This is a genomic window from Campylobacter sp. BCW_4323, assembly GCF_001763115.1.
GTDB lineage: Bacteria > Campylobacterota > Campylobacteria > Campylobacterales > Campylobacteraceae > Campylobacter_D > Campylobacter_D jejuni.
Genome location: NZ_MJYC01000066.1, coordinates 57,672 through 173,014 on the forward strand (window position 1 = coordinate 57,672; position 115,343 = coordinate 173,014).

The window sequence follows — 115,343 nt, forward strand, 5'->3', positions numbered from 1 at the left end:
TAAAATCTTTACTCATAATATTTTCAAGACGCGCTGTGCTTGTAGGATCAAAATAATGCAAGTCAATATACTCACTAGAAATATTTAAGTTATTTTTTTCACTATTTTGACACACTACTGTAAAAAAGTAACCTAAGCCTTTTTCAAAACAAAGCCTTTCTAAGAAATGCTTTGCTAAAATACCGTCTATTATAATTAAAATATTATTCATTTTAAACTCCAAAAAGGAAATTATAACAAATGGAATTTAAATTAAAGCATAAAGATGGAATGGCAAGGGTTTGTGAAATCACTACCGCACACAGCACTTTTTTAACCCCTGTTTTTATGCCTGTTGGCACAGTGGGAGCGGTTAAAAGTCTTGATGCTAATGATATGAAAAACGAGCTTGATGCAAAAATTATTTTAGCAAATACCTATCACATGTACTTGCGTCCAACTTCTAAAGTGGTAAAAGATTTTGGAGGTTTGCATGGTTTTACGAAATTTGATAGAAGTTTTTTAACCGATAGTGGTGGTTTTCAGGCTTTTTCTTTAAGTAAAAATTCCAAACATTTTAACGAAGGTATAGAATTTAAAAGTCACATTGATGGGAGTCGTCATCTTTTTACTCCAAAAAGTGTTTTAGATACTCAATATGATTTTAACTCTGATATTATGATGATTTTAGATGATTTAGTAGCCTTACCCGCAACCAAAGAAAGGATTAAAATTTCTGTTGATCGCACTATACTTTGGGCAAAAGAAGCCATTGCTTATCACAAAAATATGCAAAATAAAGGTATAGGCATAGGGCAAAATATTTTTGGTATTATCCAAGGTGGTACAGATTATGAAGAAAGAAAGCGTTGTGCTTTAAGTTTAAACGAAATGCCATTTGATGGTTTAGCTATAGGTGGGCTTAGCGTGGGCGAAGAAAACGCCTTGATGTATGAAACAGTACAAAACTTAAACCCTTATCTAGATGAAAATCGTCCAAGATATTTAATGGGTGTAGGAACGCCTGAAGATTTAGTAGAAAATGTTGAGCGAGGAGTAGATATGTTTGACTGCGTGATGCCAACTAGAAATGCAAGAAATGGAACATTTTTCACAAGTTTTGGAAAATTTAATATTAAAAAAGCAGAATTTATCAACGATCATGAAGCTATAGATCCTATTTGCTCATGTTATACTTGTCGTAATTTTTCAAGGGGTTATTTGAACCATCTTTTTAAAGCTAAAGAACTTACTTTTTTTCGCTTGGCAAGTTTGCACAATCTACATTATTATCTTGAACTTGCAAGAAAGATGCGTGAAGCAATTTTGAATAATTCTTTTACGCAATTTAAAAGAAATTTTTATCACTTAAGAGGCAAATAAAATGCTAGAACTACATGAAAATCTAAAAAAAATCCTGCAAGCAAAGAATTTAGAAACTTTCTATAGTGAAATTTATGGACAAAAAATTTTTGTTTACGTGGGATTAAATTTGGAAACTTGGCTTTTTAATGATGGAAAAATTTATAAACTTCAAGATGAAAAATTTAAGCTTTCTAGCATAGAAGAATTTTCAAATTTTATTAAATCCATTTTAGAAGATTTTAAAGTACAAAATACTCATTTTCAAAACCTTTTAGAACACAAAGAAGGTATTATCTTAAAAGGTGGTTTTGTTAAAAATTTTTACAAAAAATCCTTTGTTTTAAGACAAAAAATCAACAAAAATCTAAAGCAAATTAATCTTCTAAGCGAAGCTTTCAATCTTTTGCTTAGTGAACAAGCACAATACAAAAAACATTTAAAAATTTTAAATTTATCCATCAGCATCTTAAGCAAAAACACCAAAGAACATCTAACAAGAGTTGATACTCTTTATACATTAACAAGTGCAATTAAAAATGAAAAAATGAATAAAAGTATTTATCTTTTAAGTATACTTTCTTCTATTTTCTTACCTTTAAATTTGATCGTAGGATTTTTTGGAATGAATACTAATAATCTTTTTTTTAAAGATAGCCCTTATGGTACACTTTATATTTTTTCTTTGATTTGCTGTATTTTGATTGTGGGTTTTATATTTTATCATTCAAAAAAGACTAAAGAATTTGATTTAGATGAAGGTAAAAAAGCCAAAAAACAAACAAAATAAGCAAAATTTTGCTTATTTTAAGAATATTTATATATAATTTTAACTTATTTTTGCGCTCATAGCTCAGCTGGATAGAGCATTTGATTGCGGTTCAAAAGGCCAGAGGTTCGAATCCTCTTGAGCGCACCATATTATTTATCTTCTTTAATTTTTCTTTTAGCTAATCCCATATGCTCGTAAGCATCAATTTCTTTTTTGTAAGATCCAGAAATTTTCTTAAGTTCTTTATTTAAGTAACTGACTGTTTGTGCACTTGCATTAATATTTGCAGCCAAAGCAGAAACAAATTCTAGTTTCTTTTTTGTTGCTTCATCTAATTCTTTAGAAGTTTTTGAACCAAGTTTATGTGTCTGCACATAAAGTTTGGCAAGTTCTTTTAATTCAATATCCGTTAGCTTAACATCGGAAGCAGCAATTATCATTTTATCTAAGTCTGTATCAAATTTTTTAGTCTTTTCAGCTACATGCTGCTTTTGGCTAGTTTTTTGCTTTTTAACTGTTTTTTTGCCATCACTTGTAATAAGATAAGCAATTATGCCTAAAAACAATAAAAGCGCTAAAGCAGCACAAAAAATAACCAAAAAAATATGGCTCATTTAAAGTTTGCCCACAAAATTTCGATTCCTTCTTGCAAAAAGAGCTAAAACCACCATCAATGCAAATCCCCAATAAACATAATTAGGAATTTGAGCCGCTTCGCCTGCAGCGTAAGAATGAAGTCCTGTTAAAAAGTAATTTACTCCAAAATAAGTCATAATAATAACCCAATAAGCAAACATACTCCATAAAGCAAACACAAATTGATTACAATATTTTGGAATCATTCTAAGATGCAAAATTGCTGCATAAACCAAAATGCTAACCAAAGCCCAAGTTTCCTTAGAATCCCAACTCCAATATCTCCCCCAACTTTCATTTGCCCAAATTGCACCTAAAAAATTTCCTACAGTAAGCAAACAAAGTCCAAAAATCATTGCCATTTCATTAATTCTTGTAGCCTCTGTAATATTTCTCAAAATATTAAGATTATATTTTCCATCTTTCTTAAGAAAACACATTAAGAACAGTGTAAAGATACCAAGTAAGGCACAAAGTCCTAAAAATCCATAACTAGCAGTAATAACAGATACATGAATACTAAGCCAATAAGAATTGAGCACAGGAACAAGATTTGTAATTTGCGGATTCATTTCGCTTAAATGTGCAACCATTAATACAACACCGGATAAAATAGAAGTTAATGACAAGGCTATAGGACTTTTTCTAGAGAAAAATATACCCGACAAAGACAATGCCCAAGCTATATACACCATACTTTCATAGCCATTACTCCATGGAGCATGACCTGATAAATAAGCACGAAGTCCAAGACCTAATGTATGAATTACAAAAGCTAAAACATTTAAAACATATACCACTTTAAATATAAAAGAGATTTTTAAATTCGGTATGACCATTTTAGAAAAAACAAGAATCAAAAGTAAAAAACCCGCAATTAAATATACAGGAGCGAGTTTAACGAAAATTTCAGCCTTATTAGAAAAAATTTCCATTTCAACCTTGGTTTTACTAGGCATGACTTTATATCCTATTTTTTCTTGATATTCTTTGATAAATTTCAAGCCTTCATCAGCTCTAGTCCAATTGCCATCTTTAAAAGCATTTTCCACGGCACTAAAATAATTCTGTATTAAAGCCCAAACAATATGCCCTTCATCCCCCTTAAGAGTAGTTACAGCAGAAAAAGGTGCAAGCCAAACATTATTTGGATTATTTTGAACAGGAATAAATTTAAATAATTCACCACTAAAAACTAAATTTACAACATTAGCTCTTTCATCTAGTTTTATAATTTCCTTATCAAAAACTCCTCTTGCATTTGGGTTTTTACGATTTGCATTTTCAACATATTTTTGAAGTTTATATCGGTTATTCTCATCAAAGAAATCTTTATAAGAAATATATTTAGCGCTAGGAATTTCTAAAATATTTGCAATAGCATCACGAACTGCTTGATTTTGTGGCATTAAAATAAAAGGTTCCATTTGCCATTTATCTACATCAACGAGCATGGAAAGCATAACAGCGTTAGAATTTTGACCCTTATAGCTATCACTTTGATGAATTTTTTCTAAAATTTCTCTTGATAGCGTATCAAAAGGCACCATTCTTCCATCTGCTGATTTTTGAACTATTAAAGTAGCAAGAGCTTTAGCATGATTAGTATTTACCATAGGTAAGGTCGAATTTAAATCTTGAGCAAAAGTCTTTTCAGAACCAAAAGATAGCAATAAAATAAAAATAATCACACTTGTATGTTTTAAAGTGTCTTTATTAATCAATCTTGCCAAAGTTCTAAATCTAGAATGTGGATTTAAAAAATTCATAAACATTCCAAAACAAAGCAAAAAATAACCTATATAAGTTGGTATTTTACCTGGATCTTTATTTACAGATAAAACAGTCCCTTTTTCATCTTGATCATAAGAACTTTGATAAAATCTATAGCCATCATAATCTAAAACATTATTCATAAAAATTCTATAATCAAAATTTTCATTATTATTTTTTACGGTAATTTCACTTGCATAAGAAGCTGGAGACATAGAACCTGGATAACGATCTAATACAAAATCTCTTAAATAAATATCAAAAGGCAATTGTTCATAAGAAAGTGCCCAAGAAATAAAGAATTTTTGACCTGCAAGTTCTATCATAATAGGTTTATTATATTCAAAAATATAAAATTCTTTACTTTCATTTTTATAGCTTAATTCTAATTTTAAAGCATTAGAGCCAGTTAATTCTAAGTTTTTACTCTCATTACTTAAAGCAAAATCTTTAAAATGTAACAATAAAGAATTTTTCCAATTTTGAGGCTCGCCAAAAGTAGAAATCAACATAGTTCTACCCACTTCTAACCAAGTAGATTTAAACCATAACCAAAAACTTTCATCTTGAGGTCTATTGGAACCTTCTAAAGCTTCTTGTGCGTGTAAAGAAGCAGCTTTAACTACAAAACTAATATCTTTAATTTCATAAAGCCTTCTTTCCTTAGCATTTGCCTTTTCTCCAATTTTAAGGTCTAAATTTTGTCCATCTAACATACTTAAAAAATGTAAGTTTTCACTTGAACTTAAAGTTAAATTTTCATCAATTTTTACAAAAGGTGCTTTAACATTATCATTCATAAAAGCAAAGTTAACCCCTTCTATATTCTTAACTTCACCTTTTTCAAATTTAACATCAACACCTTGAGATCCTTTTTGAGAAAGCATCAAAACTAATAAAGGATCAGAATTATTATTTTCTTTATAAGTATAATGAGCATTTAAAATTAAATCTTTATATTTTAATACAGCTTGATCATCACCTAAATTAAGTTTTAGTTTAAAAGAATTAGCAAAAGGCAAATTTCCTATATAACGATCATTAACCGCACTATAGCGTTCTCCATCTTTTATAGTAGAAATACGCAAAGAAGTCTTAGAACTTTCTATAAGTGAATTTTGAGTATGCTCTCTAATAGGTAAAATACCTTCAAAACCAGCATATCTTGTCATTGCAGAACCCACTAAAATAAATAAAAAAGAAATATGAAAAATCATTAAAGGCAATTTTTTAAGCCCAAACATTTTATAACGAAACATCCCGCATAGTAAATTAATACCAAGTAAAAGTTGTATATATTCAAACCAAAAAGTATCATAAACCATTGCCCAAGCCGTAGGAGTTCCATAAGCACTTTCAATAAAAGTTGCCAAAGCACAAAAAAGCGCAAAAAGCAAAAACAATACAACCGAAACTCTTAAATCCCCTATGCTTTTTATTATATTTTCCATTCTTTTTCCTTTAAATTTTAAAGCCCTAAATATTTCTTTCTAATCTCATCATCACCTATTAAATTTTTAGCCTCGTTTTCCATTACAATGTGACCATTTTCCAAAACATAAGCATAATCACTTATTTTTAATGCAGAATAAGCATTTTGCTCTACCAAAAGAATAGTTATACCCTCTTCTTTTAAACGCACAATAATATCAAAAACTTCGCCCACAATCTTTGGAGCAAGTCCCAAGGAAGGCTCATCCAACATCAAAAGTTTTGGTTCACTCATTAAAGCCCTTGAAATCGCAAGCATTTGCGCTTCCCCTCCACTCAATGTTCCAGCTAAAGCATGCTTTTTGCTTGCAAGTCTTGGAAAAAGTTTATACATTTGCTCTCTTAAATGCTCATAATTTTCAGCATTATTAAAAGCACCTATTTTTAAATTTTCCTCTACGCTTAAATTGATAAAAACACGCCTTCCTTCAGGAACTAAAGCTATACCTTTTTGAACTAAAGTATGAGTTAAATGCCTTTTAGTATCATAACCTAAGAAATTAACCTCACCAGTTCTTTTAACTGAGTTTAAAAGCGCATTTAAAGTTGAAGTTTTACCTGCTCCATTTGAACCTATAAGAGAAACAATATGACCTGTTTCCACTTTAAAATCAATCCCTTTAACAGCTTCAATTAATCCATAATAAACATGCAAATCTTTAACTATTAGCATCAAAATCCCCTAAATACGCAGCAATTACTTCTTTATGATTTACAGCATCGCAAAGTTTACCTTCAAAAATTGTTTTTCCATAATCAAGCACCAATACGCGATCACACAATTTATTTACAAATTTCATATCATGCTCTATAAGCAAAACGCTAATTTTATAATCTTTTCGTAATTTAAAAATGAGCTCAGCAAGTTCATCGCTCTCAGAGCTATTCATCCCAGCGGCTGGCTCATCAAGCAATAATAATCTTGGCTGAGTAGCCATTGCTCTTGCAATCTCAACTTTTCTTTGTTGTCCATAACTTAAGCTAGTAGCCTTTTCATGAGCAAATTCTGCAATACCAAGTTCTTCTAATATTGCATAAGCCTTTTCTTTAAATACTTGTTCTATTTTTCCAAAACGCCCTAAATGTAAAAAGGCTTCAAAAATATTATATTTCATTTGTTTATTAAAACCAATAAGAACATTTTCAAGTACATTCATACTTGAAAAAAGTCTAATATTTTGAAATGTTCTAGCTATTCCTAAATGCACAATCTTATGAGGTTTTAAGTGATCAATTCTTTCTCCTAGAAATTCAACCGAACCTGAACTAGGTTTATAGTTGCCTGTTATAATATTAAAAAGAGTTGTTTTACCAGCCCCGTTAGGTCCAATTAAAGCAAAAATTTCACCCTCATTGATTTTAAAAGAAGTTTCATTAATAGCCTTAACACTACCAAAACTTTTTGAAATTTGTTTTAATTCCAAAATCATTTTTTACTCCTTTTAAAACGCTTTTTAATCTCTCTAATCACATCACTCAACTCGTAATAACCCATTATGCCTTTTCTTGCAAAAAGCATTACTAAAATAAGAACAATAGAAAAAACAACCATTCTAAGTCCTGGTGTTGATTGGATATCGAGATTTAAAGAATCTATTTTTATATTTAACTCATCTAAAAATCTAAGCCACTCGCTTCCACCAATAACCAATATCGCACCTATGATAGCACCTGTAGTAGAACCAAGTCCACCTAAAACAATAATAATCAAAAGTTGAAAAGTAAGTAAAAAATCAAATTGAGTTGGAGATACGGTAGTCAACAGACAAGCTAAAAGTCCACCACCTACACCTTCTAAAAATGCTGAAGTGCCAAAAGCTAAAGTTTTTATCCAAAAAGTATTTATTCCCATAGCACTTGCAGCATCTTCATCATCTCTTATAGCCTTCATTGCACGACCATATTTAGAATAAACTATATTTAAAATTAAAATAACCGCTATAATAGCAATACCACCTGTCCAATAGATCGTGGAAAATTGTGGAATATCTACCAGTCCTCTTGAGCCATTAGTAATAGAAGGAAAATTAATAGCAGCTATTTTAATAATTATTCCAAAGCCTAAAGTTACAATAGCTAAATAATCCCCTCTCACGCGAAATACAGCAAAAGCTAAAATCAGGGCAAGCAAAGATGAACAAATTCCAGCCACAATTAAAGCTAGAATAAAGGAATTTGAATGGATAGCTAAAATAAAAGAACTAGGACCATCTAAAAAAAACTGATCATTTTTTGCATCAGCACTTAAAAGAACTAAAGCAGCTGCATAAGCTCCAATTGCAACAAATCCATTGGGTTCTAGTGAAAATTGTCCAGTTACACCATTAATAAGATTGTAACTCACAGCCAAAATAATAAAAATAGCAATTTGATTAACAATATTTAATCCATAGTCCCCAAAAATATAAGGAGAAATGAAAATAAAAATAATTGAAGCAATCAAAAAGATTAAATGTGAAACCTTAATTTTAACCATCATTAAAACCTACTCTTTTCAAAATTTATACCTAAAATTCCCGTAGGCCTAAATAACAATATAAACACCAAAAAAATAAAAGCAAATGCATCTTTAAAGCCTGATAAATCTGGAAAAAAAGCCACAACAACAACTTCAGTAAATCCTATAATAAGTCCACCCAAAACTGCACCTACTACAGAACCTATACCTCCTAAAACTGCAGCAGCAAAAGCTTTCAAACCTATTAAAGTTCCCATAGTAGGTTCAACAGAATAATAATTTGCAGCCCAAAAAACACCCCCAACTGCTGCCAAAGCTGAACCTAGGGCAAAAACTATAGCAATAATACGATTTGCATCTATACCCATTAAATTTACTGTTTGTATATCAAATGCCAAAGCACGAATAGCTATACCATATTTGCTTTTATACAAAATCCATAACACTGCTATTAAAATAACAAATGTAAGAGCAGGAACCATTAAAGAACCATAAGTTGTTATCACTCCACCAAAATTAACACTTTCCTCAAAATAACTTGGCGGTGTAAAAGTTCTAGGTGTTGAAGTAAAAAGCATATTAAAAAGATTTTGCAAGAAAAAACTAATACCAATTGCTGTGATCAACAATGAAATTCTAGGAGCCTGTCTTAAAGGTTTATAAGCAATTCTATCTGTAGCTATTCCAACACAGGCAGCAAAAATCATTGCTAAAGACAAAGCTCCTAGAAAAGGAACATTTAGATTAGTCATGCAAAAAAGAGCTGCATAAGCACCAACCATCATAATATCGCCGTGAGCAAAATTAATAAGTCTTAACACGCCATAAACCATAGTATAGCCAACAGCAATAAGAGCATACATACTACCCAAACTAAGCCCATTAACAAGTTGTTGTAAAAATAAAGTAGAATCCATAATCTTTCTATTTTTCCTTTAAGGGTTGATAATATCTTTATAATTTTGCTTTTGATTTTTAATTTCTTTAACCACTACAGAACGAGTTGCATTTCCTGTTTGATCAATGCTAATAACACCAGAAACACCTTGATAATTTTTAGTTTGGTGAATTTTTTCATTGACGCACTTACTAGTAAGATTATCAACGCAAGCATTCATAGCATTTAGCATTACAAAATACGCATCAGCACCCATAGCCGAAAAATTTGGAACTTCTTTTGTTCCTTTAGCTTTTTCATAAACACTGATAAATTCTTTGCTTAATTTTGTAGTTGGATTATTAGCATCAAAACTATCTGTGAAAATATAACCCTCGCTTGCATCTCCAGCTAAACTAATAAAAGTTTGATCAGCAACTCCATCTGCAGAGCCCATAGGAATATTTAAACCTGCGAGTTTTGATTGTCTTGCAAATAAAGAAGCTTCACTATAATAAAGCGGTAAAAAAATAAATTCTGGATTTAAACTTTTAACTTGAGCTACAATAGCTCTAAAATCTTTATCACCTGAATTAACTCTTAAAATTCTAAGAATTTGACCACCATTAGACTTGTACTGTTTTTCAAAAGCTTTTGCTAAACCTAAAGAATAGTCAGTGCTTTGATCTACCACAATAACAGCACTTTTGTAATTAAGTTTTGAAAAAACATATTTTGCTAAAGATGAACCTTGAAAACTATCCATAAAACATACTCGAGAAGAATATATTTTTTTATCAAGCAATCTATCGCCAGTTGCAGCAGGAGCGATCAATGGAATTTTATTATCTTCTGCTACACGCATAACTTGCAATGTATTAGCAGTAACCATTTCCCCTATAAGACCTATAACTTTATCTTGAGAAATTAAACGATTTGCTCCACTCGAAGATTCTAATTTATCACCCTTAGTATCAATAATAGCAAGAGAAACCTTATCTCCATTACTTAAAGTTGATTGCATTGAATTTGCAAGTTTAATCCCTTCTAGTGCACTTTGTCCATATGCTGCAGTAGCTCCGCTAAGTGGTAAAACAACTCCTATTTTGACTTCCGCAGCACTTAAACTTAAACCTAGAATACTTGCTAAAATTAAACTTTTTTTCATTCTCTACCTTTATTTTAGTAATTATGGATTTATAATTGTTTTATAATTTTGTTTTTGATTTTGAATTTCTTTAATCACAACAGAACGAATAGCATTACCGCTTTCATCTATGCTAATCACACCACCAACAGCTTGAAAATCTTTAGTTTGATGAATTTTGCTATTAATACATTCACTGCTAAGATTATCAACGCAAGCATTCATAGCATTCAACATTACAAAATACGCATCAGCCCCCATAGCCGAAAATGCTGGAAGTTCTTTTGTTCCTTTAACTTTCTCATAAGCTGCAACAAAATCTTTTCCTAATTGTGTAAATGGATTGTTATAATCAAAACTATCAGTGAAAATTACTCCATTAACAGCACTCCCGCCAAGATCTATAAAAGTTTGATTATTAACACCATCTCCTGCTGCTAAAAGTTTATCAAAACCAATTTGTCTTGCTTGTCTCGCAATTAAAGCAGCTTCAGGATGATAAATAGGCATATAAACAAAATCAGGATTTAAACTCTTAAGTTGAGAAACCACAGCTCTAAAATCTTTATCTCCTGAATTAATAACAAGTTTTTTTATAATTTTCCCACCATTATTCTTAAAAGAATTTTCAAAAGCTCTTGCCAAACCTAAAGAATAAACATTGCTTTGATCTATGATGATAACAGCATTTTTAAGCCCTAAATCCTTAGATACATAAGTAGCAAATTTATCTCCTTGAAAACTGTCTTTAAAACAAACTCTACTTGCATATTTCTTTTTATCTAGCAATTTATCTCCAGATGCCACTGGAGCTATTAGGGGAATTTTTTTCTCTTCTGCTATAGAAATAGCTTGAATAGTATTTGGAGTTGTAGCTTCACCAATAATCCCAAGGACTTTATCTGTTGCTATTAAACGATTAACCCCGTTTGAAGTTTCAAGCTTATCTCCTTTTGTATCTATTGTGATAAGTTTAATAACATCTCCATTTGAAAGTTTTGGTTGTAGCTTATTAGCCAGTTCAATTCCGTTAAAAACATCTTGCCCATAAGCTGCCACAGTTCCAGTTAAAGGTAAAACTACTCCTATATTAATATCCTTAGCATATAAGCAATTTACCATAGTTAAAACACTTAAAGTTAAAGTTAGTTTTTTCATAGCATTCCTTTTAATTATAGTTTTTACATTTTATTTTAGAAATATATTATGTTTTGTTTTTTGCGCAGGTTCTTCTTCAAGAAGGTCTTTTACTTGCAAATCAAGCGCAAAATTTCCACCTTTAATATAAGCAATAATATTATCTATATCCTCGTGGCTTAAATTTCTAGCATAAAAAGCCATTTGAGAAGCTGTTGTAGAACTGCTACTATCAAGAGTATAACCTATCAAAGCTCCTTTAATATCCTCAGGAGACATATCTTTTAAAATTCTAGATCCTATAACACTCTTTTCAGCATTATCTCCATGGCAAGTATTGCATTTATTTTGAAAATACAAAGCCTTCGCTTTTTCCATATCATATTGCTTATTTGCATCAAAGGTATAAGTAAAAAATGATTTCAAGTTAATACCAAAAAGCGCAACAACAAATATTGAACTAATAAACAACCATCGTATAATCATGATTTTCCTTATTTTATTGTAATTTCCGTTTGTGTTTTATTTTGATATCTATGTGTTTTTTTATTGTATTTTTTTTCTTTTTTAATATCATAGCGATAACGAACAGTCCCTGAAACTTCTATATCTTTAAAGACTTCATCTAACGGAGCTGCAAAAACAAAATGATTTAAAATCATACCAATTAAAAACATTTTTTTCATTTTTATTCTTTAAACACAAAAAACGATTATATCAAAAAAAGATAATCCTTGTTAATGACCACCTTTATGTAAAAAATAAAGTCCTACACAAAGAGCTAAAATCGATCCAGCAAGAAAAGCCATATCCACAGGAGTAGCAAATTTCATCTGTAAAACCCTTTGAAAGAAATTTACCACTAAGACCATAATGATAACTTTTGCAAGCTTGTCTTTTAATTGATCTAAGCTATGCACCTCTAAAACCTTGCTTTGTTTTGTTTGTTTAAATTCTTCTATTTCACTGATAAAAAGCTCATAAACTCCAAAAGAAAAAATAAACAAAACTAAAGCCATAAGATAAAGATCAACAGCTCCTATAATCAAAGCCACCACATCCTCATGCAAATCCACATTAGAACCTGCATCAAAAAAATAATTATAAGTATAAAATATAACTTTTAAAACATCATAACTTGCAATAAAAAACAATACAAAAGCTCCAATTAAACCAAAAATTACGGGTAAAATTGTAACAATACGACTTCTAACAAGTAAAGATTCAAATATTTTCTCTAACATTTTTTTTCCTTATTTATTTTTTAATTCTAACCATTTTTGCGCAATACGCACAGCGTTTGTTGCAGCACCTACACGAATTTGATCTGCCACACACCAAAGATGGAGTATTTTTTTATCATACACATCAGCGCGAATTCTTCCTACATAAGTTTCATTAGTATCGCTAGTCATTAAAGGCATAGGGTATTTTTTATTTTTAGGATCGTCTATGACAACAACACTTGGTGCTTTTTCTAAAATTTCTTTAGCTTTTTTTACATCTATTTCTTTTTCAAAATGCATAGTAATGGCTTCGCTATGACTTCTTAAAACAGGCACTCTTACACAAGTTGCTGAAACTTCTAAATTTTTATGTAAAATTTTTTGAGTTTCATTGACCATTTTAAGTTCTTCTTTAGTGTAATCATTATCCATAAAAACATCAATTTGTGGAATAAGATTAAGTGCTAAAGTATAAGGAAAAGTTTGAGGTTCAAATTCATCAAGTTTAAAAGCAAAAAAACTTTGCATGGCTTCAACCAATTCTTGCATTCCTTCTTTTCCTGCTCCACTTGCAGCCTGATAGGTACTTACATCAACACGCTTTAAATTAAATGCATCATTTAAAGGTTTTAAAACTTGTACCATTTGTATAGTAGAACAATTTGGATTAGCAATAATCCCTGTTTTTTTCCAATCTTTAATATCCTCAGGATTGCATTCAGGAACCACCAAAGGAACATCTTTTTCCATTCTAAAATGACTTGTATTATCAATAACAACAGCACCCGATTCTACTGCAAATTTAGCATATTTTTCACTCACACTTCCACCTGCGCTAAAAAAAGCAATATCAATAGGATTTTCTTTAAATACATTTTCAGTAAGTTCTTTGACTTTATAAGTTTTGCCTTTAAATTCTACTTCACTATCTACACTTTTTGCACTTGCTAAAGGTAAAATACTTTCTACTGGGAAATCAAGTTCATCTAAAACATTTAAAAGCTCTTCCCCAACCGCACCAGTAGCACCCACAATGGCTATTTTTTGTTTTTTTGACATTACTTATCCTTTATTTGATATTTTTTAATTTTTTCATTTAAAATTTTTATATCCATACCTAAAATTTGAGAAGCTTGATCCTTATCATAATCTACACTTAAAAGAACTTCACAAATCAATTCTTTCTCTAAATTCTTTACATCTTTTTTTATACTTCTAGCTTCTAAGAACAAATCTTCACTTGAAATTTCATCATTTTCACTTAAAATACAAGCTCTTTGTACAACGGATATTAATTCTCTAATATTACCAGGAAAATCATATTCAAGTAAAGCATTTTTAGCTTCTTGGCTGAGCTGTTTTTCCTTAAAATCATATTCTTTACAAGTATCTTCTAAAACCTTTTGAGCTATACCTAAAATTTCTTCTTTGCGCTCTCTTAAAGGCGGGATATTAATAGGAACAGTGTTTAAACGATAATATAAATCTGAACGAAATTCGCCATTTTTTATTTTTTCATCTAAATTTGCATTAGTTGCACTGATAATTCTTACATCTATTTTGATGCTTTTCGTACTTCCAAGTCGTGTGATTTCTTTTTCTTGCAAAGCTCTTAAAAGTTTGGCTTGAATTTCATAAGGCATTTCGCCAATTTCATCTAAAAACAAAGTGCCCTCATTAGCCATTTCAAAAAGCCCTATTTTAGTTGCATTGGCATCAGTAAAAGCACCTTTTTCAAAACCAAAAAGCTCACTTTCAATCAAATTTGCAGGAATGGCTGCCATATTAATAGCAACAAAAGGCTTATTAGAGCGTTTAGAATGAGTGTGAATATAACGAGAAAATACCTCTTTTCCTACTCCACTCTCTCCAAAAAACATTACAGAAGCATCAGTTTTAGCCGCTTTTTGACTTAAATTTAATGTTTTTTCTAAATTAGGAGAAGTTGAAAAAAAATCTTTATTTTCTTCTTTTTTTTCATTTTTTTTGCTTTTTTTATCGGCTGTTTTTTCTCTTATGATTTTAGCACGCTTAATAGCCTCGACTAAAGTATCAACATCAAAAGGCTTAGTTAGAAAATCTTTTACTCCCAAACGAACCGCTTCTATAGCACGGCTTAAAGTAGCATTTCCTGTCATAATAATAAAATCATATTTATTTTCACAGGCTTTAACAAATTCTATGCCATCAATTCCTGGCATATTAATATCTGTAATAATCAAATCTGTATTCTCATCTATTTTTTTTAAAGCCTCAGTGGCAGATTTGTAAGATTTAATATTAAATTCTTCATACTCTGCTAATGCAATTTCTAAGGATTTACGCATATTAATATCATCTTCTACTATGACTAAATTCATCCTAAGCCTTTTAAAAAATTTCTGCTATAGTATCTAATTTGCGCTTAATTTTGAATTTACTTTTTTTTAAGATAATAAATTATCGCATTTTGTTCGCCAAATTCCACGGTAAAACGTAAGGGTAAAATTTTAACATAGGTTTCACTTTGGGCATGTAATAAGTCGGTATTAACAATATCCTTAACACTGATTCTAGCTCCTATAAAGCAATCACTTAACTCATCTTTATGAGAATTTAAAAAATTAAATTTAGTTATTTTTGGCATATTATCATCAATCAATCCTAAAGAAGTTCGAGGTAAAACTTTTAAATCTTGAACACTATAAGAAATTTCACATACCCATTGTTCTTCAGTATTTTCACTTTGCGTCATTGCTAAGGATAAATTTTGATTTTGATGAAAGAGAATGAAATTTTTACTAGAAAGCTCTGCCCAAAAAATAAATTCATCTTGGGCAAAAAGCTTAAAGCTAAAAAAGATTAATAAGCAAACAATTCTTTCCACTTGTCTGCATCGATTTTAAGTTCTAAGTTTACTCTATAAAGCCCTTGATTAAAATTCTCATCAATAATACTTGCATTTTTAATCAAACCATTTACTTGCGCAGTAATAGTTGAACTTCTAAGCATTGCATCTTTTACAGTGTCTTTACCATTTACTTTCACACCATAAAGCTTACTTGCAAGCTGTCTGTAAGCATCTGTAATCGCTGCTCTTTTTGCTAAAGCTAGGGCTTGAGCAGTAGAAACTGTATTCATTGGAGCAATTCCTTCACCAACTGCTGTAAAACTAAGTTCTGTTTCGCTAGCATCTGGAGCCAACATTTTTTCTTCTCTGATAATATCACGCACATCATCTTTATCGACTTTTTGCACGATAACATCTTGAGATGGAGCAGTGCTATTTGCACTTGAATTTTTAGTTGCACTGTTTGCACTTGGTACACAACCAGCGAAAATTCCTGCTATTACTAGCATAAAATAAATTTTTTTCATTTTTACACCTTCAAAATATTGTAATTAGTAAAATAAAAAGCAATAAGCGTTCCAACTTTAAACTTATTACAAATCTAAACCAAAGTTTTCATCGCTTAACTCATCCTCATCATTTTCCTCTTTAGGACACTTAGCGATGCTAACCACCTCGTCATTTTCCACATTAACTACAATGACACCACTCGTATTACGCCCTGCTTTTCTAATGCTTTGCATATCAACACGTATCATCTTACCTGAACTTGTAAGAGCCATTAAATCCATAGTTTCATCCACTATAACTACGCTAATAAGATCTTTGGTTTTTTCTGTAAGTTTCATACAAATTACACCTTTGCCACCTCTGCTTTGCAATCTATATTCTCCAGCATTTGTGCGTTTTCCTATACCTTTTGCACTTATGCTTAAAATTTCTTGCTCATCATTTTCTATCACAACTGCACCTACTAATTCGTCATTTTTCTCTTTAAATTTAATAGCCGTCACCCCACGACTTACACGACCGATTTCACGCACTTTAGCAAGTGGGAATTTGATACACATACCTTTTTTGGTTACTGCAAAGAGCATTTTACCTTGCGTGCTTACACTTTCTTCATTTTCAAGATTTTCATCATCTAAATTTTCAATTTCTTGATTTTCTAAATTTTCTTCACCACCACTGGCAAAAATTTCATCTTCATCTCTTTGAACAATAATAGCAGTTACCAACTCATCATTTTCATCCAAGTTGATCGCTCTAACTCCTACACTTCTGATATTTTGATATTCACTCAAATTTGTACGCTTTACAATACCATTTTTAGTAAAGAAACATAAAGATTTACTCTCATCAAAATCCGTGGTTGGAATAATAGCCATGATTTTTTCTTCAGCTTGTAAATTAATAAGATTTACCACTGCTTTTCCTTTAGCCGTTCTTGAGCCTTCAGGAATTTTATAAACTTTAAGCCAATAAAGCTGTCCACGATCTGTTACAAACATAAGCGTATCATGTGTATTTGCCGTAAAGAAACTTTCTATAAAATCATCATCATAAGTCGTAACGGCTAATTTTCCTTTTCCGCCTCGTTTTTGCTTTTCATATTGTTTACTAGGCACACGCTTAATATAACCACGATGGGTAATAGTTACAACCATATTTTCATTAGGAATCAAATCTTCAATATCAATATCATCATAATCATCTTCAATTTGAGTAATACGTGGCACATCAAATTTACTTCTAATTTCTTTTAATTCATCGCGAATTAAATTTTCAAGCAAGGTTTCACTTTTTAAAATTTCTTCAAGTTTTGCAATTTCTTTCATTAATTCTGCAAGTTCATTTTCGATTTTTTCTCTTTCAAGTCCTGTTAAACGACCCAGTTTCATATCCAAAATAGCATTGGCTTGAAGCTCACTAAGACCAAATTTAGCTACCAAAGAATCTCTTGCGGTATTATTATCAGAACTATTTTTAATTAAAGCAATCACTTCATCTATATTATCAAGTGCAATTTTAAGACCTTCTAAAATATGAGCTCTTGCTCTTGCCTTTTGAAGTTCAAAAATCGTTCTTCTAATAATAACTGTTTTTCTATGAGTTAAGAAAAGATTTAAAAGTTCTAACAAAGAGAAAATTTTAGGTTCTTTATTGTGAATTGCCAACATAATCACACCAAAAGTACTTTCCATAGTGGTAGATTTAAATAGATTATTTAAAACAATTTCACTCATAGCTTCACGTTTAAGCTCTATAACAACGCGGATTCCTTCTTTATTACTCTCATCTCTTACTTCAGATATTCCTTCAATTTGCTTTTCTTTAACAAGCTCTGCAATCTGCTCTATAAGCCTAGCTTTATTGGTTTGATAAGGAAGCTCATCTATAACAATAACATCTTTATTTGTCTTTTTTTCAATATGAGTTTTAGCTCGCACTTTCACGCGACCACGCCCTGTGCGATAAGCTTCTATAATACCTTTTTTACCATAAATTATTCCACCTGTTGGAAAATCTGGACCTTTAATAAACTGCATAATCTCTTCTAAGCTTGCATCTTTATTATCAAGCAAATATAAAAGTCCATCTATCAACTCATTTAAACTATGAGGCGGGATGTTTGTCGCCATACCTACAGCTATACCACTTGAACCATTTAATAATAAATTTGGAACCCTAGAAGGTAAAACATCAGGTTCACTTTCTGAACCATCATAATTTGGAACAAAATCGACCGTATCTTTATCTATATCTTTTAAAAGTTCATGAGAAAGTTTACTCATTTTTGCTTCAGTATAACGCATCGCAGCGGCGCTATCACCATCTATAGATCCAAAGTTGCCTTGTCCTGTAATACTTGGATATCTCATAGAAAAATCTTGAGCCATTCTAACCAAAGCATCATAAACTGCTGTATCTCCATGTGGGTGATAACGACCTATAACAGCACCCACTATACGGGCTGATTTGACAAAATCTGTTCTACTTTTTGCCTCATCATTTTGCATAGCATATAAAATTCTTCTATGAACAGGCTTTAAACCATCTCTTGCGTCAGGCAAAGCACGACCTATAATAACACTCATAGAATAGTCTAAATAACTACTTTTTATAGAATTTTCTATATCTACAAGTTCAATATCAGAATCTTTGCTAAAAATATTCTCCATAAAAATCCTTCTATTAGTTCAAAGTTTTGATTATAGCATATTAAACTTTTGCATCAGCTAAAACAAGAGCAAAAAGTACAGAAATTTTATTTTCTTCTAAAACTTTTTTAGCTTCCAAAAGGCTAGAACCAGTCGTTACAATATCATCTACTAAAATTACAGGTTCGTGAATGGTTTTTAAGAGTTTGTAATTTCTTTTATGTTTTTGACGAAATTCTAAACTTTTTCCAGAATATTTAATATGATTTTGTGCTTTTAAAACATTAAAAACAGGTTTTACAAATTTTGTTTTAAGATATCTAGCTAAAATAGCAGAATGCGAATAAAGCATATCTTCAACCTTATCATCTAAGGCTATAACATTGATTGTCATTCTAGGATCAAAAAAATCTTTAAATTTTGCAAAACTTAATTTAGCAAGCATTTTATAAACAAAATAACCATAAAAATAATGTTTAGAGTGAAGCAAGTGTTGTATTTCATGGTATTTATAAAAAGAATAGACTTTGAAATTATTATCAAGCTTTCTTACATTTAAGGAAAATTCAGAAAGCTCTAGCTCACATAAATCACAAAAGCAAAGCAGAGCAAAAGCTCCGCAATTTATACACCTCAAAGTTCAGAAATTAAACTAGCTGCTTTATTTGCCATTTGTTTTATTAACAAATGAGTATAAAAAGTTGTTTCTTTTAGATCATCGAAACCTTGTACATCTTGCTTGGTGCGGATTGTAAATTTCTTATTTTTGTTTATATCGCTAACTTGTAAAACTCCTACTAGTTTTGAATGTAATCCTGTAGTATCTTGAGTTGCTCCATAAGATATAAATTCTAAATCAATCTTACTCACATAAGGTGAATTTTGATCATTATTGTCAAGCACAACTATTCCTCTAGCTTCAAGTTCTTGTTTTAAATAAGTATAAAATACCGCATTAAAATTCACATCAACAAATAACTTTTTCCCTTTAGCATTTAAAACTTTTTGTCCTTCTTTTAAATCATAAAATCTATGCAAATAAACCTTTTTTAAAGCAATACCGGTATCTAAAGTGCGTTTATTGGCACAACATTGAATTCCAACATCGCTAATGTATAAAAGCCCTTTAATTTTTGCTTCAAAGCCATCAGGACTTTCACAAGAACTGCATTGAGAATTTTTAGAAATTTGATTAACTTGAGCAAAAGTATCTTGTTTAGTTGCACAAGCGCTCAAAAATAAAATAGGCACTATAAAAATCAAAAATTTTTTAAACATTTTTTCTCCTTAGAAAATTATTTTAAAATTGTATTAAAAATACAAGCAAATTTCAAGCCAAGTTTTAAATTTATCATCAATCTATCTTTAAAACACTTAAAAAAGCTTCTTGAGGTAAATTTACCTTACCTATAGCTTTCATTCTTTTTTTACCTTCTTTTTGCTTTTCTAAAAGCTTTCTTTTTCTAGTAATATCCCCACCATAGCATTTTGCTGTCACATTTTTACCCATGGATTTAACGGTTTCCCTTGCGATGATTTTATTTCCAATACTTGCTTGAATGGCTACTTCAAAAAGCTGTCTAGGAACTATTTCTTTCATAGCGCTAACAAGTTCTCTTCCTTTACTTTGTGCTTTTTCATTAGGCACGATAATGCTTAGTGCATCAACATTTTCACCTGCTACCTTAATATCAAGTTTTACCAAATCCCCTACTCTAAATTCTATAGGTTCATAATCAAAACTCGCATAGCCTTTTGTTAAGGACTTTAATTTATCATAAAAATCCATCACAATTTCATTTAAAGGCACATCATATTCTAATAAAACACGCTCAGGTGTAATATAGTCCATTTTAACCTGCACTCCTCTTTTGCGATTTAAAAGAGTGATTAAATTCCCTAAAAATTCACTTGGAGTAATGATAGTGGCTTTAACATAAGGCTCTTTTATATGATCGATTTTATTAACAGGAGGAAGTTCGCTAGGATTTTGAATTTTAACAAGCTCTCCATCGGTTTGATAAATTTCATAAGTCACAGTTGGAGCTGTAGCAATCAAATCAAGATTAAATTCTCTCTCAAGCCTTTCTTTAATCACTTCCATGTGTAAAAGTCCTAAAAACCCTACCCTAAAACCAAAGCCTAAAGCCAAAGAAGTTTCAGGCTCATAGGTAATAGAACTATCGTTAAGCTTTAGCTTATCCAAAGCATCTCTTAAATCTTCAAATTTATCCGTTTCTATAGGATAAAGTCCTGCGAACACAAAAGCTTTAGCCTTTTCAAAACCGCCTATGGCTTCTTTAGCTTTGTTTTTTACTAAAGTAATAGTATCGCCTACTTGTACATCGCCTACAGTTTTAAGCCCTAAAACCACCACGCCTACTTCACCTGATTGTAAAGATTGAGTTTTAATTGGACTTAAAGGGTGGGGATAAAAAAGATCTTGAACTATATGTTTTTTATCTGTACTCATGACTAAAACTTCATCGTTTTTAGCTATACTTCCCTCATAAATCCTAACCAAAGCCAAAGCACCCAAATAATTATCAAACCAAGAATCATAAATTAAAGCCTTAGTAGGAGCTTCATCATCTGTTTTTGGCGCAGGGATTTTAGTGATAATTGTTTCTATAAGCTCTTTTATACCCACTCCTGTTTTTGCACTCACGCAAATGGCGTCTTTACAATCTATGCCTATAATATGCTCGATTTCATGCTTGACTTTTTCAACATCAGCATTAGGTAAATCGATTTTATTAATTACAGGAATGATTTCAAGATTACTTTCAAGTGCTATATAAACATTAGCTATAGTCTGTGCTTCAACACCTTGAGAAGCATCTACTACAAGTAAAGCCCCTTCACAACTTGCCAAAGAACGACTCACTTCATAAGAAAAATCCACATGGCCAGGAGTATCAATAAGATTTAAAACAAAATTTTCATTATTAAATTTATAATTTAAACGCACTGATTGTGCTTTTATGGTGATACCACGCTCTTTTTCTATATCCATAGTATCCATAACTTGTGAACTCATCTGCCTATCGCTAATAGCACCACACTCGCTAATAATCCTATCTGCAAGAGTAGATTTTCCATGATCTATATGAGCTATAATAGAAAAATTTCTAATATTTTTTACCGACAAAATTTCATCCTAAATATAAAATTTTAAAGCTAGGATTTTAACAAAATTTATGTTTAAAACAAATAAATTTTATTTTATATAAAAAACTTCAATTGAAATTTATATAAAGCATACTAAAATATCAAATGTTTGAAAAATATTTAAAATCAGCTATATTTTTAGCTCTTTATCCCTTAGCAATGTTAGCTTCTAATTTGCACGAATTTATAGCACTAAGTCAAAATAATGAATCCTATCTCATTAAACAAATGCAAAGCGAACAAGCAAATTTGGACAAAGAACAAGCTTTTAGAAATTACCTACCCTCTCTTAGTCTAAACTCAGCTTATGTAGCCAATAATAAAGATCGCTTCATCATCGATCCACAAGAAAGTTTATTTGCTAAAGTCTCTCTTAATTTTTTGCTTTTTGATGGGGGTGCTAGAGAAGCCAATTTAAGGGCTTTAGAAAGCAAAGAAAAATTAAGCCTTTTAGATAAAGAACAAAATAAAAATTACCTTGCCCTAAATGCAATCACACTTTATTTTAACACCTTAAGTCTTGAAAAAATTTTACTAGCCAATCAACAAAAAGTAGCTTTTTTAAAATCAACTTTTGAAAGATTGCAAAAATTTTACGATGCAGGACTTAGCCCTAAAGATGAACTTGAAAGCATTAAAGCCAAATATCATTTAAGCTTATTAGAGCTCAGTCAAAATGAATTAAAACTTGCCAATATACAAAAAGAGATTAAAATTTTAAGCAATACAGATTTTAAAGTGCAAGGGAATGCTTTTTTAGAAAATCCGCAACAAGAAAAAAGTCAAAACTATGAAGTAATGATAGCTAAAGAACAAATCAATCTTGCTAAAGAAAGTGTAAATTTAGCAAAAGCTGAATATTTTCCAAAATTTTATATTCAAGATAATTTTAACTTTTATAAAAACAATTATAATCCAAAAGTTCCAGCTCCTTTTGTAAACTTAGCAGATCAATTCTTAGAAAAATATTCTCAAGGTAATCAGTTTATTTTAGGTATGGAATGGAAAATTTTTGATTTCAATGCAAGGGCTAAAGAAGTTGAAAAAGAGCGTTTAAACGTTCAAATAGCCAATGCAAATGCAAGATTTAGTGAGAGAAAAAATAAAGAAGAATTAAATTATTTAGACAAAAGTTTAAAAGTTTTACAAGAACAAATTTTAGCTCTTAATCTTAGCTTAAATGCTGCAAATTTAGCTTTTGAAAGTGTAGATAAAAAATACCAAGCAGGACTTGTTTCTTATGTGGAATATCTTCAAGCTTTAGAGGCTAAATTTAAAGCACAAAGCGATTTAGAGCTTGCTAAAAATGAATTTGAAATTACTAAAGCAAATTATTATTTTAATGCAGGTATAGATCTTAATTCAAAGGTTAAAGAATGAAAAAAATTCTATTTTTACTTCTTGCTTTTAATTGCGCCTTTGGCGAAGAAATTTATGCAAGTTTCAATGTAGAAGCATCAAAACAAAGCAAACTTGCCCTTGAAAGCATAGGTTTAGTTCAAAAAATTCCTGTAGAAATTGGACAAAAAGTCAGCAAAGGAGAACTTTTACTTGCTCTTGATCAAGAAAGTGAAAAAATAGCTCTTCAAAATGCCCAAAATTCTTATCAACTTGCTCTTGTAGAATACGAAAATACCAAAAGCAAAATGCAAAAAATCAAAGCTGTAGAAAATGTTATAGACAAACAAAGCTATGAAGATATGAAAGCTAAGTTTGATGCAGCTAATTTAAATTTAAACAAAGCAAAAATCAATATAGCTTATTACAAAAATATCATGGAAAAAAAAGAATTGCGCGCACCTTATGATGCTATTATCGCAAATAAATTTATACAAGTGGGTGAAGGAGTAGGAGGAGTAGCTCAACCTTTAATAGAAATTTTTTCCTATCCACAAAGCAAACTGATTTTAAGTTTTGATGAAAAATATAAAGATAAAGTTAAATTAGGCGATGATTTCTTTTACAAAATCGATCAAAATGGTACAGAATTAAAAGGAAAAATCAGTCTTATTTATCCAAGTATAGAAGTAAAAACAAGAAAAATTTATGCTGAAGTGCAAACTACAAATCTAACACCTGGGCTTTTTGGCGAAGGTAGAATCATCACTAAAGATTAAAAATGTTTAAACTAGCTATAAACCGACCAATTACTGTGCTAATGTTTTTCTTAGCTCTTATGATTTTTGGGCTAATCTCTGCTTTTAGCATGAGTGTAAATTTATTTCCTAATGTTTCCATACCTCTTGTAAAGATTACAAGCAAGGTAAATGAGGATTTAAATTTCGTAGAATCAAAAATCACTAAAGAAATAGACAATGCTCTAAGTGAGATTGATGGAGTAAAGACCATAACCTCAGCTGCGTATGATAATTTTAGTGTGAGTGTAGTCGAGTTTAAACTAGGTAAAAATCTTGAAGTAGCTGCTAATGATGTGCGTGATAAAATAGGAACTTTAAGCCTACCTTCTAAGCCTGAAATTGAAAAAATCAGTTCAGATTCTGGTTCTGCTATTTCGCTTTTTTTATATTCTAAAGATAAATTACAACTCATGCGCGAAATCAATGATAAAATAAAACCTTTTTTGCAAAGAGTTGAAGGAGTAGGTAAAATCGAAGCTAAGGGTTTTTTAGAACCCCAAATTCGCATAGAATTAAAACCAAACGAACTTAGAAAATACAATCTTAACGCCCTTGATGTAGCAAATATCATCAAAAGTCAAAATTTTAAACAAGCCCTAGGCGAACTTAATAACAATCAAGATAACTATATCATCAAAGGCTATTTTGAAGCCACAAATTTAGAAGAACTTAGCAATCTTCGCATAAAAACAGGGGTATTTTTAAGCGATATTGCTAATATTTCAAGCCTTTATGAAGATGAAAAACAAAGTGCTTTATACGAAGGTAAAGAAGGGGTGCTTTTAGAACTCGGAAAAATCACAAATTATAATACCCTTGAAATGATTAAAAATGTCAAAAATGCCTTGCCTATTTTAGAAAAACAAATTCCTAGTGATATAAGTATTGACATACTTTATGATAAGAGTTTAAATATCCACAAGCATCTTTCTCAAGTGATTTTTGATATGGTTTTGGGAATTTTTCTAACCCTTGTTATCGTGTTTTTATTTTTAAGAAATTTAAGTGCAACTCTCATTGCTTGCATAGCTATACCTACTTCTATCATTTCAACTTTTTTTATTATCGATCTTTTAGGCTATGATTTAAACCGCTTAACTTTCATAGCTTTAACCTTAAGCATAGGAATTTTTATCGATGATGCTATAGTAGTGATTGAAAATATTGCTAAAAAACTAAAAACTTATCCGCCTTTACAAGCTGCTTTTTTAGGTATCAATGAAATAGGTTTTAGCGTTTTAAGCATCAGTATAGTTTTACTTTGTGTTTTTATCCCTATTTCTTATATGAACTCTATACCAGGGCTTTTTTTCAATGCCTTAGGCATAAGCGTTGCAAGTGGGATAGTTATAAGCTTTTTGGTTTCTGTATTTTTAATACCTAGTATTGGAGCAAGATTTTTAAATCCAAAAGAAAGCAAGTTTTATGAAAAAACAGAAGCTTTTTTTGAAAAAATAGAGCAAAAGTATGAAAATTTACTCTATAAAATTTTACAAAATAAAGCAAAATTTATCCTAGCCACTCTTGTTTTTGTAGGGCTTTCTTTTGCTTTAGCTACTCGTATAGGGCTTGATTTTTTACCTATGGAAGATGATAGCGAAATTCAAGTTTTGCTTGAAAGTAAAAAGGATTTAAGTTTAGAAGCCATGAAAGAAAAAAGTTTAAATTTGCTTGAAAAAATCAAAAATGATAGCAATGTCAAATACGCTTTTTTACTTGTAGGCTATGATGATGCCAAAGATGCTACAAAGGCTAAAATTTATGTTAAACTTAAAAATTTAGACGAAAGAAATTTAAGACAAAGTGCTATAGTAAGTTTATATCGTCAAAAATTTCAAGATGAAAGTTTAAAAATCAAAATTTTAGAACTTCCAAAGATAGAGGGTGCAGGCATTGATGATCCCGTGCAGTTTTTAATCTTAGGAGATGATTTAAACACACTAAAAGAAGCTGCTTCTCGAGCAAAAGAAATTTTAGGCACTAATGCACGCATTGTAGATATAAGCGACAATGCTAATGCTACAAAAGATGAAGTAGCCTTACACATCAACAAAGAAAAAGCTAAACTTTTAGATGTCAATCCTGAATATATCGCTGGGGTTTTAGGGTATTCTTTTTCGCAACTTAGCGTAGGAAGTATGGATAGAGGCAATTCAAAAGATGATATTATCCTAAGTTTTGCTCCAGAATTTAAAAAAGACATAGAAGCTTTAAAACGCATTAGTATTAAAAACAACCAAGGTGTAAATTTAGAACTTTCAAGCGTGGTGGATTTTATATACAGCAAAGATTTAAAAACCATCAATCGTTACAATAAAAACCGCTCTGTAAAAATCACAGCTGGAGTAAATGATCTTTCCTTAGGAGCGGTGCAAAAACTTTTACTAGATAATATGGATAAAATTTTAAATAATAATGCAAGTCTTAGCTATGCTTTTTCAGGCTTTATCAATCTTTTAGGTGAAACCGTGCAAGGTTTTGCTATGGCAGTAGTACTTGCTTTTGTTTTAATTTATCTTGTTTTAGCCGCACTTTATGAAAGCTTTATTTTACCTTTAATCATTATGATAACTATGCCTTTAGCCTTTGGAGGAGCATCTATAGGGCTTTTTATCACAGGGCATAATTTTTCACTTTTTGTACTTATTGCCATCATCTTACTTTTTGGTATGGTGGGGAAAAATGCTATTTTACTCGTAGATGTAGCTAATAAAAAATGCCATGAAGGTTTAGATCCCGATAAAGCTCTTTTAATCGCTGGAAAATCACGCTTAAGGGCTATATTGATGACAACTTTTGCTATGATTTTTGCCATGCTCCCACTCGCTCTTTCAAGGGGTGCGGGCTATGAAGCTAATTCTCCTATGGCAATAGCCATTATCTTTGGACTTATAAGTTCGACCTTGCTTACCTTACTCGTAGTACCTGCACTTTTTAAATTTTGTTTTAAACTAGATAGCAAATTAAGAAAAATTTATGAGAGAGAAAAATTAAATTAACCAAAATGATTAATTTAATTTTTTTAAGTATTATTCTTATAAAGTACTTTTAAGTTATCATAGGCGATTTGTATTTTTTCAAACTGTTCTCTTGCGTAAGCTTTTTCTATTGCACTTTTTCCTTGATGAAAATCAGGATGATAAAGTTTTACCAAAATCAAATATTTTTGTCTGATTTCACTAAGATCATTTTGCGGAGTACATTCTAAAGTATTAAAATAATTACTAAAAAGCTTAGCTAAAGCATTAAATTTCCATTTCATATTTTCTTTATTGTGAATATTTTGGCGAAATTTTTTATACTCTTCTCGGTCAACTTCAAAATTCACGCAATATTTTAAATGCTCGCTCTCATCTGCAAAAGCTTCAAAAAGTTCAAGAGTATTCTCGTTTTTATATTCTAAAATTAGAATATTTGTCATTTCATTATATTCTATATTATGATCTTGAAAATAATTTCTTATATAGGTAACAAATAATTTTTCATTAGAGCTTAACTTCATCAAAATTCTACCCGCAGCAAAATCAATCTTGATAAACAACATAGGCTTAAGCATATTATTTTGCTCAAAATTTAATCTAAAAGTTTTAAAATGAGCATCTTGTAAATTCTCTATACCTTCATTTGTACTTTTGCGATATTTTTGATCTAAAACTTTTAAGAAATAACGACGCTGTGGAATTTCATTTTCTTCAAAAAAAGAAAAAATTTTATTTTTTCGTCCTATGACCTTTGTGAAATTTTTGGTAATCAAGTCTTTAAAATACTGAAATACGCTAATATCATCTGTATTAACATTGATAGTTTCTAAAGTTTGCACGATTTGCATCTATTTCTCCCATAAAACCTCATTTTCAAAAAGCTCTTTAGTGCCTTTTAAAATTTCATTGGGTGTATAATCGGCTTTATAAGATAAAGATTGACACTTTTTTACAAAATACCCAAGATAAATATAATCTAAGTTCATTTTTTTAGCTATTTGTATTTCATTGAGCAAAGAAAATTTACCCAAAGAAAAATACGAAAAATCAGGATCATAAAAACAATAAATGCTTGAAATTCCATCCTCTAAAATATCAATCAAATCAACACAAACGAGCTTATCTTCTATATAAAATGCAAGCTCATATCCAAAATTCATAAAACCATCGACATAAAGATTATAATACTGCTTAAAGCTTAAATCATAACGCTTCCAGTTCTTTTTTTCTTCCATAAAACGATGGTATTTATCATATAAAAACAAATGTTCATTGCTTAAATTGGGTGTTCTAAGCATAACTTTGGTGTTAATATTTTTATTTATAACCCTTCTTTCACTTCTTGAAAAATTATATTCATTAACTAAAATTCTAAGACTTAAACATTCATCACAATCTTTACAAATAGGGCGTGAAAAATACCTACCAAAACGACGCCAACCTCGTTTTATTAGCTCATTATTGATTTCTTTAGGGCAATTTTCAATGTATTTATACTCTATTCTTGAGCGTTTATCTTTTAAGTAAGGACACTGATCTTCAAGAGTACAAAAACCAATCTCGAGCATTAAATTTTCTTAATATCTGCATTTTTGATAAATTCGGAAAATTCATCCTGTAGTTTTTCTTGTTTTAAAAAAATTTCTTGCATTTCCTTATCTATGTTTGTTTCTTGATTTTTTTCGCGAATATCTTTAGCTAGTTTTTCTAAATTTTTTACACTTGCACCACTCTTGCTTGATTTCTTCGCTAATTTTGGAGTATTGGTGTTAGCTTGCATTTCTTTTTTAATACTTTTAAGACTGTCTAAAAAATCCATCTATTATTCTCTACTTTCTCGTATTTTTTTAAGCGTAGCAGCTATTGCAGCTATAACTTCTTCTTTATTTTCTTGATGACGATCTTCTGTTTTTTCTAATAATTCTTGCATATGTGTTTCTATGAAAGAGGTGTCTAAATACCCTCTTCTAAATTCTCTTGTTTTTGTAATAGCGATTAAAAATGGTATCGTTGTTCTAATATCATCAATCACAAATTCCTTCAAAGCACGCTCAAGTTTATTAACCGCTAAATCATAACTTGTTGCTTTAATAATAAGCTTTGCAAGCATGGAATCATAATAAGGCGGCACAGTATAGTCTTTATAAATATGACTATCAACCCTGACAGATGGTCCAAGAGCTGGGTAGTATTCTCCTATTTTCCCAGGACTTGGAATAAAATTTTTCCATACATTTTCAGCAGTAATTCTAGCTTCAATAGCAAAACCCCTAGGTTTAATATCGCTTTGTTCTAAGTCCAAAATTTCTCCTGCTGCAATACGAATTTGTCTTACAATAAGATCAATACCTGTAATTTCTTCAGTAATTGGATGCTCAACTTGAATTCTTGTATTCATTTCCATAAAATAAAAGCGATTATAATCATCAAGTAAAAACTCTATAGTTCCAGCATTTGTATAACCTACAGCCTTAGCAGCTGCCACAGCTGTAACACCCATGGTTTTTCTAAGATTATCTGAAATTCCAGGGCAAGGTGCTATCTCAATTACCTTTTGATGTCTTCTTTGGATAGAACAATCCCTTTCACAAAGATGGATAATATTTCCGTAGTTATCTCCTAAAATTTGAAATTCTATATGCCTAGGATTAACTACATATTTTTCCATAAATACTTCATCATTATTAAAGTATGTTAAAGCTTCTCTTTTGCAAGATTCAAAAGCATTTTCAAGATCTTGTTCTTTATGAACAACGCGAATTCCGCGCCCACCTCCACCACCTGAAGCTTTTAAAATAACAGGATAACCAATCTTCTCAGCAAAAATTTTAATTTCTTCCATGCTATAGGAATTTAATTTTTCAGTCCCTGGAACAATAGGTATGCCATTTTTAGCCATTAACTTACGAGCGATATTTTTATTTCCCATCTTATGGATTACTTCAGATTTTGGACCTATGAAAATAATTCCAGCATCTTCACAAGCCTTAGCAAATTCGTAATTCTCACTTAAAAATCCATAACCAGGATGGATCGCATCAGCACCACAAGCCTTAGCAATCTCAACAATGCGAGCAACATCTAAATATCCTCTTATAGCATCCGTTCCTATGCGATAAGCCTCATCTGCGATTTTTACATGCAAACATTCACGATCAGGCTCTGTAAAAACTGCAACACTTTTAATATGTAAATCTCTACAAGCACGGATTACTCTAACAGCTATTTCAGCTCTATTTGCTATGAGAATTTTATGGATTTGATTCATAATTTGCCTTTTTTGTTATATTTTTATTGTTAATTTTAGCAAATTTTCCTTACAAAAACTTAGCAAAAAATTTAATTTATTTTAGTTATAATAAAACTTTTTAAAATTTTAATTCCAATAAAGAAAAGTTATAATTATAATGGTTGCTGATAAAAGATTATTTTATTTAAGTTGTATTTTAATCACCATAGGAATAGTATTTTCATACTCTCTTACAGCTTTTACTGTTCTTTTTCTTGACTATAGCGAGTTTCATTTTTTTATTCGTCAGCTTTTTTTTGGAATTAGTGGCATACTTATAATGTTTTTTATTTCTCGATTGGATCCTGATAAAGCACTTTCTAAAAAAATTATTTTAGCTATTTTGATTATTTCTTTTATCTTTATTATCATTTTACCATTTTTACCTTCTGCATTAGCAACAGCTAGCGGAGGAGCTAAACGCTGGATACGCTTAGGCCCACTCTCTATCTCTCCTGTGGAATTTTTTAAAATAGGATTGATTTATTTTTTAGCATGGAGCTATACAAGGCGTATTGATGATAGCAAAAAAGCTATCAGACACGAGGCTTTAATTCTTCTACCTTATTGTATCTTAGCTTCTATAGTTATAGGATATATTTATATCACTCAAAACGATTTAGGACAAAGTATAATTTCTTTCTTTTTAATTCTAGCTTTAGCTTTTTTTGCAGGAGCTAGTAAAAGACTTTTTGCTTTTGGAACTTTAATCATTATGATGATAGGTATAATGGTAATTTCTAGTAATCAAAGAAGAATTCAAAGAATTGCTTCTTGGTGGGGGAATATACAAGATGCTTTTTTACCTATGCTTCCTGATTGGTTGGCAAATGCTTTAAGAGTAAGTAGCAACAGCGAACCTTATCAGATTTCGCACTCTTTAAATGCTATAGCCCATGGAGGAATGTTTGGCGAAGGCTTAGGACTTGGAACTTTTAAATTAGGCTTTTTAAGTGAAGTACATACTGACTTTATTCTTTCAGGAATTACTGAAGAAATAGGACTTTTGGGTCTTGGAGTTATTTGTTATATTTATCTTTGGATGATTTTAAGAATTTTTAGAATTGCAGGAAGATGCGAAGCTAAACAAGATTTTATTTTCTGTTCAGGCATAGCCTTACTTTTACTTTTTTCCTTTTTTATGAATGCTTTTGGTATTATTTCTCTTACTCCACTAAAAGGTGTGGCTGTTCCACTTTTAAGTTATGGAGGAAGTTCAATGTGGGCAATTTGTATAGGTATAGGATATGTATTAATGATTTCAAAAAAGGTTAAATTATGACAATAGCTTTAACAGGTGGCGGAACTGGTGGGCACTTAGCCATAGTGCGTTGCTTATTAGAAAGTGCGATTAAAAAAAATATAGAATGTGTATACATAGGTAGTCAAAATGGTCAAGATAAAGCTTGGTTTGAAAATGAAGTACGCTTTAAGGAAAAATTTTTTTTAAGCTCTAAAGGAGTGGTTAATCAAAGCAAATTTGGCAAAATCAGTTCTTTACTCCACACCTTAAAACTCTCCAAAGATTGTAGAGAAATTTTTAAAAAATACCACATCCAAGCCGTTTTTAGTGTAGGTGGATATAGTGCAGCTCCTGCATCTTTTGCGGCTTTATTCTCACATTTGCCTCTTTTTATACATGAGCAAAATTCAAAAAGTGGCTCTTTAAACATGCTTTTAAAACCTTTCGCTACGAAATTTTTTAGCGCCTTTGAAAAAGAATTCAGCCCTTATCCTGTAGCAAATAAATTTTTTGATAATGCTAGGATTCGCAAAGAATTAAAAAATATTATTTTCCTAGGAGGATCACAAGGAGCTAGTTTTATAAACGAACTAGCTTTAAATCTCGCCCCAAAGCTTCAAGAACAAAATATCAAAATCATCCATCAATGTGGAAAAAATGATTTTGAAAAATGCAAAAAACACTACCAAAGCTTAAATATCCAAGCTGATGTTTTTGACTTTAGTTCAAATTTGGAAGAAAAAATGAAAAATGCAGATCTAGCTATATCAAGAGCAGGTGCAAGCACCCTTTTTGAACTTTGTGCTAACACCTTACCTGCTATTTTCATACCTTATCCTCATGCAGCTAAAAATCATCAATACTTTAATGCTAAATTTTTACAAGATCAAGCTTTATGTCAAATTTTCACGCAAGATTCGATCAATCTTGATGATTTTTTCAAAGCAATGTTAAAACTTAACTTAGAAGATATTTCCACAAGATTGCAAAATATAGCACAAAAAAATGGTGGGGATATTTTACTAGAAAAAGCACTATCTGATAACTTGGCTTTTATACGATAAATATCCAAAGATATTTACCAAAATCCCTACAAAAATCAACATCAAAATAGCAAGTGAAAAATTTTCAAATTTGTCATGCAAAAAACCTATAATCCATTGTCCTTGTGCTGCGATTAAATACCCAAAACCCTGAGCTAAAGCAGAAAGTCTCGCTGCTATTTGAGCATTAGAGCTTTTTTGTGCAATAAAAAGCAACGCAATGCCAAAAACTCCACCCCATGGAAAACCCATGATAAAAGCACTGATGATAATAGAAATTTTGCTATCAAAAATAAAGAGCATACCAAAAGCGATCACATACATACTGCACAAACTAGCTATGTAAAAAGTATGTAAATTTTGCCTTAATTTTCCTAAAAGTAAAGGGCCAAAAAGAGACACTGGAGCTGCAACAAGCTGAGCAAAAAGAACCATATTTGTAGCGAATTCTTTATCAAAACCTTTTTCTACAACGATTTGAACATACCAAAAAAACAAAGAATAAGCTAAAAAACTTTGAAATCCCATAAAAAGAGTAATTTTCCAAGTTGTTAAATTTGTAAAAAGATTGATTTTTTTATAAGCTTTTTTCTTAATGCGAAAAAATCTACCATTTTTAGCTTGAGGATAGTAAACTACTAAAGCTACAAAAGAAAAAATAGCCCAGAAAAACATAGCTCCAGCTAAATCAAATACACTAAGCAAAGGTATAGCTAAAGCAATACCCATAATCGAAGAAATACTCAAAACAAGACTATAAATTCCCATTATACTTGCCATTTTTCTTGGAAATTTTTCTTTAATAAAACTAGGAAGTAAAACATTTGCAATTGCTATACCACAGCCCATTGCTAACATTCCTAAAAATAAGCCATATACACCAAAATAAGAACGAATAATTTCGCCTAAAAAAATTAAAAAAATTCCAAAAACAATAGCACGAATAGGAGAAAAATACCCCACAATAAAAGAAATACTTCCAAAAGCTATCAAAGGAAGACTTGTAAGTATGCCCGCTACGGTTGAGTTTAAATAATACTTATCTTTAATAATATCAATAATAGGCCCCACTGCAGTAATTGGGGCTCTAAGATTAAAAGCTACAATAATAACAATAATAACATTAATCCAAAATATCTTTTTAAAAGAAGCCATAAAAGCCTTATTTGTTAAGTTCTACTTTGAATATTTTACCTTCTGCCATCTTAGGAATCCATAAAATATTACCTTCAATAAATATATCTGCAGGACCTTTCATCAAAGGAAATTCAAGTTTTACAGATTTAACATTATCTAAATTATAAATATATCCATTTAGATTATTTCCCCAAGAACTTACCAATAAACCATCTTTATAAGGAACTATTCCATCATAAGATTCTTTTTCATTTTTAATTATACTGAGTTCTTTTGTATTTAAATCATAAGCCATTACAACACCGCCACTTACACCATCAGGATGATAACCAGCTATAAAAAGCTTATGTTTTTTTCTATCTAGATATAACCCATTTGGACCACCAAATTTTACTAAATCAAGTTTTAATAATTCATCATATTGCTTAGTTTTTAAATCAACCTTTAAAATAAGTCCTGTGCCAGTATCGCTAACCAAAAGCGTATTGTCGTCTAATTTTTCTATGTCATTTAAAAAGATTGCACCTTTAATAGGTAAATTAAAAATTTCTTTTTTAGTTTTAAGATCAAAACCGCGTAAAACATCGATATCTACCACATAAAGAGTTTTTCCAATCTCCATCATGCCTTTTGGTGCATTAAGATGGGTTAAAAATTTATATTCTAGCACTTTGCCATTTTTATCAAGCTTAGAAATAAATCCATCATTATCTTTCGCCAAAGGTTCAAGTTTTTCTCCTACATTAGATACATAAACATAGTTTTTATCTACAAAAATACTTTCAGGGCTTTTAAAACCATCAAATTCTTGATATTTTAATTCACTTGCACCAAGCAAACTTCCAAGAAGCGCTAAACTTAAAACATATTTTTTCATATTTTCTCCTTTATTTAAAAATATTTTCATTGAATTATATTTATTTAGATAAAAAAAATGTGCTAGTTTTTTGATAAAAAATACAAGTTTTTTGTTTTTTGATATTGCTTAGGAGTTTGCTCATATTTCTCTTTAAATCTTTCAATAAACCAAGCTACTGAAGAAAAAGCGCACTCATTAGCTATTTCATTGATATTTTTTTTAGAAAATTTAAGTAAAATCTTTGCTTTTTGCAACCTTTTTTCATCTAACCATTTTTTAGGACTTTGTCCAAAACATTTCTTAAATTCTTTAGAAAAAGTTGCTAAATCTAATTTCGCAAAATTAGACATTTCATTTACGCTTAAAAATTCTCTACCACAATACTCAAAAAGTTGGGAAAGATCAAGGCGAAATTCTTTTAAAATTCCTGATAAAAAACTAATAAAATAAATATTCTTATTTAAAAGCAAATGTAAAAAAATCTCTTCAAATTTCAAACTCACTATAGGATCTAAAATTTGCGTATTTTCTTCAAAATGCGGTGAAAAACTTTCCAAAATTCCTTGCAAAATCTTATCATTTTTTACCCAAAAAATTTCATAGTTTTGAAACTTTTGATCTAGTTTAAAAAAATCTTTATACTTATAAATAAGCTCAATTAAAAATGCATTGTCAAAAAAAAATAAATAAGCTTCATAAACTCCTTTACTAAGTCCTACATTGCTTAAAGTATAGCTCCCAGCTTTTAAAAACAAAGTTTCATAAGAGTTAATCTTATAATCTTTTGATGCAGTGTGTAAAATTTTATATCCTTTGCGAACAAAAGTTAAAAGATGACTTCCTATATTAACAAAAGTAGAATGCGAAGTATCCGTTTGTGTATATTTAGCAAAAGTGCAAGATTTAATTTTTTTATAATTGACACCTTTTAATTGCTTTAAATCTTCTGGTAAAGAAAGAATTTTATTCATCGTAAATTTTGCCTACATTCTAAAAGATACTTTTTAAGATCTTTTTCTTTCATTAAAATTTCACGCATACAAACACCTGCTATATTTATATCTTTAAAATTTTCTATATTTTGAGCATTGATACCGCCTATGGCATAAAGTGGAATTTGACTAAATTCAAGTAAGGATTTTAAAAAATCAAGCCCTTTAGGTTCTAAACCCGCCTTACAAGAACTTTCAAAAATATGCCCTACAAAAGCATAATTTACCTTATAACTCATCGCCTCTAAAAGCTCTTCTTTGCTATGGACTGAAGTGCCAAGTATATGAAAATATTTTACTAATTTAGACTCTTTTCTTAGCAAAGAAAGCGGTGCGTGAAAATAACGATGTCCCAATTTTAAACACTCCCTATCAAAAAAATGCAAAAAACAAGTCACTTTTTGCTTTGTACAAATGCTTAAAACTTCTTTTGCTAAGTCATAATACTCAAATTCGCTTAAATCTTTTTCTCTTAAAACTATAGCATCTACCTTAGCCTTAGCAAGTTTTTCAATCTGCTTTAAGAAGTCTATTTCCACACATTTTCTATCGCTTATGGCAATGATTTTTTTATCCCACATAAATGCTATCACTCATCACAGCTTGCAAATTTGATCTTTTAAGCATGCTTAAAATTTCATCTACATTTCTATCATCTGAAATTTCAAACTGCTCATCGCCCTTTTTTTCGCCCTTATGTTCACCTATGCCCACACTCACTCCTGCGCTCATTTTAGTAGCCCCAAGCTTAATAACCTCATCTCTAAAACCTATTCTTTCACGGCTTGAAATGGTAATACCCGCAAAAGGCAAAAAGAGCCTATAAGCACAAAGCACTTGCAAAAGGCGTTTTTCACTCACATCTTTAGGATGGATTTTGGCATTATTGATAATAGGTCTTAAACGTGGTACTGAAATAGAAATTTCAGCATGCGGATAAGCTTGTTGTAAAAAATGCGCATGAAGTGCCGTAGCAAGGGCGTCTTTTCTAAAATCATCTATACCCAAAAGTGCCGCAAAAGCCACTCCACGCATACCCGCTTTTAAAGCTCTTTCTTGGGCATTAAAGCGATAAGGAAAAATGCGTTTTTCACCAGCTAAATGAATTTTAGAATATTTTAAAGGATTGTAAGTTTCTTGAAAAACAGTCACATAATCACAACCCTTTTCATGTAAAATTTTATATTCATCTTCATTCATAGGATAAATTTCAACGCCTACAACCTTAAAATACTCTCTAGCTATTTTACAAGCATTTGCTATATATTCTACACTTGCAAACTCCCTACCCTCGCCTGTTAACATTAAAATTTCTTCTAAACCACTTTTAGTAATGGCTTGCATTTCTTCGTGAATTTCAGCTTCATTTAGCTTAGCTCTTGCGATTTTATTGCCTTTTTGAAAACCACAATAAACACATTTAGAATTACAATAATTTGACAAATAAAGTGGGGTAAAAAGAGAGACAGAATTTCCAAAATATTTTTGCTTGACTTTAGCGGATTTAAAGGCTAATTCTTCTATGAAATCTTCTGCTGCGCTTGAAAGCAAAGCTTTTAAATGTTCTATACTTAAATGTGTTTGATTTAAAGCATTTTTAACATCTTTAGCGCTAAATTGACTCTCATCATAGCTTTGAACTTGACTTAAAACCTTGTTTAAAATTTCGCTTTTTATTTCCTGCATATGAGGTAAATGCTGCATATAATCTTGCATGATTAATCCCTTAAAAAGCCTGTTAATGGAGAACTTGCTTTAGCCTCGCTCACACTTGCCAAACCTGCTAAAAAAGCCGCTCTTCCTGCATTTACCGCCAAAGAAAAAGCTCTAGCCATCAAGGTTATATCTTTAGCTTCAGCTATAGCTGTATTTACCATCACCGCACTTACTCCCATTTGCATAGCTTCACAAGCTTGTGCAGGACTTCCAATACCCGCATCTACAATGATAGGCAAATCAATTTCATTAAGCAAAATTTGTATAAATTCCTTAGCACATAAGCCTTTATTGCTCCCAATAGGTGCTGCTAAAGGCATGATAGCCGCAGCTCCTGCATCACGCATAGCTCTAGCTGCGTAAAGATCAGCATGCATGTAAGGTAAAGGCGTAAAGCCCTCTTTAGCTAAAAGCTCACAAGCTTTAATCGTTTCATAATTATCAGGCAGCAAATACCTACTATCGCTTATCACTTCTATCTTGATAAGTTCTCCACAACCAAGCTCTCTTGAAAGCCTTGCAATACGTAAGGCTTCATCGGCGTTTCTTGCGCCTGAAGTGTTGGGTAAAAGTGTGATATTTTTAGGGATATAATCAAGTATATTAGCAATTTCCCCTGTATTTGCACGGCGTAAGGCTAGAGTGATAATCTGCGCTTTAGCTTCTTCTATAGCTGATTTTATAAGTTCTAGTGAATATTTTCCAGAACCTAAAATAAATCTTGAATCAAACTCGTATTTGCCTATTTTTAATTTATCATTTTTTAAATTTTCTTGCATTTTTACTCCTTATTTGCTAAAAGCTCTAAAACAAGATTACTTTGATGTCCGGCACAAATATTTACCCTTGGTGCCATAAGTCCATTTCCCACCTTAGCACCATTTACCAAATCCCCACACACATAGAAATTTTTAGCAATTTTTCTTGTTTGTATGCTGTTGCTATCACCATAGCCCGCAAGCCCTGAAGCACAGATTAAAATACTATCTTTGTAAAATCTATGAAAATTTTGTGCCATCATCGCTTTTGCAATAGCACTATCAAAAGCTTCACAAACTATATCTATATCTTTAAACAAAGACTTTAAATTATCCTCATTGATTTTTAAAGTGCAAATTTCAACGCTGATATAAGGGTTAATCTCGCCAATTTGCTCTTTTAAAGCTTCGGTTTTAAATTTACCCAAATCACTTACACGATAAGCTTGACGATTCAAATTACTGGGCTCAATCACATCAAAATCAATCAGCTTTAAATACCCCACTCCACTTCTTGCCAAATTTATCGCTATATGCGATCCAAGCCCACCTAAACCACATACCGCCACGCGCCCATTTTTAAGCTTGTCGTGAAGCTTTGGAGTGTGTCTTGCTCTCATCATAGCATCTAACGCATCTTTTGGAGGTAAAGTATTTCTTTCTATACAAAAAAGCTCATCATCTTCATTTAAAGCAATATTCTCTTTTGTTGCAAAACCATTGATAATCCAAACATCATTTTCATTTTTGCTGATATTATCAAAAAATTCCAAACTTGTTTTAAAGTCTGTATCAAGTTCTTTACCATTGAATTTCACTCTCATCATCCACCTCCTACAAAGCTTACGATTTCGGCTTTATCATTTTCTTTTAAAATCAAATTTTCAAATTCGCTTTTTGGTATGATTTCTCCATTTAATTCTAAAGCAATAAGTTCTATTTTCAAGCCTTTTTCTTTGATAAAATCCATAAATTTAAGCTCTTTTAACTCAAGCTTTTGTCCATTGATAATCATTCTAAACCTTTAAAAATTTTCTATCAAGTCTTTAAAAACAAGGCAAAGTTTTTCAAATTCTTCTATACTTACTCTTTCATCAATAGCGTGAATTCTATCATTACAAACCCCAAATTCCACTACTTTTACACCATATTTTGCAAAATACCTTGCATCACTTGTACCGCCTTTAGTATTAAGCTCTGGCACTTCATGAGTGATTTTTTGAACGCTTTCATTCATTTTTTGAACGATTTTATTGTCGATATTTGTCAAAAAAGCTTCGCTTGATTGTTTTAGCTCTAACTCATAGTTTAAACCATGACAAATTTTTTCTACATAGCTTCTTACATCTTCTAAGCTTGTATCGGGGGAATTGCGTACATTAAACATAAGTTTTAAATCATTTGGCGTTATATTACATACCCCCATACCTCCACGAATATCGGTAATAACGATTTTTGAAGGACTAAATTCAGCACTTCCAGGATCAAGATCAAAACCCGCTAAAAGCTTTAAAACCGGTGCAAAATCATGCACAGGATTGATACATTTTTCAGGATAAGCAACATGCCCTTGTTTTCCGCGAATTAAAAGTTTTCCATTGATAGAACCACGACGCCCTATTTTAATGCTATCGCCGATTTTTTTAACACAGGTTGGCTCAGCAACCACGGCATAATCAGGTAGTATATCTCTTTCTTGCATCCATTCTAAAACAGCCTTAGTTCCATATATAGCTTCGCCTTCTTCATCACTTGTTAAAATAAGACTCAGCCTAGCTCCTTTAAAATCCGCATTCTTTACCGCATCTACAAAGGCTGCTACTCCGCTTTTCATATCTTGAGCACCTCTTGCATAGATAAAGCCTTCTTTTTCCATAGGCACGAAAGCATCGCTACTCCAACCCTCGCCTGCAGGCACTACATCTACATGCCCACCAAAAGCTAAATGCTCACCCTCATCTTTAAATTTTTTAGTGAGTAAAAGGTTTTTAATGCCTTCTTTTTCTATGAAAAAAGCTTCAAAATCACTCAGTTCCATAGCGATGAAATTTAAAGCTCCATCATCATTTGGCGTAACAGATTTAAATTTTAAAAGTTCGATTAAAAATTCTTTTGCATTCATTTTTTATCCTAAGAAAGTTTTATATAATAAATTAAGAGCAAAATACTCTATAATTATAGCTGAAATTATATTGATTATAAAAACAACTTTTGCACTAAAAACATGACTATATCTTGCCACCACAAAAGCTAAAGCACTTACCCAAAAAAGTATAGCCACAACAAGCCCTAAAGTCATCAAATAAGCATGATCACTACTTAAAACCACGCTTGCAGCACTAAGCCAAAATCCTATCACAAAAGGATTTGAACCATTTAAAAAAGCTCCTTTAATATAACTTTTCAAAAGACTTTCTTTAAATTCTTTATGCTCTAAATTTAAGCTTTCTTTCTTTTTTCTTAGCATCAAGTACGCCATATAAGTTAAAAAACAAAAACCAAAAATCGCCAAAGAACGCATAAAAATAACATTGTCTAAGAAATTTAAAAGCCCAAATTGAAGCAAAAAAAGATAAAGCATATCTATACTAAATGCTCCAAGTCCTACAGCTATGGAATTTTTAAAAGCTTTTAGTGCATAAGTTAAAATCAAAATATTTACAGGTCCAAAAGGCACACTCACTCCAAAGCCCAAAAAAACTCCACTTAAAAAAGAATCAAACATTACCATCTTTCATAAAATTTTCTATATCAAGTGCGATTTTATCAATAGCGCTTATAATATCTTCTATATAGATTTTATCAAAATACCGCTCTAAATTTGCATCTTTTTCGTAGATATTTAAAATACTTTTTTCGCACATTGAAGCATAACGCCCTACAGGCAAAACCGCCCCACTTGTGCCTATGCTGATAAAAAGCGAAGTTTGATTTAACAAAGAATAAAGCGTAGCATAAGCAGGAGCTTGCTCTTCAAACATAACTATATTGTGTCTTAAATCCTTACTTTTGCATTTTGGGCATTGTTTATCTGTGATTTTTTCATAGCCTATATTAAAAATTTCTTCGCATTTTAAGCAGCGAAGTTCGGGCAAAAAGCCATGCAAATGTACTACATCTTTACACCCTGCACGCTCTAGCAAATCATCTACATTTTGCGTGATGACAAAAAGATTTTTACCCCATTTTTCTTTTAATTGTGCAATTTTTTCATGAGCATGATTTGGCTTTACATTTTGAAGTTGTGCCCTTCTTGCATCGTAAAAATCAAGTACTTTTTTAGGATTTTTTCTAAAACCTGTTGCAGAGCAAACCTCCATAACATCGTATTCTTCCCAGAGTCCATCATTATCTCTAAAAGTTTTAAGCCCACTTGGAGCAGACAAACCCGCTCCGCTTAATATCATAATGTTTTTCATCGCTAAACCTTATAAAATTTACAAAGTTTAGCGAAAAATGCTTTAAGAAAATAAATATTTTTGCAAGATTTTTTCTTTTTCTTTTTCTAATCTATCAAGTTCTATTTTATATTCATTGATTTTTTTCTCAATCTTGTCAGTTATATCTGCTATTTAATCTTGAAATTCCAAAGAAGGAAGTTTAACCCTTAATGCTTTTATTCTATCTATTGAAGCTCTAAGTTTTCTTGAAAATCCTTGTTTTTTACCAGCTTCATTTAAAACAAAACTTATGTATTTAGCATTTATTTTTGTATCATCAACCCTTAATACCCCACAATGATCAGTTGGATAAAACTTTTTATTTTTTGGTATAAATCCCACCATCCAATCTCCATCTATACCCCACAAAACAGAATCATTATCATAATCTTGCAAAATTTCTTTATTAACAAATCCAAATACTTCCAACACATTTGCACTATAAACAGGAATTTGTCCATTTTCAAGCAGCTCATTATTTAAAACTCTTTTTCCAATACTTAGTTTAAAAATTGGATTTGATAAAGCATATTCTTTAATTGTTTTATTAAATGATGATAAAAATTCACTATCCAAATTTATTTTACACAAATTATTAATTTTATCTAAAATAGAATTTAGCTCATACCCCCCCCCATCATCTATAATACCACATTTTTGAAGTATTGCTTTGATTAGCTTTTGGTACTCTTCTATACTCATTCTTATTGTGTTATACTGCTCTTCTACCTTTTCACACTCTGCTACGATTTGTTTTTGAATTTCAAGCGGTGGTTTTGGAATAACCATATTTTGCAAGATTCCTAAATTTATATTTTGTTGCGAAGTTATAATAACTTCGTTATATAATTGAAATTTAAAATAATCAATAGCATACATAAGATATTTATTTATAAATTCTTTATTTGGAATAATAGCTACTATAGCTTGATTTGTTGTCATATCTTCGCCTAATATTCCAACTCTACCAATAGTTGCATAAATTGAAACAACAACAGCACCTTTTTGTATCATTTTTGCATTAGAATTCTTAAAACCCTCTCTTGTAATTTTTTCTTTAGTATCCATAATAACTTGACAATTAGAGTAATCGCTAATTGTTAGCTACTTAATATCCCCATTCCAATAATTTATATTTTTTCTTGATGGTGTTCCTCCCATGAAAAAATCTCCACAAATTTTCAATTTAACCAATGGGTATTGAGACTTTATTTCTTCTCTTTGAGTTTTTGGATTTAAACTTATAGCTTTATTAAATTCCACTTTTTCAAAGTCCATCATATCAATAAGCCTTGCTTTACTAGCATAGCTTTGCAAATCTTTTGGTATATCGCTAAGAGTTTTTAAAAATGCTTTACAAATTAAAGTATTAAGTTTGGTCTCATTTTGTGGATTGTCTCTTTCAAAAAGTGGGCTCAAATAAGGCTCGTGCAATTCTTTTAAACCTTCATCGCCTTTTCTATTGCTCCACTCATAACCTAAAAATTTCTTTTGTTCTTTTATATCACTTGGGGATTTTACGATTAAGACTTAGACAAAAATAAAGCAATTTATCCTTTTCGATTGCCTGTGCATAAGCTAAAAAGGCTTTATCTTCTAAATCTTGCTTATCTTTACTTTCTTTATAAATTTTAGATTTTAAATTTTTTATAATCACTTGTTTGATCAAATGCATTGCGATAATCTTTAAAGGATTCTAACTCTACAAGTTTAGAATCTAAGCTGCCATTTAAAAAATTGCTATAAAGCTCTTTATCAAATTTTCTAAAATCACAATACGCACTTAGATAATTTTGATAAAAGTTTTCATTGTCTTTTAAATTTTCAGATTCTATGCGTTCTTTAATCAAACTATAATCTTGAGAAATAAGATGATTTTCTTGTTTAAAAGTTTCTTTTTTGCGTAAAAATAAAATAATCGTATTTGTCCCTGTTACACCAAATGTTTGGATTCCAAGCTCAACAATGGCAATAAAATCAAAATTTTGAAATAATATTTCTCTTGTATTTTTATAAATAGAATCTTTATTTAAAATAGAACTTGGCAAGATAATGGCAGCTTTAGCATTATCATTTAAAATTTGATTTGCTCGCTCACAAAAAAAGCATTCGATAGAATTATTTGTTTCTATGTTTATATCATCGTTAAAAAGTTTATAGGTATTTTTAGATTTATCGCTTAAAGTTTCTAAAAATCCTTTTACAGAATAAGGTGGATTTGCTATAAGTAAATCAAAACTATTTGATTCTATTTGTGGTTTTGCTTTTTCTCCTTCTAAATTATTTGTATTTGCTAATTCAAAAGAAGCAAGTGAATCAGCGTATAAAATATTAATTTCATTTTGCCCATACATTGCACTTGATACCTTAGAAACCTTACTTAAGCGATACTCTTTTTCAATACCATAAATATTTTTATAATGCTCTTTAAGCTCATCTTCTGTTAGATAACGCTTAAGCTCATTGGCATAGGTGTTTAAAAAATGTCCAGCACCACAAGCATAATCAATCACCCTTAAAGCTTTAGAGCTTTTGCTTAACATTTCTTGAATCGGTAAAGAATACATAATAAATTCACAAATTTGAATAGGAGTAAAAAACTGCCCTTCATCTTGCTTCATACCTTTTTGCAAAAAAGTTCAAAAAGATTGCCTAAAAATTGATTTGTAGAGTTTTGAGTAAGTTTGTAATTTGCAAAAAGCTCTACTATTTCTTTTAATACAAGTGCATTTTTTAAAAATAATTCTTTATTATGCACTTCTAAAAATGCAAAATAATTATTTGAATAAAATTTTAATTCTTTGATGTAATTTTGCATTACTTCTTTTAAAGTTTTTATCTTTAATTGCTTAAAGTCTTTTTTTCTATATCTTCATTAGATACAAAGGTAATTTTCTCTCCTAAGAATTCTTTCATAGCTTCTTTATAAAGCCACATTAATCTATCTTGTACATTTGCATAAGTATCTGCCATTACACCAAAATATCCAAATTGAGATTGTTTTTATTAAAAGTTTCATCATAGATTTTACAAAGAAAAATATTTACAAGTTTATCAAAGGCATTTTCCTTGCCTGATATATTATGCTTGCGTAAAATTTTTGCAAATTCGTGATATTTGCCTTCTTCTTTAAGTTCTTTAAGATTATCAAAATTTGGAGTAATTTCTAAAATTTTACAAGCATTGACATTTGCTTTAAAAATGCCTTGTTCAAAATATTGCAGTTCATAACTTTCTTTCCAAGTTTTAAAAAGCTCTATATTATTAGATTTTTTATAAGAATTTTGTAATTCTTTTTCTTTTAGATATTCGTCGTTATCGTAAGCTTGTATGATGTAATTTTTATATTCTAACTTATCACTAAAATCACTTGTATAAAGACAAAGATATTTTACACCTTTTTCTTGCTGAAAATAAGAAAAAAGCTGTCCACCATCTCCTTGCATTTTATTCCATTCTTTTACAAACTCACTATTTTTAGAATCTGTAGTTTTGCATTCTATAATTAAATAAGGATTGTTTTCATTATCCTTTACTAAAATATCAGCTTTACCGCCTTTTTTATCCCTGCCAAGATCCATTTTGACTCCAACTCTAAATGTTGAGCCTTATAACCTTTTTCTAAAAGTCTATACACACATTCAAAAACTACAAAATTTTCAGGGTGCGAAAAATTAGAAGTAGTTTTATCGTGAATTTTTATTTCTTTTGGGTAATTAATACTCTCATTTTTATAATCTATTAAAGGTGTGTAATTATTGATTGTTTTTACATAATTTTCATTTTTATTTTCAAAGCCTAAGTTTTCTAAAACTTGTTTTAAATTATCTTTTGTAATCATTTATTTCCTTATAGTTTTACCACCTTAGCACCAAAACCACCTTGATTGATCGGTGCGTCATTAAAGCCTTTAACACTTTTGTGAGTTTTTAAAAACTCTCTTACCGCAAAGGCAAGTTTTCCTGTGCCTATACCATGATAGATCAAAACCTCATCAAATCCCGCTATCAAAGCATCTGAAATAAATTTATCAAGCCTTGAAATAGCCTCATCACTTCTGAGTCCATGCAAATCCAAAGTTACACTTAGATTGCTTGGTTTACTTACGCTTATACTTGTTTTTGCTACTTTTTTTGGCATTGCACCACTTTTTTTAAGCAGTTTTAAAGGCACACGAAGTTTAATCCCATCGCTTTCAACCATAGCATCGTTTTTAGAAATGCTTATGATTTTACCCTTAATTTTTTCATATTTTACAAAATCCCCCACACGCAATTCTTCGTTTTGCTCCATACTTGGCAAGATGATTTCTTTTTTAAGTTCATTGGCTTTATTAAGACTTCTTTGCTTGTCTTTTATGTCTTTAAGCTGTATGGTTTTTTTAGCTTCTTCTATGGCTTTGTGAAATTTAAATTCTAAATTTCTCAAACTCGTACGCAATTCTTGTTCATTTTTTTCTTTTTGATCTTTTAAAGAAAGTAAAATTTCATCAACTTTTCGCTCTTTTTTCTCGACATTTTCAAGTTTAGCTTTTAGTTCTAATTCAAGATTGATATTTTTACCTACAAGCTCTTCTAAATTTTCTTTATCCTCGCCATAAAGCTTTTTAGCCTCGCTAACTAAATTCGGCGGAATCTGATAACGCAAAGCGGTTTCAAAGGCATAAGATTTTCCTATAGTACCTTTCAAAAACTCATATTTTGGGCGTGAAAACTCTTCATCATATAAAGCAGCGATGAGTTCAACTTGCTCATTTTTTGCTAAAAGCATAGCAAGGCGTTTGTGGTGCGTGGTGATGATGATTTTAAGATTATTAGCTATGAGTTTTGAAATTAACACACTATACAAACAAGCCGCTTCTTCAAAATCTGTTCCAAGCTCTATTTCATCGATACCTAAAAGCAAATTTTTCTTAGAAAAAAGCCTAGAAAAATGCAACATTCTTCCTGCAAAAGTTGAAATGTCATTTTTAACATTTTGCGGATCTTCTATAATAGCGTCAAATTCTTTAAAAGTACCGATTTTACTTTCAGTTGCTTTGATATGCATAGGCAAAAGATGTTTAGCTAAAAATGCTGCGCTTAGCATAGATTTTAAAAGCATGGATTTTCCGCCTGCATTTACCCCTGTGATGATTAAAACTTGTTTTTTAAATTCCAAACTCACGCTTTTTGGATTTTTTAAGGCAGGATGAGCGAAATTTTTAAGAACCAAATCCGTACTTTGATCACACAAAATAAATTCAAAATCCCTTTTTTTAGCAAGCAAAACCCTAGCACTATAATGATCAAAAAGATCAAAGGCTGTATTGATAAATTTTAAAAAAGGTAGGTTTTTTGCTAAAAAAGCTGAGAAATTTTTAGCGTATTCATAATAAATTTCTTCTTTTTGATTTTTGATTTTTTCTATATCATTTTGCAAATTTTCAACACTTAAAGGCACGATATAAAAGCCGCCACTACTACTCCTGCCTATGATTTTTGCTTTAATAGCATGATTAAACCCACCTCTTACAAGCAAGGCTTCAAGATTGTTTATAAGATGGATTTGTGTATCGATAAGATAAGGCATCAAAGCTTTTGTGTAGCAAAATTTCTTAAACTCAGCTATTATGCTTTCATTTTTTAATCTTAAAGCAGTATTAAGATTTACAAGTCTTTCATCTAAACTTTCTTTTAACTCCCCTTTTTCATCGAAATTCAAACAAAGCTCCAAAGCCCCGCTAACAAATTCTATCTTTTGTAGCCAAGAGTCTAAATTTGTTCCTAGTTTTATTTTTTTTAACTTTTCAAAATAACGAAAAATTTTTACAAATTCAAAAATTTCATCTAAATGTAAAATTCCTTGCTTGCTTAAATGAACTAAGGCTTTATCAAGATTGCTAAGCTCTGGCATAGTAGGAAATTTCACCTCGCAAAGCTCATGTATGCGTTTAAAATGAAGATTAGAATCTCCTTGTAAAAAAATCTCCTTATCTCTTGCAAAAAGGGCTTTAAACTCTTCTAAATAGCTGTTTAAATCAAGCTTTGAGATCAATTCTTCTTTTGTATCATTCATCATTTAACCTACAATCTTTAATATCTATGATTAAAGAATTAAAACTTTGATTATTATCCTTTGAAATAAAACTTCCTGTACCAAATTCATAATTAAAATACGCCTTAGAAACATTGATATCTTTACATAAAATATTTTTATTTTGATTAAAAGCTACGATAATATCTGTTCTTAAATGACTTTTTTGCGTATTTTCAAATTCAAAAAATACCGCTAAAACAATAAAAATCACAAGCAAAATACCAAAAAAAGGTTTAGTTTTTTTGCCTAATTTTTCACGCAAAGCAAAAGTGATTAAGGTTAAAATTAAGATGATTAAAAGATATAAAAAAAATCTACTCATTCTTTTGCCTTAATTTATTGCTGATATCTCCTGCGCCAAAACCTATAATAAGCCCTTCTTCAAAAACCTGCCCCTTAGAAGCCACCAAAAATTTACCCTCTCTTTTAATATCTTCTACAAATAAAGCCTTAGGAAAAACTACCTTTAAATCAAGCTCTATAGGTTCTTCTCCTGCAGCATAAACAGGTAAAATTACAAGCTCATCAACACCTTCAAAAGCCTTTGCAAACTCCTTTAAATTTGCGGCCAAACGCGTGTAGCGGTGAGGTTCAAAAATGGCTGTGATTTTTTTATATCCACCTAATTTTGCGTATTCTTGTGCTGCACTTAAAGTCGCTTTTATTTCGGTTGGATGATGACCATAATCATCGATTAAAACCAAATTTTCATCAGCATGTAAAATATCAAAACGCTTTTTAATACCTTGATAATTTTTAAGCCTAGTTCTTATCGTTTCTATATCTAAGAAATTTAAAGCCGCCAAAATCGCCAAAGACGCATCAAGGGCTAAATGATATCCCATACCAAAAACCTTAAATTCACCTAAATCTTTCAACTCAAAACTTGTAAAAGGTTTGAAATTTTCTATACACATGGTGCAGTTTTTGATATCTTTGCTCGGATAAAGCTTGATTGACTCATTTTTATAATTTTTCAAAAACTCATCTTCAGCATTAATCACGCGAATTTTAGCCGTATCTAAAAACTCCACATAAGCATGATGGAGTTTTGAAACTTCATTGCCATAATGATCTAAATGCTCTGCTTCTGCATTGGTAACTATAGCCAAATAAGGATTTGAATTTAAAAAAGAACTATCGCTCTCATCAGCTTCAAAAACAAGGTTTCGGCTTTCTTTATAAATCATATTTGAACCAAATTCTTTTAAAATCGCTCCGATAATCACAGAAGCATCATCAAGCAAAGAAGCTAAAATGCTTGAAGTTGTGCTTTTTCCATGTGCTCCTGCAACTGCAAAAACGCGCTTATCTTCTAAAATAAGAGGCAAGGCCTCCTTGCGTGAAAGACATTTAATGCCTAATTCTTTAGCGTGTTTAAATTCAGGATTTTCTTCTTTAATTGCAGCAGAGTAAATAACTAAATCTTTGTTTAAAATATTGTCTTTATGATGAGGGATACTGACCTTAACCCCTTCTTTTTCAAGTTCTTTAGTAATTTTACTTTCCTTAAGATCACTCCCACTAATCTTAAAGCCTTTTTCTTTTAAAAATCTTGCTAAAGCGGAAATTCCTATACCACCTATGCCGATAAAATGGATATTTTGCATCATTTAAACCTTTATACTTTAAAGGCCAAATTTTAGCACTTTTTTACTAAAAAGAAAATATAAATCCTATTTTGAAATGCCTAGACGCTGACTTAATTGATAAAGATTTAATTCTTTATAAAATTGAGTGAAATTTTTATGATATTCATCGAGTTCAAAGGCATGATTTGTATCTTTTAAGGTATTATTATTTTCAAAATAATACCCCTTAGCACCGCTATATACGCCATTTTTATCAATCCATACAGCATCATTGATCCCAAATTCTAATTTTTCATCATTTGGTCTTGCTAACATATTTCTTCCACCTACGCTTAAATACTTAACATTACTTAAGCTTAAAGCATAAAGAGTTGGAAAAATATCCTTATGAGATCCTACACGATCTTTATCATAATAAATATTATCTTGCAAATCCTTAGGAATATAAATATAAAAAGGCACACTATAAGCAAAAGCTTTTTGGGAATTTAAATCCATACTCATTTCGCGTACTCTATGATCTCCAGTTGCTGCTATAATGACACTATCTTTAAAAGAACTCTGTTTTATTTTATCTAGAAATTTTCCAAATTCATTGTTTGCATAAGTATAAGCTTTGATAATATTGTCTTGTTTATCTTTTTCATAAGGAAGCATATTAAGCAAAGTTTGTGGAATATTTTCTAATTTTGGCAAATCATTTTGCGGAAATTTATAAGGTGGATGATTAGAAATAGTAAGAGCAATTATAAGGGTGTTGTGTGGATTTTTTTGAAGTAAGTCATAAACTTTTTTATATAAAAACTCATCAGCTACCCCATAACCATTTTCGCTATCTTTTGCTCCATTATACTCTTTCATTAAAATATTTTCATCTATAATCTCATCTACTCCCAAAATACTGAGATAATTTTTAATATTTTGCCAAGATCCATTACCTGCACTTACAAAAATCACCTTATATCCTGCTTTCTTATAAACAGCAATAGGTGTTAAATCTAAATAAGTTTTCTGAAATTTACTTGTAGAAATATTAGAAAATGGACTTACAAAAAATAAGTTTGCAAAACTTGGTATAGTTCCATTACTAGAACTCAAAAAGCGTTTGAATAAAAAATCTTGTTTAAAATGTTTATTTAACGAACCCAAAAAATTATGTTCCGTATTTGTAAAATCGGCCAAATTAAGCCCAAAACTTTCCATTAAGTTAACAAATACACTAGGATGATTCTTTTCAGCTTTTAGATTTATAGGACTTTGATGCCAATAATCAAAAAGTTTTTCTTTAAGTTCTTGTGCTTTCAAAGGTGTGATAACCTTCAAAGCTGCTTCTTCTTTATATTGTTTTAAAGCCCAAGAAAATGCCATAATTGGATTTAACATTGTATCATTTACAACACTATACTCACTAAAAGAATAATTTTGTACATTTATAGCCACATGCTTAAAGGGACCCCTTAAGGCTATAACATAAACAATAATTAATATTAAATTTAAAGCCATCAAGGGAAATAATCTTAAATTAACAGGTTTTAGCTTTAAATTTAATATTTTCAAATTTAAAAAAAATACAAAGACTCCAAAAATCAACATTAAAGCTAAAATTTTTAAAATTGGATAATCATGATAAATAATACTTAAAATAGTTTTTGCATTATCATCTTTTAGAGTAAACATAAAAATATCAAATTTAGTCTTGTAAATTTCGTAATAATAGTATTTTGCATAAGAAAATCCTATACAAAGACAAGAAAGAATAATTATATAAATGCTTGAAAAAATGAAATAAAAATTTTTACTATATATTGCTAATTTATTATTTATTTTTATATTAGAAAAAATTAAACTTAAAAAACCACAAAGCAAGAATGGTAAAAACGCTGCGCTTAAAAATCTTATATCATGAAAAACACCCAAAAGATACATTAAAAAGATTTCATTTTTATCATTAATTAAACCAGTAGGGATAAAAGAATTTTGCATTAAAATACGATTAATGGTAAAAATTACTATAAATAATACACTAAAAATAAAAATTTGAAGTAAAATTTTTCTCATGTTCACCTTCTTTAAAAATTCTTAAGAATTTTATCAAAAGCCCAAAGTTTTCTTGCCTCATCGCTTTTTTTAGGCTCTATGATAAGCATTTCTTCTTCAGAACCTAATCTACTTTCTGTCTTGCCAAAAGCGTTGATAAACAGAGTATCACCGTAAAAATTCCACTCATCTTTTGTTTTGCCTATGCGATTTACTCTTAAAATGCTTGTAGAATTTAAAAAAGCTCTTGTTTTTAAAAGCTCTTCCCATCTTTGTTTGCTTTCAAAGGTGCAAGCACTAGGAACGATAACCAAATCAATTTTTTTCGCCATAATCTGTTGCCAAAAAATATCAAAATGTGTCTCAAAACCAAAAAGCAAAGCACATTTTAATTTTTCATAATTAAAAGTAAAAATTTTTAATTCTGATGGAGTTTTGTTGCTAAAAAATTTTTCTTCATTCCAATGTTCATAAGGCATTAAAATTTGCTGTTCATAACTTTTGACACCATTTGGAGCAACTTTTAAGCAAAGTTTTTTATAATTTTTAGCTTCAACGCTTACATAAGGAGCGATGATTTCTAATTCATATTTTTTAGCAAATTTAATTAAACTTTCTTTTTTGGCTTCGCTTTGTTCTTTTATCATATTTCTTGGCATATGTAAAAGTTCTGTAAAAAAACTATTGATCACATATTCGCCCAAAACTACCAAATTTGCCCCATTGTCTTTTGAAGCTTTAAGATAATAATCAAGCCTTGATTCACTTAAAGCTAAAGTTGGAAACTGTAAAGCCGCTATTTTACTCATCGATTTGCTCCACTTCTAATTTTGCTTTTTCAAGCTCAAGTCTTGCTTTTTTGATACTCTCTAAACCTTCTTTGTAAATTTTTACACTTTCATCTAAGGCAAGCTCTTGATTGTTTAATTTTTCCAAAGATTCATTAGCGTGTTTTAAATTTTCTTCAAAACTCATTGATGATTGACCTTGTAATTTGGTGCTTCATGAGTGATAGTAACATCATGTACATGACTTTCTTTAAGCCCTGCAGTAGTGATTTCAACAAATTCAGCTCTTTTTTGAAAATCTTCTATATCTTTAGCCCCAACATAACCCATAGAAGAACGCAAACCTCCTAAAAGTTGATGCACCACGCTTCTTATACTTCCCACATAAGGAACACGCCCTTCTATACCTTCAGGAACAAGTTTATCTTGAGCGGTACCTTGCTGAAAGTATCTATCCGAACTTCCCTTTTGCATAGCCCCAAGCGAACCCATACCACGATAAGACTTATATTGTCTTCCTTGATAAGTAAAAAGCTCTCCTGGACTTTCATCCGTTCCAGCTAAAAGCGATCCTATCATAACAGAACTCGCACCCACAGCTAAAGCTTTTGCAATATCACCTGAATATTTAATCCCGCCATCAGCTATCACAGGAACGCCAAATTTATTTGCTTCTTCTACGCATTCATCAATGGCCGAAATTTGAGGCACACCCACACCTGAAACAATACGCGTAGTACAAATACTTCCTGGCCCAATACCTACTTTAACCGCATCTACCCCTGCTTCACAAAGTGCTTTTGCTGCGGCTGCAGTAGCGATATTTCCTGCGATAAGATCTAAATTTGGATATTTAGTTTTAATTGCTTTTACCGTATCAATAATACCCTTAGAATGTCCATGCGCAGAATCAAGCACAACAACATCAACGCCAGCTTCAACTAAAGCATCCACGCGATCCATTTGCCCTACTCCTATAGCCGCACCCACACGCAATCTTCCAAAACCATCTTTATTGGCATCAGGATATTCTTTGCGTTTTTTAAGATCTTTTATAGTGATAAGTCCTTCCAAGCGTCCTTGTTCATCAACTATAGGAAGTTTTTCTACTTTGTTGGTGCTAAAAATTTTTTCCGCATCGTCTAGAGTGCAACCTTTTGGAGCAGTGATTAAAGGCATTTTAGTCATAACATTTTCAACCAAATTTGAAAAATCACTCTCAAATCTTAAATCACGATTGGTAAGTATGCCTATTAGTTTCTTATCTTCATCTACTACAGGAACGCCTGAAATTCTATACTCTGCCATGATTTCTAAAGCCTCTGCAACACTTGCTTTAGGACTTACAAAAATAGGATCGATAATCACCCCACTTTCGCTTTTTTTCACTCTTTTTACTTCTCTAACCTGTGAAGCTATATCCATGTTTTTATGAATCACTCCAAGCCCTCCAAGTCTTGCCATCATAATAGCAGCCCTGTGTTCAGTAACTGTATCCATAGCCGCAGAGATTAAAGGCATATTTAAAGTGATATTTTTTGTCAGTTTAGTATGAATTTTTACTTCCTTAGGTAGAACTTCAGAATACCCAGGACGCAATAATACATCTTCAAAAGTTAAAGCTCTTTTTACAATTTTCATCTTTCATCCTTAATTTTTAATCATTTGTTCTAAACTTAAAGCCCCATCTAACAAGGTTTGTTCATCATAAGCTTTGCAAATCAGTTGTGCTGATATATTAAGCCCTTCTTTATCTTTTGCAACAGGCACACTAATGCCTCCAAGCCCTGCTAAATTTACAGAGATAGTATAAACATCTTCTAAATAAGTTTGCATAGGGCTTTTTTGAGTATCAAATTTAAAAGCCGTTGTAGGAGTTACAGGCATAAAAATAAGATTACAATCTTGCAAAATTTCTTCATATTTTGCCTTGATAAAAGCTCTAGCTTTTTGTGCTTTGATATAATACGCATCATAATATCCACTACTTAAAACAAAAGTTCCTAACAAAATTCTTCTTTTTACTTCTTCGCCAAAACCTTCGCTGCGTGTATTTACATACATTTCTTTTAAATTTTGGATATTTTCAGAACGCTTGCCATAACGCACCCCATCATAACGACTTAAATTTGCACTTGCTTCAGCTGTTGCGATGATATAATACGCTGCGATATCAAACTTAGAATCAAGCAAATTTTTATATACAATCTCATGTCCATTAGCTTTTAACATATCTATGGTTTTTAAAAGTGCGTTTTTTACTTCGCTATCTGCATCATTGACATAATTTTCAATCACTGCAATTTTTAATTTTTTATTTGCATTTAAATTTGGAGCGGTTTTGATAAACTCGATATTTGCACTCGTGCTATCCATTTTATCATATCCTGCGATCGCATCATATAAAATTGCCGCATCTTCTACATTTTGCGTTAAAACCCCGATTTGATCCAAACTTGAAGAATAAGAAGCCAAACCATAGCGACTTACTCTTCCATAACTCGGTTTAAATCCTACACAACCACAAAAAGCCGCAGGTTGGCGTACAGATCCTCCTGTATCAGAACCTAAACTTGCTAAAGCCAAGCCACCCACTACCGCAGCAGCACTTCCACCACTTGACCCACCTGGAACACGCTCAAAATTTAAAGGATTTAAAGTTTTTCCATAACAAGAACTCGCTGTTGAACTTCCCATAGCAAATTCATCCATATTACAACGCCCAAAAGGAGAAAAACCGTTAGCCTTTAAATTAACAATCGCACTTGCATCATAAGGAGCGATATAACCTTGTAAAATCTTACTCGCACTAGTAAGCTCCCAACCTTTTACACTGATATTATCTTTTATAGCTACAGGCACACCTTCACCTGAAACACTTAAGTCCTTATCTAAAAATTGTTCGATATAAGCACCTATTTTTTTTTCTTTTTTTGCTTTTTCATTGAGTTCTTTTTTTAAATTTTCAAGTTCTTCTTTGGAGTATTTTAAAGCTTCTTTTAAAGTTGTCATTTATTTTCCTTTGTTTTTTTGATCAAAAATACCGCTAAAGCACTAAAAGCCAAAACCACCGCTATAGTTGTGATGATAATACTATTTGAAATAGGATTTTCTAGCATTGAATCCCTTTTAAAACTTCTTCACATCTTAAACAAGGCGTTTCTTCATCTTTACTTTGAAGTTTCCAACATCTTGGGCATTTACAAAGTGAAGCTTTGGTGATTTTAAATTTCTCATTCTCTACTTCAAATTCAGCCAAAATTTCTTCATTTTCATTACTGATTTGACTTACCATAAACCAATCGGCTAATTCCTCATTTGGGAATTTATTAAAACTGATGTTTAAATTTAATTCCAAAGTAGATTTAATGATTTTATCTTTTTTAAGCATATCAATTTGTTCAAAAAATTTCTCTCTAGCACTCATTAAAAATGTATCATCTATACCAAAATCATAATCAAAATCTTGAGTTAAACTTAGATCAAATACATCTTTTGCATCGCCTTTGATTAAAACATTGGCATGTTCTAAAGCCTCATCTACGCTATAGCTTAAATTTGGAGCAAGTAAATTTAAAAGCTCTTTTGTTATCAAAGCCATAGCCACTTGAGCGGATTTTCTTCTTTGAGCATTTTCATTATCGCAATAAAGCCTATCTTTACTAATATCAAGATAAATCCCACTTAAATCCGCACTTAAGAAATTTAAAAGCAAACTAAAACCTTTAGCAAATTCATAAGCAAAAAATGCCTCTTTGCTTGCTTTAAAAACTTTAGTTGCACGGCTTAATATCCATTTATCAATAAAACTAAATTCTTTAACTTCTAAATCTTTTAAGTCATTTGTATTAGCAAGTAAAAATCTTATAGTATTTCTTATTTTGCGGTATTGTTCACCCACTTGTTTTAAGATATTGTCTGAAATTTTTAAATCACTTGAATAATCACTTAAAAGTATCCAAAGTCTTAAAATTTCAACTCCATAGGTTTTTGCTACATATTCAGGAGCAATCACATTGCCTTTAGATTTAGACATTTTTTGCCCTTTTTCATCCGTAGTAAAACCATGAGTTAAAATACTTTCATAAGGCGCGCTTTCATTGATCGCTGTACCTACAAGCAAAGAGCTTTGAAACCAACCCCGATGCTGATCGCTTCCTTCTAAATACATACTTGCTCTTTTTTCTCCTGCATCATAAAGTCCGCTATTTAAAACTGCATTAAAAGTACTTCCACTATCAAACCAAACATCTAAAATATCATATACTTTTTCTAAATTTTCAGCTTTATATTTTGAATTTTCAGGAATTAAATCTTTGATTTCAAACTCCCACCACGCATCAGCACCGTGTTTTTCAAAAATAGCTACTACAAAGTCAAAAAGTTCATCATCAAAAATCACTTCTTTAGTGTTTTTATCTCTAAAAAAGGCTATAGGCGTTCCCCAGTCCCTTTGTCTTGAAATACACCAATCTGGTCGATTTTCCACCATAGAACCTATTCTTTTTACTCCGCTTTGCGGATAAAAGGTTGTTTTTAAAAGTTGTTCTTTTGCACACTCTCTTAAAGTTTTTCCTTGAAGTTTTGGTTCATCCATTAAAATAAACCATTGTTTAGTAGCTCTATAAATCACAGGCTTATGCGTTCTCCAACAAAATGGATAAGAGTGTATAAATTTAGAAGAATGTAAAAGTTTTTCGCCTAAAAGTTCTAAAATTTTTTCATTGGCCTTAAAAATATGAAGACCTATAAACTCTTCAAGCAAATGAGAAGGCAAAAGCCCTTTAGCTCTTAAAGTTTCATCATAACATCCGCTATCATCAACAGGCATTAAAACCTCAATGTCATATTTCAAACAAGCATAGTAATCATCTTCGCCATGTCCTGGTGCAGTATGTACAAGTCCACTTCCACCATCCATCAATACATGCTCGCCCATAATTAAAACAGATTTTCTTCCATTTAAAGGATTGATAGCTTCAAGTTTTTCAAATTCTTTTGCGTTTAATTCTTTTTGAATTTCTCCACTTGTAAGTCCTTTTTCTACCATACTTTTAAGTAAAGCACTTGCAAAAATCAAACCTTCTTTAGTGATCACATAATTTTCGTTAGGATTTAAGGCTATAGCTTGATTAGCCACCAAAGTCCAAGGCGTAGTTGTCCATATCACTGCACTTGCTTTTGAAACGCCTAATTTTTCACAAGCTTTTATATCCAAATCAAAAGCCACAAAAATAGAATAATCCTCTTTATCTTGATATTCTACTTCAGCTTCTGCTAAAGCTGACTTTGCCGCCCAACTCCAAAAAACAGGTTTAGAACGCTCACAAAGTAAGCCTTTTTTAGCAATCTCGCATAAAGTTCTATAAATCGCTGCTTCAAACTCAAATTTCATAGTCAAATAAGGCTTATCCCAATCTGCAATAATGCCTAAATTTTTAAATTCTTCTCTTTGGATATCTACAAATTCACTCGCATGTTGTCTGCAAAACTCACGAATTTCTTTTTTACTTAAGCTTTTTTTCTTTTCTCCAAGCTTTACTTCTACTTGTTGCTCTATAGGTAAACCATGACAATCCCACCCTGGAGTAAAACGCACACTCTCACCTTTAAAATAATGCGTTTTGATAATAGTTTCTTTTAAAATTTTATTTAAAGCATGTCCTATATGGATATGTCCGTTAGCATAAGGGGGGCCATCGTGTAAGGTAAAACTTTTTTTCGCATTTTTGCGATTTTCTTTCATTTTTTCATAAGCATAACTTTGCTCAAACCATTTTTTAAATCTTTGCGGTTCAAGTTCCGCTAAATTCGCCCGCATAGCAAAAGTAGTGCTGGGCAAAAGTAGAGTTTCTTTGTAGTCCATTTTTTCCACCTAATTTTTAATAATCTTAAATTCTACTCAAATTAGCTTTAATTTCTACTTTGTTTTTGGCTATAATTATAAGAAAAAAAGGAAAATTTATGAAACATTTGCTTTATCTTATAGGAGATGAGCTTACTATAAACGAAAAATTCAAAAATTATATTTATAGAACTTATGAAGAAAAATTTAAAGAAATTAACGAAATTCGCATACAAAATAAAACCGATAAAGATTTACCCTTTTTGCTTGAAAACCTCTTAAATCAGTATGATTTTATCACTTTATTTACAAGCCCTTTGCATTATGCGACTGTTGCTAAAATTTTAGCAACTTTAAATGATGATAATCTTATCTTAAAAGATGATACCTTGGTTCCAGATAAAGCAGAATTTAGTAAAAATAGCTTTGTGTGTAATTTTTCAAATTCAAAAATCAATGTCGTTAAAATAAATCCAAGCGAAAAATTACCCAATCTTCTTGGGCATATAAAATTAAATTTTGCATATTTTTGCATTTTTGGTATGGATGATGAAAGCGCTATATTGCTACTGCAAACCCTAACAAAATCTTATGAGATAAGTATAAAATCAACCAAGCTTTTAGATAATCTTGTGCTTATTAAGGCCACTTGCGCTAATTTTGGAAAACTTGATGGTTTTTTAAATAGCGTAAAAAATCTTTTTGGACAAAAGGTGTTTTTGGGTAAAGATCCTATACATTTTATAAGCTCTAAACTTTTAGAAAAAAAATTAAAAATTTCTTTTGCTGAAAGTTGCACAGGTGGACTTTGTGCAAGCACCTTAACCAAAATTTCAGGTGTAAGTGAAATTTTTGAAGGTTCTATTGTAAGTTATTCCAACCGCATCAAACACGAATGGCTTGGAATTAGCGAAAGCGTCTTAGAAAATAATGGCGAATACAGTGAACGTTGTGTTTATTTTATGCTAAAAGGTATTTTTAAAACAGCTAATCCTGATTTTGCCTTAGCTATTAGCGGAGTAGTTGGCGAAAAAGATGAGGGAAAAATAAAATCAGGCACTATTTATATAGGTGCAATGTTTAGAGATGGAACTTTTATCCAAGAAACGCTTTATTTAGATGGAGATCGTGAATTTATGCAAGAACAAGCTGTTTTGGCAACTTTTTGCCTACTTTTAAAATTAAAACCTGAGATTTTTGAAATTTAAGGGATTTAAAAATGAAAGAAATTAAGCTAAAAGAAGACTTGGAAAAAATTTATCCCTTGATAAAACAATTAAGAAATAACCTATCTCTGAAAGATTTTTTAGACAAAATCCAACTTGCTACACAAACTCAACATTATAAACTTTTTGCCTATAAAAATGAGGGAAGCTACAAAGCAGCTTGTGGAATCATGCCTTTTAATGTACTTTATCATAACCATTGTCTTTATATTTGTGATTTTGTCGTAGATGAAACTTTAAGAGGAAAAGGCATGGGTGTCAAGCTTTCTTAAAAAATCCAAATTTGAGTAAGAAATCAAGGATATGAAGAATTAGAACTAAGTTCAAGTTTTTTAGAACACAAGCTCATGAATTTTATATCCAAAAAATGGGTTTTGAAAAATCCGGTTTTGTTTTTAAGAAAAATATCAAACTATAATATTTTTTGATTAAGCTTTGCATTTTATAATTAATATTATTATTTTTTGATTTTAAGGAATAAAATGAATTTTAAAGAACTAATTTCAAAACGCAGAGCTTGTAAACTTTTTAATGATAAAAAAATCAATGAAAAGGATTTGCATTTTATCTTAGAAAGTGGAGTCTTAGCCCCAAGCTCACATGGATTTGAGCCTTGGAAATTTGTAGTATTAGAACAAAAAGAACACAATCTTAAACTCTCAACTCTATGTTACAATCAACAAAATGTAGCAAGTGCGAGTCATAATATCATTTTTCTAGCAAGAAAAGATCTTCAAAGCAAAGATGAATTTGCACAAAAACAAGTGCGTCGTTTCTCAGGTTCTAGCGAAGAAAATTTTCAAAAAATTTTAGAAATTTACACCCATAAAACCAATGCAATGAATGATAATGAACTCTATCATTACGCACAACTTCAATGCTATCTTTCTATGATGCAAATGTCGCTAGCTGCAATGAGCTTAGGTATTGATTCTTGTATGATAGGTGGCTTTGAAAAAGCTAGGGTTGATGATTTTCTTCATTTAACTTATCCTTTTGAAACTGCTGTAATTTTATCCTTAGGATATAAAGCCCACGAACCAAAATATTCTACTCAACGCTTAAATTTTAATGAAGTCGTCGAATTTTACAAGGAAAAATAATGAAAAAAGAACTTGAAATTTTTAGCTCAAGATATTCTTGTAGAAATTTTAAAAATGAAAAACTCAAAAAAGAGGATTTAAATTCTATTTTAGAAATAGCAAGATTAAGCCCCAGCTCCTTAGGACTGGAACCTTGGAAATTTATAGTAGTGCAAGATGAGAAAAGAAAAGAAGAACTTTCTAAAATTTGCAACCAACAAAAACATGTAAAAGATTGTGCTGCATTAATTATCATCATTTCAAGACTTGATTTTTTGGATTATTTTGAAGAAAAACTTAGAAAAAGAGATATGAGCGAAACAGAAATTCAAAAACGCTTAGATACTTATATGCCTTTTTTAAAATCTCTAAATCAAGAACAAAAAATATCTTATGCAAGAGAACAAGCTCATATAGCTCTAGCTAGCATACTTTACAGTGCTAATGCTTTAAATATAGCAAGCTGCACTATAGGTGGTTTTGATAAAGAAAAGCTTGATTCTTATTTATCACTTGATATTCAAAAAGAAAGATCAAGTTTGGTGGTGGCTTTAGGATATTGCAACGATAAAAAAAATCCTCAAAAAAATCGTTTTAGTTTTGATGAAGTTGTAAAATTTAAATAAAAATAAACTGATTCTTTTTTGTATTTTTACTAAGTCTTTGCTTAAATTTTATACAATTTTGATTATAATTTTACATTTAATTTCACAAGGTTTGTTATGAATTTACCCAATATCTTGGCGATTTTTAGAATGGTTTTAGCGCCTTTATTATTTTTTTTACTAATTCATAAATTTGAAAACATTCATCAAAGTTGGATTAACTATTTTGCTGCTTTAACTTTTTCATTAGCAGCTTTAAGTGATTTTTTTGACGGATACATCGCAAGAACTTGGAAACAAACTACAAAACTGGGCGGAATCTTAGATCCATTAGCTGATAAAATGCTTGTTTTAGCAGCTTTTTTAGGGCTTTTACTCACAGGAAAAGCTAATGAATGGGTAATTTATATTATATTAGTAAGGGAATTTTTTATCACAGGTTTTAGAGTTGTGATGATCAGTGAAAATTTAAATGTCAATGCTTCTTTTGCAGGCAAACTTAAAACCGCTTTTCAAATGACTGCGATAGGATTTTTAATCATGGAGTGGATAGGCGGAGAAATTCTACTTTATATAGCTTTAATTTTAACTCTTTATTCTGGATTCGAATACATCTATACTTATACAAAAGCTCAAAAAAAAGGAGAAAAATGAGATCTTTATTGTTTTTAATTATTATTTTGATTTTAGGAATTAAATTTTATTCTATTGAATTTTTAGCAACTGTTTTAGTCATCTCATTTTTAATTTTCTTTCACGAATTAGGACATTTTTTAGCTGCAAGATCTTTGGGTGTAAAAGTTGAAGTCTTTAGCATAGGATTTGGAAAAAGTCTTATAGAACGCGAATTTAAAGGCACAAACTATCGCTTAAGTGCTTTGCCACTTGGAGGATATGTTAAACTTAAAGGACAAGATGATATGCGTCCTGGTTTTGAAAATCTAGACAAAGATAGCTATAGCATTTTAAGTCCTTTAAAAAAGATTTATATTCTTTTTGCTGGACCATTTTTTAACCTGATTTTAGCTTTTTTTCTTTATATTATCATAGGAAATTTAGGCTTAGAAAAACTTGCTCCGCAAATAGGAAACATAGCGCCAAACTCTGCTGCACAAGACATAGGACTTCAAAAAAATGATACTATCTTAGAAATCAACGGTGTAAAAATTCAAAGCTTTGATGAAATTTCAAAACATTTAAGTTTAAAGCCTTTGAAAATATTAATCAATAGAGAAGGAAAAAATTTAGAATTTATTTTAACTCCAAAAATAGGACAAGGATATAATGACTTTGGGCAAATTATTGAAAAACCTCAACTTGGAATCAGTCCAAATGGTACAAGCACTCTTGTAAAACATCAAGGTTTAGAAAGTTTTAAATATGCCGCACAAGAAAGTTTTCAAGCTTCTACACTCATCATCAAGGGTATAGTAAAACTCATAAGTGGTGAAGTTGAAGCAAAAAATTTAGGTGGTATTATCACCATGACTGAAATTACCTCAAAGGCTGCACAAAATAGCTTTACTTTACTTTTATTTATCACTGCTTTAATTTCTATAAATTTAGGCATTTTAAATCTTTTGCCTATTCCTATGCTTGATGGAGGACATATACTTTTTAATATTTATGAAATGATTTTTAGACGCAAGGTTCCACAGCGTGCTTTTGAATATCTAAGTTATGCAGGCATGGCAATACTTTTAAGCTTGATGCTCTTTGCAACTTATAATGATATATCAAGGATTGCAGGTGAATAAAAAATTTTCCTACCCTATTCCAAATTTTACTGATAGAAGAAAAAGTATCATCTTTTGGCGCTATTTGCGTTTTCAAGCAAGAAAAATTCTATATTTTCCTCAAGTAAGACTTCTGGAAAAAACGCTTAATGAAGAAAAAAATAAACATTTAAAAGACTTTTTCTCTCAAAGACCCTATGCTTGCTACAATGCTACAAGAAGATTTTGCGATAAAAGTTTTAAAGCAAATGAACGCGTTAAAACACTTATTTATGATGTTGATAAGGGACTTACTTGTTTTAAATTTCTTCCCGAAGAACAAATGATTTTTTCTTTTGATAAAGATTTTGAGCTTTTTTTAGGATATAACCATAATGTTTACGAAGAAGGTTTTTGGGCTTTTTCTTTAAAATTTAAAAAATACACTATTTCACAATGTAATTTTTGCTTTACTTTAGAAAATAATCTTCTACTTTCTTGCATACAAGGATATAAATACAAAGATTTCAATATTTTAGAAATTAATAAAATTTTAACTAAAAAATGTCACGGTTTGCGCCCTGTTGCTTTACTTATAGAATGCTCTAAGATGCTTTGTGAAATTTTAAAACTTCAAGCTACTTTAGGTGTACATGAAAAAAATCAAATCCGTTCTCAAAAAGGAAAAGAAAAGGGCTATTTTGTAGATTATCAAAAAATTTGGCTAGAAAATGGTGGAGAATTAATAAAAATCGATAAACACAAATACTACAAGCTCCACCACTCGCAAAAAAACCTAGAAGAAATCCCTTCGCAAAAACGCTCCATGTATAAAAAACGTTTTGCTATGCTTGAAAATATTAAACAAAATTTATTCCAAATTTTATCTAAATAATACTTTTTAAATATTCTACACTTTTCTCGCAACCTTTTTTTTGAAGTTTTAAAAGCCTCTCTAAGCATTCTTGAGATACTTCTTGGGGATAATAATACTGCATAGCTTTTAAATCTTCAAATAAAGCTTTTTCTATCTTAAAAGCCCCTTTACCTAATTCTTTAACCCCGCCTGTTCCTTTTTCTCTTTTAAAAGTCGCACAATAAGGATAACATTGCTCTACATTAATACGGTCAAGTCCTTCTTTTTTAAGAATTTCTACACAAGTTTTAATGTCTAAATTTCCTTCTCCTAAAGGAACGCCACAAACATATTCTACACCCTCTTCAATGAAAACTATATGATCTTTACAATGCGTGCTAAAAGTATATTTAGCCATGTCCTTGCAAGCTTTTATAGGATCTTCATAGGCCATCATGGAATTTCCAAAATCATATAAAAATCCTATTTTAGGATGATTGATCAATTTCAACAAATCAAGCAAATCCTCTGAAGTTTGATACTCATAATTTTCTATAGCAAGTTTTAAATCATATTTTTCCAAAATCGGTATCAAAGCTTTTATTTCATCCTTTGTAGCTAAAAAATCTTCTTTATCGAATCTAGCAGTAATTTTAGAATCATCATAAGCCCCATCGCTAGCATGTTTAACCTTTTTATTTTTATCGGTTAAGGGCACATAAGAGCGTATAATTTTAGCGCCTAAAATAGAAGCTACTTTAGCAATTTTTTCAAATTTATCTTTATTAAAACCCTTAGAGTCGATCTCACAATACATATTGAATTCATCCAATTTAGCTTTAATTTTTTTAAGATGATTTTCGTCATCGCTTCCTAAGCATCCCCATTCTTCATCCAAACCAAAATCTTTAATGATATTTATAATCACACCCTCACAGCCCAAATTTTTAGCAAAATCGATATAAGAAAATATATCCATCCTGCCATTTTGAAACCATAAATGCATGCTTTCAGTTTCTAAACCTATTTTCATGATACCACTCCTTTTGATGCTTTTTTTCTAGCTATCATCTTAAGTAAAATCGTAGTTACAATCACACCACAAATAGCAAAAATCCCCATTAACGCAAAAACAATTTGATAGCCTAATAAACCTTTAAAATGATCGATCATAAAACCATAAAGCGCAAAACAAAAAAGTTGTGGAGAATAACCAAAAATACAAGCTATACTCATAGCAGCTCCGCTAATTTCTCTAGGTACTTCTATCTCATCCACAGGTGCAAAAAATGTCGCACGCATAGTAAAAACAAGAGCGGCAAAACCTAAGGTTAAACTCATACCAAAATAAATATTTAATTTCTCATGAGGCATAAAAACAAAAATTAATATGGCCAAGGCTCCTAAAATCAAAGCAAAACGCAAATATCTTGTTGAAGATTTAAAGGTTTTATCTGCTAAATATCCCCCAATTGGCCCACCTACTAATTTTAAAGTGTATTGATTGATAATACCATAAGCACCGACCAAAGCCACAGGCATACCATAAATATCTTTTAAAAATGGAATAAAATAAGTCAAACCACAATACACAGAATAAATAGTAAAAATGGTCAAAGATACCACCCAAATTTCAGGAGTTTTAATCGCTTTGATAACTCCATTCCAAGCGACTTTGTTTTTACTGATTTCATTTCCTTGCTCATCTTGGGTATTAATTTTGTCATCTTCAAGTAGAAAATATGCCAAAATACCTGCTATAATCACACAAGCGCTATAAAATAATATAGCAGCCTTAAGTCCACCTGCGCCAGACTCTAAAAGTAAAAAAATTCCCAAAGCACTAAAAGCAACTATAGTATCTATAACACCACGTCCTGCTTCTAAAAATCCAAAAAGTCTTCCTTGTTGAGTAGAATCTCCAAGCAAGCGAATGGCTTTAAGCAAAACAGGCCAATACACAACTTCTCCAAATAAAGAAAGCAAACCCCAAGCTATTAAAATTCCATAAAAAGAAGGAAAAGTAGAAATATAAATTCCAACCAAACCCACACAAACCAATGAAAAAGGAATGAGTATTTTTTTAGAAAATCTATCTGCTATATAAATAGATGCAAAATTTCCCACCGTTTGCACTATGCCATAAACTGAGAGCGCGAGTCCAATTTGTGTATTGCTAAGATTCATAAATTCTTGCATAGGCACATAAAAGGCATCTTTTAAAGAGGAAAGTTTAAAAACAGTTCCTCCGCCAATAACTAAAACGATAAAAGTAAACCAACGAATAGGTTTCGTACTATTCATATCCACCCTCCTTTTTTAACAATTCGCAACTTAAATTAATTACATCACGGATTAAGATAAAAGGTTAAAATTTCACCTTTAAATTATAAACAGTAATTACAAAAAGTTACAACACTTATTGAAGTATAAATTAAGTATATTTTGATATAATTTAGTCTTGCTTTATGCAAAATCCTTGCTCATGAAAATGGGCTTTAATATCCATAAGGAGAAAAGATGAAACATTATGAGGTTTTATTTATCTTAAAACCAACACTTACCGAAGAGGAAGTGAATGCGAAGTTGGAATTCGTTAAAGAAGTCCTAACCAAAAATGGTGCAGAAATTGAAACTGTTGTTCCAATGGGCACTAGAAAATTAGCGTATAAAATCAAAAAATACGAAAGAGGAACTTATTTTGTGATTTATTTCAAAGCTCCTACAAACTTGATCGCTGAGCTTGAAAGGGTGTTAAGAATCACTGAAGAAGTAATAAGATTTTTAATCGTAAAATATGAAAACAAAAAAGAAATTGCAGCTTGGGAAAAACTAAGCCACGGGATTAAGCAATCTAAAAAAGAAATCAAACCTTTAGATGCTCCTGAAATTCAATAAGGAAAAAGATGTTTAACAAAGTTGTTTTGGTTGGAAATCTTACACGTGATATAGAAATGCGTTATGCACAAAGCGGTAGTGCTATTGGGGCTTCTGCTATCGCAGTAACAAGAAGATTTACCACAAATGGAGAAAAAAGAGAGGAAACTTGCTTTATTGATATAAGCTTTTATGGTCGCACCGCAGAAGTTGCAAACCAATACCTTACAAAAGGTTCAAAAGTACTCATAGAAGGACGTTTGAGATTTGAACAATGGAGTGATCAAAATGGGCAAAATCGCTCTAAACATAGCATTCAAGTTGAAAATATGGAAATGCTTGGCGGCAATTCCAATGCTCCACAACAAGGTGGAATTGGCAATAATAGCTTTTCAAACAACAATTATAGTGGAAACTATGAAAATCAAAGCTATGATCCTTATATGAGTGAAAATCAAAATTTTAATAAAGCAAAAGCAAACCCTGCTCCACAAAGAAACCAAAACCCACAACACGAAGAAAAATTAAAAGAAATTGATATCGATGCTTATGATAGCGATGATACTAATTTACCATTTTAAAGGATAAACTATGGCAGAAAAAAGAAAATACTCTCGCAAATATTGCAAATACACTGAAGCAAAAGTTGAATTTATTGATTATAAAGATACAGCAATGTTAAAACATGCTTTATCTGAAAGATTTAAAATCATGCCACGCCGTTTAACAGGTACAAGCAAAAAATACCAAGAAATGGTAGAAGTTGCAATCAAACGTGCAAGACATGTAGCTCTTATCCCTTATATAGTGGATAGAAAAGAAGTAATCAATAATCCTTTTGAAGGACTATAATCTTTTAAAAGCAAACTTGTAAAAAGTTTGCTTTTATATACATTTATTCTCAAAATAAAATTAAACCAAAGTATATTCTAAAACATCACTAAAAGTATCAATAGCAATGATTTCCATATTATCTCTAACCTCACTAGGAATATCTTTTAAATCCCTTTCGTAATTTTTTCTTGGGATTAAAGCTATTTTTATATCTGCTTTATAAGCCGCAATTAATTTTTCTTTTAATCCACCTATTGGTAAAACTTTTCCTTTTAAATCTATTTCACCTGTCATTGCAACATCTGCTTTAACCTTTCTATCACTAAAAATAGAAGCAATAGCTGTGCTTATCGTAATGCCTGCACTTGGGCCATCTTTTGGAGTAGCTCCATCTGGCACATGTATATGAATATTATAACTATCATAAACATTAACTTTAGGATCGATAATTATTTTTTTAGGTATTTTTATTTTTCCTTCATCGATTAAAACTTTTATCATGCTAAAAGCAATTCTAGCTGATTCTTTCATTACATCACCCAAACTTCCCGTGAGCGTTAATTCTCCTTTACCTTTAATTTTTACAGCCTCTACTTTTAAAACATCTCCACCTACACTTGTCCAAGCCAAACCATTAACCTGACCTACTTGATTTTCTCCATTATTTTTTTCTATTTCAAAAACTTTTTTATCTAAAAATTCATTCAAATTTTTTGTATTAATAATGACTTTTTTAATATTTTCTAAAAGTAGTTTTTTAGCACTCTTACGACACAACTCTGCCACTTTGCGACGCAAATTTCTAACTCCTGATTCACGAGTATAATCACTAATGATTAACTCTATAGTTTCATCATCAATAGATAATTCATTGGATTTTAAGCCATGTTTTTTAAGCTCATCTGGAATTAAATATTTTTTCATTATATGAAATTTTTCACTTGGAGTATAAGAGCTAAGTTCTATAAATTCCATTCTATCTCTTAAAGGTGCAGGAATATTGCTAATATCATTTGCCGTTGCTATAAAAATGACTTTACTTAAATCAATATTAAAATTTAAATAATAATCCCTAAATTTAGAATTTTGCTCTGGATCTAAAATTTCTAAAAGCACCGCACTTGGATCTCCTCTAAAACTGCGATTTAATTTATCAATTTCATCCAATACAATTACAGGATTAATTTGTTTTGCCTCTATAAGTCCTTGGGTAATACGTCCAGGCATAGCGCCTATATAAGTTCTACGATGACCACGCAGCTCATTAACATCTTCAAGTCCACCTAAGGCTATACGAATAAGCTCTCTTTTTAAAGCTTTTGAAACAGAATTTGCCAGTGAAGTTTTACCCACGCCAGGAGGCCCATAAAGACAAAGTATAACTTTAGCACCATCTTTTTCTGCTATTTTTCTTTTTTCTAAAAGTTCCCTAACTGCAAAATATTCTTCTATGCGTTCTTTTGGTTTATTTAATGCATAATGATCATGGTTGAGCTGTTTTGAAACTTCTTTAATATCAAGTTTTTTCTTAGAAATTTTTTCAAAAGGAATATCTAATGCTGTTTCTATGTAAGTTTGAATCATCGATGCTTCGGAATTATCTTGATGAATGCGTTCGAATTTTTCAATTTGTTTTTTGATTTCTTTATAAGCGTCTTCGTGCATAAATTTCTTCTTTAACTCCAGACGCTTTTGATATTCTCTAACCTCATCTTCTTTTTGTGTATCAGAACCAAGCTCTTTTTGAATTTGTCTTAATTGTTCTTTTAAAAAATATTCTTTATTTACCTTGTCAATACGAGAATGTACTTTGTTTTTAATTTCTTTTTGAATTTTATTGGCTTCTATTTCTTGAGCAATTAAATCTATTAATTTTACTAATTTTTGCTCAAGATCTGTTAAAACAAAAAACTCATAAGCAACTTGTTTTTTAATGCGCACAGTATTTAAAATCAAATCACAAATCCTAGATGCATCAAAGCCTTCTTCAATTGTTCTTAAAAGATCCGGAGAAAAATAATGACTAATATTTGCCAAATTTTTTACCTTCTCTTTTAAAACTTCAAGAAGTGCTTCTTTTTTAGTTCCTTCTAAAAAGTCTTCTTTTATAAGTTCTATCTTGGCTTCCAAAGGTTTATTAGAAACTTGCTCTATAATTTTACCCTTAGCATATCCTTGAAAAAGTATTTTCACTCTTCCATCAGGTAAAGGAACTTTTCGCATGATAGTCCCAATCACTCCACAATTATAAATTTCATCAAAATTTCTTCCATTTTCCAACCTTGAAGGTGCAACAAAAAGCATACTATCATTTTTAATCGCAAGATCTAAAGCTTTCATATTGGATGAATCGTTAATAAAAATAGGAGTTATCATAAAAGGATATAAAAATAATTCATCTTCAACCAATACTGGTAAATTTGCTGGATAATTTTGTATCTCTTCAATCTGCATTTATTTTCCTTGTTTATTAAAATCTTTCAAATATACTTCTATACCAAGGAAGCTCAGGTTTGATAATACTTTGCTGATAAAATTCACTTTCTTGAAGTCTTTGTTTATAAATTTGTGCACTTTCATCATGCCCTATGCGCTGGTATAGATTTTCTATAGTACTATTAAGATAAAAAACCGCTAAATTAAATTTTGTAAGCATTGTCTGAACCAAAGGTTCATATTCTGTATAAGGATAATCTTTCAAAAAAGTATCTATTTCTTTTTGACTTTCAAGCATTAAAGCCTGATTACGATTTGGCACTGCAAATGCATCAAATTTTGCTTTAATTTTAAGATAGCGAATATAATCAGCATTGCGTGAATTTCCAAATTTTTTATTATATTCATCTAAATAAAATTCAGCTAACTTATATTCCTCTTCATCCATATGAGCTTGTGCTAAAATAATTAAAGTAGTTTCCAATAAAGGATCGGCAACGTGCTCACTTGCCATACCATTATAATGATCATCGGCTTTTTCCAAATCCTTGTCCTGCAAATCTTTAATAATTTGCTTATACCACTCACTAGCACTAAGATTGTATAAACCTTCATCATTTTTCGTACTACACGCATTAAAAAAAACACTTAAAAAAACCAATAAAAAAATACCTTTTTTCATACTTCAACCTTGATTTATATTCTCAAAAATCTATATTTTAACGATTTTATAATTATGTTCTTCTAAAATTATAATAAAATTAATTAAATAATTTAAAATTTTGGAATGATTATTGCTTATTTTATGTTAAAATATTAAACATTATAACTTGAGGAGAAAACATGACCCTAGCTGTTAAATGCCCTATCTTAGGTTTTGAAGAAACCAAAAATATGGAATTTTCAACTATCGATGAAGTATTTGTAAGACTTAAAAGTCTTGATGGTAAAGACTTTTCTTTTGTTTTAATTAATCCTTATTTAATTAGACCTGATTATGAATTTGATATACCAACTTATTATCAAGAGCTTCTTTCTTTAACACCTGAATCTAATATGAAAATTTTTAATATAGTAGCCATAGCAAAAAGCATTGAAGAATCGACAGTGAATTTTCTAGCTCCAGTAGTCATTAATCTTGATAATAATACTATGGTACAAGTGATACTAGATACAGTTAATTATCCGGACTTTTTTCAAGCTGATCAAATTGCTAATTATATTAAAAAATAATGCTCTATATACTTGCAAATGGAGCTATGGCAACAGCCTTAGCCTATGGATTAAAAGATGATTATGAAATTTGTATAGTAGGAAGAAGTATAGAAAAACTTCAAGCCCTCACCAAAGAAGGCTTTAAAACCTTACTTTACAAAGATTTTAACATAGAAGGTAAAGATGTTATTTTAGCATTTAAACCCTATGCTTTAGAAAATATTGCTCAAATACTAAAAGGACAAGCACGTATCTTAATCTCTGTTTTAGCCAATGTTGATTTTGAAAAACTACAAACCATCAAAGCTCAAAATTATGTTAGAATAATGCCTAATACAGCAGCTAAATACAAGGCTTCAACCACACCATATATACTTAAAAACTCTCATTTTGAAAATGAAATTTTAGACATTTTAAAAACTTTTGGCTCGGCTTATAAATTAGATAATGAAATACAAATGAATGCAGCTATGGCGATTAGCGGCTGCGCTCCTGCTTTTTTAGCACTTATAGCAGAAAGTATTGCTAATGCTGGAGTTTATGAAGGTTTGTCAAAAGAACTTAGTCTCAATCTTACGCGCTCTTTATTTAAAAGCTCTAGTACTTTACTAGAACATGAACATCCAGCTATTATTAAAGAAAATATTTGCTCCCCTGGCGGAGTTACAATAAAAGGCATAAAAATACTCGAACAAAAAGGAATTCGCGGAAGTTTTTTTGAAGCCATAAATGCTAGCAGCGCTAAATGAAAAAGGCTTTCATACTTATAGAAAGTATTAGTGCTATAACGATCATATCTTTAATTTTCATTGGTATTTTTTATTACTATACTCAACTTTACAAAAACTATGAAAATTTAAATATTTTTGAAAGACTCTATAAACTTCAAGAAGAATTATATGAAAAGCCCATTTTTAAAACCATCATACTTCAAACTTCAGCCTTAAAACCTATAGTTTTACAAGAACAGTTTGTTAATGATGGTATATTTCAATTTCAAAAATTATACTTTCAAGATCAAAATTATAGCGTTTATTTTAAAGAATGAGCAAAGCTTTTACACTTTTTGAACTTATAATATCACTAATACTTTTTACTTTTATAACTAGCTTACTTTCAAAACCTTTAATGGATTTTTATCATTTAAATTTCACTGCTTTACATACAAACAATCTTATCACTCAAACACATTTAAACTTGCTTAAAATAGAAAAATTAATACAAAATTGTATTAATATTACATTTTCACAAAATACATTAAAATGTCTTTTAAAAGATGAGTTAATTAGCCTAAAAGATAATAAACTTTATCTTATTAATTCTGCTCTTATTTTAGAAAATAATCATACACTTTATTCACCTCATTCTGATTTTAAAACACAACTCCAAAACAGAAAAGATTTATATAACGACAATGAGCATATTAGCTATGCTTATAAAATTAATAAGGTTGAAAAAATATTCATCTTAGAAAATGGTATATCTGCAAATTTTACAGGTAGTTTTATTCCTTTGCAAGCTCAATTAGTTATCAAATTGCAAAATGGAGAACTTATATATGAAATAAAACCAAAATTTAATGAACAATTAAACCAACAAGGATTAATTTCTAAAAACATAAGCTCATTTAACCTGCAAAACAATAAATTAAAAATTTGCCTAAAAAGACAAACAAAATATTGCCTTGAAAAAAGAATTTTACTATGAAAAAAGCTTATGTTTTAATTTGGACAATTTTTTTAATACTACTAATAAGTCTATGGATGAGCTTGACCTTAAACATATCCAGCTATACTCCAAAAATAATCCAAGATAGTTATTACTACCTTCAAGCTCAAATTTTAAGTCATAATGCAACACAATTTTCTAAATATTTTTTATATCAAGCAAAGCAAGAAAATAAAGAATGTTTAGATAATATATATTTTAATTACACAAAAGCTTTGATTAAAATAAAATATTTTTATCCTATTGCACAATGTGTTAATTTTAAATTTTCCAACTTTAATCCCGATGCAAATTTAAGCAAAGATGGTGTTATTGTAGCCCACATTAGCATTGCTTTAAATCGTGATAAAAATGTCAATGATGAAATTTTACTCACAAAAAGCATTATTATTTATCCCAAAGAAAATTTTTGGAATTTAAAAAATTAAACCAAAGTCTTAGCAAGCTTAACACACTCTAAAAGACTTTGATTTTCACATATATAAAGATTTTTAAAATTTAAAAGCTTCTTTGCTGTGCTTTGCCCTATGGCTACAATTTTATCTTCTTCTTTTAAGCTATAAAATTTTAAAAAATTTTCTACACTTAAAGGAGAGGTAAATATAAAAATAGCAGGATGAGTAAGTTTTTTATCACCTTTTTTAAAAACATTTTCATAAACAATCATTTCATCTAAATCCACACCCGCTTTTTTAAGATCCAAATTTAAAGTTGAAACAATATTTTTAGCCCTTAAATACAAACATTTTTGTATTTTTAACTCCTCTTTAAATTCAAGAAAAAGATCTTTTCCATAAGCCTTTGATGGAATTTTAATCTTTTTAAAACCTAAATTTTTAGCATATTGAGCTGTACTTTGTCCCACAGCGTATAAATTGAGTTTGAAATTTAAAGTGATTTTTGCATGTTGTAAAGCTTTTAAAGCATTTTTTGAAGTACAGATTAAAGCATCATACAAACCCAAATCTATATTAAAATCATAAAAAACAATCTCATTTAAAATAAGATTTTCCACCCCTTTAAAAGGAGTTTCATTTAAGAGGTAAATTTTCATAGATTTTACACTTTAGCTCTTTAGCCGCCAAAAAAGCATCTTTAGCATCCATGATCGCCCTAACCACAGCCACGCCGCTTAAATTTATACCCTTTAACTCATCAAGTGCTTCTTTATCAATCCCTCCTATGGCTACAACCCCTATAGGACTTTTATCACAAATTTGGCTTAAAAGCTCAAGGCTTAAAAGCGAACTTTCTTTAGTAGGTGTTGTCTTGATGGCTCCACAACCTAGATAATTTGCTTCCTGTATAAACTCAAGTTGTTCTAGCTTTTTAAGACTCAAGCCTATAAGTTTTTCATCTCCTAAAAGCTTTCTAGCTAGTTTTACTTCTAAGTCTTCCTGCCCTAAATGCACCCCATCAGCATCTAAAGCTAAAGCTATGTCCACTCTATCGTTAATCAAAAAAGGTATTTTATAGGCCTTGCAAAGTTTTTGTACCTTTAAACCTAGTTTATAAAATTCTCTTGCATTAAGCTCTTTTTCACGAAGTTGTATGATACTCACTCCGCCTTTTATAGCATTTTCTAAAGTATTTAAAAAACACTCCTCGCTTTTATTTCCCTTAGTAGCAACTAGATAAAGACTAAGATCTAATTTATTTTTCATCTAAAAACTTGAAAAAATGATTTGTAGGACCACAACCTTTTCCAAGATTGAGTGAATAATAAATCGCATTTCTTACATATTCTTTAGCTTCACTAACGGCGTGAAATAAATCCTTGCCTTTAGCTAAATTACTAGCAATAGCCGAAGAAAGCGTACAACCTGTACCATGAGTATTTTTAGTTTCTATGCGTTCGCCTTTTAAAATATAAATTTCTTTTCCATCATAAAGCACATCATTGGCATTTTCTTCACTATGTCCGCCTTTAAGTAAAACCGCCTTAGCCCCCAAACTACATAAATGCTTAGCTGCTTTTATCATCTGCTCTTCATTAGTGATCTTAAAACCACATAAAAACTCTGCTTCAGGAATATTAGGCGTAAGAATGTCTGCAAATTTTACTATGGTTTGTTTGAAAAAATCACAATTTTCTTGCGGCATTAAAGCATAACCATTTTTAGCAAACATTACAGGATCGATCACTATGTTTTGAGGTTTAAACTCGCTTAAATTTTTAGCTACACAGCTCATTAATTCACAAGAACCTATCATTCCAATTTTAGTTGCCTTTGGCGCTATATCTTCAAACACGGCAAGCATTTGTTCGTCCACGCTTTGAGTAGGTATATCGTGTACAGAAATCACCCTTGCGGTATTTTCAGCTACCACACTTAAAACCACACTCATACCAAAAAGATTGTGTGCACTAAAGGTTTTAAGATCGGCTTGTATCCCTGCTCCACCACTACAATCACTCCCTGCTATAGTTAAAACAGGTATAAGTTCACTTCCTTTTGCTTTCATAAATCTTCCTTTAAAATTTTGATCCATTCTTCACCCTTAAGGCTTAATTTTTGTCCTTTAAAACTCTGTTTTGCAAAAGCTACGATCAAGGCATGAAAAATTTGATAAAGTTCGTAAAGTTCGCATTTTCTCCCTAAAATTTTACACAAATTTTCTTGCTCACTCTCTATACCACTTTGAAAAAATTCTCTTAATTCTTCATAATTTTCAAACTCATAGCCTAAGTGAAAAGCCAAACGCAAACTATAATTATCTACAACCAAAATCTCTCTTTTGCAAAGATAATTTAAAATACCATCAACACTTTCAAAACCCAAACCTTTGATATTTAAAAGCCATTCTCTGCTTACATTTGTTTTAAAATTTTCTAAATTTTCATAAGTGTTGATGATACTTTCTACTAAGCCTTTTAAACGCTTGGCTTTGGTATTATAAAATCCGCTAGGCTTAATTAAAGTTGCAAGTTCTAAATTGGATAAAGTATTGATTTGTTCTAAGCTTGCAATATTTTCTTTTTTTAAATTTTCTAAAGCTTTTAAGACATTTTTCCAATTTGTATTTTGAGTTAAAATCACAGAAATTAAAAGCTCAAATTCACTCAATCCTTGATTTTCAAGCCAATCAAAATCATGATAATTTAAATCCAAATTTAAAAGCTTGGTAAAAATTTGCGCTCCAGTCATTTAAAATTCTCCTTAAAAGCCAAATAAAATTGCTTTGCAGTACGACCACTTCTACTTGCTCTTAGAGTAGCAAATTCTTTAGCTTTAGTGTGTAAAAGCTCTTTATCACAAGAATAATCTTTAAAATAAAAATCTATCATCTTTAAATACTCTTCTAAATTTCCCTGATAAAAACTTAACCACAAACCAAATCTATCGCTCAAGCTTAATCTTTCTTCAGCAGCCTCGCTTAAATGAAGTTCTGTATGTGCAATTTGCGTATCAAGATTATCAATAATGCTTTCACTTAATAAATGCCTACGATTTGAACTTGCATAAATAATTATATTATTTGGGGCTTTTTCTATGCTTCCCTCAAGTAAAGGTTTTAAAAATTTATAACTATCATCTCCCTTCTCAAAAGAAAAATCATCACAAAAAAGTATGAATTTAAAATTTTCTAATCTGATTTCATCGATGATATCTGCTAAGGCAAATAAATCTTCTTTATTTAATTCGACAAGTCTTAAGCCCTGTTCTTTAAATTCATTAAATGTAGCTTTAATTAAGCTTGATTTTCCAGTGCCCTTAGATCCCCATAAAAGTGCGTGATTTGCTCCCTTATTTTGAATGAAATTTAAAGTATTTTCATAAAGTGCTTTTTTTTGACTTTCCATACCTACTAAATCTTTTAAAGTGATAGGATCGATTTCAAAAATAGGCTTTAAATAGTCTTTTCTTGCTCTATAAATTGCTGCATAAGTTTTATTCCAATCCATTTTAAGCCTTTCTTAAATGCGTTAAAATTGCCTCTAAAATATCATCATCGTCTTTGCTTTTTGCTTTGATGAGTTCTTTTTCATCATTTAAAGCAGTAAATTGAATATTTTGCTCATAATTGCTAATACTTTTAAATTTATTTAAAGCTAAAATTTTAATAATAATCAAAGATAAAAATTGCTTAGTATAAATGTCAAGTTTTCCAAAGCGATCTTCAATTTCACCTTCAATCTCATAAACCTCATGAACTTGCTCGCACTTGCTAAGTCTTCTATAAAGTTCTAATCTTAGGCGATCTTCACTGATAAGCTCGCTATTTAAAAAGGCATTAACATTGAGTTTTAAATCAAGTTTATTTTCTTTTTGATCCACTTCATTTTTACTTAAAGCATTAAGTTCATCTTCTAACATTTTAAGATATAAACTATATCCAATTTGCTCGATATGTCCACTTTGATCCACACCTAATAAATTTCCACCGCCACGAATTTCAAGATCATGATAAGCCAAAACAGAACCTGCGCCCAAAAAAGAATTGCTTTCTAAGGAAACAAGACGCTTTAAAGCATCTTTTGTGATAGTATTTTTATCTTCGATTAAAAAATAACAATAACCTTGCTTATCACTTCTTCCCGCACGCCCACGCAATTGATGTAGATCAGCTATACCAAAACGATCGCTTTTTTCTACTATAATAGTATTTGCATTAGGTAAATCAATCCCACTTTCTACGATAGAGGTACTTAAAAGCAAATCATATTCTTTGTTTTCAAATTTTAACATTTCTTCTTCTTGCACCTTGGCATCGATTTTAGAATGTAAAATCAAAATACGCAAAGTAGAAAAAAGTTCTAATAAATGTTTTTTACACTGCTCTATACTTGCAATATGATTATGAATATAAAAAATTTGCCCACCACGTCTTAACTCTCTTGCTATAGCTTCTTTTAAAAGCGCGTCATCATTTTCTTTGACAAAAGTTCTTACATCCATTCTATCTTCTGGTGGAGTTTGTAAAACACTATAAGATTTTATAGAACTTAAAGCTTGATTTAAGCTTCTTGGTATTGGGGTTGCTGACATGGATAAAATATGTGAATTTTGAGTGATTTCTTTAAGCTTTTCTTTTTGCTTCACTCCAAATTTATGCTCTTCATCAATAATAACAAGAGCTAAATTTTCACATTCTACACTTAAAAGAGCATGAGTTCCTACAACTACACAAGCTTTATTTTCTTTTAAATTTTGTAAAACTTGTTTTTTTTCTGCACTACTTGTAAAGCGATCCAGTTTAAAAACCTTTATATCAAAAGGATCAAAACGCTTTTTTAAGGTTTTATAATGCTGATGAGAAAGCAAAGTTGTAGGCGCAAATAAAAATGCACAAAATCCACTTTTAACTACTGGATAAATAGCATTCATAGCGACTTCTGTTTTTCCAAAACCCACATCACCGCTTAAAAGCCTATCCATAACTTTTCCACTTTGAAAATCTTGCAAAATTTCATGACAAGCTTTCTCTTGATCGCTTGTATAAATAAAACCCGCACTAGCTATAAAATCAGCTTGTCTATTTAAATCCACTGTGATTTTTTTTGCTTGCACCAAAGATCTTTTAGCTGCCATAATAACAATTTCAGAAGCTATGGCTAAAAGTTTAGTTTTTAATTTTTCTTTAAGTTTAATAAAGCTTGTTTTACCTAGTTTGTCTAAACTTGGAATAGATCCACTCACGCCCAAATATTTATCAATTAAATAAAGATTTTCCACTGGCAATAAAAGCTTATCAGAATTTTGATACTCTATAGCAACAAACTCTTTTTTTGCTCCGCTTATCACTATCATCTCAAGACCTAAAAATTTACCTACCCCATAATCTTCGTGTACTATATAATCCCCATTTTTAAGCTCATCTATAATCAAACTAGCTTTTTTTCTTGTTTTTTGTTTTTCTTTTTGATTTAAAGAAATGATTAGCTCTTCAGGACTAATAAGATTAAGCCTTAAATCACTTTTTACAAAATGGATATTTTGAGTATCTTCAAGCTCCAAAGCTTTAAACAAAGCTTCATTTTTAGCTAAAAGTGTGATTTTTTTATTTTTATGAAATTCAAAAAAATCTTTATTGTAAGAACTTTGCAATTCTTTAAATTTTTTAGCTTGAGGTAAAATTTTTGCATTCACAAAACTTATATCTTTTTCATATTCATTAATATCAAACTTTTCACAAGCTAAAAAATCAAGTTCTAAATAATCAAAAAAATCATCAATACACCAAAACCCTAAAGAATTGATATCATGTATTAAAGTATCGCTTTGAAAATCTTCTAATTTGTCCTTAAAAATTTCATAATTTTCTTTGTCAAAATATTTTAAAAAAGGACAAATTTCAAAATGTTCTAGTTCATTAGGAATAGACTTTTGACTTTGCAAATCAAAATATCTTATGCTTTCAATCTCTTCGCCAAAAAGTAAAATTCTAATAGGATTTTCTTCATTGATACAAAAAATATCAATAATATCCGCACGAATTGAAATTTCACCTTTATCCTGAACTATATCTACAAATTCGTATCCCAATCTTGAAATTTCATCTTCAAAACATTTCAAATCAAAATTTTGTTTTTTATCGATATAATAATTTTGCAAATGTTTTTTTGAAGGAAGTTTTTTTAAAACAGTATTTAAAGGAGAAATAAGGATTTTTTTTTCTTCTTCTTTATGATAAGCATTTAAAATCTTGCAAAGATCAAAAAGTTCTTTGGAAAAAGCCCTTAAATCATCTCCAAACTGCGCTCTAAAATCAGGTAAAACAAAGGTTTTTAAACCCTTAAATCGTGAAACTTGAGCGAGCAAATCTGCTTGTTTTTCATCTTTACAAAGCAAAAGTTCACAAATTTTTGGATTTTGTAGGTATTCATAAAATGAAGCTTGCATTATTCTTCGTTGTTATTTTCAATAAGTTTGATAGTATCTTCTTTAATTTTACTAGTTCCATTAAAGCGACCGCCATTTTCTATAGAAATTTTTTGCGTTGAAATATCGCCATTAACAACTCCGCCCGCTAAAATTTCTAAACTATTGGCCTCAAGTTGCCCTTCAAAATACCCATTTACTACAATTTTATCTGCTTGTAATTCACCTTTTAAATTTCCATTTTTTCCGATAACTACAATGCTTTCAGAATGAATAATACCACTTAACTCTCCATCGACATGAAGCATAGAAGCAAAATAAAATTTACCCTCAATTCTCGCACCTGAAGAAATTACTGTTGTTTCTGAGCTAGGACTAGATGTTGGGCTGATACCGCCTTTATTAAAGATTGCCATGGAACTCTCCTTTCTTGATTAAAAAAATCATTCATATTTTTTCTTTGCAAATTTAAAAAGTACAAAGGTTCTAAAGTTTTATTAATAAACCTTACCTCATAGTGCAAATGCGGTCCCGTAGAAAGACCTGTATTGCCACTATAACCTATCAACTGCCCTTTATTAACAAATTGACCTGCTTTGACTACTTCTTTGCGCATCATATGAGCAAATACTGTTTTAAAACCAAAATTATGCAATAAAATTACATTATAGCCATAGCCATTATCACTATAACCTGAAAATTCCACCACTCCACTTGCTGGTGCATAAATAGGAGTACCAATTTCTGCTCTTAAATCAATGCCAGGATGAAATTCCCTTCTTTTTAAAAGCGGATGCTCTCTCCAGCCAAAATTTCCCGTAATACCCTTATTTTCAATAGGCCATCCATTAGGAATTTGTCCCAAAATTCCAAGTTGCTGCTCATTGGTAAGCTGAAGATTATCAAGTCTTGCACTAATTGTAAGATTATTTTCTGCTTCTAAGCCCAAAGCCTCTTCAAAAGAAGCTATTTTATCTTCTATAGCTGCATACTGCTGAGTTTTTTCTTCTATGCTTTTTTGCATTTGTGAATTAGATAATTCCAATTCTTTACTTTTTTTCAAAAGCTCCTCACGCTTTTCACTGATATCACTAAGTTTGCTATCGAGATATTTGATATAAAAACCACTAAAAAATAAAAATAAAACAATAAAAGCAATAGTATAAAAAACTATTTTTTTGATTATTTGATTTAAATAAAAATGTCTTGAACCGTTAATATCTGTAATGGTAATAGTGAATTTATTTTTTACCACACCACTCCTTTAAAAAATTTTCTACCAGCATAAAAGAGCCAAAAACTAGATTTTTTTTATTTTCTTCTAATTTTACAAATTCTTTACATTGTATGCCTAGCTTTGATGCAATACTATAAATTTCATCATCAGCCAGCTTTCGTTCTGAACTTTTATATTTATATATTTGTATTGTATCAATAATAGGCTTTAATGCATTTAAAATTTGAAAAATATCCTTATCCAAATAAGCATTATAAATAAGATTTATTTTTTCTCCTTGAAATTTATCAAGCATAGCCTTAGCAGCCATGGGATTATGACCCACATCAACAAAAAAATTTGGAGAAATTTCTTGGCATCTTCCTTGCAAATTTAACTCTTGTAACTTTTTTAAAGCTTCTAAGGTTTTTTCTTGCGAAGTTAAAATTTCACAAGCCTTTAATGCAAGCTTTAAATTATGCTTTAAAAAACAAGGTAAAACAAACTTTTTACAATAAATCTCAAATTTTTCTTTCAAAAAAGGATTTAAGGAAGAAACTTGCAAATTAGCTTTTTTTAAAAAAGCAATTTTTTTTGCTAAATTTAAAACATTTTGCTCTTGCTCATCACTTATAAGTGCTATAGGCGCCATAACTTTAAGCTTGGTTCTTGCAATATCTTCTAAAGAATTGCCCAAAATTTGAATATGGTCAAATCCAATTCTTGTAAAAATATTCATTCTTCTTTCAAAAACAGAAGTAGCATCATATTCTCCACCCACTCCTGCTTCTAAAACAATAAAATCGCATTTTTGAAATAAAATCATAGCTAAAAAAGTAGCATATTCGAAATAACTTAATTTTTGCAAGTCTTGTTTAAAAATTTCTTCAAGTCTTATATGAGCTTGTTCTAATTCTTCATCATTCGCAATCTTACCACCAAGATAAAATCTTTCATTAAAACTGAAAATGTGCGGGCTAGTATAATGCCCTATTTTATAATTTAAATTTTCTAAAAGTTGGGTTAAATATCTACCCGTGCTACCTTTACCATTTGTGCCTATAAGTTGGATTATAGGAATATTTTTAAAACATTTCTTATATTTTTCATACATTCTAAACATCAAAAAACGGTCAATTTTATCGTAATTTATACTTTTTTGGGCTAAAAAATTCTCAACTTTCATTATATTGCTCATTAACCGCTGTAATTTGCTTTATTAACTCATCTAAAATATTAATACTTGGCTTACTTTGCTTATCAAGATAAGCCACTTGAATTTTAGGAGTTATAATATCTTGCTTATAAATAAATCTAAAATTTTCTATAGTTTTAAGATTTGTATTTACAAGCCGTGTAATCTCATCTTTACTTTTTCCTGGCGAAACAATCAAATAACTCTTTTCATCTATCATCCATAGTTCATCAAATTCGCTACAAGAATCTTTTAAAATTTTTTTAAATCGAACAAAAATTTCATTCAAACTTCCCATACCATATTTTTCCATAATGAAACGGTAATTTACTATAGAAAATAAAGCTAAAGAGTAATTAACTTTATACTTATTAAAATTTTCATCCATTTTATCAAGCTCTTTAAGAACACTCCAAGCCTCTCTCTCCTCCAAACTTTGCGTGAATTCAATTTGATTATTTAAAGATGTAATTTTTTCTCCAAGTTGTTTAAATTTTAGTTTTAAATCCTCAAAACTAAGTTTTACTTCCCCATTTTCATCTGGTTTTAAGGTATTGATAAAATCCATGTTTTGTTCATTTGATTTATTAAGCAAAATAAGCAATTCATAGATTTTTTTTAGATTATCATTAAAAAAATTTAAATTTTTTTGGACATACATATTATCAACCATTATGCGATGATTGATAAATTCCATTAGTTCGTTTTTAAAATTTTCTTCGCCTATTACAAAAGGCTTTTGTGTTAAATTTTGTATAAAACCTTGAATTTTTAAATCTTCCACCAATGAAGGATTTAAACCCAAGCATAATAATTCACTAAAGTGCTCATAACTACGCTCTTCAAGTTTAACTAAGAGTTTTTTAATCACGCTATCATAATCATCATATTTGCTAATGCCATATTTACGAGCTTGTTCTTCTAAATTATTTTCATCATAATTTCTTTCAAGCTCTTTCCATTTTTTGGTAAGCAAGTAAATACTTTCACTATCCATAGTTTTAGAAATTCTAATCGAAGTCACCTTAGCCAAATCTCTTATCTTTTTATCCTTACTTATTTGCAAAGTTTTAGATATGGTATATAAAAAATCAAAAAATTCACTAAATTGTTTTCCGCTTTGTCTATTTAAAACAGAAATTAAAAAACTAATTAGTTCTTCTAAACTTCTTATAGTTTTAGAATTTAATTCTTGTTGATAAATCGGTAAAAGCAAGGTTTTGTATTTGTCAAGTTTAGCTTTATTTGAGCTTGTGATACCATATTTTAAAGATAATTCTTCAAAAATTTCCGTATAATTTTCAGGAGTTGGTTTTAGTTTTCTTTCTTTTAATGCAATTAAAGTTTGCTTTGCTATTTCATTAGTATTTGGAATCACGTTTTTGCCCTTTAATAGCAATTACGGAAATAAACTCATCAAATGCCTCGCTTGAAGCTGCTCGAATAGCCTCATACCTTGCAGAATCACTAATAATACTATTTGGAGAAATTTCAAAATTATAACTTCCACTTGTACTAAAAGCCTGACTTGAACCATCTTTAAAGACAACATTAAAATCTAAATTTAATTTAGCTTTATAACTAATGACATAGCCATTTTTATCATAAGCTAAAGGAATAAATTCTAAATTATTCATTTTAACATTAATTACATCATCTGCCTCGTGTTTTAAAGCAAGTTTACGCCCTAATTTTGAAATTACCATTTCTTTTAAAGTATCGGCAACATAGATGCTATTTTTTGGGTCTTGTTGACTTAATTCAACATTAACATAAACTTTCTCATCGAAAATATTATTAGCAATTTTTGATGTAGGAACATATCCACAAGCACCTAAAAATAAACCTATGCAAAAAATTAAAATCTTTTTCATTTAATCACTAGATTAACTAGCTTTCCTTCCACATAAATTTCTTTAACTATATTTTTACCTTCAAGCCATTTAGCAGTATTTTCTTTTGCAAAAGTTAAAATTTCTTCTTTACTCGCACTACTTGAAATTTCAAATTCAGCCCTTTTTTTACCATTAATACTTACAGCCAAATTTAAAGTATCTTTTACAAAAACCTCTTCTTTAAGTTCTAATTTTTTGAAATTTTTACATTTAAAAAGCTCCTCGCTAAGCTCAAAACAAACATGAGGAATAATAGGCTCTAAAATATTTAAAATAATATAAAAAGCCTCTTGCTCCAAAGCTTCATTTTTACAAAGCGCTAAAGCATTTAAAGCTTCCATGCAAGCTGCAATTAAAGTATTAAAAGCAAAACTTTGATGATAAACTTCAAAAGATTTTTTCAAAGCTTCATACACTTTTAATCTTGCATATTTTTCTTCTTTGTTTAAATTTTCTTGTTTTAATTCTACAAGCTCACCTTTTTTAACATTTTGCGCCCTATCATAGAGTTTACAAATAAATCTATAAGCCCCTTCAACCGCATCATCATTCCATTCAAGCTCTTTAGCCGGAGGTGCAGCAAAAAGTATAAAAAGTCTTGCGGTATCAGCACCGTATTTTTCTATAATCTCATCAGGATCTACAACATTGCCTTTTGATTTTGACATTTTAGCACCATCTTTTAACACCATACCCTGAGTTAAAAGTCTATCAAAAGGTTCATTTTGTATTAAATAACCCAAGTCTCTTAAAGCTTTTTGGAAAAATCTCGCATAAAGTAAATGCAAGATTGCATGTTCAATACCGCCTATATATTGATCCACACTCATCCAATACTTCACACTTTTTTCATCTAAAGCTTTTTCCTGCCAAGTTTTCTCATCGCTTGCAAAACGTGCAAAATACCAAGAACTTTCAAAAAAAGTATCTAAAGTATCACTTTCTTTTTGAGCCTCTTTGCCACATTTTGGACAGATGCAATTTTTCCAAGTTGGATGTTTATCAAGTGGATTACCCTCACCTGTAATTTGCACATCTTCAGGTAAGGTAATAGGTAAATTTTCTAGTTTTTGAGGCACTATACCACAAATTTGACATTTAATCATAGGAATAGGCGCACCCCAATATCTTTGGCGTGAAACACCCCAATCACGAATTTTAAAATTTACAACCCTTTTTCCTATATTTTTAGCTTCAAACTGAGAAATAATTTTTAATCTTGCCTCATTACAATCAAGATTATCAAATTCTTGACTATGGATTAATTTTCCTGATTTTTGCGTATAAGGTAAATTTTCTTGAGTTTGAATAACTTGTTTGATGGCAAGATTATATTTTGTTGCAAATTCAAAATCTCTTTCATCGTGAGCTGGAACAGCCATAACCGCTCCACTACCATAATCAGCCAAGACAAAATTAGCCACCCATAAAGGAATTTTTTCTCCGCTTAAAGGATGAATGGCATAAATTCCTAAAAAATAACCTTCTTTTTCAGAACTTTGTCTTTCTCTTGGGCTTTGATTTTGAATAGCTTTGATTTTATTTAATACATCTTGATTTAATAAATTTTGCGAAAGCAAATTTTGAACAATCTTATGTTCTGGAGCTAAAGCGATATACGAAACTCCATAAATTGTATCTGCTCTTGTAGTAAAAACTTCTAAAGAACTTTCTTTGGTTTTTTGCTTGCTTTCTTCGTCTAAATTTAAAGAAAACTCCAAACCTTCGCTTTTACCAATCCAGTTTTCTTGCATAGTTAAAACTTGATTAGGCCATTTATCTTTTAATTCTTCTAAATCTTTTAAAAGCTCCTCAGCATAAGCAGTGATTTTTACATAATAACCTGGCATTTTTTTCTGCACCACTTCATGACCACAACGCCAACATTTTCCGTCTTCAACTTGCTCATTAGCCAAAACCGTTTGATCTTGCTCACACCAATTTACGTTTGCTTCTTTAGTGTAAATCAAACCTTTTTCAAACATCTTAATAAAAAATTCTTGCTCAAATTTTGTATAAAGTGGATCTGAAGTAGCAAGCATTCTTTTTTTAGAAAAAGAAAAACCTAAAGAAAAAAGTTCTTTTTTCATATAAGCTATATTTTCATAAGTCCATGACTTAGGATGAATTTTATGTTTAATAGCTGCATTTTCAGCAGGCATACCAAAACTATCAAAACCTATAGGATGCAAAACATTAAAATCTATCTTGCGATAATATCTTGCCAAAGCATCACCTATAGTATAATTTCTTACATGCCCCATGTGAATACGTCCGCTAGGATAAGGAAACATCGATAAAATATATTTTTTAGGCAAATTTAAATCATCTTTTGGCTCAAAATATTCATTTTCATCCCAAATTTTTTGCCATTTTTTTTCTATTAAACTTGCTTCATAAGCCATAAATTCTCCTTACACTGTTCCTTTTTCATACATTGCACGATTGCGTTCTTTATCTTGTTTTCTTTTTGCTTTTTCAATTTCTTTATTTCTAAACTCAAGCACACTAAATTTAAACCATAATAATATCGGACTTGCAACAAAAATAGAGCTTAAAGTTCCTGCTATAATACCTACAATTAAAGCCAAAGAAAATCCCTGTATCATTTCCCCACCAAAGAAATAAAGTATCACAACGGTTGCTAAAGTTAACCCTGAAGTTAAAACCGTTCTTGATAAAGTTGCTGAAACACTTTCATTGATAATAGGTGCAAGTTCAGTTTTTTTACTTGTTTTAATACCTTCTCTGATTCTATCAAAAATAATAATTGTATCATTCAAAGAGTACCCAAGCACAGTTAAAACAGCAGCCAAAGTATCTAGATTGACATCAATTTTAAATAAAGAAATTGCCCCCAAAGTAATCACAACATCATGAATTTCACTGATTATAGCCGCAAGAGCAAAACGCCACTCAAAACGCAATGCTATATAAATTAAAATTGCTATCAAAGATACAGCTATAGCCATAAGTCCTTTATTTCTAAGTTCATCACCTACTTTTGGACCTACCACATCAGCACGACGCACTTCAAATTTTCCCGTATCCTTTAAAAGAGTGCTTATATGCTCACCTATATCATTGCTTACATTATCATTACTTCCTAAAAAGCGTATGGTTACTTCCTTATTGCTTCCAAATTCGGTTACAGATAAATTTTGAAAAGTTCCTTGATTTTCTAAAATTTCTCGAATTTGTGCTATAGGAGCTGCATTTTCATATTTAAGCTGAACTAAAGTTCCTCCGCTAAAATCAATACCATATTGCAAACCCCTATCCCAAAGCAAATAAATAGAACCAAAAAACAAAATAAAAGAAAGAGAAATAGCAGTAAAACGCATTCTCATAAAATCATAAATTTTCTTTTCGCTAAAAAACTGCATTATGTTCTCCTATAACCAAACCAAAATCTTGTATTATTACTTTTTTCTATGCGTTGCATAAAATAATCAAACATTCCGTGAGTTCCTAAAATAGCTGTAATCATAGAAACAACGATACCAATTCCCAAAGTCACAGCAAAACCTTTAACTGCTCCTGTTCCATAGGCATAAAGTGCTACCGAAGTAACTAAAGAAGTGATATTTGAATCTATAATCGCACTCATAGCATTTTTATAACCTTGCTCTATACTAGCTCTTATATTTACTCCATCTCGCAAGAGTTCTCGTATGCGTTCATTGATAATCACATTTGCATCTACTGCCATGCCCACAGTTAAAACAAGTCCTGCCATCCCTGGTAAAGTTAAAGTTGCTCCAAACATAGCCATAACAGCCACTACTACCAAAACATTAACTAACATTGCAATATTTGCAAAAATTCCTGCCACACCGTAATACATCATCATAAATATTACAATAAAAACCGATGCACCAATTAAGGCTATCATACTCATTTTAATACTATCAGCACCTAAAGATGGTCCTATACTTCTTTGTTCAAGTAATTTTACAGGCGCAAGCAAAGCTCCACTTCTTAAAGCTACCGCCACATCACGCGCTTCTTCTTGGGTAAAAGCTCCACTGATTTGCCCACTACCTCCACCTATGCGTTCATTGATAGATGGGGCAGAATACACTTTGTTATCAAGTACAATAGCAAGACGCTTTCCAACATTTGCTCCTGTATAATCAGCAAATTTTTTAGAACCCTCGGCATTTAAAGTAAAATTAATCACAGGATAATTACTCTTATCACTAATCCCTACTCTAGCATCAGTAAGCATAGATCCATCTAAAATAGGTATGCTTTTTAAGGTATATTTTAAATTTGGATTTCTAGAATCAGGCACTAAAATCAGTCCATAACTCGCAGCCTCAGCGTCGCTCATTGTGGAAGCTTGACCCATTTTAGAATCATCAACTTCCATAAGTTGTAAATGTGCTGCTTTTGTGATGCGTTCTTTTGCTCTTAGTTCATCTTCTTTGGTTTTAATCCCTGCAAGTTCAACCAAAATCTTATCATCACCTTGTTTAGCAACTGTTGGCTCTGCTAAACCAAATTGATCAAGCCTATTTCTTATGGTTTCAACTGCTTGCAAAAGTGCAAAATTTTCTATATTTTTTACTTCTTCTGAGGTAAAAGAAATTTTATAGTGCAGATTTTCACTTTGTATATTAATTCCTTTTATTTCTTTAAGAAAATTTTCAACTTTTGCAATATCCGCATTATCAAGCAAAGTAAATTCTAAAATATCATCATGGGTATTTAAGCCATCATTTAAAATATTTTCTTTATTAAAAGAATAACTCAATGAAGATGCAATTGATTTTATTTTAGATTTTACAGCTTCTTCGTTATCTACACCTAAGAGCATATAAAGCCCACCTTGCAAATCAAGCCCTAAATTAATCTTCGCACCACGTTCTAACTGCAAAAAAGAAGGGAGTGAAAAAGCCACTCCAAAAATAAATACCGCTATAAAAATAATCAAGCGATAATTGATTTTAGAATTACGCATCAATTTTCTTTGCTATAAATTCTCTTGAAATTTTTGCAGTAACATTGTCTTCATTAAGCTTAACTTTGATAAAATCCTCCTCTGGTTTTACGACTTCACAAATAAGTCCGCCATTAGTGATGATTTTATCTCCTTTTTGCAAAGACTCAAGCATTTGTTTATGTGCTTTTGCTTGTTTTTGTTGCGGTCTGATCACCAAGAAATAAAAAATTGCAAATAACACTACAAGAGGTAACAATGAAGTTAAAATTGAATTTTCTGCCATATTTTTCCTTTATTCCAAAAAAATTAAACATTAATTCTATCATTTTTAAAATAATAAAAGTCTTTTTTATTGCAATTTTGCTTTCAAATTCTATTTATCTATCATTTTTTGAAAATATTTTTACACAAACCATTAGCCCATTTTTAGCTATTTACGGGTTAGTTTTACTTCTAAAAAGTAAAAATTCTAAACAATATTTTTGGATAGGTTTTTTTGTAGGGATTCTTTGGTTTTGGTGGATTGGTTTATCTTCAATTTATTTTAATCTAAACTATTTAGTACCGATTATACCAATTATCATTGGTTTTATTTATGGACTACTTTTTAGATTATGTTATTTATTAAAATTTGATTTTTTAAGGCTTTGTGGAATTTTTTGCATAAGTTTTATCCATCCTTTAGGATTTGATTGGCTTAATTGGGGAATTTTTACAGTTTATGGTTTTTTTGACCCAAGTTATCGTGGTATTATTTGCATATTTTTAATAGCATATTTCATCTATGAGAGTTATATATCAAGATATTATAAAATAGCAATTGTTCTTGTTTTATTCTTTGGTGGATTTCAATATAATGAAAAACAAGCTCAAACTCTTAATTTAAACTACAAACTCATCAATACTAATATCTCTCAAGATCAAAAATTTTTACAAGAAAATTTAAAATCAAATTCTGATATCTTAATTTACGATATACTTCAAGCTATAAATGAAAAAAAAGAACTTGTAATCTTGCCTGAAACCGCTTTTGCTTTTGATTTAAAAAATACCAAATATGAACTTATGCTTAAAGAATTATCTTATAAAATTACCATTATTACGGGAGCATTTTATACTGAAAAAGAGCATACTTACAATAGCACGTATATCTTTAAAAAAGGCAATGTCTATATTTTAAATAAGCATTTTTTAGTTCCCTTTGGTGAAGAAATTCCATTTTTTAAAGACTTAATAAAAAAATATTTTCTTAAAAATATTGAAGAATTTTCCCAAGGTCCTATACAAAGCAAATATAAATTAGACAATCAAATTATTACAAATGCAATTTGTTATGAAGCTACCAAAGAACAAAACTATCAAAATTCACAAATTATTATAGCTCTAAGCAACAATGCTTGGTTTAATAATAGCAGCGAATACAAACTCCAACAACTCTTAATGAAATTTTATGCAAGTAAATATGGGGTTAGTGTTTATCATGCTACAAATGGTAAAGAGAATATAGTTATACTCCCTAAAAAGCTTTTAAGTAAAGATTGGAAAAAATTTATCCAAAGAAATATTTAATGATAAAAAATAATATTAAAATTTTAATTTTAAAGTAATTTAAGTTATTTTATATTATAATTCTGTCAAATAATATTTTGACTTAGAGGGGTTTTTACCCCAAAGCTAAATTAATTTAGCTTCCTTCCTAACTTTTATATTTATGGGGGATATTGAAAAATATCCCTCTAAGTCAAAAATTAATACAACTTCATTAATTCTTTATAATTATACAAGCCTTATTTAAGCTTGTATAATATTGTTAATTTTTTAAAGCAGCTTTTTAAACTGTTCTAGAGCATCAAGTTGTTCCCAAGGATAGTCCTTTTGCCCTACTTGCCCACGAGCCGCTACATCCGCATAAAGAAAAGTTTCTTTACTTGGTTTATCCAGATGAAATTTATCACGGATCCAATTTGGCGTTAAAGAGAAGTTTTGCATAACAAAATCACTTAAAACATCATCATTTACACTGGTATTTGTGCCCATACAATCCACACTTACCGAAGTAGGTTTTGCAACACCTATAGCATAACTAAGTTGAACAATACATTTTTTAGCAAGCCCTGCTGCAACTATATTTTTAGCTAGCCATCTACCTGCATAAAGTCCACTTCTATCAACTTTAGTATAATCTTTGCTTGATTGTGCGCCACCACCTATTGGAGAATAACCTCCAAAACTATCTACTATAAGCTTTCTTCCTGTTAAACCACTATCATGCAAAGAAGAATGATTGATATATTTACCAGTTGGATTGATTAAAATTCTAGTTTTATTAGGATCAAAAAGTTCTTTTGGTAAATTACTATCTAAGATAAGTTTCATCACCAAAGATCTTAAATCTTCTATTTTCATACTTTCAACACAAGGTGCAGAAACTACTATAGTATGGATACTTTGCGGTTCGCAATTTTCAAAATTCGCCTTAGTACCATAATCAATAGTTACTTGAGTTTTAATATCCACTCCAAGTTCATGTGGATTTGCTTTTGCATAAGCATAGACTTTATCACATAGCATTCTTGCATAACTAATAGCTGCTGGCATGTATTCTTCAGCTTCGCAACTTGCAAAACCAAACATAATACCTTGATCACCTGCTCCTGTTTCGCCATCTTCTTGATCGACACCTTGATTGATATCAGGGCTTTGTTCATTTAAAAACACCATAACATCAACTTCATCAGGATGCAAACACTGCTCTTTGCTAAAATGCCCTGCTCCGTCATAACCAATGTTTTTTAAAACATCTTTAACTAAATTATCGTAATCAGCCTTACTAAGTTTGTGATTTGACTTAACTTCGCCTCCTATCACAACCTTATTTCCTGCGACAAAAACCTCACTCGCCACCCTTGAATTTTTGTCATTTTTCAAGAGTATATCCACTATCGTATCAGCGATTATATCAGCGCACTTGTCTGGATGACCTGCACTTACGACTTCTGAAGTGAATAGATACATAAAAAGTCCTTTCATTTAAAATGAACCACAATTGTATCCAAATAAACTTATCAAAGCTTGATAAATTAAAAATTCTCTAAAATTAAGCAAAAGTTAGTTAAAATCAACTTTTGATATAAAAAATATTTAAAAGGTTTTTATGTTTTCTAAAATCATTCAAAGCTACGCTAAAGGCAACCTCATAGTTCAAATTTGCATAGGTATAGTACTAGGAATACTTATAGGCATTAGTTCTAAAGAAATATCTGAAATTGCAAATTTACTCGGAATACTTTTTACAAGTGCCTTAAAAGCTATTGCTCCTATGCTTGTTTTTGTTTTGATTTTAACTTCAATTTGCACTAAAGATTTTTCTCAAAGTGGTGCTAAGATCAAAAATATTATCATTTTATATATAGTAGGTACCTTTCTTGCTTCAGCTTGTGCGGTTCTTGCTAATTTTTTCTTTCCTGTAAAGCTTGTTTTAGATGGAATTCAAACCGCTACAAACTCATCTCCAACCCACATGAGTGAGATTTTTAAAGATCTTTTATTTAAAATTGTCGATAATCCTATAAATGCTCTTTCAAGTGGGAATTATTTAGGAATTTTAACCTGGGCAATAGCTGGAGGCATAGCATTAAAACACTGCTCTAACGAAGCAAAACAAGTTTTTATAGATATCAATGAAGGGGTTTTGAAAATTGTTAAATTTGTAGTAAAACTTGCTCCTTTTGGAATTTTTGGACTTGTGGCTAATTCTGTAGCACAAACAGGAGCGCAAGGCTTACTAAGCTATATAAAACTTTTATTTTTACTTGTAGCTACTATGCTTTTTGTTACTTTTGTTATCAATGCCTTAATAGTTTTTTTTTATACAAGAAAAAATCCTTTTCCTTTAATTTTTATCTGCTTAAGACACAGTGCATTTTTTGCTTTTTTCACAAGAAGTTCAGCGGCAAATATCCCTGTTAATATGGCACTTTGTGCCAAACTTGGCATAGATAAAGAATTTTATGGCATTTCTATACCTTTAGGAGCTACTATCAACATGGCAGGAGCGGCAGTTACTATAGCTATTTTAAGTCTTACTGCGGCCAATACCGTTGGTATAGAAATCAGTCTTTTGCAAGCCCTTTTATTAAGCATTATTGCCACCTTTGCAGCTTGCGGGGCTAGCGGAGTTGCGGGTGGATCTTTACTGCTTATACCTTTGGCTTGTTCTTTATTTAATATAGACTATGATATTGCTATGAAGGTAGTTGCCATAGGTTTTATTATAGGGGTTATTCAAGATAGTGTTGAAACTGCTTTAAATAGTTCTACAGATGTTCTTTTTACAGCAATTTGTTCTAAAAATGAATTAAATTACAATATCAAATAAGGTAAAAGTATGCGTCATCTCATCACTACAAAAGATTTTAATAAAGTCGAAATTATGGAGCTTTTTAAAGAAGCAAGTGATTTCTTAGATGAAAAACCTAGAACTTTTCTTAAAGGAAAAAGTATCACGACAATTTTTTTTGAAAACTCTACACGCACCCTTTCATCTTTTGAAAGCGCTGCAAGAAGATTAGGCGCTAGGGTTTTACGCCTTGATGTTTCAAGATCAAGCTCTAGCAAAGGAGAAACTCTTTATGATACTGCTGCTAATTTAGATGCCATGAGTCCTAATGCTATTGTTGTAAGACACGCAAACTCAGGAGTTCCTTTGATATTAGCAAAGCATATGCATTGTCCAGTTGTTAATGGAGGAGATGGAAAACACGCCCATCCTACCCAAGCTTTGCTAGATTTATTCACTATTTATAATCATTTTCAAGGCGATGTCGAAGGTAAGAAAATTTGCATCGTAGGTGATATCAAAAATTCCCGCGTTGCAGCGTCCAATATAGAACTTTTAAGCAGATTTAATCTTGATATCACCCTAGTAGCTCCACCACATTTTATGCCTAATACCCATCTTAAAAAACATTATAAGCTTGATGAGAATATCATAGCAAATTCAGATATTATCATGAGTCTTAGAACACAAACAGAAAGACATAATAAAACCGTTTACGCTTCACTTAAAGACTATGCAAATGATTTTTGTATTCAAAAAAGCTTAGCAAAAGATAAAAAGCTTATTTTACTACATCCAGGCCCTGTAAATCGCAATATTGACATAAGCGATGAAATGATGAGCGATGAAAGAACTTTAGTTTTAAAACAAGTTAAAAATGGAGTGGCCATTAGAATGGCTGTTCTTAAAAAACTCATATTAGAAAATAAAGGATAAAAAATGTTAGAATGGGATTTAAGTGCTTTATTCCACGATAAAGAAGCATTACAAAATTTTACACAAGATCAAATCCAACAAAGTTTAAATTTCAAAAAAAACTATGAAAATAAACTTTATACATTAAATGCTAATGAGTTTTTACAAGCTTTAAAAGATTATGAAAATTTAAATCAAGCCCTTGGCAAAATCATGACTTATGCTTATTTACTTTTTGCTAAAAACACTCAAAATGGTTCTTTTTATGCACAATACGAAGAAGAATGCAAAAAAATAGAAGAAAATTTACTCTTTTTCGAGCTTGAATTTTGCGAGTTAGCTCCTGAGAAGAGTCAAGAATTTACAACTTTTTGCAAAGATTATGATTTTTATCTTTCTAATTTATTGCAAAACAAACGCTATAATCTTAGTAAAAACGAAGAACGCGTTATGCTCTATCTTTCAAATACAGGTGCAAATGCTTTTAGTAGACTTTTTGATGAAAGTATGAGTGCTTTAAAAATCCCTTTTGAAGGTAAAAAACTTAGCGAAGAAGAAATTCTAAGCAAAATGTATGACGAAGATAGAAAAATACGCAAAAAAGCTGCTAAAAAATTCAGTAAAGTTTTGCAAAAAAATAGCAGACTTTTAAGTTTTATTATCAATATGATAAAAACAGAAAGAAAAAATGTAAGCTTATTAAGAGGTTATGAAAATGCTGAAATTTCAAGACATATCAGCAATCAAATTTCACAAAAAAGCGTTGATTCTTTGATAGCAAGTGCACAAAAACATTTTAACTTAGTATCGCAATTTTACAAAAGAAAAAAACAAATTTTAGGTTATGATGAACTTAAAGACTATGACAGATATGCACCCATAGGAAAAGAAGCAAGTTTTGATTTTAAAACAAGTAAAGATATTGTTTTAGAGTCATTTCAAGCTTTTTCTCCACAATTTTATGATATAGCAAAAAATGCTTTTGATCAAGGCTGGATTGATGTTTATCCGCAAGAAAATAAACAAGGGGGTGCTTTTTCACATTCTGCAACTTCTGATGCACATCCTTTTGTTTTATTAAACTACACCGATAAAAGGCGTGATCTTTTTACACTTGCACATGAATTAGGACACACTATCCATCAAAAACTTTCTTATAATGTAAGCTATTTAAATCAAAATACGCCTTTAACTACCGCAGAAACAGCTTCAGTTTTTGCTGAAATGCTTGTATTTGATTTTATTAAAGATAAGTTAAAAAAAGAAGAACTCCTATCTTTATATGCAAATAAAATCGAAGATATTTTTGCAACTTTTTATAGACAGATTAATTTTACTTGTTTTGAAAGACGCCTACATGCTCAAGAAAATGAATTAAGCACTGAAGAAATCAATAAAATTTGGATGGAAGAATCTCAAAAAATGTTTCAAGATAGCGTAAAACTTACAAAAAATTATGCTTCTTGGTGGAGTTATATTCCTCATTTTATCCATTCTCCTTTTTACTGCTATGCTTATGCTTATGCGCAACTTTTAGTTTTAGCTCTTTATGGACTTTACAAAAGTAAAAAATGTGAAAATTTTAAAGAACTTTATATCAAAATGCTTTCTTTAGGTGGAAGCGTGAGTCCAAAAGAACTAGTAGGAATGTTTGGCTTTGATATAGAAGATGAAAATTTTTGGGAAATAGGCATAAAAGAAATTCAAAAACTCATCAATGAATTTATGGAGTTACAATCATGCTAGAAACAATCTTAAAAAATGAAAATTTTATCCATACCATGCAAAAGCATTGCTATGAAGTTATTTCACACCTTATAGAAGAAAATATAGAATTTTCCATAGTTGCAAATACAAATTTCATAGATTTTAACCCTGAACTTCCCAAAGAGCTTGATGTTAAACAAAATCCTTATGCTCTTTTTGCTCTTGGAGGATACACCTTTGAATCCATACAACTAAATAAAGATTTCATTCAATTTCACGCAGGTTTTGGAAATGATGATTTTGATAGTTTTGTAAAGGTTGATTTAGGAGCTATCACGCAAATTCAAATAGAAAATAGCATTTTATTTGTTAATTTTAGCCTTTATAAACGCGAAGATAGTAAAAATTTACAAAAATCTAAAAATATATTTTTAAGTAATCCAAAAAATAAAGATATTTTCAAAAAATGAATCTATTTGAAGATTTAAATGATAGTCAAAAACAGGCAGTAAGTCACATTGATGGAGCTATGCTTATCCTAGCGGGTGCAGGTAGTGGAAAAACCAAAACTATCACCACTCGTCTTGCTTATCTTATCGGTGAAGTAGGCATCCCCTCGCATAACACTCTTACTCTTACTTTTACAAATAAAGCAGCTAGTGTTATGCGTCATAGAGCATTAAATTTTCTACAAGGCAATCACAATCCTTTGCTTTGCACCTTTCATAAATTTGGACTTTTATTTTTAAAACTCCATTTTGAAAGATTGGAGCGTAAAAATAGTTTTATTGTTATCGATACAGATGATACAAAAAAAATAATTAAAGACTTAATCCATGATAAAAACAAAGATAATGTCTATGATATTATCAAATACATATCTTATTGCAAAAATGAAGGCAAAAGAGTAAGCAATGTCTTTGAAGATTTAAATTTACTAAAAGAACATAATTTTGAAAAATATCAAAATGAATACAAATTTGCCAACTATTACCGTGCTTATGAAGAATACTTATTAAAGCAAAATTTTGTAGATTTTGATGATCTTTTATTGCTAAGCAATCTCATTTTAGAAAATGATATAAATTTTGCCAAAGAACAAAGCTTACTTTATAATTACATTACAGTTGATGAGTATCAAGATACTAATACCTTGCAATATAAAATTCTAAAAAATCTATGTTGTATGCATGAAAATATCACAGTTGTTGGTGATGATGATCAAAGTATTTATAGTTGGCGTGGAGCAAAAATTGAAAATATTTTAAATTTTCAAAACGATTTTAAAAATGTTAAACTTGTAAAACTTGAACAAAACTATCGTTCAGTAGGGACTATTTTACAAGCAGCAAATAATCTCATATCTCACAATGAGCAACGACTTGGAAAAACTTTAATCTGCACTAAAGATACTGGGGAAAATATTAAAATATTAAAAAACGAAAACGAAAAAGATGAAGGTTTATATATCGCTCAAGAAGTAAAAAAATTGCTAAATTCCGGAGTAGAAGCTAAAGAGATCGCCGTTTTATTTCGAGTTAATGCACTATCAAGAGCAATAGAAGAAGCATTTATGAAGGAAAAAATTTCTTATAAACTGCTTAGCGGTATGCGTTTTTATGAGAGATTAGAAATAAAAGATTTAATCTCGTATCTTAGACTTATCTTAAATCCAAATGATGATTTGTCGTTTAGGCGTATTATTAATCGCCCTAAAAGATCCATAGGAGAAAAAGCCTTAAAAAATTTAGAAGAATATGCAAAAAAACGTCAAATTTCACTTTTTGATGCCTTATGTGAAAGCGATGGCGGTGTAGGAATTTTAACAACAAAAAAAGCACAAAATGAAGCAAATATTTTTATACAAAATATTCACACTCTAAAAAGCTACGATAATGCAAAAAAAGTTTTTGACAATATAGAAGAATTATTTAAAATCAAAGATTATTTTTCAGAGCAAGATGATGGAGATGAAAGAATCAGAAATCTTGATGAGTTTTATGCTAATCTAAGAGAAAAACTCAAAGAAGATCCCGAAGCTTCTTTAGAAGATCTACTTAGTGAAATTTCTTTATTAAGTGATCAAGATAATTTAGATGAAGAATGTGTTTGCTTGATGAGTATTCATGCTAGCAAAGGTTTGGAATTTGATTATGTTTTTATAATAGGCTTTGATGAAGGATTTTTTCCTTTAAATAGCGAAGAAAATCTCGAAGAAGAACGCCGTCTTGCTTATGTTGCCATCACTCGCGCCAAGAAATTTCTCACAATAAGTGTTGCAAATTCTCGTTTTTATCATGGTTCAAGAGCAAACATCAATCCTAGCCGCTTCTTAGAAGAAAGTAAATTAATCAATGAAAAATCAAAAAATCAAAATATACAAAAAACTAGTTTTTGCAAAGGAGATCTAGTTAAACATAAAATTTTTGGCATTGGCAGGGTTGTTGAAGTTAATAAAAGCGGAAAAGAGGAAAAGCTTAATATTAATTTTGGTGGCATAATGCGTGTAATCATGGCAAGCTTTGTGGAAAAAGCAGTATGAACAAGATCTTTGCAGCCTTTAAACCAAGGGGTTTGAGCTCTAACGCCTTTTTAAGCACTTTAAAGAAAAAATATAAAAATAAAAAAGCAGGATATTCTGGCACTCTTGATCCTTTCGCCAAAGGGGTTTTAATCGTTGCATTTGGACAATACACAAAACTTTTCCGTTTTTTAAAAAAAACTCCAAAAACCTATAAAGCTACTTTATGGCTTGGAGTTTACTCCTTAAGTCTTGATGATCAAAATATAAAAGAAATTCAAAATATAAAAGAATTTGATCTTGCAAATTTAAAACAAATCATTGATCAAATGCAAGGAATTATCTCCTATACACCACCTCAATTTAGCGCCAAAAGAATCAATGGAACTCGCGCCTATGAACTTGCAAAAAAAGGTATAGAAGCAATTTTAAAACCTTGTCAAATGGAAGTATTTGATTGCAAGATCTTAAGCTATAATCATCCTTTTTTAAATATTGAAATCACAGTCAGTGAAGGTGCTTATATAAGATCTTATTGTGAACTTTTTGCTAGAAAACTAGGTATTAATGCAACTTTAAGCTCTTTAGAGCGCATTAAAGAAGGTAAATTTGTTTATAATAATGAGAAAAGCTTAAATGTGTTAAAATACATTAACCTAAAGCCAAATTTTATCAAGGATTTAAATAAACTCGAAAATGGTGCTAAAATTTTTGTCGAAGAATTAGAATTTCATGATGAAGGAGATTATTATATTGAAACAGAAAAATATTTTAGCGTAATTAATATTAAAGAAAATACAGTAAAATATCTTCTGAATAAGGTTGAAAAATGTTAATATTATCAAGAAAAGAAAATGAAAGTATAATTATCGGAGAAGGTATAGAAATCAAAGTCGTTCAAACAGGGAAAGGATATGCCAAAATAGGCATAGAAGCTCCAAAATCCCTTATGATACTTAGAAAAGAACTTGTTCAACAAGTAAAGGATGAAAATTTGCATTCTGTTGTTCAGAATGATATTAAACTTGATGACTTAAGCAAAAAACTAATCAAATGAAAGCTTACGCTAAAGCAAATATTTTTTTAAAACTTACCGGTTTTGACTCAAGAAAATATCATCTTTTAGAATCACGATTTATACTTTTAAAAGATCTTTTTGATGAGCTTGAGCTTGTTGATAAAGAATCAGATTCTAAAAAAGAATTTGAAATCATTAGTAATTTTAAATGCGAAAATAATATTATTCAAAAGGCTTATTTACTACTTTCTAAAAGATATAATAATGAATTAAAAGAATTATTTAGCAAAAAAAGCCTAAAACTCACAAAAAATATCCCAGTATGTGCTGGACTTGGCGGTGGAAGTAGCGATTGTGCGAGTTTTTTACTGCTAATGAATGAAACCCTAAATTTAAAATTAAACCTACAAGAACTTATAAATTTAAGCATGCAACTAGGAAGTGATATTGCCTTTTTTTTAAGTGGCTTTCACTCTGCTGATGTAAGTAGCTGTGGTGAAATTATAAAAGAATTTGAAGATGACATACCTAATTTAAAATGGACTTTTCCACAAATATCTTGCCAAACTAAAGCTGTTTATGATGAATTTGATAGAGGAATATTTGACTTTCAAAAAAACAATAATCAAGCGCAAATCTACAAAAAACTCAGCACAAAAGAGTTGTTACAAAATTTTAAAAACAAAGAATTAAATGATTTATTTACTCCTTGTGCAACTTTATATCCTAAAATGAAGTCTTACTTACAAGAAGATTTTTTTCTAAGCGGTAGCGGTAGTAGTGTTTTTAAGGTTGATTGATGAAAATTATTGCAAGAAATAAAAAAGCTTTATTTGATTATAGCATTATAGAACGCTTTGAAGCCGGAATTGTCCTTAAGGGAAGTGAAGTTGTAGCCTTAAGGGCAGGAAGAGCAAATCTTAAAGACTCTTTTGTTCGCATTATAAAAAATGAGATTTTTTTACTTAATTCTCATATTTCATTGCTTCATACTACACATTCTTTCTATAAACACGAAGAAAGAGGCGCTAGAAAGCTTTTAATGCATAGAAAGCAAATTGATAAATTATTAGGTAAAGTAAGTATAGAAGGATATACTATCGTTGCATTAGATCTTTATTTTAACACAAAAAATAAAGTAAAAGCCACTCTTGCTTTAGCTAAAGGGAAAAATTTGCACGACAAGCGTGAAACTTTAAAGAAAAAGCAAGCCGATTTAGAAGCTAGAGCTGCTATGAAAAATTATAAATAAAGGAAATTAAATGAAAAAAATTTTAACCCTATTTTTAATAAGTTTAGCATTTTTTCTTAATGCTTGCTCCAAAGAAGAAGAAATTCAAAATGATTTTATGTTTGAAGAGTATCACAAAGGAGATAAAATAGTATTAAATAGTGTAAATGGTGGAAGCAAAACTTTAATAAGAACAGATAAAGGTTTTGTGGTAGAAGGAGAGGAAGGAAAAGTTCTAATGTTTGATTTTTTTGGTACTTTTTGCACCCCATGCAAAGAAGAAGCTTTAGATCTTAGCAAACTTTGGAAAAATAATTCTAGCAAATTTATCATTATAGGACTTACACATTTTGAAGATGTTAGCGATGAAACAGTTAAAAAATTCGCGGATGATTATGGTGCTTACTATTTTCTAAGCAATGGCAGCTCTAATGATCGTATTATTGCTCAAATTTTAAAAGATATAGACTATCAAAATATGGAGCAACTTCCTTTTAAAGTTGTTTTAAAAAATGGAATTTATCAAAAAATAAGCGATTACTGGAATAATAATGCTCCAACAAATTTTTATCTTGGCAAAATTCCAACAGAACTCATGCAAGAAGATTTAAATAAAATCTACAAAGGAAAATAATGCCAAAAACCCAGACTCTAGAGCAGACAAAACTTAGTGAACCAAAAATGTATAAAGTTATACTCTTAAATGATGATGTAACAACCATGGATTTTGTCATAGAAATTTTGATGAATATTTTTCATCAAAACCTTGAAAAAGCAAGTCAAACAATGTTAGAAATTCATCACAATGGTTCTGGAATTTGTGGCATTTACACTCAAGAAATAGCTCTTTCAAAACAAAAAAAAGTTATAGATGCGGCTAAACTTGCTAATTTTCCGCTACAAGCAAAGGTAGAAGAAGAATGAAATACCAAGAAAATTTACAAAAATATCTTGATAATGCCAAAAATCTAAGCTTAATAAACCACCATGAATTTGTCACCTGTGAGCATGTGCTGTTTGCATTACTAAAACTAAGCACTGATTTTAAGGATATATTTGAAGAATTTTCAGATGGAGATCTTGAACTTCTAGAAACTGAATTAAAAAATTACATTTCTCAAAACAATCAAGTTATTAAACAAGAAATAGAACCTACAATATCTGTTGTTTTAGATGAAATCTTACTTTCATCTAAAAATAAAAATAATGAAATTAAAATTATAGATTTTTTAGAAAAGCTCATACACGATTCAAGAAGTTATTCTAGCTATCTCTTAAAAAAACACAACATAAATCTTAACAAAATTCAAGAACTTCAAAATCATGAAAATATACAAAATTTAAGCAACCACACAAGTGATTTAACACTTTTAGCTCAAAATGGCAAGATTGATCCTTTAATAGGAAGAAAATTTGAACTTGAAAGAATGATGCAAATTCTTTCACGTCGCAAGAAAAATAATCCTATTTTAGTAGGAGAAGCAGGAGTTGGCAAAACGGCCATTGTAGAAGGATTAGCATTGGCTATTGCGGAAAAAAAGGTGCCTAAAAACTTACAAAATGCAAAAATTTTTAGTCTTGATATGGCTAGTATACTTGCGGGAACAAAATACCGTGGAGATTTTGAGAAAAGAATTAAAGAAATTTTAAATGAACTTGAGAAAATACCCAATGCTATTTTATTTATTGATGAAATTCACACTATAGTAGGAGCTGGAAGCACAGGAGAATCTCATACTGATTTTTCCAATCTTTTAAAACCAGCTCTAAGTAATGGAACTTTAAAATGCATAGGTGCAACAACTTTTATGGAATATAAAAATACTTTTGATAAAAATAAACCCCTAAGTCGCCGTTTTGCTAAAATAAATGTAGATGAACCAAGCCAAGAAGAAAGCTTGCAAATTCTGAAAGGATTAAAAAACAAATATGAAGAATTTCATCATATAAAATTAAACGATGAAATTCTTCAATATGCTGTAATTTGGGGTAAAAAATTTTTTAATGATAAATTTTTACCTGATTGTGCTATAGATCTGGTCGATGAACTTGGTGCTTCTTTTGCTTTAAATCCAAAAGCTAAAAAAAATGCCAATTTAAAAGATTTAGAAAATGTTTTAGCAAAAATGACCCACCATCACAAAATGTTTGAATTCGATCAAAATAAAGCTTTAATGAATTTAAAAGCAAATTTAAAAGCAAAAATTTTTGGCCAAGATGAAGTTATAGATAGCCTTGTTTCATCACTTAAGCAAAGTTTCGCAGGATTTAAAAATTCCAATACACCACGCGGAGTGTTTTTGTTTACTGGATCAAGTGGAGTTGGAAAAACAGAACTTTGCAAAGCTTTAGCTGAATTTTTAGGTTTAAATTTAGAACGCTTTGATATGAGTGAATATGCAGAAAAACATGCTATAAGTAAACTAATAGGATCTCCAGCTGGATATATAGGTTTTGAAGAGGGTGGACTTTTAAGCAATGCTATCCGCAAAAATCCTTTCAGTCTTGTTCTTTTTGACGAAATAGAAAAGGCTCATCCTGATTTAAGTAATACCTTTTTACAGATTTTTGACAATGCTGAACTCACCGACAATAGCGGTCTTAAAGTAGATTTTAAAAATACAATCATTATTATGACATCCAATCTAGGACTTAAAGAAAGCAATGAGCTTGGTTTTTTAAGTAAAAATGAAGAAAAAAGTAATCGTGCTATCAAAGACTTTTTTGCTCCAGAATTTATTAATCGCATTGATAAAATTTTACATTTTAATGATTTAAACGATGCTATACTTGTTAAAATTATCGAAAAAGAACTTGATGAAATTTCTAAAAATTTAAATAATATAAAATTATCAGCGGATGATAAAGCTAAAATTTATTTAGCTAAAAAAGCCTATAATAAAGAATTTGGAGTAAGGCTTTTAAAACGCATAATTTCTGAGGAGATAGGAGAAAAAATCAGTGATGAAATTTTATTCGGAAAGCTTAAAAAAGGCGGTATAGCTAAAATCAAACTTGGTAAAAATGGAAAGCTCGAATTTATATTCTAAATTACTCAATGCACCTAAAAATGCTCCTGTATTTTTAAGTCAAAATTTAGAAGCTGATTTTATTGTAAAAGCTTATACTTTTGGTCTATTCCCATGGACAAGTAAACCTGTAACTTGGTGGTGTCCAGATCCTAGATGCATTTTAATTCCAAATCAAATTCACATCCAAAAAAATATGAAAAAATTTATTAATCTCTATCAAATTAAACTTGATTATGATTTTTTAAAATTAATTACATTATGTCGCGATACACGCTCTCAAAGCTGGATAGATGATGAATTTATTACCACTTATTATAAGTTATTTACCCAAGGCTATGCGCATAGCCTTGAACTTTATGAAAATAATGAACTTATAGGTGGAATTTATGGTTTAATTTTAGGCAAGGTTTTCTTTGGTGAAAGTATGGTAAGCATTAAAAAAAATGCATCTAAAGTTGCCATGATTAAACTTTGTGATTTATTAAAACCTTATGATTTTATCATAGATTGTCAAGTTTATAACCAACATTTAGAATTTATGGGTGCTCATAATATTTCTAGGAAAGAATTTTTAAATATTTTAAAAGAAAAATGCAATCAAGAAAGTGGTTTTAAAAATTTTAAAGATTTAATTACTTAAAAAATAAGCGTGAAAATCACGCTTATGACATTGCTTTAGCAACTTCAGCAGAGCTTTCACGAATTTTCTCCATACATTCTCTTGCTTCTTTTGCAAGTTCAACACTCTGATTAACATCCTCTAAACCGCTTTTAATACTCTCAACCACTTGTGATGTAACATTACGAATAGAATTAATCGTAGTGGTAATTTCATTAACTGAATGCCCTGTTCTTTCGGCTAAATTTCTTACTTCATCAGCAACAACAGCAAAACCTCTACCATGTTCACCAGCACGCGCTGCCTCAATAGCAGCATTTAAAGCAAGCAGATTAGTCTGATCAGCAATATCACTAATAGTCTGAATAATAGATTTAATTTCATCTGATTGTTGATTTAATGAAGAAACAAGATTTGAACTTTGAGACATCATATCAGCAATATTCTGAACATTTGAAACAGTGTTTTCAATTACACGATCTCCATCTTGAGTAAGATTATCATTTTTTTCTGCAAGTTCGCTTATGAGGCGAAGTTTTTCTTGATCTTTTTTAACTTGTTCGCTTATATCTGTAGCAAATTTAATAACCTTGTAAATTTTCCCATCATCATTTTTAACCGGATTATAACTTGCTTCAAGGTATACTTTTTTATTATTTCTTCCGTATCTTATATATTTACCTGATTGAAATTTGCCCTCTCTTAAATCTTCCCAAAATTGAACATAGTCCTTAGAGTGTCTATAATTAGAATCACAGAACATACTATGATGCTTTCCTTTAATCTCATCAATATTAAAATCCATAGTTCTTAAAAAATTTTCATTAGCCGTAATAATAGTCCCATCAGGTTTAAATTCAATAATAGCCATAGAACGATTAGCAGCAGCAATAGTATTTCTAAGATCAAGCATTTCATAATGTCTTTGAGTTATATCATTGGCAAATTTAATAATTTTATAAACATGACCATTATTATCACTAATTGGAAGATAATTTGCTTCTAAATAAACATCTATCCCTCCCTTAGCTATACGTCTAAAAAGACCACTTCTAGCTTTTCCATCTCTTAAATCTTTCCAAAAATCACTATATGCTGAAGAATTAACAACTTCAGGCAAACAAAACATACTATGATGCTTGCCCTTGATCTCTGAAAGGGAGTATTTCATAGTTGTTAAAAAATTTTGATTTGCCTCTAAAATAACGCCATCGGTGGTAAATTCAATTACCGCCATGGTATTCCCAATAGATCTTAAAATATCTCCTAAACCATTGCACTTTTTTTCAAGTTGTTCAATTATTTCAGTATTATTTTTCTTAGCACCAAACATAAAACTCACCTTTTTAATAATAAATTATTTTAAAATTATATCATATTTATATAGTATTATTTACTTAAAATTATATTAATTTATAAGTTAAATATATCCTTTAAACCTACAATAATCATCTTAAATCCCATAGCAGCAATAAACACTTGTGCTATGCGAGAAAAAACATGTAAAATCAATTTTCCAACTATTTTTTCTATAGTAGCTGCAAAATGAAAAAGTATAAACATAAAAACAAAAGCTATCGTTACTCCGCCAAGAGCAACATCAAGCCCACCATCTTCGGCTATAACGACAATACTAGCTAAAGTTCCAGGTCCAACAAGCATAGGAAATGCCATAGGTATTAAACTCTGTCTTAAAATTTCCTTATCATCCATATCCTGATAAGAACTAAAATCCTTAGTTACAATTTTTGTTGAAAAAAGTAAATTTTTAATAGCCATTACAATAAGAACCAAACCACCAGAAACCCTTAAATCATCTAATGAAACTCTAAAAATATAGTTCATAAATAAAGGTCCTGATAATAAAAATACCAAAACTATAGTAAAAGCTGTATAGACAATAGTTCTAAAAAGTTTTTTCCGAAGCATTATAGGTAATCCATCACTCATAGCCAAAAATTGAGTTAAATTACCAAAAGGATTTAAGATGGCAAGTAAAGTAATTGCAGCAAAAAATATCAAATAAAGCTCAGAACCCATACTAGAAAACACTATCAATCCTTAGTTTTTACAAATTCCAAAGAAATAGAATTTACACAATGTCTTACATTTTTAGCAGAAAACCCTTCTCCTTCAAAAACATGACCTAAATGTCCATTGCAGTTTGCACACACAATCTCGGTTCTAATCCCATCTTTATCAGGAATTCTTTTAATAGCCCCTCTTATTTCATCATCAAAGCTAGGCCATCCACAACCTGATTTAAATTTATCTTCGGATTTATAAAGCGAAGCTCCACATTGCTTGCATTGATAAATTCCTTTTTCATAAAAATCATTATATTTCCCACTAAAAGGAGCTTCTGTTCCTTTATTTAAAATTACTTTTTTTTCTTCTTCATTTAATTCTTTCATGATCTACCCTTGTAAAATAATTTTTATATTATATAATTAAAATTTCAATTTTAAATGATAAATTTTTATAATTTTCAAGAAAGTTTTAAATGCAAAAAGAATTTTTTCAAGAGCTTCAAAATATTTTATATGAAAAAAATACAAATATAAAATTTCACTCTTTTCAAAATTTTTATGAAGACTTTAAAAGCCACAAATTTATTTTTAATCACGAGAATCAAAGCATTTTCAAAAAAAATACATCACAACAAATTACCTTACTTCATCCTACGCGTATAAGAAGACCTAAATTTGTCAATTCAACTCATGCGCTTGCTAAAATAATTCATTCGGTCGCTCATATAGAATTTAATGCAATTAACCTAGCTTTAGATGCTAGTTATCGCTTTAAAAATCTACCTTTGCAATTTTATTACGATTGGCTGGAGGTAGCAGATGAGGAAATTAAACATTTCAAACTTTTAAATTCAGTACTTGAAGAACTTGGTTACAAATATGGAGATTTTCCAGTGCATGATAATTTAGAATCTGCTCTAGAAGCTACAAAAGACTCTTTAAGCTTTAGAATGGGAGTAGTTCATAGAGGTTTAGAAGCTAAAGGGCTTGATGCCAACCCCTTTGTTGTTCAAAAACTTGAAAGCTCCAATCACTCCATTAAAAATCTTTTAATGGAATATCTTGAAATTATACTTAATGATGAAATAAAACACGTTAAAAAAGGAGATACTTGGTGGAAATTTTCAAATCAAAACAAGTATGATTTTATCGAACTTTGCAAAACATTTAAACAATTCTCTCTTGCAGGAAAAAAACTTAACATTCAGGCAAGAATCAAAGCTGGTTTTACTCAAGAAGAATGCGAAGTCATTGAAAAATTTTACTCTTGATTTCTTATCTTAAATTTTGAAACAATAATGGTATATAAAACCCGAATAATTCCATAAAGCACATACAAGCTTGCTAAAATTACTAAACTTTCAAGGGGGTAAAGATATAAAAATGAAAATATTATAATTAAAATAATCAAAACTTTTAAAACGCTAGAACGATTAAAATCAAGCTTTTTAAAGCTGGGATAGCGTATATTACTTACCATTAAAAGCCCTAAAATTGCTTGAAGCACCAAAAAAACTACACCATAAGGCTTTAAAAAATCATAACTGATAAACGCATAAGTCCATATAGCACTCACAACTGCTGCAGTAGGTATAGGAAGACCTATAAAAACAGAAGGTTCATAAGTACCCGTGGTAACATTAAATCTCGCCAAACGAATGGCTCCAAAAACCACAAAAAAAGCCGTAATCAAAGATCCAAGTTTTCCAAAATCATAACCTATAGCCATATAAAAAAGAACCGCTGGAGCAACTCCAAAAGCTACTAGATCGGCTAAAGAATCAAATTCTACTCCAAATTTTGAAGTAGAATTTGTAAGTCTTGCAACACGGCCATCAAGCCCATCGCAAATCAAAGATAAAATAATATAAATCAAAGCTGTATAATAATTTCCATGTATTGAAGCTATAATAGAAATAACCCCTAAAAAAGCTGAAGCAGCTGTAAAAAGATTGGGTAAAATATAAATTAATTGCGGTCTGTTATTCATTATTTTTCCTTACGCAAAATAGCCTAACAATGAACCTGCTTTAATTTCATCATTTAAGCCTATATGAATTCTAGTATCTTTTGGTAAAAGTAAACTTATAGAGCCATTAATTAAAAAACCCATTCTATCTCCTGCTTTTAAATCATGAGAAATATTATCAAGCTTTAATTTTCTATCAAAAGAACCTGCATAAATTCGCAAGGCTATTGTTTTATTCTCTTTAACTTTTGCCAAAATAAAAGCTCTTTCATTCATCATTTTTGCAGATTTTAATTCACTGCACAAAAAAAGCCCATGTCGTAAACGAATATCTATTATAGACATTGCAAAAGGTGTATTAAAATTCCCAGCATCATAAAGAGCATTTTTAATAGTAATTTCAACACATTCACCTAAATCTTTATGATGAATATTTTCTATTTTAGCAACCCTGCCATCTATAGGTGCAAAAATAGCTTTTTCATCACTACAAACAAGTTCTCTTTTGGGTGCTCTAAAAAGAAAAATACAAATTACAATTAATGCTAATAGTAGGATGGAAAAAGAATAAAAAATCCACACAAAAATAAAAATCAAGCTTAAAATAATAAGACTTAAATATCCATCTTTTGCAATAAAATCTTTCATTCTTCTACTTTAACTTCAATTTTAACTTCTTCGAGCTCTTGCAAACGAGTTGGTAGACTATTTTGTTCCTCAAACTCTTTGATAATCTCACGCACTTTAGCGCCTTCAATAGTCTCTTCTTCATAAAGGGCTGCTACCATAGTCTCAATCGCTCCTTTATAAGTATTTAAAGTATCTTTAACATCTTTATAGCGTTCATCTAAGGTTTTCTTTACATAATCATCTAAAGATTCTGCCATCTTTTCAGAATAATCTTTTATGGTTTGTCCACCACTTAAGAAAGTATTTCTTTGTTTTTCAAGCACCATAAGTCCTGCAATTTCACTCATACCATACATAGAAATCATAGCTTTTATGATATCGGTTGCTCTTTCTAAATCATTACTTGCACCCGTTGAAATTTCACCTATAAACACTTCTTCAGCTGCACGACCACCCAAAAGTACATCTACTTCAGCGATAAGTTCATGTTTTTGCATTAAAAATTTATTTTCCTCAGGAGTATTTAAAGTATAACCTAAAGCCGCAAGACCACGCGGAATCACAGAAACCTTACTTACACGTTTTGCACCTTTGGTAGTTTCAGCGATTAAAGCATGACCACATTCATGGTAAGTAACAATTTTCTTTTCTTTTTCATTAATACGACGTGATTTCTTCTCAAGTCCTGCTATAGCTCTTTCAACAGCTTCAACTAAATCATTTTGTTCTACATATTTTTTAGAATCCCTACCCGCTAAAAGTGCCGCTTCATTAATAATATTTGCAAGATCAGCTCCTGCAAGCCCTGCGGTTAAGCGTGCTATGTCTTCTACCTTAACTTTTGGAGAGATTTTTACATCTTTCATGTGCACTTTTAAAATATCACACCTACCTTTAAAATCAGGTTTATCAACCAAAACTTGTCTATCAAACCTTCCTGGTCTTAAAAGTGCTGCATCTAAAACTTCTGGGCGATTTGTTGCTGCTAAAACAATGACTGGGGAACTTTCTGTCCCAAAACCATCCATTTCAGCTAAAAGCTGATTTAAAGTTTGTTCTCTTTCATCGTTTCCACCCATCATGCCACTTGCTGCACGACTTTTACCAATAGCATCTATTTCATCTATAAAAACAATAGCAGGAGCTTCTTTTTTTGCATTTTCAAACAAATCTCTCACACGAGAAGCACCTACACCCACAAACATTTCTATAAAAGACGAGCCTGAAACACTAAAAAACGGCACATCGGCTTCACCTGCAACTGCTTTTGCAAGCAAGGTTTTTCCTGTACCTGGAGGCCCAACAAGCAAAAGCCCTTTTGGAATTTTCGCTCCCAATTTAATATATCTTTCAGGATACTTTAAAAAATCTACAATTTCTTTTACTTCTTCTTTGGCTTCTTCAACACCAGCTACATCGCTAAATTTTACTTTAGGTTTTTCTGAATTTACAAGCTTCTTAGAACTTCCTATACCCAATATAGAACTTCCCATATTTTTTTGCATACGACTTGCCAAAAACATCCAAATACCAAAGAAAATAAATACTGGCAAAACCCATGAAAAAAGTATATCCGTAAACCAATTTGTTTCAGAATACGCACCATAAGCGATATTTTTACTATCTAGTAAACTCACAAGCTCAGGATCGTTAACTTTTTTTGCTGTATAAACAGTATTGTGAGAGCTTGAAATTGCTTTGATTGTTGTTTGTCCTATACTAACTTGATTGATTTGTCCACTTTCAATAAGCTTTTTTAACTCAGAATAAGGGACATTTTTATTTACTTCATTACCATTCAATGCCCCACCAAAAGAACCATTGCCATCAAAAAATCCCTTAAAAATAATTATCATTACAATTGCAAAAATCGCAAAAATAAAAATGGGATTTTTGTTAAAAAAATTATTACCCTGCGGATTACCCTTATTATTTGGGGTATTATTATTCATTATTTATCCTTTTTATTATTTTTATATACAAAACTACACCACTCATTGATTTGCATTTCATCAATGAGTTCTAAATCTTGAAATTTTTCTTTAATTCTTGTTGAATATTTATCTAAAATTCCCGACAAAATAAGTATAGCATTATCTTCTAAATGGTTTTTAATATCTTTTTCTAAAATTAAAATCACATCTGCAATGATATTTGCAACAATTAGGTTATATAAACCATTTGCTTTATCTATAGATCCACACCAAGTCTTATGAAAATCGACATCATTTAATCTTGCATTTTCCAAAGAACTATCGATAGCCAACTCATCAGTATCACAAATTTCGACATTACAGCCAAACTTTGCCATGATAATACCTAAAATTCCACTACCGCAACCAAGATCTAAGGCTCTTAATTTACTTTTAGAAAATTTTTGTAAAAATTTTACACAAGAATATGTGCTTTCATGATGTCCTGAGCCAAAGGCTAAGGCTGGATTAATCTTTATATTTATATAATTCTTTTTTTCTTCTTGCCAAGTGGTATGGATATAAACATTATCCACTAAAATAGGTTTTATGCCGTTTTTATATTCTTGTATCCAGTCCTTGTTTTCTTTCTCTACAAGACTTAAATTAGAAATAATTTTATGGTTTAAATTGAAAGTAGTTGTAAGTTTTTGAGCAAATATTTCAAGTGCCCATGAAAGCTCTTCTAAACTCTCATGGGATCTAATATAAACACCATTATCTTTCTCTTCTATAGCTTCTATACCCAAATCAAAAGCAAAATCAAGAAATAAATTTTTATACTGCTCTTCTACGATAAAGAACAATTCGTAATATTTTTTTTGCATTTAGAATTTTAAAAATCAGCCTTTACTCAGCTGCACCTTCTCCACTTCCTATTCCTAAAACATCTTCAAGCTTTTCTTTTAAAACTTGTGGAGTAAAAGGTTTTACAATATAGTTATTTACGCCAGCTTTTAAAGCAGTAATCACTTCAGCTTTTCCGCCCTCAGTTGTAACCATGATAATAGGCATATCTTCATATTTTTTCTCTGCTCTTACTTTTTTTACCAACTCCAAGCCATTCATTTCTGGCATATTCCAATCTGTAATTAAAACTTTTACATCTTCATTTTTAGTTAATAAATCCCAAGCTTCAACGCCATGCTCAGCTTCTAAAACATCATCGTGTCCAAGTCTTGTTAGGGTATTTTTAATAATCCTTCTCATAGTAGAACTGTCATCAACAACTAACAATTTCACAATTTCGTCCTTTCAAAGTTTTTATAGTTTTATTTTACCCTTTTTAGCCTTATTAATCAAGCTAAAAAATTTTAAAAAATAGCATTATATCATCTTTTATTTAAAATTTTACTCAAATATTATTATTTTTATACTTAACCGTAAATAAATACACACTTAAACCTAAAAGAAGCAAGCTCACTCCACCGATAAGATAAATCGCATAAATCATCTGAGAAAAATCACCAATAGCAAGTTTAAATACCAACATCAAAGCTTCTATAGCCAAAGCAATGATAATAGAACCTAAAAATCTCACCATAGTTTTTTGAATTCCGCCTTCTTCTTTTTTTGTTTTTCCTAATACTTCTTGTTCGATCAAAGTTTTTGCCAAATCGAAAATAGCTAAAGCTAAAGTTATAGCAATAGTACTTTCAAACATATGTTCTATACCTATAGCTTGATTATCAAAAAGACTAAAAAAACCTTTTTGAAATAAAAAGCAAGTAATCACAAATAAAACCAGTGCGAAACAAAAATATACCAAACGACTAAATTGAGTAAAAACAAACTCAAATTTTCCTGCTTGAATAATCCTTAAAATATCTTCAAGCTTGATATCGATACAAACAACAAAAAGCAAGTTATTTTTATCATCGTAAATTGGCATAGAAGCTGTCACGCAAAGTTCGTTGTTTAAAACCGAAGGATAAGGATCGCTTAAAACGCATCGTCTTAATTTTACAGCTCTATAAAAATAAGAACGAGTACTTCTATCCTCACCCTGCCCTATTTCATGAGCCTTATTTAAGGAAATCGCATTTTCTATTTGCATGCCTGAAATATCTAAAATATACAAAGCATCAAAAACAACAACTTCATGAGCTATTTTATCTAAAGCTGTTTTAATCGTTTCAAGGTGAATATCAGGAAGTTTATTAGGTAAATTTCTTGTTAAAATATAACTCATATAAGCTCTAGCGCGATAGCGATTATCTTCAAATCTTTGTATATCTTTTATATACATTATACACCTTCTTTATTGTGTTTAAATTCAGGCACAATCTTTAATAAAGCTTCTGAAATATCTTCACATATTTGTAAATTGTCTATCTCTTTATTAAGCCAATCAAGATCAACCTTTTCATTCTTTGCTACAAAAATACTCTCATATTGCGTTTTAGCATCATTTTCATCAATCAAAAGCTCTTCATAAAGCTTCTCGCCTTTTCTTAAGCCTGTGATTTTAATTTCTAAATCATTACGATTAGAAAGTAAAAGCATTTTTTTAGCTAAATCTATGATTTTTACAGGCTTACCCATATCCAAAACAAAAAGTTCTCCCCCTTTTGCAATAGCTCCAGCTTGTAAAACAAGTTGCACTGCCTCAGCCACAAGCATAAAATAACGCACTATATCAGGGTGTGTTAAAGTTAAAGGCTCATTATTGGCAATTTGTGCTTTAAATTTCGGTATCACACTACCACTAGAACCTAAAACATTACCAAAACGCACACAAGCAACTTCAAAATTTTCATCACTCATACTTAAAGTATAAAGCTCGCAAACTCTCTTAGTGCAACCCATAATATTTGTTGGTCGTACTGCTTTATCTGTACTTATCATCACAAATTTAGCTACTTTATTTTCTTTAGCACTATCGCATAAAATTTTAGTTCCTAAAATATTATTAATTACTGCTGAATGTGGATTTTGTTCGCAAAGAGGCACATGTTTATAAGCGGCTGCATGTAAAATAAGCTCAGGTTTATAAGTTTTTAATACCTCATCTAAACTTTGCTTATCTAAAATACTTAACAAAATAGGAGTAATTTTTTCTTTATATAAATTTAAATCATCATTGATTTTATAAAGATTATACTCACTATGATCAACCATGATAAGATGCTTAGCGCCAAATTTAATACATTGCTTACAAAGTTCACTGCCTATAGTTCCACCTGCTCCACTTACCAAAACTACCTTGTCTTTTAAAAAAGCCGCCACAGCACTATCGTCTAAATCTTTTGGTTTTCTAGCAAGCAAGTCTTCTATACTGATATCTCTTGCTTCATTTCTTGTAAAAGAAAATATTTTTACATCGCAAATACCATAAACTACAAGTTCTTCAAAAAGTTTTTTAAGTTCTTCTTGTTCAAGTCTTAAAGCAATAATGGCAGTTTTTACCCCTTGTTCTGCATAAGATTTTATTTTTTCTTTTTCTTCTACAATAAATTTATCACAATAAGTCCCTATAAGCTCTTTCCTCGCATCAACTACACCCACAGGAAAAAGCCCTAAAGAACCTTCTTTTGCGCCTTTTAACAAATGCAAAGCCTTAGAAGTTGCCCCTACTACAATACAAGGAGTTTCTTCTTCTTTCATTTTAGAAGGTTTAAAATCCACAAGCATTCTTTTGCTAATTCTTAAAGTACCTATAAACATATATGAAAGAACAAAATCTATCACAATAGCACTTCTTGGAAAAGGATTAAAAAAATCACTAAAAAAATAAAAAATAAGAAAAAAACAAAACTCAGCTAAAAGCAAAGCAATAAAAATTTTTCTTGCTTCATTGAGAGAAAAAAATCTCCAAGCTACTTTATAAATTCTAAAAACAAACAAAAATAAAAGTTTTAAAACAAGCAAAATAATAGCAGAAATCATCATACCATGATAAAAAATACTCGGAATATCTCCACTAAATCTCAAAGAAAAAGCCAGATAAACGCTAAGTAAAATTAAAACAATATCTGAAGTTAAAAAAAATGCTAATCTTTTGCTTTTATAAAAAATCATTTTAAGCCTTTATGCTCTTTAAGATCAGTTTTGAAATTTGATAAACATCATCTTTACTCATCGCCGTGCCACTTGGCAAACAAATTCCTTTTTGGAAAAATAGCTCACTATTGCCATTAAGATAAGCCTTAGCTCCTTTAAATACTTCTTGAGTGTGCATAGCTTTCCATAATGGTCTTGTTTCTATTTGTTCATTTTTCAAATCTTCTATGAGTTTTGAAATTTTTGGATGCAAAGCGATATTTTTTTGACTGATATTTATATCTTTTTGACAAGCATTAAGTTCATTTTTATCAAAATCAATCAAAGCTGTACTTAACCAGCGATTGCTTCTTGAATTTTCTAATTCATCTAAAAAGCTAAAATGCTCTCCTAAAAATTCTTTATACCACTCATAAATTTCTCTTTTTTTAAGCACTCTTTGTTCTAAAACCTCTATTTGTGCTACGCCAATAGCTCCTAAAACATTGCTTAAACGGTAATTATAACCATAATCTAAATGTTCATAATGCAAACAATTTTCCCTTGCTTGAGTGCTATAAAATCTTGCTTTTTCAATCTTTTCTTTATTTTTTCCTATAAGCATACCTCCACCTGAAGTGGTGATGATTTTATTGCCATTATAAGAATAAGCTCCAAATTCTCCAAAAGTTCCTAAAGCTTTATTCTTATAAAAACTTCCTAAAGCTTCGGCAGCATCTTCGATTAAAACAATTTCATTTTCTTTGCAA

The 115,343-nt window shown here is 30.4% G+C and carries 111 protein-coding genes, 1 tRNA gene and 3 pseudogenes (2 of these 115 cut by a window edge); 38 read left to right on the top strand and 77 right to left on the bottom strand.

The features are described from left to right. Positions 1 to 211, bottom strand: the 5' portion of a protein-coding gene (locus AJN60_RS06795) for a COG3400 family protein (RefSeq protein ID WP_070286145.1). Its footprint begins 1,190 nt before the window's first position; 211 of the gene's 1,401 nt are visible here — the first part of the coding sequence; it begins with the start codon at positions 209 to 211; its stop codon lies beyond the left edge, outside the window. A gap of 29 nt (positions 212 to 240) precedes the next feature. Between AJN60_RS06795 and tgt the strand changes: the two genes are divergently transcribed. From tgt to AJN60_RS06810, 3 genes are all read left to right on the top strand, one after another. Next, the gene (gene tgt / locus AJN60_RS06800) at positions 241 to 1,362 is read left to right on the top strand and encodes a tRNA guanosine(34) transglycosylase Tgt (RefSeq protein WP_014516779.1); all 1,122 of its coding nucleotides are present in this window, start codon (positions 241 to 243) and stop codon (positions 1,360 to 1,362) included. Between the two features lies 1 nt (position 1,363). Beyond that, entirely contained in the window at positions 1,364 to 2,131 is a 768-nt protein-coding gene (locus AJN60_RS06805; RefSeq protein ID WP_070278088.1) for a magnesium transporter CorA family protein, read from the top strand. Between the two features lie 52 nt (positions 2,132 to 2,183). Further along, positions 2,184 to 2,260: transfer RNA gene (locus AJN60_RS06810), tRNA-Arg, on the top strand. 2 nt (positions 2,261 to 2,262) lie between these two features. On the opposite strand, the gene AJN60_RS06815 is transcribed toward AJN60_RS06810, so the two are convergent. From AJN60_RS06815 to lepA, 19 genes are all read right to left on the bottom strand, one after another. Beyond that, a complete protein-coding gene (locus AJN60_RS06815; protein WP_079861429.1) occupies positions 2,263 to 2,712 on the bottom strand; it encodes a hypothetical protein in 450 nt (149 codons plus the stop codon). Positions 2,713 to 2,727: 15 nt separating this feature from the next. Next, positions 2,728 to 5,973, bottom strand: coding sequence for a cytochrome c biogenesis protein (gene ccsA / locus AJN60_RS06820; protein WP_070286147.1), 3,246 nt, complete (start codon positions 5,971 to 5,973; stop codon positions 2,728 to 2,730). Between the two features lie 17 nt (positions 5,974 to 5,990). Continuing rightward, positions 5,991 to 6,686 (bottom strand): ABC transporter ATP-binding protein, encoded by a 696-nt coding sequence (locus AJN60_RS06825; protein ID WP_002876396.1) that lies wholly within the window; start codon positions 6,684 to 6,686, stop codon positions 5,991 to 5,993. Beyond that, on the bottom strand, positions 6,673 to 7,443 hold the full coding sequence (locus tag AJN60_RS06830; protein ID WP_070286148.1) for an ABC transporter ATP-binding protein: 771 nt from the start codon (positions 7,441 to 7,443) through the stop codon (positions 6,673 to 6,675). The genes AJN60_RS06825 and AJN60_RS06830 overlap by 14 nt, the downstream gene beginning before the upstream one ends. Continuing rightward, positions 7,440 to 8,492 carry a branched-chain amino acid ABC transporter permease gene (locus AJN60_RS06835; protein WP_070286149.1) on the bottom strand — a complete coding sequence of 351 codons (1,053 nt, stop codon included), beginning with the start codon at positions 8,490 to 8,492 and terminating at the stop codon, positions 7,440 to 7,442. The genes AJN60_RS06830 and AJN60_RS06835 overlap by 4 nt, the downstream gene beginning before the upstream one ends. Further along, positions 8,492 to 9,388 (bottom strand): branched-chain amino acid ABC transporter permease, encoded by an 897-nt coding sequence (locus tag AJN60_RS06840; RefSeq protein ID WP_002852952.1) that lies wholly within the window; start codon positions 9,386 to 9,388, stop codon positions 8,492 to 8,494. Before AJN60_RS06840 ends, AJN60_RS06835 begins: the two co-directional genes overlap by 1 nt. A gap of 18 nt (positions 9,389 to 9,406) precedes the next feature. Continuing rightward, positions 9,407 to 10,516 (bottom strand): ABC transporter substrate-binding protein, encoded by a 1,110-nt coding sequence (locus tag AJN60_RS06845; protein ID WP_070286150.1) that lies wholly within the window; start codon positions 10,514 to 10,516, stop codon positions 9,407 to 9,409. 21 nt (positions 10,517 to 10,537) lie between these two features. After that, the gene (locus tag AJN60_RS06850) at positions 10,538 to 11,653 is read right to left on the bottom strand and encodes an ABC transporter substrate-binding protein (RefSeq protein WP_052949350.1); all 1,116 of its coding nucleotides are present in this window, start codon (positions 11,651 to 11,653) and stop codon (positions 10,538 to 10,540) included. Between the two features lie 30 nt (positions 11,654 to 11,683). Then, on the bottom strand, positions 11,684 to 12,118 hold the full coding sequence (locus AJN60_RS06855; protein ID WP_002853959.1) for a c-type cytochrome: 435 nt from the start codon (positions 12,116 to 12,118) through the stop codon (positions 11,684 to 11,686). Positions 12,119 to 12,126: 8 nt separating this feature from the next. Next, positions 12,127 to 12,318: a mini-MOMP protein gene (locus AJN60_RS06860; protein WP_002861753.1), complete on the bottom strand. Its 192-nt coding sequence runs from the start codon at positions 12,316 to 12,318 to the stop codon at positions 12,127 to 12,129. A 51-nt stretch (positions 12,319 to 12,369) separates the two neighbouring features. Then, positions 12,370 to 12,876 carry a YqhA family protein gene (locus AJN60_RS06865; RefSeq protein WP_002852919.1) on the bottom strand — a complete coding sequence of 169 codons (507 nt, stop codon included), beginning with the start codon at positions 12,874 to 12,876 and terminating at the stop codon, positions 12,370 to 12,372. Positions 12,877 to 12,885: 9 nt separating this feature from the next. After that, the gene (locus AJN60_RS06870; protein WP_052949349.1) at positions 12,886 to 13,917 is read right to left on the bottom strand and encodes an aspartate-semialdehyde dehydrogenase; all 1,032 of its coding nucleotides are present in this window, start codon (positions 13,915 to 13,917) and stop codon (positions 12,886 to 12,888) included. Then, on the bottom strand, positions 13,917 to 15,218 hold the full coding sequence (locus AJN60_RS06875; protein WP_002867162.1) for a sigma-54-dependent transcriptional regulator: 1,302 nt from the start codon (positions 15,216 to 15,218) through the stop codon (positions 13,917 to 13,919). The genes AJN60_RS06870 and AJN60_RS06875 overlap by 1 nt, the downstream gene beginning before the upstream one ends. A 56-nt stretch (positions 15,219 to 15,274) precedes the next feature. Beyond that, complete coding sequence (gene flgQ / locus AJN60_RS06880) at positions 15,275 to 15,724, bottom strand: flagellar assembly protein FlgQ (RefSeq protein WP_070286151.1); 450 nt, start codon at positions 15,722 to 15,724, stop codon at positions 15,275 to 15,277. After that, positions 15,700 to 16,215, bottom strand: a complete 516-nt coding sequence (flgP, locus tag AJN60_RS06885) for a flagellar assembly lipoprotein FlgP (RefSeq protein ID WP_002870585.1) — start codon at positions 16,213 to 16,215, stop codon at positions 15,700 to 15,702. The genes flgQ and flgP overlap by 25 nt, the downstream gene beginning before the upstream one ends. Before the next feature lie 66 nt (positions 16,216 to 16,281). Further along, on the bottom strand, positions 16,282 to 18,870 hold the full coding sequence (gyrA, locus tag AJN60_RS06890) for a DNA topoisomerase (ATP-hydrolyzing) subunit A (protein WP_070286152.1): 2,589 nt from the start codon (positions 18,868 to 18,870) through the stop codon (positions 16,282 to 16,284). 40 nt (positions 18,871 to 18,910) lie between these two features. Beyond that, on the bottom strand, positions 18,911 to 19,486 hold the full coding sequence (locus AJN60_RS06895) for a ComF family protein (protein ID WP_002870583.1): 576 nt from the start codon (positions 19,484 to 19,486) through the stop codon (positions 18,911 to 18,913). Then, positions 19,483 to 20,127: an outer membrane lipoprotein MapA gene (mapA, locus tag AJN60_RS06900; RefSeq protein WP_002870582.1), complete on the bottom strand. Its 645-nt coding sequence runs from the start codon at positions 20,125 to 20,127 to the stop codon at positions 19,483 to 19,485. Before mapA ends, AJN60_RS06895 begins: the two co-directional genes overlap by 4 nt. Before the next feature lie 76 nt (positions 20,128 to 20,203). Continuing rightward, on the bottom strand, positions 20,204 to 22,000 hold the full coding sequence (lepA, locus tag AJN60_RS06905) for a translation elongation factor 4 (protein ID WP_070286153.1): 1,797 nt from the start codon (positions 21,998 to 22,000) through the stop codon (positions 20,204 to 20,206). 125 nt (positions 22,001 to 22,125) lie between these two features. On the opposite strand from lepA, the gene cmeD reads away from it, so the two are divergent. From cmeD to cmeF, 3 genes are read left to right on the top strand one after another with little or no spacing between them, the layout of a single operon-like run. Then, the gene (cmeD, locus tag AJN60_RS06910; protein WP_002870580.1) at positions 22,126 to 23,400 is read left to right on the top strand and encodes a multidrug efflux RND transporter outer membrane subunit CmeD; all 1,275 of its coding nucleotides are present in this window, start codon (positions 22,126 to 22,128) and stop codon (positions 23,398 to 23,400) included. Then, positions 23,397 to 24,137, top strand: a complete 741-nt coding sequence (gene cmeE / locus AJN60_RS06915) for a multidrug efflux RND transporter periplasmic adaptor subunit CmeE (protein WP_070286154.1) — start codon at positions 23,397 to 23,399, stop codon at positions 24,135 to 24,137. Before cmeD ends, cmeE begins: the two co-directional genes overlap by 4 nt. A 2-nt stretch (positions 24,138 to 24,139) precedes the next feature. Further along, positions 24,140 to 27,157: a multidrug efflux RND transporter permease subunit CmeF gene (gene cmeF, locus AJN60_RS06920; RefSeq protein WP_070286155.1), complete on the top strand. Its 3,018-nt coding sequence runs from the start codon at positions 24,140 to 24,142 to the stop codon at positions 27,155 to 27,157. Between the two features lie 23 nt (positions 27,158 to 27,180). Here cmeF and AJN60_RS06925 read toward each other — a convergent pair whose 3' ends face one another. From AJN60_RS06925 to AJN60_RS06940, 4 genes are read right to left on the bottom strand one after another with little or no spacing between them, the layout of a single operon-like run. Next, positions 27,181 to 27,987 carry an adenylosuccinate lyase gene (locus AJN60_RS06925; protein WP_070286156.1) on the bottom strand — a complete coding sequence of 269 codons (807 nt, stop codon included), beginning with the start codon at positions 27,985 to 27,987 and terminating at the stop codon, positions 27,181 to 27,183. Further along, on the bottom strand, positions 27,988 to 28,707 hold the full coding sequence (locus AJN60_RS06930; RefSeq protein ID WP_002861765.1) for an arginyltransferase: 720 nt from the start codon (positions 28,705 to 28,707) through the stop codon (positions 27,988 to 27,990). Beyond that, the gene (locus AJN60_RS06935) at positions 28,707 to 28,958 is read right to left on the bottom strand and encodes a hypothetical protein (RefSeq protein ID WP_002861766.1); all 252 of its coding nucleotides are present in this window, start codon (positions 28,956 to 28,958) and stop codon (positions 28,707 to 28,709) included. The genes AJN60_RS06930 and AJN60_RS06935 overlap by 1 nt, the downstream gene beginning before the upstream one ends. Positions 28,959 to 28,961: 3 nt before the next feature. Beyond that, positions 28,962 to 30,407 carry an acetyl-CoA carboxylase subunit A gene (locus tag AJN60_RS06940; protein WP_002856595.1) on the bottom strand — a complete coding sequence of 482 codons (1,446 nt, stop codon included), beginning with the start codon at positions 30,405 to 30,407 and terminating at the stop codon, positions 28,962 to 28,964. 139 nt (positions 30,408 to 30,546) lie between these two features. Here AJN60_RS06940 and ftsW point away from each other — a divergent pair, with 139 nt between their 5' ends. Next, positions 30,547 to 31,710, top strand: a complete 1,164-nt coding sequence (ftsW, locus tag AJN60_RS06945; protein ID WP_002861767.1) for a putative lipid II flippase FtsW — start codon at positions 30,547 to 30,549, stop codon at positions 31,708 to 31,710. Further along, positions 31,707 to 32,735, top strand: coding sequence for an undecaprenyldiphospho-muramoylpentapeptide beta-N-acetylglucosaminyltransferase (gene murG, locus AJN60_RS06950; RefSeq protein ID WP_002861768.1), 1,029 nt, complete (start codon positions 31,707 to 31,709; stop codon positions 32,733 to 32,735). Before ftsW ends, murG begins: the two co-directional genes overlap by 4 nt. On the opposite strand, the gene AJN60_RS06955 is transcribed toward murG, so the two are convergent. The 22 genes and pseudogenes from AJN60_RS06955 to ileS form a co-directional block, all read right to left on the bottom strand. Further along, positions 32,706 to 33,869, bottom strand: coding sequence for an MFS transporter (locus AJN60_RS06955; protein ID WP_002861769.1), 1,164 nt, complete (start codon positions 33,867 to 33,869; stop codon positions 32,706 to 32,708). The genes murG and AJN60_RS06955 overlap by 30 nt on opposite strands. A 7-nt stretch (positions 33,870 to 33,876) precedes the next feature. After that, positions 33,877 to 34,728, bottom strand: coding sequence for an ATP-binding protein (locus AJN60_RS06960; RefSeq protein ID WP_002861770.1), 852 nt, complete (start codon positions 34,726 to 34,728; stop codon positions 33,877 to 33,879). Positions 34,729 to 34,790: 62 nt separating this feature from the next. Next, the gene (locus AJN60_RS06965; RefSeq protein ID WP_002861771.1) at positions 34,791 to 35,681 is read right to left on the bottom strand and encodes a helix-turn-helix domain-containing protein; all 891 of its coding nucleotides are present in this window, start codon (positions 35,679 to 35,681) and stop codon (positions 34,791 to 34,793) included. After that, positions 35,678 to 36,283 (bottom strand): thiamine phosphate synthase, encoded by a 606-nt coding sequence (locus AJN60_RS06970; RefSeq protein WP_002861772.1) that lies wholly within the window; start codon positions 36,281 to 36,283, stop codon positions 35,678 to 35,680. The genes AJN60_RS06965 and AJN60_RS06970 overlap by 4 nt, the downstream gene beginning before the upstream one ends. Next, a complete protein-coding gene (gene thiH, locus AJN60_RS06975) occupies positions 36,273 to 37,418 on the bottom strand; it encodes a 2-iminoacetate synthase ThiH (protein WP_070286157.1) in 1,146 nt (381 codons plus the stop codon). Before thiH ends, AJN60_RS06970 begins: the two co-directional genes overlap by 11 nt. Positions 37,419 to 37,420: 2 nt before the next feature. After that, on the bottom strand, positions 37,421 to 38,197 hold the full coding sequence (locus AJN60_RS06980; protein ID WP_002861774.1) for a thiazole synthase: 777 nt from the start codon (positions 38,195 to 38,197) through the stop codon (positions 37,421 to 37,423). 2 nt (positions 38,198 to 38,199) lie between these two features. Further along, positions 38,200 to 39,003 carry a thiamine biosynthesis protein ThiF gene (gene thiF, locus AJN60_RS06985; protein WP_079861565.1) on the bottom strand — a complete coding sequence of 268 codons (804 nt, stop codon included), beginning with the start codon at positions 39,001 to 39,003 and terminating at the stop codon, positions 38,200 to 38,202. After that, on the bottom strand, positions 39,000 to 39,191 hold the full coding sequence (thiS, locus tag AJN60_RS06990) for a sulfur carrier protein ThiS (RefSeq protein WP_002853007.1): 192 nt from the start codon (positions 39,189 to 39,191) through the stop codon (positions 39,000 to 39,002). Before thiS ends, thiF begins: the two co-directional genes overlap by 4 nt. 9 nt (positions 39,192 to 39,200) lie before the next feature. Continuing rightward, on the bottom strand, positions 39,201 to 40,298 hold the full coding sequence (dapE, locus tag AJN60_RS06995; protein WP_070286158.1) for a succinyl-diaminopimelate desuccinylase: 1,098 nt from the start codon (positions 40,296 to 40,298) through the stop codon (positions 39,201 to 39,203). A 3-nt stretch (positions 40,299 to 40,301) separates the two neighbouring features. Further along, positions 40,302 to 40,901 carry a LysE family translocator gene (locus tag AJN60_RS07000; RefSeq protein WP_002861777.1) on the bottom strand — a complete coding sequence of 200 codons (600 nt, stop codon included), beginning with the start codon at positions 40,899 to 40,901 and terminating at the stop codon, positions 40,302 to 40,304. Continuing rightward, the gene (locus AJN60_RS07005; RefSeq protein WP_002827318.1) at positions 40,894 to 41,595 is read right to left on the bottom strand and encodes an SIR2 family NAD-dependent protein deacylase; all 702 of its coding nucleotides are present in this window, start codon (positions 41,593 to 41,595) and stop codon (positions 40,894 to 40,896) included. Before AJN60_RS07005 ends, AJN60_RS07000 begins: the two co-directional genes overlap by 8 nt. Positions 41,596 to 41,748: 153 nt before the next feature. Next, positions 41,749 to 45,457 (bottom strand): annotated as a pseudogene (locus tag AJN60_RS09420) (N-6 DNA methylase). An 8-nt stretch (positions 45,458 to 45,465) separates the two neighbouring features. Then, on the bottom strand, positions 45,466 to 47,676 hold the full coding sequence (locus AJN60_RS07020; protein WP_079861566.1) for an endonuclease MutS2: 2,211 nt from the start codon (positions 47,674 to 47,676) through the stop codon (positions 45,466 to 45,468). Then, positions 47,666 to 48,016 (bottom strand): hypothetical protein, encoded by a 351-nt coding sequence (locus tag AJN60_RS07025; protein ID WP_044780225.1) that lies wholly within the window; start codon positions 48,014 to 48,016, stop codon positions 47,666 to 47,668. The genes AJN60_RS07020 and AJN60_RS07025 overlap by 11 nt, the downstream gene beginning before the upstream one ends. Further along, entirely contained in the window at positions 48,009 to 49,307 is a 1,299-nt protein-coding gene (gene murC, locus AJN60_RS07030; protein WP_079860406.1) for a UDP-N-acetylmuramate--L-alanine ligase, read from the bottom strand. Before murC ends, AJN60_RS07025 begins: the two co-directional genes overlap by 8 nt. Before the next feature lie 63 nt (positions 49,308 to 49,370). Next, entirely contained in the window at positions 49,371 to 51,344 is a 1,974-nt protein-coding gene (locus AJN60_RS07035; protein ID WP_070286161.1) for an LTA synthase family protein, read from the bottom strand. Positions 51,345 to 51,355: 11 nt separating this feature from the next. Beyond that, a complete protein-coding gene (locus tag AJN60_RS07040) occupies positions 51,356 to 52,132 on the bottom strand; it encodes a carbon-nitrogen hydrolase family protein (RefSeq protein WP_070286162.1) in 777 nt (258 codons plus the stop codon). Continuing rightward, a complete protein-coding gene (gene xseB / locus AJN60_RS07045; RefSeq protein ID WP_002853034.1) occupies positions 52,125 to 52,298 on the bottom strand; it encodes an exodeoxyribonuclease VII small subunit in 174 nt (57 codons plus the stop codon). The genes AJN60_RS07040 and xseB overlap by 8 nt, the downstream gene beginning before the upstream one ends. Further along, entirely contained in the window at positions 52,295 to 53,752 is a 1,458-nt protein-coding gene (gene guaB / locus AJN60_RS07050) for an IMP dehydrogenase (protein WP_002878780.1), read from the bottom strand. Before guaB ends, xseB begins: the two co-directional genes overlap by 4 nt. A gap of 9 nt (positions 53,753 to 53,761) precedes the next feature. Continuing rightward, positions 53,762 to 55,123, bottom strand: coding sequence for an Asp-tRNA(Asn)/Glu-tRNA(Gln) amidotransferase subunit GatA (gene gatA / locus AJN60_RS07055; RefSeq protein ID WP_070286163.1), 1,362 nt, complete (start codon positions 55,121 to 55,123; stop codon positions 53,762 to 53,764). Continuing rightward, positions 55,120 to 55,230, bottom strand: coding sequence for a hypothetical protein (locus AJN60_RS07060; protein WP_002870558.1), 111 nt, complete (start codon positions 55,228 to 55,230; stop codon positions 55,120 to 55,122). The genes gatA and AJN60_RS07060 overlap by 4 nt, the downstream gene beginning before the upstream one ends. Continuing rightward, positions 55,224 to 57,977 (bottom strand): isoleucine--tRNA ligase, encoded by a 2,754-nt coding sequence (gene ileS, locus AJN60_RS07065; RefSeq protein ID WP_070242931.1) that lies wholly within the window; start codon positions 57,975 to 57,977, stop codon positions 55,224 to 55,226. The genes AJN60_RS07060 and ileS overlap by 7 nt, the downstream gene beginning before the upstream one ends. A gap of 98 nt (positions 57,978 to 58,075) precedes the next feature. On the opposite strand from ileS, the gene AJN60_RS07070 reads away from it, so the two are divergent. From AJN60_RS07070 to AJN60_RS07100, 7 genes and pseudogenes are all read left to right on the top strand, one after another. Beyond that, on the top strand, positions 58,076 to 59,164 hold the full coding sequence (locus AJN60_RS07070; protein WP_002852915.1) for a CinA family protein: 1,089 nt from the start codon (positions 58,076 to 58,078) through the stop codon (positions 59,162 to 59,164). Between the two features lie 11 nt (positions 59,165 to 59,175). Next, positions 59,176 to 59,600: pseudogene (locus AJN60_RS07075) on the top strand (GNAT family N-acetyltransferase). Between the two features lie 64 nt (positions 59,601 to 59,664). Further along, complete coding sequence (locus AJN60_RS07080; RefSeq protein WP_070286164.1) at positions 59,665 to 60,285, top strand: nitroreductase family protein; 621 nt, start codon at positions 59,665 to 59,667, stop codon at positions 60,283 to 60,285. Beyond that, entirely contained in the window at positions 60,285 to 60,890 is a 606-nt protein-coding gene (locus AJN60_RS07085) for an NAD(P)H-dependent oxidoreductase (protein ID WP_070286165.1), read from the top strand. The genes AJN60_RS07080 and AJN60_RS07085 overlap by 1 nt, the downstream gene beginning before the upstream one ends. A 96-nt stretch (positions 60,891 to 60,986) precedes the next feature. After that, a complete protein-coding gene (gene pgsA, locus AJN60_RS07090) occupies positions 60,987 to 61,523 on the top strand; it encodes a CDP-diacylglycerol--glycerol-3-phosphate 3-phosphatidyltransferase (protein WP_002871789.1) in 537 nt (178 codons plus the stop codon). Continuing rightward, positions 61,520 to 62,626, top strand: coding sequence for an RIP metalloprotease RseP (gene rseP / locus AJN60_RS07095; RefSeq protein WP_070286166.1), 1,107 nt, complete (start codon positions 61,520 to 61,522; stop codon positions 62,624 to 62,626). The genes pgsA and rseP overlap by 4 nt, the downstream gene beginning before the upstream one ends. Beyond that, positions 62,619 to 63,479: a VirK family antimicrobial peptide resistance protein gene (locus AJN60_RS07100; protein WP_002870550.1), complete on the top strand. Its 861-nt coding sequence runs from the start codon at positions 62,619 to 62,621 to the stop codon at positions 63,477 to 63,479. The genes rseP and AJN60_RS07100 overlap by 8 nt, the downstream gene beginning before the upstream one ends. Here AJN60_RS07100 and AJN60_RS07105 read toward each other — a convergent pair. Both AJN60_RS07105 and AJN60_RS07110 read right to left on the bottom strand, forming a co-directional pair. Continuing rightward, positions 63,472 to 64,473, bottom strand: coding sequence for a sugar phosphate isomerase/epimerase family protein (locus AJN60_RS07105; RefSeq protein WP_070286167.1), 1,002 nt, complete (start codon positions 64,471 to 64,473; stop codon positions 63,472 to 63,474). The genes AJN60_RS07100 and AJN60_RS07105 overlap by 8 nt on opposite strands. Further along, positions 64,470 to 65,744, bottom strand: coding sequence for an MFS transporter (locus AJN60_RS07110; RefSeq protein ID WP_070286168.1), 1,275 nt, complete (start codon positions 65,742 to 65,744; stop codon positions 64,470 to 64,472). The genes AJN60_RS07105 and AJN60_RS07110 overlap by 4 nt, the downstream gene beginning before the upstream one ends. A gap of 216 nt (positions 65,745 to 65,960) precedes the next feature. Between AJN60_RS07110 and rpsF the strand changes: the two genes are divergently transcribed. The 3 genes from rpsF to rpsR are packed head-to-tail and all read left to right on the top strand — an operon-like array spanning position 65,961 to position 67,169. Then, on the top strand, positions 65,961 to 66,338 hold the full coding sequence (gene rpsF / locus AJN60_RS07115) for a 30S ribosomal protein S6 (protein ID WP_002812868.1): 378 nt from the start codon (positions 65,961 to 65,963) through the stop codon (positions 66,336 to 66,338). An 8-nt stretch (positions 66,339 to 66,346) separates the two neighbouring features. Then, positions 66,347 to 66,898: a single-stranded DNA-binding protein gene (locus AJN60_RS07120; protein ID WP_002861797.1), complete on the top strand. Its 552-nt coding sequence runs from the start codon at positions 66,347 to 66,349 to the stop codon at positions 66,896 to 66,898. Between the two features lie 10 nt (positions 66,899 to 66,908). After that, on the top strand, positions 66,909 to 67,169 hold the full coding sequence (rpsR, locus tag AJN60_RS07125; RefSeq protein ID WP_002853032.1) for a 30S ribosomal protein S18: 261 nt from the start codon (positions 66,909 to 66,911) through the stop codon (positions 67,167 to 67,169). A gap of 60 nt (positions 67,170 to 67,229) precedes the next feature. On the opposite strand, the gene lon is transcribed toward rpsR, so the two are convergent. Together lon and bamD are read right to left on the bottom strand one after the other, a co-directional pair. Beyond that, positions 67,230 to 69,605 (bottom strand): endopeptidase La, encoded by a 2,376-nt coding sequence (lon, locus tag AJN60_RS07130; RefSeq protein WP_070286169.1) that lies wholly within the window; start codon positions 69,603 to 69,605, stop codon positions 67,230 to 67,232. Positions 69,606 to 69,621: 16 nt separating this feature from the next. Then, the gene (gene bamD, locus AJN60_RS07135) at positions 69,622 to 70,269 is read right to left on the bottom strand and encodes an outer membrane protein assembly factor BamD (protein WP_002877748.1); all 648 of its coding nucleotides are present in this window, start codon (positions 70,267 to 70,269) and stop codon (positions 69,622 to 69,624) included. 161 nt (positions 70,270 to 70,430) lie between these two features. On the opposite strand from bamD, the gene fliW reads away from it, so the two are divergent. The 5 genes from fliW to AJN60_RS07160 are packed head-to-tail and all read left to right on the top strand — an operon-like array spanning position 70,431 to position 72,958. Continuing rightward, a complete protein-coding gene (gene fliW, locus AJN60_RS07140; RefSeq protein ID WP_002852982.1) occupies positions 70,431 to 70,820 on the top strand; it encodes a flagellar assembly protein FliW in 390 nt (129 codons plus the stop codon). Continuing rightward, on the top strand, positions 70,820 to 71,551 hold the full coding sequence (locus AJN60_RS07145) for a pyrroline-5-carboxylate reductase (RefSeq protein ID WP_002870544.1): 732 nt from the start codon (positions 70,820 to 70,822) through the stop codon (positions 71,549 to 71,551). The genes fliW and AJN60_RS07145 overlap by 1 nt, the downstream gene beginning before the upstream one ends. Next, a complete protein-coding gene (locus AJN60_RS07150) occupies positions 71,548 to 71,850 on the top strand; it encodes a transformation system protein (RefSeq protein ID WP_002855822.1) in 303 nt (100 codons plus the stop codon). Before AJN60_RS07145 ends, AJN60_RS07150 begins: the two co-directional genes overlap by 4 nt. Continuing rightward, positions 71,847 to 72,509 (top strand): hypothetical protein, encoded by a 663-nt coding sequence (locus AJN60_RS07155; protein WP_070286170.1) that lies wholly within the window; start codon positions 71,847 to 71,849, stop codon positions 72,507 to 72,509. Before AJN60_RS07150 ends, AJN60_RS07155 begins: the two co-directional genes overlap by 4 nt. Continuing rightward, a complete protein-coding gene (locus AJN60_RS07160; RefSeq protein ID WP_070286171.1) occupies positions 72,506 to 72,958 on the top strand; it encodes a hypothetical protein in 453 nt (150 codons plus the stop codon). Before AJN60_RS07155 ends, AJN60_RS07160 begins: the two co-directional genes overlap by 4 nt. Here the strand turns inward: AJN60_RS07160 and AJN60_RS07165 are convergent. From AJN60_RS07165 to yajC, 15 genes are read right to left on the bottom strand one after another with little or no spacing between them, the layout of a single operon-like run. Further along, positions 72,955 to 73,584, bottom strand: coding sequence for a uroporphyrinogen-III synthase (locus AJN60_RS07165; RefSeq protein WP_070286172.1), 630 nt, complete (start codon positions 73,582 to 73,584; stop codon positions 72,955 to 72,957). The two genes, AJN60_RS07160 and AJN60_RS07165, sit on opposite strands and share 4 nt — an antisense overlap. Then, positions 73,562 to 74,194: a thiamine phosphate synthase gene (gene thiE, locus AJN60_RS07170; RefSeq protein WP_070286173.1), complete on the bottom strand. Its 633-nt coding sequence runs from the start codon at positions 74,192 to 74,194 to the stop codon at positions 73,562 to 73,564. Before thiE ends, AJN60_RS07165 begins: the two co-directional genes overlap by 23 nt. Next, positions 74,184 to 74,996, bottom strand: coding sequence for a bifunctional hydroxymethylpyrimidine kinase/phosphomethylpyrimidine kinase (gene thiD / locus AJN60_RS07175; RefSeq protein ID WP_002870538.1), 813 nt, complete (start codon positions 74,994 to 74,996; stop codon positions 74,184 to 74,186). The genes thiE and thiD overlap by 11 nt, the downstream gene beginning before the upstream one ends. Then, on the bottom strand, positions 74,993 to 75,679 hold the full coding sequence (locus tag AJN60_RS07180) for an endonuclease III domain-containing protein (RefSeq protein ID WP_070284842.1): 687 nt from the start codon (positions 75,677 to 75,679) through the stop codon (positions 74,993 to 74,995). Before AJN60_RS07180 ends, thiD begins: the two co-directional genes overlap by 4 nt. Continuing rightward, a complete protein-coding gene (locus AJN60_RS07185; RefSeq protein WP_070261226.1) occupies positions 75,676 to 76,437 on the bottom strand; it encodes an ATP-binding protein in 762 nt (253 codons plus the stop codon). The genes AJN60_RS07180 and AJN60_RS07185 overlap by 4 nt, the downstream gene beginning before the upstream one ends. 1 nt (position 76,438) lies before the next feature. Continuing rightward, the gene (locus AJN60_RS07190; RefSeq protein WP_070286174.1) at positions 76,439 to 79,375 is read right to left on the bottom strand and encodes a DEAD/DEAH box helicase; all 2,937 of its coding nucleotides are present in this window, start codon (positions 79,373 to 79,375) and stop codon (positions 76,439 to 76,441) included. Continuing rightward, positions 79,375 to 79,770 carry a bactofilin family protein gene (locus tag AJN60_RS07195; protein ID WP_002861809.1) on the bottom strand — a complete coding sequence of 132 codons (396 nt, stop codon included), beginning with the start codon at positions 79,768 to 79,770 and terminating at the stop codon, positions 79,375 to 79,377. The genes AJN60_RS07190 and AJN60_RS07195 overlap by 1 nt, the downstream gene beginning before the upstream one ends. After that, the gene (locus tag AJN60_RS07200) at positions 79,707 to 80,609 is read right to left on the bottom strand and encodes a M23 family metallopeptidase (protein WP_070286175.1); all 903 of its coding nucleotides are present in this window, start codon (positions 80,607 to 80,609) and stop codon (positions 79,707 to 79,709) included. Before AJN60_RS07200 ends, AJN60_RS07195 begins: the two co-directional genes overlap by 64 nt. Next, positions 80,596 to 81,756, bottom strand: coding sequence for a folylpolyglutamate synthase/dihydrofolate synthase family protein (locus AJN60_RS07205; RefSeq protein WP_070286176.1), 1,161 nt, complete (start codon positions 81,754 to 81,756; stop codon positions 80,596 to 80,598). Before AJN60_RS07205 ends, AJN60_RS07200 begins: the two co-directional genes overlap by 14 nt. Beyond that, positions 81,746 to 83,143, bottom strand: coding sequence for a hypothetical protein (locus tag AJN60_RS07210; protein ID WP_070286177.1), 1,398 nt, complete (start codon positions 83,141 to 83,143; stop codon positions 81,746 to 81,748). The genes AJN60_RS07205 and AJN60_RS07210 overlap by 11 nt, the downstream gene beginning before the upstream one ends. Continuing rightward, positions 83,127 to 83,639 (bottom strand): LPS assembly lipoprotein LptE, encoded by a 513-nt coding sequence (gene lptE / locus AJN60_RS07215; protein ID WP_002860199.1) that lies wholly within the window; start codon positions 83,637 to 83,639, stop codon positions 83,127 to 83,129. The genes AJN60_RS07210 and lptE overlap by 17 nt, the downstream gene beginning before the upstream one ends. Beyond that, complete coding sequence (gene leuS / locus AJN60_RS07220; protein ID WP_070286178.1) at positions 83,636 to 86,065, bottom strand: leucine--tRNA ligase; 2,430 nt, start codon at positions 86,063 to 86,065, stop codon at positions 83,636 to 83,638. The genes lptE and leuS overlap by 4 nt, the downstream gene beginning before the upstream one ends. 9 nt (positions 86,066 to 86,074) lie before the next feature. Then, complete coding sequence (gene secF / locus AJN60_RS07225; RefSeq protein ID WP_070286179.1) at positions 86,075 to 87,046, bottom strand: protein translocase subunit SecF; 972 nt, start codon at positions 87,044 to 87,046, stop codon at positions 86,075 to 86,077. Beyond that, positions 87,046 to 88,626 carry a protein translocase subunit SecD gene (secD, locus tag AJN60_RS07230; protein WP_070286180.1) on the bottom strand — a complete coding sequence of 527 codons (1,581 nt, stop codon included), beginning with the start codon at positions 88,624 to 88,626 and terminating at the stop codon, positions 87,046 to 87,048. Before secD ends, secF begins: the two co-directional genes overlap by 1 nt. Beyond that, positions 88,619 to 88,891, bottom strand: a complete 273-nt coding sequence (gene yajC, locus AJN60_RS07235) for a preprotein translocase subunit YajC (protein ID WP_002786346.1) — start codon at positions 88,889 to 88,891, stop codon at positions 88,619 to 88,621. The genes secD and yajC overlap by 8 nt, the downstream gene beginning before the upstream one ends. On the opposite strand from yajC, the pseudogene AJN60_RS07240 reads away from it, so the two are divergent. Further along, a pseudogene (locus tag AJN60_RS07240) lies at positions 88,864 to 90,190 on the top strand (apolipoprotein N-acyltransferase). The gene yajC and the pseudogene AJN60_RS07240 sit on opposite strands and share 28 nt — an antisense overlap. A 236-nt stretch (positions 90,191 to 90,426) precedes the next feature. On the opposite strand, the gene metK reads toward AJN60_RS07240, so the two are convergent. Beyond that, a complete protein-coding gene (gene metK / locus AJN60_RS07245; protein ID WP_070286182.1) occupies positions 90,427 to 91,623 on the bottom strand; it encodes a methionine adenosyltransferase in 1,197 nt (398 codons plus the stop codon). A gap of 139 nt (positions 91,624 to 91,762) precedes the next feature. Here metK and sstT point away from each other — a divergent pair, with 139 nt between their 5' ends. The 13 genes from sstT to aat are packed head-to-tail and all read left to right on the top strand — an operon-like array spanning position 91,763 to position 104,011. After that, positions 91,763 to 92,986, top strand: coding sequence for a serine/threonine transporter SstT (gene sstT, locus AJN60_RS07250; protein WP_070286183.1), 1,224 nt, complete (start codon positions 91,763 to 91,765; stop codon positions 92,984 to 92,986). Positions 92,987 to 92,995: 9 nt separating this feature from the next. Further along, positions 92,996 to 93,883, top strand: coding sequence for an aspartate carbamoyltransferase catalytic subunit (locus AJN60_RS07255; protein ID WP_070286184.1), 888 nt, complete (start codon positions 92,996 to 92,998; stop codon positions 93,881 to 93,883). 3 nt (positions 93,884 to 93,886) lie between these two features. Continuing rightward, positions 93,887 to 95,608: a M3 family oligoendopeptidase gene (locus AJN60_RS07260; protein WP_070286185.1), complete on the top strand. Its 1,722-nt coding sequence runs from the start codon at positions 93,887 to 93,889 to the stop codon at positions 95,606 to 95,608. After that, a complete protein-coding gene (locus AJN60_RS07265; protein ID WP_070261235.1) occupies positions 95,602 to 96,039 on the top strand; it encodes a hypothetical protein in 438 nt (145 codons plus the stop codon). Before AJN60_RS07260 ends, AJN60_RS07265 begins: the two co-directional genes overlap by 7 nt. Then, entirely contained in the window at positions 96,036 to 98,111 is a 2,076-nt protein-coding gene (locus AJN60_RS07270; RefSeq protein WP_002866122.1) for an ATP-dependent helicase, read from the top strand. The genes AJN60_RS07265 and AJN60_RS07270 overlap by 4 nt, the downstream gene beginning before the upstream one ends. Next, on the top strand, positions 98,108 to 98,926 hold the full coding sequence (gene truB, locus AJN60_RS07275) for a tRNA pseudouridine(55) synthase TruB (protein ID WP_070286186.1): 819 nt from the start codon (positions 98,108 to 98,110) through the stop codon (positions 98,924 to 98,926). The genes AJN60_RS07270 and truB overlap by 4 nt, the downstream gene beginning before the upstream one ends. After that, positions 98,920 to 99,147 carry a carbon storage regulator CsrA gene (gene csrA, locus AJN60_RS07280; protein WP_002852854.1) on the top strand — a complete coding sequence of 76 codons (228 nt, stop codon included), beginning with the start codon at positions 98,920 to 98,922 and terminating at the stop codon, positions 99,145 to 99,147. Before truB ends, csrA begins: the two co-directional genes overlap by 7 nt. Further along, the gene (locus AJN60_RS07285) at positions 99,144 to 99,908 is read left to right on the top strand and encodes a 4-(cytidine 5'-diphospho)-2-C-methyl-D-erythritol kinase (RefSeq protein ID WP_070286187.1); all 765 of its coding nucleotides are present in this window, start codon (positions 99,144 to 99,146) and stop codon (positions 99,906 to 99,908) included. The genes csrA and AJN60_RS07285 overlap by 4 nt, the downstream gene beginning before the upstream one ends. Next, positions 99,908 to 100,360: an SsrA-binding protein SmpB gene (gene smpB / locus AJN60_RS07290; RefSeq protein WP_002852861.1), complete on the top strand. Its 453-nt coding sequence runs from the start codon at positions 99,908 to 99,910 to the stop codon at positions 100,358 to 100,360. The genes AJN60_RS07285 and smpB overlap by 1 nt, the downstream gene beginning before the upstream one ends. Positions 100,361 to 100,370: 10 nt before the next feature. Then, positions 100,371 to 100,973, top strand: a complete 603-nt coding sequence (locus AJN60_RS07295; RefSeq protein ID WP_002853867.1) for a TlpA disulfide reductase family protein — start codon at positions 100,371 to 100,373, stop codon at positions 100,971 to 100,973. Further along, complete coding sequence (locus AJN60_RS07300) at positions 100,973 to 101,263, top strand: ATP-dependent Clp protease adaptor ClpS (RefSeq protein ID WP_002856038.1); 291 nt, start codon at positions 100,973 to 100,975, stop codon at positions 101,261 to 101,263. Before AJN60_RS07295 ends, AJN60_RS07300 begins: the two co-directional genes overlap by 1 nt. After that, complete coding sequence (locus AJN60_RS07305) at positions 101,260 to 103,389, top strand: AAA family ATPase (RefSeq protein WP_070286188.1); 2,130 nt, start codon at positions 101,260 to 101,262, stop codon at positions 103,387 to 103,389. Before AJN60_RS07300 ends, AJN60_RS07305 begins: the two co-directional genes overlap by 4 nt. Beyond that, positions 103,364 to 104,011, top strand: a complete 648-nt coding sequence (aat, locus tag AJN60_RS07310; protein WP_002826100.1) for a leucyl/phenylalanyl-tRNA--protein transferase — start codon at positions 103,364 to 103,366, stop codon at positions 104,009 to 104,011. The genes AJN60_RS07305 and aat overlap by 26 nt, the downstream gene beginning before the upstream one ends. A 22-nt stretch (positions 104,012 to 104,033) precedes the next feature. Here aat and cetZ read toward each other — a convergent pair whose 3' ends face one another. The 3 genes from cetZ to AJN60_RS07325 all read right to left on the bottom strand — a co-directional run bounded on the left by cetZ (position 104,034) and on the right by AJN60_RS07325 (position 106,404). Then, positions 104,034 to 105,323 (bottom strand): energy taxis response protein CetZ, encoded by a 1,290-nt coding sequence (gene cetZ, locus AJN60_RS07315; RefSeq protein ID WP_002861827.1) that lies wholly within the window; start codon positions 105,321 to 105,323, stop codon positions 104,034 to 104,036. An 80-nt stretch (positions 105,324 to 105,403) separates the two neighbouring features. Continuing rightward, positions 105,404 to 106,030: a MarC family protein gene (locus AJN60_RS07320; protein WP_079264238.1), complete on the bottom strand. Its 627-nt coding sequence runs from the start codon at positions 106,028 to 106,030 to the stop codon at positions 105,404 to 105,406. 14 nt (positions 106,031 to 106,044) lie between these two features. Continuing rightward, positions 106,045 to 106,404, bottom strand: coding sequence for a methionine-R-sulfoxide reductase (locus tag AJN60_RS07325; RefSeq protein WP_002861829.1), 360 nt, complete (start codon positions 106,402 to 106,404; stop codon positions 106,045 to 106,047). An 89-nt stretch (positions 106,405 to 106,493) separates the two neighbouring features. Here AJN60_RS07325 and AJN60_RS07330 point away from each other — a divergent pair, with 89 nt between their 5' ends. Then, a complete protein-coding gene (locus AJN60_RS07330) occupies positions 106,494 to 107,291 on the top strand; it encodes a ferritin-like domain-containing protein (protein WP_002870517.1) in 798 nt (265 codons plus the stop codon). Here AJN60_RS07330 and pssA read toward each other — a convergent pair. From pssA to pglE, 8 genes are all read right to left on the bottom strand, one after another. Further along, positions 107,282 to 108,010 (bottom strand): CDP-diacylglycerol--serine O-phosphatidyltransferase, encoded by a 729-nt coding sequence (gene pssA / locus AJN60_RS07335; RefSeq protein WP_002859122.1) that lies wholly within the window; start codon positions 108,008 to 108,010, stop codon positions 107,282 to 107,284. The genes AJN60_RS07330 and pssA overlap by 10 nt on opposite strands. A gap of 9 nt (positions 108,011 to 108,019) precedes the next feature. Beyond that, complete coding sequence (locus AJN60_RS07340; protein ID WP_070286189.1) at positions 108,020 to 108,637, bottom strand: phosphatidylserine decarboxylase; 618 nt, start codon at positions 108,635 to 108,637, stop codon at positions 108,020 to 108,022. Then, positions 108,634 to 110,571: an ATP-dependent zinc metalloprotease FtsH gene (gene ftsH / locus AJN60_RS07345; RefSeq protein ID WP_052949300.1), complete on the bottom strand. Its 1,938-nt coding sequence runs from the start codon at positions 110,569 to 110,571 to the stop codon at positions 108,634 to 108,636. Before ftsH ends, AJN60_RS07340 begins: the two co-directional genes overlap by 4 nt. Next, positions 110,571 to 111,419 carry a 50S ribosomal protein L11 methyltransferase gene (locus tag AJN60_RS07350; RefSeq protein ID WP_002861833.1) on the bottom strand — a complete coding sequence of 283 codons (849 nt, stop codon included), beginning with the start codon at positions 111,417 to 111,419 and terminating at the stop codon, positions 110,571 to 110,573. The genes ftsH and AJN60_RS07350 overlap by 1 nt, the downstream gene beginning before the upstream one ends. Positions 111,420 to 111,441: 22 nt before the next feature. After that, the gene (locus AJN60_RS07355; protein WP_032603349.1) at positions 111,442 to 111,834 is read right to left on the bottom strand and encodes a chemotaxis response regulator CheY; all 393 of its coding nucleotides are present in this window, start codon (positions 111,832 to 111,834) and stop codon (positions 111,442 to 111,444) included. Between the two features lie 112 nt (positions 111,835 to 111,946). Continuing rightward, positions 111,947 to 112,840: a PDC sensor domain-containing protein gene (locus AJN60_RS07360; protein WP_002861835.1), complete on the bottom strand. Its 894-nt coding sequence runs from the start codon at positions 112,838 to 112,840 to the stop codon at positions 111,947 to 111,949. Beyond that, complete coding sequence (pglF, locus tag AJN60_RS07365; protein WP_070286190.1) at positions 112,840 to 114,612, bottom strand: UDP-N-acetylglucosamine 4,6-dehydratase (configuration-retaining); 1,773 nt, start codon at positions 114,610 to 114,612, stop codon at positions 112,840 to 112,842. The genes AJN60_RS07360 and pglF overlap by 1 nt, the downstream gene beginning before the upstream one ends. A gap of 1 nt (position 114,613) precedes the next feature. Then, positions 114,614 to 115,343 carry the 3' portion of a UDP-N-acetylbacillosamine transaminase gene (pglE, locus tag AJN60_RS07370; protein WP_070286191.1) on the bottom strand. The gene runs 431 nt beyond the window's last position, so only the last 730 of its 1,161 coding nucleotides appear in the window; its start codon lies beyond the right edge, outside the window; its stop codon occupies positions 114,614 to 114,616.

What these genes read in the sequence shown, in the direction of transcription:
- tgt (WP_014516779.1), top strand. Translation starts at nt 241, where the DNA reads ATGGAATTTAAATTAAAGCATAAAGATGGAATGGCAAGGGTTTGTGAA.
- AJN60_RS06805 (WP_070278088.1), top strand. Translation starts at nt 1,364, where the DNA reads ATGCTAGAACTACATGAAAATCTAAAAAAAATCCTGCAAGCAAAGAAT.
- ccsA (WP_070286147.1), bottom strand. Translation starts at nt 5,973, where the DNA reads ATGGAAAATATAATAAAAAGCATAGGGGATTTAAGAGTTTCGGTTGTA.
- AJN60_RS06825 (WP_002876396.1), bottom strand. Translation starts at nt 6,686, where the DNA reads ATGCTAATAGTTAAAGATTTGCATGTTTATTATGGATTAATTGAAGCT.
- AJN60_RS06830 (WP_070286148.1), bottom strand. Translation starts at nt 7,443, where the DNA reads ATGATTTTGGAATTAAAACAAATTTCAAAAAGTTTTGGTAGTGTTAAG.
- AJN60_RS06835 (WP_070286149.1), bottom strand. Translation starts at nt 8,492, where the DNA reads ATGATGGTTAAAATTAAGGTTTCACATTTAATCTTTTTGATTGCTTCA.
- AJN60_RS06840 (WP_002852952.1), bottom strand. Translation starts at nt 9,388, where the DNA reads ATGGATTCTACTTTATTTTTACAACAACTTGTTAATGGGCTTAGTTTG.
- AJN60_RS06845 (WP_070286150.1), bottom strand. Translation starts at nt 10,516, where the DNA reads ATGAAAAAAAGTTTAATTTTAGCAAGTATTCTAGGTTTAAGTTTAAGT.
- AJN60_RS06850 (WP_052949350.1), bottom strand. Translation starts at nt 11,653, where the DNA reads ATGAAAAAACTAACTTTAACTTTAAGTGTTTTAACTATGGTAAATTGC.
- AJN60_RS06855 (WP_002853959.1), bottom strand. Translation starts at nt 12,118, where the DNA reads ATGATTATACGATGGTTGTTTATTAGTTCAATATTTGTTGTTGCGCTT.
- AJN60_RS06860 (WP_002861753.1), bottom strand. Translation starts at nt 12,318, where the DNA reads ATGAAAAAAATGTTTTTAATTGGTATGATTTTAAATCATTTTGTTTTT.
- AJN60_RS06865 (WP_002852919.1), bottom strand. Translation starts at nt 12,876, where the DNA reads ATGTTAGAGAAAATATTTGAATCTTTACTTGTTAGAAGTCGTATTGTT.
- AJN60_RS06870 (WP_052949349.1), bottom strand. Translation starts at nt 13,917, where the DNA reads ATGTCAAAAAAACAAAAAATAGCCATTGTGGGTGCTACTGGTGCGGTT.
- AJN60_RS06875 (WP_002867162.1), bottom strand. Translation starts at nt 15,218, where the DNA reads ATGAATTTAGTCATAGTAGAAGATGATATTAATATGCGTAAATCCTTA.
- flgP (WP_002870585.1), bottom strand. Translation starts at nt 16,215, where the DNA reads ATGAAAAAAATTTATTTTATGCTAGTAATAGCAGGAATTTTCGCTGGT.
- gyrA (WP_070286152.1), bottom strand. Translation starts at nt 18,870, where the DNA reads ATGGAGAATATTTTTAGCAAAGATTCTGATATTGAACTTGTAGATATA.
- mapA (WP_002870582.1), bottom strand. Translation starts at nt 20,127, where the DNA reads ATGTTTAAAAAATTTTTGATTTTTATAGTGCCTATTTTATTTTTGAGC.
- cmeD (WP_002870580.1), top strand. Translation starts at nt 22,126, where the DNA reads ATGTTTGAAAAATATTTAAAATCAGCTATATTTTTAGCTCTTTATCCC.
- cmeE (WP_070286154.1), top strand. Translation starts at nt 23,397, where the DNA reads ATGAAAAAAATTCTATTTTTACTTCTTGCTTTTAATTGCGCCTTTGGC.
- cmeF (WP_070286155.1), top strand. Translation starts at nt 24,140, where the DNA reads ATGTTTAAACTAGCTATAAACCGACCAATTACTGTGCTAATGTTTTTC.
- AJN60_RS06925 (WP_070286156.1), bottom strand. Translation starts at nt 27,987, where the DNA reads ATGCAAATCGTGCAAACTTTAGAAACTATCAATGTTAATACAGATGAT.
- AJN60_RS06930 (WP_002861765.1), bottom strand. Translation starts at nt 28,707, where the DNA reads ATGCTCGAGATTGGTTTTTGTACTCTTGAAGATCAGTGTCCTTACTTA.
- AJN60_RS06935 (WP_002861766.1), bottom strand. Translation starts at nt 28,958, where the DNA reads ATGGATTTTTTAGACAGTCTTAAAAGTATTAAAAAAGAAATGCAAGCT.
- AJN60_RS06940 (WP_002856595.1), bottom strand. Translation starts at nt 30,407, where the DNA reads ATGAATCAAATCCATAAAATTCTCATAGCAAATAGAGCTGAAATAGCT.
- ftsW (WP_002861767.1), top strand. Translation starts at nt 30,547, where the DNA reads ATGGTTGCTGATAAAAGATTATTTTATTTAAGTTGTATTTTAATCACC.
- murG (WP_002861768.1), top strand. Translation starts at nt 31,707, where the DNA reads ATGACAATAGCTTTAACAGGTGGCGGAACTGGTGGGCACTTAGCCATA.
- AJN60_RS06955 (WP_002861769.1), bottom strand. Translation starts at nt 33,869, where the DNA reads ATGGCTTCTTTTAAAAAGATATTTTGGATTAATGTTATTATTGTTATT.
- AJN60_RS06960 (WP_002861770.1), bottom strand. Translation starts at nt 34,728, where the DNA reads ATGAAAAAATATGTTTTAAGTTTAGCGCTTCTTGGAAGTTTGCTTGGT.
- AJN60_RS06965 (WP_002861771.1), bottom strand. Translation starts at nt 35,681, where the DNA reads ATGAATAAAATTCTTTCTTTACCAGAAGATTTAAAGCAATTAAAAGGT.
- AJN60_RS06970 (WP_002861772.1), bottom strand. Translation starts at nt 36,283, where the DNA reads ATGTGGGATAAAAAAATCATTGCCATAAGCGATAGAAAATGTGTGGAA.
- thiH (WP_070286157.1), bottom strand. Translation starts at nt 37,418, where the DNA reads ATGCAAGATTATATGCAGCATTTACCTCATATGCAGGAAATAAAAAGC.
- AJN60_RS06980 (WP_002861774.1), bottom strand. Translation starts at nt 38,197, where the DNA reads ATGCAAGAAAATTTAAAAAATGATAAATTAAAAATAGGCAAATACGAG.
- thiF (WP_079861565.1), bottom strand. Translation starts at nt 39,003, where the DNA reads ATGATGAGAGTGAAATTCAATGGTAAAGAACTTGATACAGACTTTAAA.
- thiS (WP_002853007.1), bottom strand. Translation starts at nt 39,191, where the DNA reads ATGATTATCAATGGACAAAAGCTTGAGTTAAAAGAGCTTAAATTTATG.
- dapE (WP_070286158.1), bottom strand. Translation starts at nt 40,298, where the DNA reads ATGAATGCAAAAGAATTTTTAATCGAACTTTTAAAATTTAAATCTGTT.
- AJN60_RS07000 (WP_002861777.1), bottom strand. Translation starts at nt 40,901, where the DNA reads ATGTTTGATTCTTTTTTAAGTGGAGTTTTTTTGGGCTTTGGAGTGAGT.
- AJN60_RS07005 (WP_002827318.1), bottom strand. Translation starts at nt 41,595, where the DNA reads ATGAAAAACATTATGATATTAAGCGGAGCGGGTTTGTCTGCTCCAAGT.
- AJN60_RS07020 (WP_079861566.1), bottom strand. Translation starts at nt 47,676, where the DNA reads ATGATGAATGATACAAAAGAAGAATTGATCTCAAAGCTTGATTTAAAC.
- AJN60_RS07025 (WP_044780225.1), bottom strand. Translation starts at nt 48,016, where the DNA reads ATGAGTAGATTTTTTTTATATCTTTTAATCATCTTAATTTTAACCTTA.
- murC (WP_079860406.1), bottom strand. Translation starts at nt 49,307, where the DNA reads ATGATGCAAAATATCCATTTTATCGGCATAGGTGGTATAGGAATTTCC.
- AJN60_RS07035 (WP_070286161.1), bottom strand. Translation starts at nt 51,344, where the DNA reads ATGAGAAAAATTTTACTTCAAATTTTTATTTTTAGTGTATTATTTATA.
- AJN60_RS07040 (WP_070286162.1), bottom strand. Translation starts at nt 52,132, where the DNA reads ATGAGTAAAATAGCGGCTTTACAGTTTCCAACTTTAGCTTTAAGTGAA.
- xseB (WP_002853034.1), bottom strand. Translation starts at nt 52,298, where the DNA reads ATGAGTTTTGAAGAAAATTTAAAACACGCTAATGAATCTTTGGAAAAA.
- guaB (WP_002878780.1), bottom strand. Translation starts at nt 53,752, where the DNA reads ATGAAAATTGTAAAAAGAGCTTTAACTTTTGAAGATGTATTATTGCGT.
- gatA (WP_070286163.1), bottom strand. Translation starts at nt 55,123, where the DNA reads ATGACAACTTTAAAAGAAGCTTTAAAATACTCCAAAGAAGAACTTGAA.
- AJN60_RS07060 (WP_002870558.1), bottom strand. Translation starts at nt 55,230, where the DNA reads ATGCTAGAAAATCCTATTTCAAATAGTATTATCATCACAACTATAGCG.
- ileS (WP_070242931.1), bottom strand. Translation starts at nt 57,977, where the DNA reads ATGGACTACAAAGAAACTCTACTTTTGCCCAGCACTACTTTTGCTATG.
- AJN60_RS07070 (WP_002852915.1), top strand. Translation starts at nt 58,076, where the DNA reads ATGAAACATTTGCTTTATCTTATAGGAGATGAGCTTACTATAAACGAA.
- AJN60_RS07080 (WP_070286164.1), top strand. Translation starts at nt 59,665, where the DNA reads ATGAATTTTAAAGAACTAATTTCAAAACGCAGAGCTTGTAAACTTTTT.
- AJN60_RS07085 (WP_070286165.1), top strand. Translation starts at nt 60,285, where the DNA reads ATGAAAAAAGAACTTGAAATTTTTAGCTCAAGATATTCTTGTAGAAAT.
- pgsA (WP_002871789.1), top strand. Translation starts at nt 60,987, where the DNA reads ATGAATTTACCCAATATCTTGGCGATTTTTAGAATGGTTTTAGCGCCT.
- rseP (WP_070286166.1), top strand. Translation starts at nt 61,520, where the DNA reads ATGAGATCTTTATTGTTTTTAATTATTATTTTGATTTTAGGAATTAAA.
- AJN60_RS07105 (WP_070286167.1), bottom strand. Translation starts at nt 64,473, where the DNA reads ATGAAAATAGGTTTAGAAACTGAAAGCATGCATTTATGGTTTCAAAAT.
- AJN60_RS07110 (WP_070286168.1), bottom strand. Translation starts at nt 65,744, where the DNA reads ATGAATAGTACGAAACCTATTCGTTGGTTTACTTTTATCGTTTTAGTT.
- rpsF (WP_002812868.1), top strand. Translation starts at nt 65,961, where the DNA reads ATGAAACATTATGAGGTTTTATTTATCTTAAAACCAACACTTACCGAA.
- AJN60_RS07120 (WP_002861797.1), top strand. Translation starts at nt 66,347, where the DNA reads ATGTTTAACAAAGTTGTTTTGGTTGGAAATCTTACACGTGATATAGAA.
- rpsR (WP_002853032.1), top strand. Translation starts at nt 66,909, where the DNA reads ATGGCAGAAAAAAGAAAATACTCTCGCAAATATTGCAAATACACTGAA.
- lon (WP_070286169.1), bottom strand. Translation starts at nt 69,605, where the DNA reads ATGCAGATTGAAGAGATACAAAATTATCCAGCAAATTTACCAGTATTG.
- bamD (WP_002877748.1), bottom strand. Translation starts at nt 70,269, where the DNA reads ATGAAAAAAGGTATTTTTTTATTGGTTTTTTTAAGTGTTTTTTTTAAT.
- fliW (WP_002852982.1), top strand. Translation starts at nt 70,431, where the DNA reads ATGACCCTAGCTGTTAAATGCCCTATCTTAGGTTTTGAAGAAACCAAA.
- AJN60_RS07145 (WP_002870544.1), top strand. Translation starts at nt 70,820, where the DNA reads ATGCTCTATATACTTGCAAATGGAGCTATGGCAACAGCCTTAGCCTAT.
- AJN60_RS07150 (WP_002855822.1), top strand. Translation starts at nt 71,548, where the DNA reads ATGAAAAAGGCTTTCATACTTATAGAAAGTATTAGTGCTATAACGATC.
- AJN60_RS07155 (WP_070286170.1), top strand. Translation starts at nt 71,847, where the DNA reads ATGAGCAAAGCTTTTACACTTTTTGAACTTATAATATCACTAATACTT.
- AJN60_RS07160 (WP_070286171.1), top strand. Translation starts at nt 72,506, where the DNA reads ATGAAAAAAGCTTATGTTTTAATTTGGACAATTTTTTTAATACTACTA.
- AJN60_RS07165 (WP_070286172.1), bottom strand. Translation starts at nt 73,584, where the DNA reads ATGAAAATTTACCTCTTAAATGAAACTCCTTTTAAAGGGGTGGAAAAT.
- thiE (WP_070286173.1), bottom strand. Translation starts at nt 74,194, where the DNA reads ATGAAAAATAAATTAGATCTTAGTCTTTATCTAGTTGCTACTAAGGGA.
- thiD (WP_002870538.1), bottom strand. Translation starts at nt 74,996, where the DNA reads ATGAAAGCAAAAGGAAGTGAACTTATACCTGTTTTAACTATAGCAGGG.
- AJN60_RS07180 (WP_070284842.1), bottom strand. Translation starts at nt 75,679, where the DNA reads ATGACTGGAGCGCAAATTTTTACCAAGCTTTTAAATTTGGATTTAAAT.
- AJN60_RS07185 (WP_070261226.1), bottom strand. Translation starts at nt 76,437, where the DNA reads ATGGATTGGAATAAAACTTATGCAGCAATTTATAGAGCAAGAAAAGAC.
- AJN60_RS07190 (WP_070286174.1), bottom strand. Translation starts at nt 79,375, where the DNA reads ATGCAAGCTTCATTTTATGAATACCTACAAAATCCAAAAATTTGTGAA.
- AJN60_RS07195 (WP_002861809.1), bottom strand. Translation starts at nt 79,770, where the DNA reads ATGGCAATCTTTAATAAAGGCGGTATCAGCCCAACATCTAGTCCTAGC.
- AJN60_RS07205 (WP_070286176.1), bottom strand. Translation starts at nt 81,756, where the DNA reads ATGAAAGTTGAGAATTTTTTAGCCCAAAAAAGTATAAATTACGATAAA.
- lptE (WP_002860199.1), bottom strand. Translation starts at nt 83,639, where the DNA reads ATGAAAAAGATTTTAATTTTTTGCATAGGTTTATTTTTAGGTGCTTGT.
- leuS (WP_070286178.1), bottom strand. Translation starts at nt 86,065, where the DNA reads ATGGCTTATGAAGCAAGTTTAATAGAAAAAAAATGGCAAAAAATTTGG.
- secF (WP_070286179.1), bottom strand. Translation starts at nt 87,046, where the DNA reads ATGCAGTTTTTTAGCGAAAAGAAAATTTATGATTTTATGAGAATGCGT.
- secD (WP_070286180.1), bottom strand. Translation starts at nt 88,626, where the DNA reads ATGCGTAATTCTAAAATCAATTATCGCTTGATTATTTTTATAGCGGTA.
- yajC (WP_002786346.1), bottom strand. Translation starts at nt 88,891, where the DNA reads ATGGCAGAAAATTCAATTTTAACTTCATTGTTACCTCTTGTAGTGTTA.
- metK (WP_070286182.1), bottom strand. Translation starts at nt 91,623, where the DNA reads ATGTATCTATTCACTTCAGAAGTCGTAAGTGCAGGTCATCCAGACAAG.
- sstT (WP_070286183.1), top strand. Translation starts at nt 91,763, where the DNA reads ATGTTTTCTAAAATCATTCAAAGCTACGCTAAAGGCAACCTCATAGTT.
- AJN60_RS07255 (WP_070286184.1), top strand. Translation starts at nt 92,996, where the DNA reads ATGCGTCATCTCATCACTACAAAAGATTTTAATAAAGTCGAAATTATG.
- AJN60_RS07260 (WP_070286185.1), top strand. Translation starts at nt 93,887, where the DNA reads ATGTTAGAATGGGATTTAAGTGCTTTATTCCACGATAAAGAAGCATTA.
- AJN60_RS07265 (WP_070261235.1), top strand. Translation starts at nt 95,602, where the DNA reads ATGCTAGAAACAATCTTAAAAAATGAAAATTTTATCCATACCATGCAA.
- AJN60_RS07270 (WP_002866122.1), top strand. Translation starts at nt 96,036, where the DNA reads ATGAATCTATTTGAAGATTTAAATGATAGTCAAAAACAGGCAGTAAGT.
- truB (WP_070286186.1), top strand. Translation starts at nt 98,108, where the DNA reads ATGAACAAGATCTTTGCAGCCTTTAAACCAAGGGGTTTGAGCTCTAAC.
- csrA (WP_002852854.1), top strand. Translation starts at nt 98,920, where the DNA reads ATGTTAATATTATCAAGAAAAGAAAATGAAAGTATAATTATCGGAGAA.
- AJN60_RS07285 (WP_070286187.1), top strand. Translation starts at nt 99,144, where the DNA reads ATGAAAGCTTACGCTAAAGCAAATATTTTTTTAAAACTTACCGGTTTT.
- smpB (WP_002852861.1), top strand. Translation starts at nt 99,908, where the DNA reads ATGAAAATTATTGCAAGAAATAAAAAAGCTTTATTTGATTATAGCATT.
- AJN60_RS07295 (WP_002853867.1), top strand. Translation starts at nt 100,371, where the DNA reads ATGAAAAAAATTTTAACCCTATTTTTAATAAGTTTAGCATTTTTTCTT.
- AJN60_RS07300 (WP_002856038.1), top strand. Translation starts at nt 100,973, where the DNA reads ATGCCAAAAACCCAGACTCTAGAGCAGACAAAACTTAGTGAACCAAAA.
- AJN60_RS07305 (WP_070286188.1), top strand. Translation starts at nt 101,260, where the DNA reads ATGAAATACCAAGAAAATTTACAAAAATATCTTGATAATGCCAAAAAT.
- aat (WP_002826100.1), top strand. Translation starts at nt 103,364, where the DNA reads ATGGAAAGCTCGAATTTATATTCTAAATTACTCAATGCACCTAAAAAT.
- cetZ (WP_002861827.1), bottom strand. Translation starts at nt 105,323, where the DNA reads ATGTTTGGTGCTAAGAAAAATAATACTGAAATAATTGAACAACTTGAA.
- AJN60_RS07320 (WP_079264238.1), bottom strand. Translation starts at nt 106,030, where the DNA reads ATGGGTTCTGAGCTTTATTTGATATTTTTTGCTGCAATTACTTTACTT.
- AJN60_RS07325 (WP_002861829.1), bottom strand. Translation starts at nt 106,404, where the DNA reads ATGAAAGAATTAAATGAAGAAGAAAAAAAAGTAATTTTAAATAAAGGA.
- AJN60_RS07330 (WP_002870517.1), top strand. Translation starts at nt 106,494, where the DNA reads ATGCAAAAAGAATTTTTTCAAGAGCTTCAAAATATTTTATATGAAAAA.
- pssA (WP_002859122.1), bottom strand. Translation starts at nt 108,010, where the DNA reads ATGAATAACAGACCGCAATTAATTTATATTTTACCCAATCTTTTTACA.
- AJN60_RS07340 (WP_070286189.1), bottom strand. Translation starts at nt 108,637, where the DNA reads ATGAAAGATTTTATTGCAAAAGATGGATATTTAAGTCTTATTATTTTA.
- ftsH (WP_052949300.1), bottom strand. Translation starts at nt 110,571, where the DNA reads ATGAATAATAATACCCCAAATAATAAGGGTAATCCGCAGGGTAATAAT.
- AJN60_RS07350 (WP_002861833.1), bottom strand. Translation starts at nt 111,419, where the DNA reads ATGCAAAAAAAATATTACGAATTGTTCTTTATCGTAGAAGAGCAGTAT.
- AJN60_RS07360 (WP_002861835.1), bottom strand. Translation starts at nt 112,840, where the DNA reads ATGTATATAAAAGATATACAAAGATTTGAAGATAATCGCTATCGCGCT.
- pglF (WP_070286190.1), bottom strand. Translation starts at nt 114,612, where the DNA reads ATGATTTTTTATAAAAGCAAAAGATTAGCATTTTTTTTAACTTCAGAT.